The organism is Paracoccus aestuarii (genome assembly GCF_028553885.1).
GTDB lineage: Bacteria > Pseudomonadota > Alphaproteobacteria > Rhodobacterales > Rhodobacteraceae > Paracoccus > Paracoccus aestuarii.
The window spans coordinates 2,058,493-2,169,043 of the sequence record NZ_CP067169.1 but is presented as its reverse complement, the minus strand read 5'-3'; the positions used below and the strand labels follow the sequence as shown (position 1 = coordinate 2,169,043).

General features: G+C 68.0%; 104 protein-coding genes, 4 tRNA genes, 1 other RNA gene and 9 pseudogenes (2 of these 118 running past the window's edge). 74 read left to right on the top strand and 44 right to left on the bottom strand.

Features of this window, described 5'->3' with window-relative positions; genetic code table 11:
* From JHW48_RS11040 to mdh, 5 genes are all read right to left on the bottom strand, one after another.
* Positions 1-2,048 carry the 5' portion of a 2-oxoglutarate dehydrogenase E1 component gene (locus JHW48_RS11040; RefSeq protein ID WP_119885541.1) on the bottom strand. Its footprint begins 919 nt before the window's first position, so the window shows 2,048 of its 2,967 coding nt (coding positions 1-2,048); its start codon is at positions 2,046-2,048; its stop codon lies off the left edge, out of view.
* 36 nt (positions 2,049-2,084) lie between these two features.
* Positions 2,085-2,360: a hypothetical protein gene (locus JHW48_RS11035; protein ID WP_147388065.1), complete on the bottom strand. Its 276-nt coding sequence runs from the start codon at positions 2,358-2,360 to the stop codon at positions 2,085-2,087.
* A gap of 173 nt (positions 2,361-2,533) precedes the next feature.
* On the bottom strand, positions 2,534-3,418 hold the full coding sequence (gene sucD / locus JHW48_RS11030; RefSeq protein WP_119885543.1) for a succinate--CoA ligase subunit alpha: 885 nt from the start codon (positions 3,416-3,418) through the stop codon (positions 2,534-2,536).
* Positions 3,419-3,496: 78 nt separating this feature from the next.
* Positions 3,497-4,690, bottom strand: coding sequence for an ADP-forming succinate--CoA ligase subunit beta (gene sucC / locus JHW48_RS11025; protein WP_119885544.1), 1,194 nt, complete (start codon positions 4,688-4,690; stop codon positions 3,497-3,499).
* A 284-nt stretch (positions 4,691-4,974) separates the two neighbouring features.
* On the bottom strand, positions 4,975-5,937 hold the full coding sequence (gene mdh / locus JHW48_RS11020; RefSeq protein WP_119885545.1) for a malate dehydrogenase: 963 nt from the start codon (positions 5,935-5,937) through the stop codon (positions 4,975-4,977).
* 128 nt (positions 5,938-6,065) lie between these two features.
* Between mdh and JHW48_RS11015 the strand changes: the two genes are divergently transcribed.
* The 13 genes from JHW48_RS11015 (at position 6,066) to JHW48_RS10955 (ending at position 15,801) form a co-directional block, all read left to right on the top strand.
* Complete coding sequence (locus tag JHW48_RS11015; protein WP_240637766.1) at positions 6,066-6,845, top strand: sulfite exporter TauE/SafE family protein; 780 nt, start codon at positions 6,066-6,068, stop codon at positions 6,843-6,845.
* Between the two features lie 82 nt (positions 6,846-6,927).
* On the top strand, positions 6,928-7,770 hold the full coding sequence (locus JHW48_RS11010; protein WP_119885546.1) for an HpcH/HpaI aldolase/citrate lyase family protein: 843 nt from the start codon (positions 6,928-6,930) through the stop codon (positions 7,768-7,770).
* A gap of 43 nt (positions 7,771-7,813) precedes the next feature.
* Entirely contained in the window at positions 7,814-8,371 is a 558-nt protein-coding gene (locus JHW48_RS11005; protein ID WP_119885547.1) for an NnrU family protein, read from the top strand.
* On the top strand, positions 8,371-8,577 hold the full coding sequence (locus JHW48_RS11000) for a DUF1737 domain-containing protein (protein ID WP_119885548.1): 207 nt from the start codon (positions 8,371-8,373) through the stop codon (positions 8,575-8,577). The genes JHW48_RS11005 and JHW48_RS11000 overlap by 1 nt, the downstream gene beginning before the upstream one ends.
* A complete protein-coding gene (locus tag JHW48_RS10995) occupies positions 8,574-9,608 on the top strand; it encodes a MaoC family dehydratase (protein ID WP_119885549.1) in 1,035 nt (344 codons plus the stop codon). Before JHW48_RS11000 ends, JHW48_RS10995 begins: the two co-directional genes overlap by 4 nt.
* Before the next feature lie 240 nt (positions 9,609-9,848).
* Positions 9,849-10,241 (top strand): succinate dehydrogenase, cytochrome b556 subunit, encoded by a 393-nt coding sequence (gene sdhC / locus JHW48_RS10990; protein ID WP_119885550.1) that lies wholly within the window; start codon positions 9,849-9,851, stop codon positions 10,239-10,241.
* A 7-nt stretch (positions 10,242-10,248) separates the two neighbouring features.
* Positions 10,249-10,638, top strand: coding sequence for a succinate dehydrogenase, hydrophobic membrane anchor protein (locus JHW48_RS10985; RefSeq protein WP_119885551.1), 390 nt, complete (start codon positions 10,249-10,251; stop codon positions 10,636-10,638).
* A gap of 7 nt (positions 10,639-10,645) precedes the next feature.
* Positions 10,646-12,448, top strand: coding sequence for a succinate dehydrogenase flavoprotein subunit (gene sdhA / locus JHW48_RS10980; RefSeq protein ID WP_119885552.1), 1,803 nt, complete (start codon positions 10,646-10,648; stop codon positions 12,446-12,448).
* Complete coding sequence (locus JHW48_RS10975) at positions 12,448-12,819, top strand: hypothetical protein (protein ID WP_119885553.1); 372 nt, start codon at positions 12,448-12,450, stop codon at positions 12,817-12,819. Before sdhA ends, JHW48_RS10975 begins: the two co-directional genes overlap by 1 nt.
* A 4-nt stretch (positions 12,820-12,823) precedes the next feature.
* Positions 12,824-13,144, top strand: coding sequence for a hypothetical protein (locus JHW48_RS10970; protein WP_240637768.1), 321 nt, complete (start codon positions 12,824-12,826; stop codon positions 13,142-13,144).
* Positions 13,141-13,965, top strand: coding sequence for a hypothetical protein (locus JHW48_RS10965; protein WP_119885554.1), 825 nt, complete (start codon positions 13,141-13,143; stop codon positions 13,963-13,965). Before JHW48_RS10970 ends, JHW48_RS10965 begins: the two co-directional genes overlap by 4 nt.
* A 12-nt stretch (positions 13,966-13,977) precedes the next feature.
* The gene (locus JHW48_RS10960; protein ID WP_119885555.1) at positions 13,978-14,757 is read left to right on the top strand and encodes a succinate dehydrogenase iron-sulfur subunit; all 780 of its coding nucleotides are present in this window, start codon (positions 13,978-13,980) and stop codon (positions 14,755-14,757) included.
* Between the two features lie 60 nt (positions 14,758-14,817).
* Positions 14,818-15,801, top strand: a complete 984-nt coding sequence (locus tag JHW48_RS10955; RefSeq protein ID WP_119885556.1) for a D-2-hydroxyacid dehydrogenase family protein — start codon at positions 14,818-14,820, stop codon at positions 15,799-15,801.
* On the opposite strand, the gene JHW48_RS10950 is transcribed toward JHW48_RS10955, so the two are convergent.
* Complete coding sequence (locus JHW48_RS10950) at positions 15,785-16,888, bottom strand: Bug family tripartite tricarboxylate transporter substrate binding protein (RefSeq protein WP_119885557.1); 1,104 nt, start codon at positions 16,886-16,888, stop codon at positions 15,785-15,787. The genes JHW48_RS10955 and JHW48_RS10950 overlap by 17 nt on opposite strands.
* Before the next feature lie 113 nt (positions 16,889-17,001).
* Between JHW48_RS10950 and JHW48_RS10945 the strand changes: the two genes are divergently transcribed.
* From JHW48_RS10945 to JHW48_RS10925, 5 genes are all read left to right on the top strand, one after another.
* Positions 17,002-17,673: a response regulator transcription factor gene (locus JHW48_RS10945; RefSeq protein WP_119885558.1), complete on the top strand. Its 672-nt coding sequence runs from the start codon at positions 17,002-17,004 to the stop codon at positions 17,671-17,673.
* On the top strand, positions 17,670-19,088 hold the full coding sequence (locus tag JHW48_RS10940) for a sensor histidine kinase (protein ID WP_119885559.1): 1,419 nt from the start codon (positions 17,670-17,672) through the stop codon (positions 19,086-19,088). Before JHW48_RS10945 ends, JHW48_RS10940 begins: the two co-directional genes overlap by 4 nt.
* 99 nt (positions 19,089-19,187) lie before the next feature.
* Positions 19,188-20,288 (top strand): Bug family tripartite tricarboxylate transporter substrate binding protein, encoded by a 1,101-nt coding sequence (locus JHW48_RS10935; protein WP_119885560.1) that lies wholly within the window; start codon positions 19,188-19,190, stop codon positions 20,286-20,288.
* A gap of 198 nt (positions 20,289-20,486) precedes the next feature.
* Positions 20,487-22,487, top strand: a complete 2,001-nt coding sequence (locus JHW48_RS10930; RefSeq protein WP_119885561.1) for a tripartite tricarboxylate transporter permease — start codon at positions 20,487-20,489, stop codon at positions 22,485-22,487.
* 60 nt (positions 22,488-22,547) lie between these two features.
* Entirely contained in the window at positions 22,548-23,642 is a 1,095-nt protein-coding gene (locus JHW48_RS10925; protein ID WP_119885562.1) for a 4-oxalomesaconate tautomerase, read from the top strand.
* A 66-nt stretch (positions 23,643-23,708) separates the two neighbouring features.
* On the opposite strand, the gene tcuB is transcribed toward JHW48_RS10925, so the two are convergent.
* Genes tcuB through JHW48_RS10910 form a run of 3 tightly spaced genes read right to left on the bottom strand, consistent with a single transcriptional unit; the run spans position 23,709 to position 26,834 of the window.
* Positions 23,709-24,797, bottom strand: coding sequence for a tricarballylate utilization 4Fe-4S protein TcuB (gene tcuB, locus JHW48_RS10920; protein WP_119885563.1), 1,089 nt, complete (start codon positions 24,795-24,797; stop codon positions 23,709-23,711).
* The gene (gene tcuA, locus JHW48_RS10915; RefSeq protein ID WP_119885564.1) at positions 24,787-26,172 is read right to left on the bottom strand and encodes an FAD-dependent tricarballylate dehydrogenase TcuA; all 1,386 of its coding nucleotides are present in this window, start codon (positions 26,170-26,172) and stop codon (positions 24,787-24,789) included. The genes tcuB and tcuA overlap by 11 nt, the downstream gene beginning before the upstream one ends.
* A complete protein-coding gene (locus tag JHW48_RS10910; protein WP_119885565.1) occupies positions 26,169-26,834 on the bottom strand; it encodes a GntR family transcriptional regulator in 666 nt (221 codons plus the stop codon). Before JHW48_RS10910 ends, tcuA begins: the two co-directional genes overlap by 4 nt.
* 72 nt (positions 26,835-26,906) lie before the next feature.
* Here JHW48_RS10910 and JHW48_RS10905 point away from each other — a divergent pair, with 72 nt between their 5' ends.
* From JHW48_RS10905 to phnE (JHW48_RS10880), 6 genes are all read left to right on the top strand, one after another.
* A complete protein-coding gene (locus tag JHW48_RS10905; protein WP_119885566.1) occupies positions 26,907-27,983 on the top strand; it encodes an AbrB family transcriptional regulator in 1,077 nt (358 codons plus the stop codon).
* The gene (locus tag JHW48_RS10900; RefSeq protein ID WP_119885567.1) at positions 27,980-29,044 is read left to right on the top strand and encodes an isocitrate/isopropylmalate dehydrogenase family protein; all 1,065 of its coding nucleotides are present in this window, start codon (positions 27,980-27,982) and stop codon (positions 29,042-29,044) included. The genes JHW48_RS10905 and JHW48_RS10900 overlap by 4 nt, the downstream gene beginning before the upstream one ends.
* Before the next feature lie 116 nt (positions 29,045-29,160).
* Complete coding sequence (gene phnD, locus JHW48_RS10895; protein ID WP_119885568.1) at positions 29,161-30,105, top strand: phosphate/phosphite/phosphonate ABC transporter substrate-binding protein; 945 nt, start codon at positions 29,161-29,163, stop codon at positions 30,103-30,105.
* Between the two features lie 69 nt (positions 30,106-30,174).
* Positions 30,175-31,002, top strand: a complete 828-nt coding sequence (gene phnC / locus JHW48_RS10890) for a phosphonate ABC transporter ATP-binding protein (protein ID WP_119885569.1) — start codon at positions 30,175-30,177, stop codon at positions 31,000-31,002.
* Positions 31,002-31,799, top strand: coding sequence for a phosphonate ABC transporter, permease protein PhnE (phnE, locus tag JHW48_RS10885; RefSeq protein WP_119885570.1), 798 nt, complete (start codon positions 31,002-31,004; stop codon positions 31,797-31,799). The genes phnC and phnE (JHW48_RS10885) overlap by 1 nt, the downstream gene beginning before the upstream one ends.
* Positions 31,796-32,596: a phosphonate ABC transporter, permease protein PhnE gene (phnE, locus tag JHW48_RS10880; RefSeq protein ID WP_119885571.1), complete on the top strand. Its 801-nt coding sequence runs from the start codon at positions 31,796-31,798 to the stop codon at positions 32,594-32,596. Before phnE (JHW48_RS10885) ends, phnE (JHW48_RS10880) begins: the two co-directional genes overlap by 4 nt.
* 15 nt (positions 32,597-32,611) lie before the next feature.
* On the opposite strand, the gene JHW48_RS10875 is transcribed toward phnE (JHW48_RS10880), so the two are convergent.
* The 3 genes and pseudogenes from JHW48_RS10875 to JHW48_RS10865 form a co-directional block, all read right to left on the bottom strand.
* Positions 32,612-34,081 carry a carboxypeptidase M32 gene (locus tag JHW48_RS10875; RefSeq protein ID WP_119885572.1) on the bottom strand — a complete coding sequence of 490 codons (1,470 nt, stop codon included), beginning with the start codon at positions 34,079-34,081 and terminating at the stop codon, positions 32,612-32,614.
* Complete coding sequence (gene ctaA, locus JHW48_RS10870) at positions 34,078-35,223, bottom strand: heme A synthase (RefSeq protein WP_119885573.1); 1,146 nt, start codon at positions 35,221-35,223, stop codon at positions 34,078-34,080. The genes JHW48_RS10875 and ctaA overlap by 4 nt, the downstream gene beginning before the upstream one ends.
* Before the next feature lie 37 nt (positions 35,224-35,260).
* Positions 35,261-35,981: pseudogene (locus tag JHW48_RS10865) on the bottom strand (RNA methyltransferase).
* A 73-nt stretch (positions 35,982-36,054) separates the two neighbouring features.
* Here JHW48_RS10865 and JHW48_RS10860 point away from each other — a divergent pair.
* The gene (locus JHW48_RS10860) at positions 36,055-36,657 is read left to right on the top strand and encodes a thiamine phosphate synthase (protein WP_119887342.1); all 603 of its coding nucleotides are present in this window, start codon (positions 36,055-36,057) and stop codon (positions 36,655-36,657) included.
* Here JHW48_RS10860 and purN read toward each other — a convergent pair.
* Both purN and purM read right to left on the bottom strand, forming a co-directional pair.
* Positions 36,654-37,241: a phosphoribosylglycinamide formyltransferase gene (gene purN, locus JHW48_RS10855; RefSeq protein ID WP_119887343.1), complete on the bottom strand. Its 588-nt coding sequence runs from the start codon at positions 37,239-37,241 to the stop codon at positions 36,654-36,656. The genes JHW48_RS10860 and purN overlap by 4 nt on opposite strands.
* Positions 37,238-38,278 carry a phosphoribosylformylglycinamidine cyclo-ligase gene (gene purM / locus JHW48_RS10850; protein WP_119887344.1) on the bottom strand — a complete coding sequence of 347 codons (1,041 nt, stop codon included), beginning with the start codon at positions 38,276-38,278 and terminating at the stop codon, positions 37,238-37,240. The genes purN and purM overlap by 4 nt, the downstream gene beginning before the upstream one ends.
* A gap of 106 nt (positions 38,279-38,384) precedes the next feature.
* Here purM and JHW48_RS10845 point away from each other — a divergent pair.
* Positions 38,385-38,461 (top strand) — tRNA-Ile (locus JHW48_RS10845).
* Here the strand turns inward: JHW48_RS10845 and JHW48_RS10840 are convergent.
* Positions 38,418-39,365, bottom strand: coding sequence for a LysR family transcriptional regulator (locus JHW48_RS10840; protein ID WP_119887351.1), 948 nt, complete (start codon positions 39,363-39,365; stop codon positions 38,418-38,420). The genes JHW48_RS10845 and JHW48_RS10840 overlap by 44 nt on opposite strands.
* A gap of 104 nt (positions 39,366-39,469) precedes the next feature.
* On the opposite strand from JHW48_RS10840, the gene xdhA reads away from it, so the two are divergent.
* Genes xdhA through guaD form a run of 4 tightly spaced genes read left to right on the top strand, consistent with a single transcriptional unit; the run spans position 39,470 to position 45,266 of the window.
* Complete coding sequence (gene xdhA / locus JHW48_RS10835; protein ID WP_119887345.1) at positions 39,470-40,918, top strand: xanthine dehydrogenase small subunit; 1,449 nt, start codon at positions 39,470-39,472, stop codon at positions 40,916-40,918.
* 3 nt (positions 40,919-40,921) lie between these two features.
* Positions 40,922-43,231 (top strand): xanthine dehydrogenase molybdopterin binding subunit, encoded by a 2,310-nt coding sequence (gene xdhB, locus JHW48_RS10830; protein ID WP_119887346.1) that lies wholly within the window; start codon positions 40,922-40,924, stop codon positions 43,229-43,231.
* Positions 43,228-43,959, top strand: a complete 732-nt coding sequence (gene xdhC / locus JHW48_RS10825; protein WP_119887347.1) for a xanthine dehydrogenase accessory protein XdhC — start codon at positions 43,228-43,230, stop codon at positions 43,957-43,959. Before xdhB ends, xdhC begins: the two co-directional genes overlap by 4 nt.
* On the top strand, positions 43,947-45,266 hold the full coding sequence (gene guaD / locus JHW48_RS10820) for a guanine deaminase (protein WP_119887348.1): 1,320 nt from the start codon (positions 43,947-43,949) through the stop codon (positions 45,264-45,266). The genes xdhC and guaD overlap by 13 nt, the downstream gene beginning before the upstream one ends.
* On the opposite strand, the gene JHW48_RS10815 is transcribed toward guaD, so the two are convergent.
* A complete protein-coding gene (locus JHW48_RS10815) occupies positions 45,223-46,326 on the bottom strand; it encodes a zinc-binding dehydrogenase (RefSeq protein WP_119887349.1) in 1,104 nt (367 codons plus the stop codon). The two genes, guaD and JHW48_RS10815, sit on opposite strands and share 44 nt — an antisense overlap.
* A 133-nt stretch (positions 46,327-46,459) precedes the next feature.
* Between JHW48_RS10815 and trpB the strand changes: the two genes are divergently transcribed.
* Entirely contained in the window at positions 46,460-47,686 is a 1,227-nt protein-coding gene (gene trpB / locus JHW48_RS10810; RefSeq protein ID WP_272835597.1) for a tryptophan synthase subunit beta, read from the top strand.
* A 15-nt stretch (positions 47,687-47,701) separates the two neighbouring features.
* Here the strand turns inward: trpB and JHW48_RS10805 are convergent, their stop codons facing one another.
* The 4 genes and pseudogenes from JHW48_RS10805 to pth form a co-directional block, all read right to left on the bottom strand.
* Entirely contained in the window at positions 47,702-48,310 is a 609-nt protein-coding gene (locus tag JHW48_RS10805) for a DUF4893 domain-containing protein (protein ID WP_119887913.1), read from the bottom strand.
* Positions 48,294-48,662, bottom strand: a complete 369-nt coding sequence (locus tag JHW48_RS10800) for a DUF2237 family protein (RefSeq protein ID WP_119887912.1) — start codon at positions 48,660-48,662, stop codon at positions 48,294-48,296. Before JHW48_RS10800 ends, JHW48_RS10805 begins: the two co-directional genes overlap by 17 nt.
* Positions 48,602-49,720: pseudogene (locus tag JHW48_RS10795) on the bottom strand (DUF2332 domain-containing protein). Before JHW48_RS10795 ends, JHW48_RS10800 begins: the two are co-directional and overlap by 61 nt.
* A pseudogene (gene pth, locus JHW48_RS10790) lies at positions 49,717-50,420 on the bottom strand (aminoacyl-tRNA hydrolase). Before pth ends, JHW48_RS10795 begins: the two co-directional pseudogenes overlap by 4 nt.
* A gap of 154 nt (positions 50,421-50,574) precedes the next feature.
* Here pth and JHW48_RS10785 point away from each other — a divergent pair.
* From JHW48_RS10785 to JHW48_RS10765, 5 genes are all read left to right on the top strand, one after another.
* On the top strand, positions 50,575-51,207 hold the full coding sequence (locus JHW48_RS10785; RefSeq protein ID WP_119887001.1) for an ATP-dependent Clp protease proteolytic subunit: 633 nt from the start codon (positions 50,575-50,577) through the stop codon (positions 51,205-51,207).
* A gap of 158 nt (positions 51,208-51,365) precedes the next feature.
* Positions 51,366-52,628 carry an ATP-dependent Clp protease ATP-binding subunit ClpX gene (clpX, locus tag JHW48_RS10780; RefSeq protein ID WP_119887002.1) on the top strand — a complete coding sequence of 421 codons (1,263 nt, stop codon included), beginning with the start codon at positions 51,366-51,368 and terminating at the stop codon, positions 52,626-52,628.
* A gap of 79 nt (positions 52,629-52,707) precedes the next feature.
* Complete coding sequence (locus JHW48_RS10775) at positions 52,708-53,082, top strand: NADH:ubiquinone oxidoreductase subunit NDUFA12 (protein WP_119887013.1); 375 nt, start codon at positions 52,708-52,710, stop codon at positions 53,080-53,082.
* Between the two features lie 4 nt (positions 53,083-53,086).
* Positions 53,087-53,446, top strand: coding sequence for a DUF2155 domain-containing protein (locus JHW48_RS10770; protein WP_119887003.1), 360 nt, complete (start codon positions 53,087-53,089; stop codon positions 53,444-53,446).
* Between the two features lie 148 nt (positions 53,447-53,594).
* Complete coding sequence (locus JHW48_RS10765; protein WP_119887004.1) at positions 53,595-55,028, top strand: mannose-1-phosphate guanylyltransferase/mannose-6-phosphate isomerase; 1,434 nt, start codon at positions 53,595-53,597, stop codon at positions 55,026-55,028.
* Here JHW48_RS10765 and JHW48_RS10760 read toward each other — a convergent pair.
* Positions 55,025-55,777 (bottom strand): DsbA family protein, encoded by a 753-nt coding sequence (locus tag JHW48_RS10760; RefSeq protein WP_119887005.1) that lies wholly within the window; start codon positions 55,775-55,777, stop codon positions 55,025-55,027. The two genes, JHW48_RS10765 and JHW48_RS10760, sit on opposite strands and share 4 nt — an antisense overlap.
* A gap of 147 nt (positions 55,778-55,924) precedes the next feature.
* On the opposite strand from JHW48_RS10760, the gene JHW48_RS10755 reads away from it, so the two are divergent.
* The 3 genes from JHW48_RS10755 to JHW48_RS10745 all read left to right on the top strand — a co-directional run bounded on the left by JHW48_RS10755 (position 55,925) and on the right by JHW48_RS10745 (position 60,898).
* Positions 55,925-57,058: a pyridoxal phosphate-dependent aminotransferase gene (locus tag JHW48_RS10755; protein ID WP_119887006.1), complete on the top strand. Its 1,134-nt coding sequence runs from the start codon at positions 55,925-55,927 to the stop codon at positions 57,056-57,058.
* Positions 57,055-58,275, top strand: coding sequence for an N-acetylmuramoyl-L-alanine amidase (locus JHW48_RS10750; RefSeq protein ID WP_119887007.1), 1,221 nt, complete (start codon positions 57,055-57,057; stop codon positions 58,273-58,275). Before JHW48_RS10755 ends, JHW48_RS10750 begins: the two co-directional genes overlap by 4 nt.
* Before the next feature lie 70 nt (positions 58,276-58,345).
* Positions 58,346-60,898, top strand: coding sequence for a penicillin-binding protein 1A (locus JHW48_RS10745; RefSeq protein ID WP_119887008.1), 2,553 nt, complete (start codon positions 58,346-58,348; stop codon positions 60,896-60,898).
* On the opposite strand, the gene JHW48_RS10740 is transcribed toward JHW48_RS10745, so the two are convergent.
* Positions 60,892-61,362 carry an MgtC/SapB family protein gene (locus JHW48_RS10740; protein ID WP_205961952.1) on the bottom strand — a complete coding sequence of 157 codons (471 nt, stop codon included), beginning with the start codon at positions 61,360-61,362 and terminating at the stop codon, positions 60,892-60,894. The genes JHW48_RS10745 and JHW48_RS10740 overlap by 7 nt on opposite strands.
* 150 nt (positions 61,363-61,512) lie before the next feature.
* Here JHW48_RS10740 and prfB point away from each other — a divergent pair, with 150 nt between their 5' ends.
* Positions 61,513-62,640 carry a peptide chain release factor 2 gene (gene prfB, locus JHW48_RS10735; RefSeq protein ID WP_119887009.1) on the top strand — a complete coding sequence of 376 codons (1,128 nt, stop codon included), beginning with the start codon at positions 61,513-61,515 and terminating at the stop codon, positions 62,638-62,640.
* 9 nt (positions 62,641-62,649) lie between these two features.
* On the opposite strand, the gene JHW48_RS10730 is transcribed toward prfB, so the two are convergent.
* Positions 62,650-63,660, bottom strand: coding sequence for an endonuclease/exonuclease/phosphatase family protein (locus tag JHW48_RS10730; RefSeq protein WP_119887010.1), 1,011 nt, complete (start codon positions 63,658-63,660; stop codon positions 62,650-62,652).
* 143 nt (positions 63,661-63,803) lie between these two features.
* Here JHW48_RS10730 and JHW48_RS10725 point away from each other — a divergent pair, with 143 nt between their 5' ends.
* Positions 63,804-64,877, top strand: coding sequence for a patatin-like phospholipase family protein (locus JHW48_RS10725; protein ID WP_119887011.1), 1,074 nt, complete (start codon positions 63,804-63,806; stop codon positions 64,875-64,877).
* Here JHW48_RS10725 and JHW48_RS10720 read toward each other — a convergent pair.
* Genes JHW48_RS10720 through JHW48_RS10710 form a run of 3 tightly spaced genes read right to left on the bottom strand, consistent with a single transcriptional unit; the run spans position 64,874 to position 67,012 of the window.
* A complete protein-coding gene (locus tag JHW48_RS10720) occupies positions 64,874-65,809 on the bottom strand; it encodes a pseudouridine-5'-phosphate glycosidase (protein WP_119887012.1) in 936 nt (311 codons plus the stop codon). The genes JHW48_RS10725 and JHW48_RS10720 overlap by 4 nt on opposite strands.
* Positions 65,806-66,684: a PfkB family carbohydrate kinase gene (locus JHW48_RS10715; RefSeq protein WP_272835596.1), complete on the bottom strand. Its 879-nt coding sequence runs from the start codon at positions 66,682-66,684 to the stop codon at positions 65,806-65,808. Before JHW48_RS10715 ends, JHW48_RS10720 begins: the two co-directional genes overlap by 4 nt.
* Positions 66,668-67,012, bottom strand: a complete 345-nt coding sequence (locus JHW48_RS10710; protein ID WP_119886803.1) for an ArsR/SmtB family transcription factor — start codon at positions 67,010-67,012, stop codon at positions 66,668-66,670. Before JHW48_RS10710 ends, JHW48_RS10715 begins: the two co-directional genes overlap by 17 nt.
* Before the next feature lie 198 nt (positions 67,013-67,210).
* On the opposite strand from JHW48_RS10710, the gene JHW48_RS10705 reads away from it, so the two are divergent.
* The 5 genes from JHW48_RS10705 to JHW48_RS10685 all read left to right on the top strand — a co-directional run bounded on the left by JHW48_RS10705 (position 67,211) and on the right by JHW48_RS10685 (position 69,906).
* A complete protein-coding gene (locus JHW48_RS10705; RefSeq protein WP_119886802.1) occupies positions 67,211-67,558 on the top strand; it encodes an AtpZ/AtpI family protein in 348 nt (115 codons plus the stop codon).
* A 2-nt stretch (positions 67,559-67,560) separates the two neighbouring features.
* Complete coding sequence (locus JHW48_RS10700) at positions 67,561-68,310, top strand: F0F1 ATP synthase subunit A (RefSeq protein ID WP_240637891.1); 750 nt, start codon at positions 67,561-67,563, stop codon at positions 68,308-68,310.
* Positions 68,311-68,389: 79 nt separating this feature from the next.
* The gene (locus tag JHW48_RS10695; RefSeq protein WP_090743205.1) at positions 68,390-68,626 is read left to right on the top strand and encodes a F0F1 ATP synthase subunit C; all 237 of its coding nucleotides are present in this window, start codon (positions 68,390-68,392) and stop codon (positions 68,624-68,626) included.
* 75 nt (positions 68,627-68,701) lie between these two features.
* Positions 68,702-69,340 (top strand): F0F1 ATP synthase subunit B', encoded by a 639-nt coding sequence (locus JHW48_RS10690; RefSeq protein ID WP_119886801.1) that lies wholly within the window; start codon positions 68,702-68,704, stop codon positions 69,338-69,340.
* On the top strand, positions 69,337-69,906 hold the full coding sequence (locus JHW48_RS10685; protein ID WP_119886800.1) for a F0F1 ATP synthase subunit B: 570 nt from the start codon (positions 69,337-69,339) through the stop codon (positions 69,904-69,906). Before JHW48_RS10690 ends, JHW48_RS10685 begins: the two co-directional genes overlap by 4 nt.
* 79 nt (positions 69,907-69,985) lie before the next feature.
* On the opposite strand, the gene JHW48_RS10680 is transcribed toward JHW48_RS10685, so the two are convergent.
* Together JHW48_RS10680 and JHW48_RS10675 are read right to left on the bottom strand one after the other, a co-directional pair.
* A complete protein-coding gene (locus JHW48_RS10680) occupies positions 69,986-70,768 on the bottom strand; it encodes a FadR/GntR family transcriptional regulator (protein ID WP_119886799.1) in 783 nt (260 codons plus the stop codon).
* 110 nt (positions 70,769-70,878) lie between these two features.
* A complete protein-coding gene (locus JHW48_RS10675) occupies positions 70,879-71,532 on the bottom strand; it encodes a YiaD family glycine zipper/OmpA-like lipoprotein (RefSeq protein ID WP_119886798.1) in 654 nt (217 codons plus the stop codon).
* A 244-nt stretch (positions 71,533-71,776) separates the two neighbouring features.
* On the opposite strand from JHW48_RS10675, the gene nth reads away from it, so the two are divergent.
* The 5 genes from nth to JHW48_RS10650 all read left to right on the top strand — a co-directional run bounded on the left by nth (position 71,777) and on the right by JHW48_RS10650 (position 76,521).
* Positions 71,777-72,439, top strand: coding sequence for an endonuclease III (gene nth, locus JHW48_RS10670; RefSeq protein WP_119886797.1), 663 nt, complete (start codon positions 71,777-71,779; stop codon positions 72,437-72,439).
* Complete coding sequence (locus JHW48_RS10665) at positions 72,436-73,452, top strand: adenosine kinase (protein WP_119886796.1); 1,017 nt, start codon at positions 72,436-72,438, stop codon at positions 73,450-73,452. Before nth ends, JHW48_RS10665 begins: the two co-directional genes overlap by 4 nt.
* A 90-nt stretch (positions 73,453-73,542) precedes the next feature.
* On the top strand, positions 73,543-74,805 hold the full coding sequence (gene fabF / locus JHW48_RS10660; RefSeq protein WP_119886795.1) for a beta-ketoacyl-ACP synthase II: 1,263 nt from the start codon (positions 73,543-73,545) through the stop codon (positions 74,803-74,805).
* Positions 74,805-75,986 carry an endolytic transglycosylase MltG gene (gene mltG, locus JHW48_RS10655; RefSeq protein WP_205961938.1) on the top strand — a complete coding sequence of 394 codons (1,182 nt, stop codon included), beginning with the start codon at positions 74,805-74,807 and terminating at the stop codon, positions 75,984-75,986. Before fabF ends, mltG begins: the two co-directional genes overlap by 1 nt.
* An 88-nt stretch (positions 75,987-76,074) precedes the next feature.
* Positions 76,075-76,521 (top strand): hypothetical protein, encoded by a 447-nt coding sequence (locus tag JHW48_RS10650; protein WP_119886793.1) that lies wholly within the window; start codon positions 76,075-76,077, stop codon positions 76,519-76,521.
* Here JHW48_RS10650 and rnpB read toward each other — a convergent pair.
* From rnpB to gatC, 5 genes are all read right to left on the bottom strand, one after another.
* An RNA gene (rnpB, locus tag JHW48_RS10645) (RNase P RNA component class A) lies at positions 76,521-76,895 on the bottom strand. The genes JHW48_RS10650 and rnpB overlap by 1 nt on opposite strands.
* Positions 76,896-76,928: 33 nt before the next feature.
* The gene (locus tag JHW48_RS10640) at positions 76,929-77,609 is read right to left on the bottom strand and encodes an N-acetylmuramoyl-L-alanine amidase (protein ID WP_119886792.1); all 681 of its coding nucleotides are present in this window, start codon (positions 77,607-77,609) and stop codon (positions 76,929-76,931) included.
* Positions 77,610-77,614: 5 nt separating this feature from the next.
* Entirely contained in the window at positions 77,615-77,875 is a 261-nt protein-coding gene (locus JHW48_RS10635; RefSeq protein ID WP_119886791.1) for a hypothetical protein, read from the bottom strand.
* 29 nt (positions 77,876-77,904) lie between these two features.
* Positions 77,905-79,389, bottom strand: a complete 1,485-nt coding sequence (gene gatA / locus JHW48_RS10630) for an Asp-tRNA(Asn)/Glu-tRNA(Gln) amidotransferase subunit GatA (protein ID WP_119886790.1) — start codon at positions 79,387-79,389, stop codon at positions 77,905-77,907.
* On the bottom strand, positions 79,386-79,673 hold the full coding sequence (gatC, locus tag JHW48_RS10625) for an Asp-tRNA(Asn)/Glu-tRNA(Gln) amidotransferase subunit GatC (RefSeq protein ID WP_119886789.1): 288 nt from the start codon (positions 79,671-79,673) through the stop codon (positions 79,386-79,388). The genes gatA and gatC overlap by 4 nt, the downstream gene beginning before the upstream one ends.
* A 76-nt stretch (positions 79,674-79,749) precedes the next feature.
* On the opposite strand from gatC, the gene JHW48_RS10620 reads away from it, so the two are divergent.
* The 4 genes and pseudogenes from JHW48_RS10620 to JHW48_RS18690 form a co-directional block, all read left to right on the top strand.
* Positions 79,750-80,679, top strand: coding sequence for an AEC family transporter (locus JHW48_RS10620; protein WP_170152317.1), 930 nt, complete (start codon positions 79,750-79,752; stop codon positions 80,677-80,679).
* 112 nt (positions 80,680-80,791) lie between these two features.
* Positions 80,792-80,866: transfer RNA gene (locus JHW48_RS10615), tRNA-Glu, on the top strand.
* 386 nt (positions 80,867-81,252) lie between these two features.
* Positions 81,253-81,597: pseudogene (locus JHW48_RS10610) on the top strand (transposase); the annotation flags it as partial.
* 261 nt (positions 81,598-81,858) lie between these two features.
* Positions 81,859-82,137: pseudogene (locus JHW48_RS18690) on the top strand (hypothetical protein); the annotation flags it as partial.
* Positions 82,138-82,173: 36 nt separating this feature from the next.
* Here JHW48_RS18690 and JHW48_RS10605 read toward each other — a convergent pair.
* Positions 82,174-82,882 (bottom strand): annotated as a pseudogene (locus tag JHW48_RS10605) (IS3 family transposase); the annotation flags it as partial.
* Positions 82,883-83,059: a hypothetical protein gene (locus JHW48_RS18685; protein ID WP_419182424.1), complete on the bottom strand. Its 177-nt coding sequence runs from the start codon at positions 83,057-83,059 to the stop codon at positions 82,883-82,885. It lies immediately after the preceding pseudogene.
* 194 nt (positions 83,060-83,253) lie between these two features.
* Here JHW48_RS18685 and JHW48_RS10600 point away from each other — a divergent pair.
* Positions 83,254-84,096, top strand: a pseudogene (locus JHW48_RS10600) (IS5 family transposase).
* A 158-nt stretch (positions 84,097-84,254) separates the two neighbouring features.
* On the opposite strand, the gene JHW48_RS10595 reads toward JHW48_RS10600, so the two are convergent.
* A tRNA-Leu gene (locus tag JHW48_RS10595) sits at positions 84,255-84,338 on the bottom strand.
* A 107-nt stretch (positions 84,339-84,445) separates the two neighbouring features.
* Here JHW48_RS10595 and JHW48_RS10590 point away from each other — a divergent pair.
* The 5 genes and pseudogenes from JHW48_RS10590 to JHW48_RS10570 all read left to right on the top strand — a co-directional run bounded on the left by JHW48_RS10590 (position 84,446) and on the right by JHW48_RS10570 (position 87,468).
* Positions 84,446-85,405, top strand: a complete 960-nt coding sequence (locus JHW48_RS10590) for an IS481 family transposase (RefSeq protein WP_272835848.1) — start codon at positions 84,446-84,448, stop codon at positions 85,403-85,405.
* 105 nt (positions 85,406-85,510) lie between these two features.
* Positions 85,511-85,600: transfer RNA gene (locus JHW48_RS10585), tRNA-Ser, on the top strand.
* Positions 85,601-85,680: 80 nt separating this feature from the next.
* Positions 85,681-86,001: a hypothetical protein gene (locus JHW48_RS10580; RefSeq protein WP_147388147.1), complete on the top strand. Its 321-nt coding sequence runs from the start codon at positions 85,681-85,683 to the stop codon at positions 85,999-86,001.
* A pseudogene (locus JHW48_RS10575) lies at positions 85,986-86,812 on the top strand (IS3 family transposase); the annotation flags it as partial. The gene JHW48_RS10580 and the pseudogene JHW48_RS10575, both read left to right, overlap by 16 nt.
* Before the next feature lie 257 nt (positions 86,813-87,069).
* Entirely contained in the window at positions 87,070-87,468 is a 399-nt protein-coding gene (locus JHW48_RS10570) for a hypothetical protein (RefSeq protein WP_240637959.1), read from the top strand.
* Positions 87,469-87,473: 5 nt separating this feature from the next.
* Here JHW48_RS10570 and JHW48_RS10565 read toward each other — a convergent pair whose 3' ends face one another.
* A complete protein-coding gene (locus tag JHW48_RS10565) occupies positions 87,474-88,325 on the bottom strand; it encodes a prephenate dehydratase (RefSeq protein WP_119887588.1) in 852 nt (283 codons plus the stop codon).
* Positions 88,326-88,460: 135 nt separating this feature from the next.
* On the opposite strand from JHW48_RS10565, the gene JHW48_RS10560 reads away from it, so the two are divergent.
* The 11 genes and pseudogenes from JHW48_RS10560 to JHW48_RS10510 all read left to right on the top strand — a co-directional run bounded on the left by JHW48_RS10560 (position 88,461) and on the right by JHW48_RS10510 (position 101,260).
* Complete coding sequence (locus JHW48_RS10560) at positions 88,461-88,982, top strand: c-type cytochrome (RefSeq protein WP_336390885.1); 522 nt, start codon at positions 88,461-88,463, stop codon at positions 88,980-88,982.
* A gap of 156 nt (positions 88,983-89,138) precedes the next feature.
* Positions 89,139-90,992 carry an extracellular solute-binding protein gene (locus tag JHW48_RS10555; RefSeq protein WP_119887590.1) on the top strand — a complete coding sequence of 618 codons (1,854 nt, stop codon included), beginning with the start codon at positions 89,139-89,141 and terminating at the stop codon, positions 90,990-90,992.
* Between the two features lie 95 nt (positions 90,993-91,087).
* Positions 91,088-92,164 carry a microcin C ABC transporter permease YejB gene (locus tag JHW48_RS10550; protein WP_119887591.1) on the top strand — a complete coding sequence of 359 codons (1,077 nt, stop codon included), beginning with the start codon at positions 91,088-91,090 and terminating at the stop codon, positions 92,162-92,164.
* Positions 92,164-93,267, top strand: a complete 1,104-nt coding sequence (locus JHW48_RS10545; protein WP_119887592.1) for an ABC transporter permease — start codon at positions 92,164-92,166, stop codon at positions 93,265-93,267. The genes JHW48_RS10550 and JHW48_RS10545 overlap by 1 nt, the downstream gene beginning before the upstream one ends.
* A gap of 65 nt (positions 93,268-93,332) precedes the next feature.
* Positions 93,333-94,968: pseudogene (locus JHW48_RS10540) on the top strand (ABC transporter ATP-binding protein).
* Positions 94,965-96,188 (top strand): glycosyltransferase, encoded by a 1,224-nt coding sequence (locus JHW48_RS10535; protein WP_119887298.1) that lies wholly within the window; start codon positions 94,965-94,967, stop codon positions 96,186-96,188. Before JHW48_RS10540 ends, JHW48_RS10535 begins: the two are co-directional and overlap by 4 nt.
* A gap of 31 nt (positions 96,189-96,219) precedes the next feature.
* Positions 96,220-97,629, top strand: coding sequence for a cysteine--tRNA ligase (cysS, locus tag JHW48_RS10530; protein WP_119887297.1), 1,410 nt, complete (start codon positions 96,220-96,222; stop codon positions 97,627-97,629).
* Entirely contained in the window at positions 97,626-98,396 is a 771-nt protein-coding gene (locus tag JHW48_RS10525) for a squalene/phytoene synthase family protein (RefSeq protein ID WP_119887296.1), read from the top strand. The genes cysS and JHW48_RS10525 overlap by 4 nt, the downstream gene beginning before the upstream one ends.
* An 88-nt stretch (positions 98,397-98,484) precedes the next feature.
* Complete coding sequence (locus JHW48_RS10520; RefSeq protein WP_119887300.1) at positions 98,485-99,357, top strand: ABC transporter permease; 873 nt, start codon at positions 98,485-98,487, stop codon at positions 99,355-99,357.
* On the top strand, positions 99,354-100,166 hold the full coding sequence (locus JHW48_RS10515; RefSeq protein ID WP_119887295.1) for an ABC transporter permease: 813 nt from the start codon (positions 99,354-99,356) through the stop codon (positions 100,164-100,166). Before JHW48_RS10520 ends, JHW48_RS10515 begins: the two co-directional genes overlap by 4 nt.
* Before the next feature lie 11 nt (positions 100,167-100,177).
* Complete coding sequence (locus JHW48_RS10510) at positions 100,178-101,260, top strand: ABC transporter ATP-binding protein (protein WP_119887299.1); 1,083 nt, start codon at positions 100,178-100,180, stop codon at positions 101,258-101,260.
* Here the strand turns inward: JHW48_RS10510 and JHW48_RS10505 are convergent.
* The 5 genes from JHW48_RS10505 to JHW48_RS10485 form a co-directional block, all read right to left on the bottom strand.
* The gene (locus tag JHW48_RS10505; protein ID WP_419182383.1) at positions 101,257-102,588 is read right to left on the bottom strand and encodes a cytochrome P450; all 1,332 of its coding nucleotides are present in this window, start codon (positions 102,586-102,588) and stop codon (positions 101,257-101,259) included. The genes JHW48_RS10510 and JHW48_RS10505 overlap by 4 nt on opposite strands.
* On the bottom strand, positions 102,585-103,754 hold the full coding sequence (locus JHW48_RS10500; protein WP_119887293.1) for an alpha/beta hydrolase family protein: 1,170 nt from the start codon (positions 103,752-103,754) through the stop codon (positions 102,585-102,587). Before JHW48_RS10500 ends, JHW48_RS10505 begins: the two co-directional genes overlap by 4 nt.
* 63 nt (positions 103,755-103,817) lie before the next feature.
* On the bottom strand, positions 103,818-104,501 hold the full coding sequence (locus JHW48_RS10495) for a M48 family metallopeptidase (RefSeq protein ID WP_119887292.1): 684 nt from the start codon (positions 104,499-104,501) through the stop codon (positions 103,818-103,820).
* 54 nt (positions 104,502-104,555) lie between these two features.
* Positions 104,556-105,737, bottom strand: a complete 1,182-nt coding sequence (locus JHW48_RS10490) for a vWA domain-containing protein (RefSeq protein ID WP_119887291.1) — start codon at positions 105,735-105,737, stop codon at positions 104,556-104,558.
* Positions 105,737-105,901, bottom strand: a complete 165-nt coding sequence (locus JHW48_RS10485) for a hypothetical protein (RefSeq protein ID WP_170152341.1) — start codon at positions 105,899-105,901, stop codon at positions 105,737-105,739. Before JHW48_RS10485 ends, JHW48_RS10490 begins: the two co-directional genes overlap by 1 nt.
* A gap of 117 nt (positions 105,902-106,018) precedes the next feature.
* Between JHW48_RS10485 and JHW48_RS10480 the strand changes: the two genes are divergently transcribed.
* Positions 106,019-107,632, top strand: coding sequence for a GMC family oxidoreductase (locus tag JHW48_RS10480; protein ID WP_272835595.1), 1,614 nt, complete (start codon positions 106,019-106,021; stop codon positions 107,630-107,632).
* On the opposite strand, the gene JHW48_RS10475 is transcribed toward JHW48_RS10480, so the two are convergent.
* Both JHW48_RS10475 and JHW48_RS10470 read right to left on the bottom strand, forming a co-directional pair.
* Entirely contained in the window at positions 107,629-108,933 is a 1,305-nt protein-coding gene (locus tag JHW48_RS10475) for a GH1 family beta-glucosidase (RefSeq protein ID WP_119885402.1), read from the bottom strand. The genes JHW48_RS10480 and JHW48_RS10475 overlap by 4 nt on opposite strands.
* 59 nt (positions 108,934-108,992) lie before the next feature.
* Complete coding sequence (locus JHW48_RS10470; RefSeq protein ID WP_119885403.1) at positions 108,993-110,201, bottom strand: GTP-binding protein; 1,209 nt, start codon at positions 110,199-110,201, stop codon at positions 108,993-108,995.
* A gap of 98 nt (positions 110,202-110,299) precedes the next feature.
* On the opposite strand from JHW48_RS10470, the gene JHW48_RS10465 reads away from it, so the two are divergent.
* Positions 110,300-110,551, top strand: partial view of an ABC-F family ATP-binding cassette domain-containing protein gene (locus tag JHW48_RS10465; RefSeq protein WP_119885404.1) — the beginning only. 1,602 nt of this gene lie beyond the right edge of the window; only the first 252 of its 1,854 coding nucleotides appear in the window; it begins with the start codon at positions 110,300-110,302; its stop codon lies beyond the right edge, outside the window.

Genomic DNA, 110,551 nt, shown 5'->3' with positions numbered 1-110,551 from the left:
GGGTAATAGCGGTCCTCGGACTTCTGGTCGATGAAGGCCGAATGGCGCTGGCTGAAGGTGCCGCGGGTGCTGTCCTGGCCCGACAGGCGGACGCCATGACCCTCGGTCAGCAGCGATCCGAAGGCCAGCGCCTCGGCGGTGGCCCAGTCAAAGCCCTTGCCGGTCTCGAACATCTGCTTCTTCGCCTCGACCAGACGGCCGACGGTCTTGTGCAGGCTCAGATCCTCGGGGACGGTGGTCAGGGCGCGGCCGACCTGGGTCATCACCTCGGGGGCGATGCCGGTCTCGCCGGCGATGTAGTCGGTGCCCTCGCGGTCCAGGCCCGACCACTTGCCGTCCAGCCAGTCGGCCTTGTTCGGCTTGTAGTTCTTGCCGATCTCGAATTCCTCGGCCAGATGGGCCTGGAAGGCGGATTTCATGTCCTCGATCTCGCCCTCGGGGATCAGCCCGTCGGCGACCAGACGTTCGGTGTACAGCTGCAGCGTGGTCTTCTGCGCCTTGATCTTGGTGTACATGGCCGGGTTCGTGAACATCGGCTCGTCGCCTTCGTTGTGACCGAAGCGGCGATAGCAGATGATGTCCAGAACCACGTCCTTCTTGAACTTCTGCCGGAACTCGATGGCCACGCGGGCGGCATGGACGACCGCCTCCGGGTCATCGCCGTTCACGTGGAAGATCGGCGCCTCGACCATCAGCGCGATATCGGTGGGATAGGGCGAGGTGCGGCTGAAATGCGGGGCGGTGGTGAAGCCGATCTGGTTGTTCACCACGATATGGATGCAGCCGCCGGTGCGGTGCCCGCGGATGCCCGACAGCTGCAAGCATTCGGCCACGACGCCCTGACCCGCGAAGGCCGCGTCGCCATGCAGCAGGATCGGCAGGACCGAGGTCCGGTCGGTCAGATCGCCCAGCTGGTCGCCCTTGGCGCGGGCCTTGCCCAGCACGACCGGGTTCACGGCCTCCAGGTGGCTGGGATTGGCGGTCAGCGACAGGTGGACGCTGTTGCCGTCGAACTCGCGGTCGGCGCTGGCGCCGAGGTGGTATTTCACGTCGCCCGACCCGTCCACATCCTCGGGCTTGAAGCTGCCGCCCTGGAATTCGTGGAAGATCGCGCGATAGGGTTTCGACAACACATTGGCCAGGACCGACAGGCGGCCGCGGTGGGGCATGCCGAACACGATCTCCTTGACGCCCAGGGCGCCGCCGCGCTTGATGATCTGCTCCATCGCGGGGATCAGCGCCTCGCCGCCATCCAGACCGAAGCGCTTGGTCCCCATGTATTTCACATGCAGGAACTTCTCGAAGCCCTCGGCCTCGACCAGCTTGTTCAGGATGGCGCGGCGGCCTTCGCGGGTGAAGGCGATCTCCTTGCCGTAACCCTCGATCCGCTCCTTCAGCCAGGCGGCTTCCTCGGGGTTCGAGATGTGCATGTATTGCAGCGCGAAGGTGCCACAATAGGTGCGGGTCATCAGATCGGTGATCTGGCGGATCGAGGCGACCTCGAGGCCCAGCACGTTGTCAATGAAGATCGGGCGGTCCAGATCGCCGGGGCCGAAGCCGTAGGTGGCCGGGTTCAGCTCGCCGTGGTCAGGGAATTCGCGCAGGCCCAGGGGGTCCAGGTTCGCATGCAGATGGCCGCGGATGCGGAAGGCGCGGATCAACATCAGCGCGCGGATGCTGTCCAGCACCGCCTGGCGCATCTGGTCGGTGGTCAGGCTGACACCCTTCTCCTCGGCCTTGGCGGCGATCTTCTTCATCGCGGCGCCGGCATCGGCCTTGGTGGCCTGGGGCCATTCGCCGGTCAGGGCGGCGGTCATCTCGTCGCCGGGGACGGGGGGCCAGTCGGCGCGCGCCCAGCTGGCGCCCTCGGCCTCGCGCACGGCATCGGCGCCGTCATCGCCCAGACCCTGGAAGAACTCGGCCCAGGCCTGGTCGACCGCGGCCGGGTCCTTGGCCCACTGGCCATAGAGCTGTTCGACATAGGCCGCGTTATGGCCCTGCAGGAACGAGGAATCGTGGAAATCGGAATTCTTTGGCTGGTCGGTCATGGCTGGTCCCCGTTCAGGGCAAAGGAAGGGTTTGGGTCAGGCGCAGTAGATGTCGAAGATGCGGGCGCCGGGATCGGCGATGGGGTCGGTGCGGGGCTGCTGTTCAATCCGCAGCGGGGCGCGCCGTTCCAGACCGCAGAGCGCGACGGCCGCGCGGCTTTCGGCATTGGGCGGCGCGGCCGAGGGTTGATAGATCACCCGCCAGCCGAAATCCCGGCGGGCGACGGTGCGCACCGATGCCGCGGGCAGGCCGCTGGCCTGGTGCAGGTCGGTGCGGGCGGGGATGCCGCCGGGCAGGATGTCGGTCGTCATCCTGTCCCCGCAGGCGGACAGCGCCAGGATCGCCGCCAGAGCCAGGGGCGCGGAACGGCCCCTGCTTGGTGCTGGCTGGGGCTGTTCGGCCCGCGATCCGTTCACTGTTCGATCCTCCCTGGCACCTGCTGCCGCCCCCTCTACATAGGCACGGGCGGCAGCGGGTCAAATCATCAACCCTTGATCGCCTTCAGAACGGCCTCGCCCAGGCCGGCGGGGCTGTCGGCGACGATGATGCCGGCCTTCTTCATGGCCTCGATCTTGGATTCCGCATCGCCCTTGCCGCCCGACACGATCGCGCCGGCATGGCCCATGCGGCGGCCCGGAGGGGCGGTGCGGCCCGCGATGAAGCCCGCGGTGGGCTTCCACTTGCCCTTGCGCTTCTGCTCGGCCAAGAATTCCGCGGCTTCCTCCTCGGCGCTGCCGCCGATCTCGCCGATCATGATGATGGACTCGGTCTCGGGGTCGTCCAGGAACATCTGCAGCACGTCGATATGCTCCATCCCCTTGATCGGGTCGCCGCCGATGCCGACCGCCGAGGACTGGCCGAGGCCCACATCCGAGGTCTGCTTGACCGCCTCATAGGTCAGCGTCCCCGAGCGCGACACGACGCCCACGCTGCCGCGACGGAAGATGCTGCCCGGCATGATGCCGATCTTGCATTCGTCAGGCGTCATGATGCCCGGGCAGTTCGGCCCGATCAGGCGCGACTTGCTGTTAGCCAGCGCGCGCTTGACGCGCATCATGTCGAGGACCGGGATGCCTTCGGTGATGCAGACGATCAGCGGCACTTGGGCGTCGATGGCCTCGAGGATCGAATCCGCCGCGAAGGGGGGCGGGACATAGATCGCGCTGGCATTTGCGCCGGTCTTGGCCACGGCCTCGTGGACCGAGTTGAAGACCGGCAGGCCCAGATGCTCGGACCCGCCCTTGCCGGGGGTCACGCCGCCGACCATCTGCGTGCCATAGGCGATCGCCTGCTCGGTGTGGAAGGTGCCCTGGGATCCGGTGATCCCTTGGCAGATGACTTTGGTATTCTTGTCAACGAGAACGGCCATCATGGCCTCCTTGCGTAAGCGACGCCCATGCGCCGCGATGTTCCAGAGGAGGGCGCGCCCATCGCGCGCCCGGATGGATCAGCCCTTGACCGCCTTGACGATCTTCTGCGCGCCGTCCTTGAGGTCATCGGCGGCGATGACGTTCAGGCCGGAATTGGCGATGATCTCCTTGCCCAGCTCGACATTCGTGCCTTCCAGACGCACGACCAGCGGGACCTGCAGGCCGACCTCCTTCACGGCGGCGATGATGCCCTCCGCGATGATGTCGCAGCGCATGATGCCACCGAAGATGTTGACCAGAATGCCTTTGACGTTCGGGTCCGAGGTGATGATCTTGAACGCCTCGGTGACCTTTTCGGTCGTGGCGCCGCCGCCGACATCCAGGAAGTTCGCCGGCTCGGCGCCGAACAGCTTGATGATGTCCATGGTCGCCATGGCCAGACCCGCGCCGTTCACCATGCAGCCGATCTCGCCATCCAGCGCGATATAGTTCAGGTCGAACTTCGAGGCGGCCAACTCCTTGCTGTCCTCCTCGGTCTCGTCGCGCAGCGCCATGATGTCGGGCTGACGATAGAGGGCGTTGTTGTCGAAGCCCATCTTGGCGTCCAGGCACTTGATCTGGCCTTCGGGCGTGACGATCAGCGGGTTGATCTCCAGCATCTCCATGTCCTTCTCGATGAACATGCGATACAGGTTCTTGACCAGGGCCACGCATTGCTTGACCTGCGCGCCTTCGAGGCCCAGGGCAAAGGCCACGCGGCGGCCGTGGAAATCCGACAGGCCCGAAGCCGGATCGACGCTGAAGCTGACGATCTTCTCGGGCGTGTGCTCGGCCACCTCCTCGATGTCCATGCCGCCCTCGGTCGAGGCGACGAAGCTGACGCGCGAGGTCTGGCGATCCACCAGCAGCGCCAGATACAGCTCGCGCGCGATGTCGCTGCCGTCTTCGATATAGATGCGGTTGACCTGCTTGCCGGCGGGGCCGGTCTGATGCGTGACCAGCGTGCGGCCCAGCATCTGGCGGGTCAGCTCCTCGGCCTCTTCGACCGACTTGGCCAGGCGGACGCCGCCTTTTTCACCGGCTTCGGCTTCCTTGAAGCTGCCCTTGCCGCGGCCGCCCGCATGGATCTGGGCCTTCACGACCCAGAGCGGGCCGTCCATCTCGCCTGCGGCGGTTTTCGCCTCGTCGGCCTTCATCACGATGCGGCCGTCGCTGACGGGCGCGCCGTATTGACGCAGCAGCGCCTTGGCCTGGTATTCGTGGATGTTCATCTCGACCCCCTCGTTCGGTTCGACAGATTTGCGGCCTTGTGCCATGTCGTGACGGTCCGATGAAACGAATTCCCCGTAAAATGCCCAAAACCGGCGGGAAGTCGCTGAATGTGATCACGCCCGGAATTGCTGTGATCACAAAGCGCCCGGCCGATAGCGCAAGCAGGTCGATTCGACGCGGGCACAGGGGGGCAAAGGGCGCAAATCGCCGCGGGGGGCGGATGCAAACGGCGCGCCCGGATGGTCCGGGCGCGCCGCATGTCAGGATATCGGTTCCGGGCGGATCAGGCCAGCGAGGGGTCGATGCCCTTGCAGGCCTCGACCAGGCCCTTCACGGCCTCGACGGACTTGTCCATCATCGCCTGCTCGTCGCGGTCCAGCTTGATGTCGATGACCTTTTCCACGCCGCCGGCGCCGATCACGGTGGGCACGCCCACATACATGCCCTTCAGGCCATAGGCGCCGTCCACATGCGCCGCGCAGGGCAGGACGCGCTTCTGGTCCTTCAGATAGGCCTCGGCCATCTCGATGGCGCTGGTCGCGGGGGCGTAGAAGGCGCTGCCGGTCTTCAGCAGGCCCACGATCTCGGCGCCGCCGTCGCGGGTGCGCTGCACGATGGCGTCCAGCTTCTCCTGCGTGGTCCAGCCCATCTTGACCAGGTCGGGCAGCGGGATGCCCGCGACCGTCGAATAGCGGGTCAGCGGCACCATCGTGTCGCCATGCCCGCCCAGAACGAAGGCGGTCACGTCCTTCATCGACACGTCGAATTCCAGCGACAGGAAATGACGGAATCGGGCCGAATCCAGCACGCCCGCCATGCCGCAGACCTTGTTATGGGGCAGGCCGCTGAATTCGCGCAGCGCCCAGACCATCGCGTCCAGCGGGTTGGTGATGCAGATGACGAAGGCGTCGGGGGCATGCTGGGCGATGCCCTCGCCCACGGCCTTCATGACCTTCAGGTTGATGCCCAGCAGGTCGTCACGGCTCATGCCCGGCTTGCGCGGCACGCCCGCGGTGACGATGCAGACATCGGCGCCCGCGATGTCGGCATAGTCGTTCGTGCCCTTCATCCGCGCGTCGAACCCTTCGGACGGGCCGGATTCGGCGATGTCCAGCGCCTTCCCTTGGGGCGTCCCCTCCGAGATGTCGAACAGGACGACGTCGCCCAGTTCCTTCATCGCGGCCAGGTGGGCCAGCGTTCCGCCGATCTGCCCCGCACCGATCAGTGCGATTTTGGGTCGGGCCATGGAGTACCTCCGAATGCATGGTGGAATGTTGCGGCAGGGGTAAGGGGTCGCGAAAGGAATCGCAAGCGCCGCCTGCCGCGCCGCGGCGCTGTTGGCGCTGACACTTGCCAAGCCGGTCGCGGCGGGACATGGATTGCACGTCGTGCAAGGGGGTGGGGATGCTGGAACTGACGGTCGCGGGCTGGGTGCTGGCGGTGCTGGCGGCGATGGCGGTGGGGCTGTCCAAGGGCGGGCTGGCGATGGTCGGCATCATCAGCGTGCCGCTGATGTCGCTGGTCATGTCGCCGGTCCAGGCGGCGGGGCTGCTGCTGCCGATCTATGTGGTATCGGACATGGGCGGGCTGCTGGCCTTTCGCCGCAACCTGGACCGCCGGGTGCTGATGCTGGCCCTGCCGGGGGCCATGCTGGGGATCGGCGTGGGCTGGGTCACGGCGCATGTGGTCCCGGTGCGCGGCGTGACGCTGATCGTGGGGCTGATCGGGCTGGGATTCGCGCTGAACGCGCTGATCCGCCCGGCGCTGGACGGGGCGCCGCGTCGGGCGCGGGGCAGGGTGGCGACGGTCTGGGGCGGTCTTGCGGGCTATACCAGCTTCGTCAGCCATTCCGGCGCGCCGCTGTGGCAGGTCTATGCCCAGCCCCTGCGCCTGTCGCCGCTGGTCTATGCGGGGACGACGACCTGGTTCTTCGCCATCGGCAACATCGTCAAGCTGCTGCCCTATGCCGCGCTCGGCCAGCTGTCGGCGGCGAACCTGCGGACGGCGGCGGTGCTGATGCCGGTCTCGCTGATCTCGGTCTGGGCGGGGCTGCGGCTGGTGCGGATCATCCCGCCGCTGGTCTTCTATCGGCTGATCACCTGGGGCCTGCTGGCCGTGTCGCTGCGGCTGATCTGGCAGGGGGTCATGGGCTGATCGCCGCGCTGCGGCATTTTGCGCTTGCCATTTCTGGCGCCACGCGCCACCAATGCGCAACATTGTTGCCCGGAGGTTTTCCATGACCCGCCCGTTCCGTTCGGTCCTCTACATGCCCGCCGCCAATCCGCGCGCGATGGACAAGGCCCGCGGCCTGCCCGCCGATGCGATCATCTTCGATCTGGAGGATGCGGTCGCCCCCGATGCCAAGGCCCAGGCCCGCACCGCCCTGGCCGAGGCGCTGGCGCAGGATTACGGCCCCCGCACCCGGATCGTGCGAATCAACGCGCTGTCCACGGAATGGGGGGCCGACGACCTGCGCGCCTGCGCCGATCTGCCGATGGATGCGGTGCTGGTGCCCAAGGTGGACGGCCCCGCCGATCTGGACCGCGTGGCCGAGGCGCTGCCCGGCATCCCGCTCTGGGCGATGATGGAGACGCCGCTGGCCATGCTGAACGCCGCCGCCATCGCCGCCCATCCCCGGCTGGAGGGGATGGTCATGGGCACGAACGACCTGGCCAAGGAGCTGGGCTGCCGCTTCCGCGCCGACCGCCTGCCGATGATGACCGGGCTGGGCCTGTGCCTGCTGGCCGCCAAGGCGCATGGCCGGGTGATCCTGGACGGGGTCTTCAACGCCTTCAGGGACGATGACGGGCTGCGCGCCGAATGCGAACAGGGCCGCGACATGGGCTTTGACGGCAAGACCCTGATCCACCCTTTGCAGCTGGAGGTCACGAACGCGGTCTTCGCCCCCTCTGAGGCCGAGATCGACCTGGCCCGCCGCCAGATCGAGGCCTTCCGCGAGGCACAGGACCAAGGCAGGGGCGTGGCGGTCCTCGACGGCCGGATCGTCGAGAATCTGCATGTCGACACCGCGCGCAAGCTGCTGGACCGGGCGCAGGCGATTGCGGAACTGGCGCAATAGGGGCAGTCTTGCCGCGAACTCCGTCCAGCAATAGGAAAGCCAGATGCTGATCCTGATCCTTGGCGTGGCCCTGTGGTGGGCCGCGCATCTCTTCAAGCGCATGGCGCCCGCGAACCGCGCCGCGATGGGCGACGACCGGGCCAAGGGCATGGTCACGGGCCTTCTGGTCCTGTCGATCATCCTGATGGTCATCGGCTATCGCGGGGCGAGCGGCGCGTTCTTCTGGGGACCGCATCCGGCGCTGGTGGGCATCAACAACCTGCTGGTGCTGATCGCGGTCTATCTGTTCGCGGCCAGCGGGATGAAGACGCGGGTGACCGCCCATACCCGCCACCCGATGCTGTGGGGCTTCGCGCTCTGGGCCTTTGCGCATCTGCTGGTCAATGGCGACGTGCCCTCCTTCGTGCTGTTCGGCGGCCTGCTGGCCTGGGCCCTGGTCGAGATGGTGGTGATCAACCGCGCGTCGCCCTGGCGCCGCCCGACCGGCCCCTTTCCCGCCCGCAAGGAGGCGATGGCCGTGGCCGGCGCCGTCATCGTGACCTTGGTCATCGGCGTAATCCATGGTTGGATCGGTCCCTGGCCCTTCGGCGGGGGGGCGTGATGGGCCTGATCTATCGCTGCATCACCGAGGATGACACCAGCCGCTTCTGCCACCGCGTCAGCGAGGCGCTGTCGAACGGCTGGTCGCTGCATGGCAACCCGGCCATGGCCCATGACCCGGCCACGGGCGTCATGCGCATGGCCCAGGCCGTGACCAAGCACATCCCCGACGACTATCACCCTGACATGAAACTGGGGCAGCAATGACCAAGACCAATCCGGGCCGCTTCTTCGAGGATTACGCCATCGGCCAGACCATCCGCCACGCCGTGCCCCGCACCGTGGCCGAGGGGGAACGCGCGCTCTATCACGCGCTCTATCCGGCGCGGCACGCGATCTATTCCTCGGATGAATTCGCGATCGCCTGCGGGCTGGACGGCAGCCCGATGGACGACCTGCTGGGCTTTCACACGGTCTTCGGCAAGACGGTGCCGGATGTCAGCCTGAACGCGGTGGCCAATCTGGGCTATGCGCAGGGGCGCTGGCTGCTGCCGGTCTGGCCGGGCGACACGCTGCGCGCGGAAAGCCGGGTGATCGGGCTGCGCCAGAATTCGAACGGCCAGTCGGGCGTGGTCTGGGTGCGCACGCGGGGCCTGAACCAGGTGGGCGACGTGGTGCTGGATTATGTGCGATGGGTGATGGTGCGCAAGCGCGACGCCGCATCCCCCGCGCCCGAGCCCGTGGTCCCCGACCTGCCCGCGGTGGTGGATCCCGCCGACCTGGTGGTTCCGGAGGGCCTGAACTTCACCGGCTACGATTTTGATCTGGCTGGGGAAACCCATCGTTGGGGCGATTACGCGGTGGGCGAGGTCATCGACCATGTCGATGCCGTCACCATCGAGGAGGCCGAGCACATGCTGGCCACCCGCCTGTGGCAGAACACCGCCAAGGTGCATTTCGACGCCACCCACCGCCGCGACGGGCGGCGGCTGATCTATGGCGGCCATGTCATCAGCATGGCCCGCGCGCTGTCCTTCAACGGGCTGGCCAATGCCCAGATGATCGTGGCGCTGAACGCGGGCGCGCATGCCAATCCCTGCTTTGCGGGCGATACGGTCCGCGCCTGGTCCGAGGTGCTGGACAAGGCCCCCACGGACGCCCCCGGCATCGGCGCGATCCGCCTGCGCCTGGTCGCGACCAAGGGCTGTGGCCCCGCCGCGGGGCTGCGCGATTCCGACGGCCGCTATCTGCCCGAAATCCTGCTGGACCTGGACTATTGGGCGCTGATGCCGCTGTGACCGGCGGCGCATGGGCGCTTGTCCTGCGCTAACGGCGCGGGGCTTGTGATCACAGCCGCCGTGACTGTGATCACAAAGCGCGTTTTCCGCGTCATTTGCGCGCGCGGGGTGGCATCTGCGGATGACAGATGGCATTTGTAACGCCAGACACGGCACCAATCGCCAGCCCGCGCGGGCCAGCCCATGCCTTTCGGGACCCTCGCGCCGGGACATGCTGAACCGACACAAGGAGGGCCGCCAATGGCCGATGTGAACCGGGGTAACCGGCCGCTTTCCCCCCATCTTCAGGTCTATCGCCTGCCCATGCCGGCGATCACCTCGATCCTGACGCGCATCACGGGCCACGCGATGGCCGCGGGCCTGATGCTGCTGGTCTGGTGGCTGGTCGCCGCCGTCACCAGCCCGGGCGCCTTCGCGACTGCCGATTGGGTCATGCGGTCCTGGCTGGGTTTCCTGATCATGACGGCCTCGACCTGGGCGCTGTGGTTCCACGCGCTGTCGGGCGTGCGGCACCTGTTCTATGACAACGGCATGGGGCTCGAGATCGAGGACGCCAAGCGCGCCTCCTGGGGCATCGTCATCGGTTCGGTCGCGCTGACCGTGCTGAGCCTGATCATCTTCTTCATCGGCTGAGGGCATCATGCGTTACATCACCCCCCGCAAGGCCGCGCAGGGGCTGGGCTCGGCCCGGTCCGGCACCCAGCATCACTGGAACATCACGCTGAGCAGCTATGCGCTGATCGTGCTGACGCCGCTGTTCCTGATCGCCGTGGGCGGCGCGATCGGCCTGCCCCAGGACCAGGTCGTCGCGCATTTCGGACGGCCCTTCCCGGGCATCATCACCGCGCTGTTCATCATCGTGGGCATGCTGCATTTCATCAAGGGATCCCAAGGCGGCGCGATCGCGGATTACCTGCACGGCACCGCCCAGCAGCTGACGATGGTCGCGGTCGCGATCTTTGGCTGGGGCGTGATCGCCGCCGCCGTCTTTGCGCTGGCCAAGATGGCCTTCACCCTTCCTGCGATCTGAGGACGACATGGCCGCATACGATACCCAAATTCATGACTATGACGTGGTCGTCGTCGGAGCGGGTGGCGCGGGTCTGCGCGCGACGCTCGGCATGGCCGAACAGGGGCTGCGCACCGCCTGCGTGACCAAGGTCTTTCCGACCCGCAGCCACACCGTCGCCGCCCAGGGCGGCATCGCCGCGTCCCTGTCCAACATGGGCCCCGACAGCTGGCAGTGGCACATGTACGACACCGTCAAGGGCTCGGACTGGCTGGGCGACACCGACGCCATGGAATACCTGGCGCGCGAGGCCCCCAAGGCCGTCTATGAGCTGGAGCATTACGGCGTTCCTTTCAGCCGCACCGAGGATGGCCGCATCTATCAGCGCCCCTTCGGCGGCCACACCACCGAATATGGCGAAGGCCCCCCGGTGCAGCGCACCTGCGCCGCGGCCGACCGCACCGGCCACGCGATCCTGCACACGCTCTACGGTCAGTCGCTCAAGAACAACGCGGAATTCTTCATCGAATATTTCGCGCTTGACCTGATCATCACCGATGGCCGCTGCACCGGCGTCGTCTGCTGGAAGCTGGACGACGGCACGATGCATGTCTTCAACGCCAAGATGGTGGTGCTGGCGACGGGCGGTTACGGCCGCGCCTATTTCAGCGCGACCAGCGCCCATACCTGCACCGGCGACGGCGGCGGGATGGTCGCCCGCGCGGGCCTGCCCCTGCAGGACATGGAATTCGTCCAGTTCCACCCGACCGGCATCTATGGCTCGGGCTGCCTGATCACCGAAGGGGCGCGGGGCGAGGGCGGTTATCTGACCAACTCCGAGGGCGAGCGGTTCATGGAGCGCTATGCGCCCACCTACAAGGACCTGGCCAGCCGCGATGTGGTCAGCCGCTGCATGACGCTGGAGATCCGCGAGGGTCGCGGCGTCGGCGGCGAAAAGGACCACATCTTCCTCAACCTGATGCACCTGCCGCCCGAGACGCTGCATGAGCGTCTGCCGGGCATCAGCGAATCCGCCAAGATCTTCGCCGGCGTCGACGTGACCCGCGCGCCGATCCCGGTCATCCCGACCGTGCATTACAACATGGGTGGCATCCCCACGAACTATTGGGGCGAAGTGCTTGCGCCGACGCCGGAAAATCCCGACGCGGTCTTCCCCGGCCTGATGGCCGTGGGCGAGGCGGGCTGCGCATCCGTGCATGGCGCGAACCGTTTGGGCTCGAACAGCCTGATCGACCTTGTGGTCTTTGGCCGCGCCGCCGCGATCCGGGCGGGCGAGGTCGTGGACCGCGACGGCGCCGTGCCCTCGACCAACAAGGCCGAGGTGGACCGCGCGCTGGACCGCTTCGACGGGCTGCGCCATGCGAACGGCACCACCGGCACGGCCGAGCTGCGCAACGAGATGCAGCGCACCATGCAGGCGGATGCCGCGGTCTTCCGCACCGACAAGACCCTGGCCGAGGGCATGGGCAAGATGGAGGCCATCGCGGGCAAGCTCGATGACCTGAAAGTGACGGATCGTGGTTTGATCTGGAACACGGACTTCATGGAAACGTTGGAGCTGACGAACCTGATGCCCAACGCCCTGACCACCATCGTGGCGGCCGAAGCGCGCAAGGAAAGCCGCGGCGCGCATGCGCACGAGGACTACCCTGAGCGGGATGACGCCAACTGGCGCAAGCATTCGCTTGCCTGGGTCGACGGCAACACGGTTAAACTGGCCTACCGCCCCGTCCACCTGGAGCCTTTGACCAAGGCCGAGGAAGGCGGGATCGACCTGCAGAAGATCGCTCCTAAGAAAAGGGTTTATTGATGCGCTTCAACCTCATCGCCGCCTTCGGCCTGTCCGCTGTCACCTTGGCTGGCTGCGTGGCGCCCGTTCCCGTCGCGGCGCCCGCCGTGCCCTCGGCCCCCGCCACCGCGGCGCCCGCGCCGACCGTTCTGGACGCCGCCTCGCGCCAGATCGCGCGCAACACCGTCAACACCGAGATGCAGCGCCGCCTGCCGGGCGTGAACGTGTCACCCTATACCGATTGCGTGGTCAACAACGCCACCACGGCCGAGCTGATCGACATCGCCCAGGCCTCGCGCGCGGGCATCGCGGGTTCGGCCGACAGCGTGGCGGCCATCGTCTCGCGCCCCGCGACGACGCAGTGCATCGCCGCGGCGGCGCGCACGGCCTGATCCGGTGGGCGCGTGGACATATCGCCTGTGCCTGCTGCCGCTGATGGCGGTGGCGGCCTGCGGCCCGGTCACGGTCGACCAGGCCGAGCGGTCCTGTCTGCGCGACGCCGAACTGGCCGAACGCCCGCGCGGCAGCGCGGCGGTCGGCATCGGCACCGGCTCCGGGGGGACGCGCAGCTATGGCGCGATCAGCCTGGAGATGAGCGGCGCCTTCATCCGCGGGCGCGATCCCGCGGATGTCTTCGATCAATGCGTCCAGCGCCGGTCCGGCCAGATGCCCACCCGGCCGCTGTCGCAACAACCCGGCTGGCGGAGCGTCCGATGACCCGCCCGCTGATCCTGCATGCGGGGGTCCAGAAGACCGGCACGACCTCGCTGCAACGTTTTCTGCGCCTGTCCGCGCCCGCGCTGGCCGACCGGCTGGTGATCCGCACTCCGGAGGAGGGCACGCCCATGCGCCCCCTGGGCCGCGCGGCCATCGCCTGCAGTCTGGATGACGGCCCCGATGCGCGCCGCCGCCTGGCCGATGCGTTTTCCGATGTGCTGGACAGGCTGCCCCCCGGGCCGCAGCCGGTGATCATCAGCCATGAGAACCTGGCCGGTGCCATGCCCGGCAATGGCGGCGAGACGCGGCTGTTCCCTGCGCTGCCCGGGCTGATGACCCAGCTGTTCCCCTTGGCCGAGGCGCGGGGCTTTGCGCCGCATCTGGCGATCTATACCCGGCGCATGGCCGACTGGCTGCCCTCGGTCTGGGCGCAGGCGGTGCGGACCGACGGTTATGCCCATGACCTGAGCCATTTCCGCGACCAGACCGCTGATCTGCCCGGTTGGGGCTACCTGATCCGGCGCCTGCAGGGCGCGCTTGGCGCCGATCGCGTGACCCGCCTGCGCCTGTCCGGCGAGACCGATCCCGACCGCCCCGGCCTGCAGCTGCTGGCCCTTGCGGGGCTGGATCCCGCGCGCGCCGCATCCCTGCCGCCGCTGGAGGGTCGCGCGATGGAGCGGCTGAACGCCGGCTCGACCGAATTCCTGCGGCGCCTGAACGCTCTGGCGCTCAACCCCCATGCGCGTGACAAGGTGGCCGGTCTGGTCGCCCGGTCGCAATCCCTGTTCGCGGCCCAAGCGCCGTCCGAAGGCACTCTCTGAAAGGAGCATCCCATGGTCCAGTTTACCCTGCCCAAGAACAGCCAGATCCGGGTCGGCAAGACCTGGCCCAAGCCCGAGGGCGCGACCAATGTCAAGAAATTCAAGATCTATCGCTGGAACCCCGAGGATGGGGAAAACCCGCGGCTGGACACCTATTTCGTCGACCTGGACAAATGCGGCCCGATGGTCCTGGACGCGCTGATCAAGATCAAGTCCGACATCGACCCGACCCTGTCCTTCCGCCGGTCCTGCCGCGAGGGGATCTGCGGGTCCTGTGCCATGGTCATCGACGGCGGCAACCGCCTGGCCTGCATCTTTGGCATCGACGAGGTGAAGGGCGACGTGGCCATCTATCCGCTGCCGCATATGCCGGTGGTCAAGGACCTGGTGCCGGACCTGACGCATTTCTACGCGCAGCACGCCTCGGTGAACCCCTATCTGCAGACCAAGTCGCCCACGCCCGGCAAGGAATGGAAGCAGTCGATCGAGGACCGCAAGAAGCTGGACGGTCTTTATGAATGCATCCTCTGCGCCTCCTGTTCGACGGCCTGCCCGTCCTATTGGTGGAACGGCGACCGCTATCTGGGGCCGGCCGCCTTGCTGCATGCCTATCGCTGGATCATCGACAGCCGCGACGAGGCCACGGGCGAGCGGCTGGACGAGCTGGAGGATCCCTTCAAGCTCTATCGCTGCCACACGATCATGAACTGCACCAATACCTGCCCCAAGGGTCTGAACCCCGCCAAGGCGATCGCCTCGATCAAGCATATGATGGTCGAACGCGCCGTCTGACGACCGGGCCGGGCAGGGGGGCGACCCCCGCCCGGCCTCTTTCCTGCCGGGGGGTGGATCATGCGCATCGCGGTCCTGGACGATTACGCCGATGCGGCCCGGCGGCTGGCCGACTGGCCGGCGGATTGCACCGTCACCGTCTTTCACGACACGCTGTCCGACCCCGAGGCGCTGATCCGGCGGCTGCGGCCCTTCGACATCATTTGCGTGATGCGCGAACGCACGCCGCTGACGGGCGACATCATCCGGGCGCTGCCCGATCTGCGGCTGATCGTGACCACGGGGGCGCGGAACCTCTCGATCGACGTGGCGGCGGCCGAGGCGCGGGGCATTCCCGTCTGCGGCACGGAATCGCGCGGATCGGTGACGGCGGAATTCGTGATGACCGCGATCCTGGCCCTGTCGCGCCGCATCCTGCCCGAGGCGAATGCCGCAGCCGCCGGTCATTGGCAGCAGGGGCTGGGCCGCGACCTGTCGGGCCTGACCTTGGGCATCGCCGGCTATGGCCGGATCGGGCGGCGGCTGGCGGATCTGGCTCGCCCCTTCGGGATGGAGATTCTGGCCTGGTCCCGCAGCCTGACCGCCGATCGCGCCGCTGCCGAGGGCCTGCGCCACGCCGCCACGCTGGACGAGGTGATGGCGGGGGCGGATGTGCTGTCGGTGAACCTGGTCCTGTCGGATCAGACGCGCGGGTTGATCGGGGCGCGGGAACTGGCGCTGATGCGGCCCGATGCGCTGATCGTGAATGCCGCGCGCGGCCCCATCGTCCAGACCGCCCCGCTGCTGGAGGCGCTGCATGCGCGCAGGCTGGGCGGTGCGGCGCTGGACGTGCATGACATCGAGCCGCTGCCTGCGGGCGCGCCGGTCCTGGACCCCGCGCTGATCGCGGATGGGCGGCTGCTGGTGACGCCGCATCTGGGCTATGTCAGCGAACAGACCTTCCGCCTGTTCTACCGCCAGACGGTCGAGGCGATCGAGGCCTGGCGCGCGGGCCGCCCGATCCGGGTGATCGCGGTGGGGCGGCAGGCTACTCCGTCAACCTGACCGAATATTCGCTGGCCAGCAGGTCCAGCACGAAGGCCCGCGTCCCGGGGTCGATGCGGATGACGCTGCGGGCCAAGGCCTCGGCCTCCTCGCCCACCAGCGTCTGATAGGCGCCCAGCACCTCGGGCGCGCGGTCCAGATATTCGGGATCGGTGCGGGCGGCGCGGATCGCCTCCAGCCAGGTGTCGCGGATGGGCGCGGGCGTATCGCCGAGCAGGACCAGCATCTTCTGCGCCGCGAACCCCGCCGAGGCGAAGACGCGATAGGCGTCGTATTCCGGCCCGGATGGCGGGTGGCCGTGGCGGAATTCGTAGAGCTCCTCCAGCGTCGGCAGGTCGGGGAAGGTCGGGTCGCGCCGGACCTGTCCCTGGGCATCGACCACGCCCCAGGTCATCAGCGGCACGGCCTCGCCCGCCGCGACCATGGGGGCCACGTTGCGCAGATAGGCCGAGGTCGTCTGATAGTCGATGTTCACCTCGCGGTGGCGCATCGCCTCCAGCCCGTCGCCGCGGCCGGTATAGCCGAAGACGTAATGCGCGTCGAAGCCCAGCAGGCGGAAGGCCAGCATCGGCACCAGGTCCAGCGAGGTGATCCCCTGGCTGGCAAAGACCAGCCGCTGGTCCTGCAGCCGGTCGATGTCGCGCCACGAGGACAGGCCCAGCTCGTCCGAGACATAGACCACCCCGCCGGTGGGCGAGGCCATCAGCACCGTCCAATCCGCGAAATCGTAGCGGACCCGGAAATCGCCCAGCAGCCAAGCGAACAGCGATGATCCCGACGTGCCCAGCAGCGTCGTCCCGTCCGGCGCGGCCTGGGTCGCGAAGGCGTTCGATCCGCGCGTGCCGCCGCCGCCGGGTTCGTTCTGGACGGTGATGGGTGGCTGGCCGGGCAGGTGGCGCGACAGGATCGGGGCGTGGAACCGCGCCCAGACATCGGACCCGCCGCCCTCGGAAAACGGGATGACCATGCGCAGCGGGCCGGACGGAAAGTCCTGCGCCCCCAGATCCTGCGCTCCTGCCGGCAGCGCGGCGATGACCAGCGACAGGACCGCCCCGACGATGCGCCGGGCGGGCGATGGGTCTTGCATGAATGCCTCCCTCGACGGGCGGATGCGCGCCGCCTTCCCCTTGTGATCCTTTCTAAAGGCTGTATCTTCGCCGATCCAGCCCCTATCCCGGAATTCCTCATCCCAGGCCCGTCATGCGGATCGTGCTGATCGAAGACAACCAGATGCTGGCCCGCGCGGTCGAGCAGGCCCTGCGCCAGGAGGGTCATTCCGTCGATTGGCTGGCCGACGGCCAGGACGGGATCGAGTTCCTGACCCGCGATGGGGCGGATCTGGCCATCGTCGACATGAACCTGCCGCGGCTGGCCGGGCTGGACGTGATCCGCCGCCTGATCGCGATGGGGTCCGACATCCCGGTCCTGGTCCTGACCGCCCGCGACGGGCTGGAGGACCGGGTGGCGGGCCTGGACGCGGGCGCCGACGACTATATGACCAAGCCCTTCGAGATGGCGGAACTCTGTGCGCGGGTGCGCGCCTTGGGCCGGCGCCGCGGCAAGCGCGGCCAGATGGTCGAGACGGTGGGCCGGCTGTCCTTCGACCGCGCGGGCCGCCGCCTGTCCGGCCCCGGCGGCGTGATCGAGCTGTCGCGCCGCGAGCTGGCCCTGTGGGAGGCGCTTTTCGACAATGCCGAACGGGTGGTCGACAAATCCGCGCTCTGCGACAGCATCTATGGCACCGGCGCGGATGTGGACGTGAACGCGGTCGAGCTGCTGGTCTCGCGGCTGCGGCGCAAGATCGAGGGGGCCGCGGTCCAGATCCGCGCGATCCGGGGCCTGGGCTACATCCTGCAGCAGGACGGCGGATGAGCGCCCCGGACGGCCGCGCGGTCAGCCTGCGCACGCGGCTCTTCGTGCTGATCGTGGTGCCGCAGCTGGTGCTGGCGGTGCTGGCCAGCGTGGTGCTGCACTGGATGGCGCGGGACATGTCGCGCAACCTCTATGACGACACGCTGAAGGTCGTGGCCCATGCCGTCGCGCGCGAGGTCATGGTGACCAAGGGCGATCTGATCGCGGAATCGCTGCTGACCTCGCTGGAGGGGGCGATCGGCGATCCGCTGTTCTATCAGGTCCATGCCGCGGGGGGGCGGTTCGTGGTCGGGCGCACCGACGCCCCGCCCATGCCCGCCGGTCTGGAATATCCGGAGGCGGTGCCGGTCTTCTACAGCGCGACCTTCAACGGCCAGCCGGTCCGGGCGGTGGTGCTGCGCGAATATATCGTGGACCCGGATCTGGACGGCTGGACCACGGTGCGCGTCTGGCAGACCGTCAGCCGGCGCGAGGCGCTGACCCTGCAGATGCTGGGCCAGGCGGCGGCGGTCCTGTCGCTGATGGTCGCGCTGAGCGCGGCGCTGGTCTGGTTCGGGATCAATCGCGGCCTGTCGCCCCTGACCGATCTGCGCGACGCGGTGGCGCTGCGCAACTCGCGCGAGCTGCGCCCGATCCGCCGCCCCGTCCCGCGCGAGGTCGTGCCGCTGGTGGCCACGATCAACGGGCTGTTCCAGCGCCTGTCGGACGAGCTGGACCGCAGGCGGGCCTTCATCTCGAACGCGGCGCATCAGCTGCGCAACCCGGTCGCGGCGATCCAGGCCCAGGCCGATTCGGCGCTGAACGCCCATGCGCCCCAGGACCGCCAGCAGCGCCTGACCGACCTGCAGGAACTGGCCCGCCGCCTGTCGCGCCTGACCCAGCAGCTGCTGCGGCTGGACGCGGCCAGCGACGGGCCGGGCGATGCGCGGGCCGGGCAGGGCGTGGTGGACCTGTCCCATCTGGTGGCCGATGTCGCGCGCCGCCACGTCCCCGCCGCCCTGCGCCGCGACCTGGAGCTGTCGCTGGAGGGCGCGGACGCCCCCCTGCCGGTCCGCGCCAATCCCGTCCTGCTGGAGGAGGCCGTCGACAACCTGATCGACAATGCCCTGAAATACGGCACCCCCGAGGGCAGCGCCCTGCGGCTGGAGCTGGGCCGCGACGGGGGCATGGCCACGCTGCGGGTCCGCGACCAAGGCTGCGGCATCCCCCCCGACCTGCATCAGGCGGTGTTCGACCGGTTCTTCCGCATCAGCACCGCCGATGACGGCGGGTCCGGTCTGGGCCTGCCCATCGTGCGCACCATCGCGCGCCGAGCGGGCGGGGATGCGCGGGTCGAGCCCTCGGATCGCGGCTGCGTCATCCTTCTGACCCTGCCATTGGCAGAGGCTGGCGCGGAAACGGGCAGAAAAAACTGACCCCGCCGGTTTCTGACAGTCTTCTGACAGGTTCATATGCGAAGACTGCCCCGTTCGCCCGGTGCCACCGCGTGCCGGACCAATGGGAGGAATAAAAACATGCAAGCAATCACCCGGCGTCTGAAGGGCGCCGTCGCCGCCGCCTTGACCGCAGCCAGCCTGACCGTGGCGGCCCCCGCCGCCGCGCAGGACGTGGATTTCGCGGGCCGCACGATCGAATGGTGGATCCCCTTCTCGGAAGGCGGCGGGTCCGATGTCTGGGCGCGGTTCTTCGCCCCCTATCTGGCCAAGCACCTGCCGGGCAATCCCAACGTGATCATCCGCAACGTCCCCGGCGGCGGCTCGATCACCGGGACCAACGAATTCGCCGCCCGCGCGCGCCCCAACGGGCTGCAACTGCTGGGCACCTCCGGTTCGACCCAGTTCCCGTTCCTCTTGGGCGACACGCGCGTGCGCTATGACTATGCCGATTTCGAGCCGGTGCTGGTCTCTCCCACGGGCGGCGTGGTCTACATCCCCGCCAGCATGGGCATCGCCGATGCGTCCGAATTGGGCCAGCTGGACGGGCAGGAGCTGGTCTATGCCAGCCAGGGCGCGACCTCGCTGGACCTGGTGCCGATGCTGGCCTTCGAGGTGATGGGCCTGAACGTGCGCCACGTCTTCGGCATGACCGGGCGCGGCGACGGCCGCCTGGCCTTCGAACGCGGCGAGGCGACGATCGACTATCAGACCTCCTCGGCCTATCTGACCAACGTCGTGCCGCTGGTCGAGGCGGGGACCGCGGTGCCGCTGTTCTCCTATGGCGTCCTGGATGCCGAGGGCAACGTCCAGCGCGACCCCTCCTTCCCCGAGATCCCGCATTTCATCGAAGCCTATGAGATGATGCATGGCGAGGCGCCCTCGGGCGTGGCCTTCGACGCCTACATGGCCTTCTTCAGCTCGGGCTTTGCCGCGCAAAAGCCCGCGATGCTGCCGAACGGCACGCCCGAGAACATCGTCCAGGCCTATCGCGACGCCTTCACCGCGGCCGTGGCCGATCCCGACCTGATCGCCGCATCGGGCGAGGTTCTGGGCGAATACGACCAGGCCGTGGGCGACGAGGTCGTGCGGCTCTACGAGGTCGCGACCACGATCGACCCCGAGGCCCGCGAATGGGTCCGCACCTATCTGAGCGAGAACCACAGCGTCATGCTGGACTGATCCGGCCCTGACCCGGCCGCGCCGCCCCGATGGGGTGGCGCGGCCCCATGCCCGCCGCCGCGCCGCGACCTGCCGTCCCGCGCCGATGGGCCCGTCCCGCAATTCCCAGGGTGATCGCCCCCGGCGGCATGCCGCTGCCTGTCGACATGCGTGCCGCAAGGCGCCGTCACCCCCAGCAGAAGGTTCAAGGGTCCCCCGATGGTCACTGAAGCCATTCTCTCCGCGCTCGGCACCGTGCTGACGTTCCAACATATCCAATACCTGATGATCGGCGTCGTGGTCGGCCTGGTCGTCGGCGTCCTGCCGGGCCTGGGCGGGATCGTCGGCATGTCGCTGCTTCTGCCCTTCGTCTACGGGATGGAGCCGACGCTGGCCCTGGCCATGCTGATCGGCATCCTGCCGGTCCTGTCCACATCCGACACCTTCGCCTCGATCCTGATGGGGATCCCGGGCTCCTCGGCGTCGCAGGCGACGATCCTGGACGGGTTCCCGCTGGCCAAGAAGGGCCAGGCGGCGCGGGCGCTCAGCGCGGCGTTTTCGGCGTCCTTCATCGGGGGCCTTTTCGGCGCGCTGGTCCTGACAGTCAGCGTGCTGGTCGCGCGGCCGCTGATCCTGTCCTTCGGCGCGGCCGAGCTGTTCATGCTGACCATGTTCGGCCTGTCCATGGTGGGCGTGCTGTCGGGCAGCAGCCTGGCCAAGGGGGTCGCGGCCTGCGCCGCGGGCCTCGCGCTCGGGGCGGTGGGCGCCGCGCCCGCCACCGGCGAATACCGGATGGAATTCGGCACGCTCTACCTGATGAACGGCCTGCCGCTGGTCATCGTGGGCCTGGCGCTGTTCGCCGTGCCCGAGATCGGCGACCTGCTGCGCCGCAACAGCTCCATCGCGGAAAAGGGCAGCGCACTCGGCGCCGGCTGGAAGCAGGGGCTGAAGGATACCTGGCTCTACAAATGGATGTCGCTGCGCCTGGCGGGGATCGGCGCGATCCTGGGGATGATCCCGGGCCTCGGCGGATCGGTCGTGGACTGGATCGCCTATGGCCATGTCGTGCAGACCTCGCGCGACAAGAGCCAGTTCGGCAAGGGCGACATCCGCGGCGTGATCGCGGTGGAATCGACCACCGCATCCAAGGATGGCGGCGGGCTGGTGCCGACGCTGCTGTTCGGGATCCCCGGTTCGGGGGCCATGGCGATCTTTCTGGCGGGCATGGTGCTGATCGGCCTGCAGCCGGGGCCGTCCATGGTCAGCACGAACCTGGACGTGACCTATACGATCGTCTGGTCGCTGGCGATCGCCAACGTGCTGGGCACCGCGCTTTGCATCCTGCTGGCGCCGGGCATCGCCAAGATCACCATCGTGCGCTATCCGCTGGTCGCGCCCTTCATGATCCTGGTCATCACCTTCGCGGCCTTCCAGCCGAACCGGTCGCTCTATGACCTGGTGGCGTTGGTGGTGCTGGGCATCGTGGGGATCCTGCTACGCCGCTTCGGCTGGCCGCGCCCGGCCTTCCTGATCGGCTTCGTGCTGGCCACGCAGTCCGAGCGTTACCTCTACCAGGCGCTGCAATTCTCGGGCTGGAGCTTCTTTCAGCGGCCCATCGTCCTGGTCATCGGCGCGATCATCGTGCTGTCGGTCGGGCTGAGCATGTATTCGCAGCGCAAATCCGGCACCAAGATCGAGGTCGAGGGCAAATCCGCCGCCACCCTGACCCAGCCCATGTGGCCGCAGATCGCCTTCACCCTGGCGATGATGGGGTTGTTCGTCTTCACCTTCTTCGAGACGGTGAACCTGTCCCAGCTGGGCCGCATCTTCCCGGTCAGCGTGGCGCTGGTGGGTCTGGGCGCGGGGCTGATGGTGCTGTGGCCCCAGATCCGCGGCAACCGCGCCAGCGGGGCGGTCTTCGACAGCGAATCCAAGGAGGTCGCGGAACAGCTGGGCACGCTGACGCCGCTGAAATATATCGGCTGGCTGGTGGGCTTCGTGGCCACCATCGCGCTGGTCGGCTATTTCCTGGCGGTGGTGACCTTCTTCCTGGTCTTCCTGCGCACGGTCGCCAAGGCGGGCTGGGTGCAGACGCTGATCCTGACGGCGATGGGGGCGGGGCTCTTGCTGGTGATGACATCGGCGCTGAACCTGATCCTGCCCGAGGGGCTGTTGCAGGACATGTTCTATGACAGCCTGCCCTGGCCCCTGGTGTCCTGACGAACCCCTGGCCCGCACCGCAAGGCGCGGGCCATCTTCCTTGACGAACGGAGAAACGACATGGCCAGACAACATGGCATCCCGGTCATCATCATGCGCGGCGGCACCTCGAAGGGGCCGTATTTCCGCACCGACGACCTGCCCGCCGACGAGGCCGCGCGCGACCGCGTCCTGCTGGCCGCGATGGGATCGCCCGATGCGCGCCAGATCGACGGGATCGGGGGGGCGGACACGCTGACCTCCAAGGTGGCGATGGTGCGGCCCTCGGCGCGGGACGGGGTGGATGTGGATTACCTCTTCGCCCAGGTCTCGGTGACCGAGGCGGTGGTGGACACCTCGCCCTCCTGCGGGAACATCCTGTCGGGGGTGGGGCCCTTTGCCATCGAACGCGGCATGGTCCCCGTGACCGGCGAGGAAACCCGCGTGGTGATCTTCAACGAAAACACCGCCAGCCGGATCGAGGCGGTGGTCCGGACCGATGGCCAAGGCGTCGATTACGACGGCGATCAGGCCATCGCGGGCGTGCCGGGAACGGCGGCGGCGGTGCGGCTGAACTTCATGGACATCGTGGGGTCCAAGACCTCGGGGCTGCTGCCCTCGGGGCAAGTGCAGGAGGATATCGACGGCGTCCCCGTGACGCTGATCGATGTGGCCGTGCCGATGATGATCCTGCGCGCCGCCGATATGGGCAAGACCGGCCACGAGACCCCGGCCGAGCTGGATGCCGATCGCGACTTCTTCGCCCGGCTGGAGGCGATGCGGCAGGAGGCCGGGCGCCGCATGGGCCTGGGCGACGTGACCGGCAAGGTCATCCCCAAGGTCGCCATCCTGGCCCCCGCCCGGGGCGAGGGCCATATCGCCGCGCGCTATTTCGTGCCGCAGAAGACCCATGCCGCCTTCGCGGTGACCGGCGCGCTGTGCGTGGCGACGGTCGCGGTGCTGGAGGGGTCGGTATCCGACGGCATCGCCCGGCGCCCTGACGGCGAGGATCGCGAGATCCTGATCGAACATCCGAGCGGGCTGATCGACGTGGCGCTGCGGACGACGGGGCAGGGCGCGGATCTGCAGGTGGTCAGCGCGGGCGCGATCCGCACCGCGCGCAAGCTGGTCACGGGCGAGGTCTTCGTGCCCGCCGCAGCCCTGACCGGCGCCTGACCGGCGCCTGACCGGCCCAAGGGCAAGAACAGGCCCACGGCAGCGATGCCGGGGGCCTGTCGCGTCTCAGCGGGCGGTGTCCTGCTTTCCGGCCTCGGCCAGCAGGGCGGTGAAGCGGAAGAAGCCGTGGATCATCTTGGAAAACGGCATCAGCAGGAACAGCGTCATCACCGTGGCCAGATGCACCGCCAGCAGCGGCCCGACCGCCCCCGTCCCGGTCGCCAGCCACAGCGCCAGCCCGGTGGCCGCCACCGCGCCCAGAAGCAGGATGAAGGCCATCTCGCCCCCCCAGACCCGGCGCGCGCCGAGGTCCGGGTCCGCGCGCAGCTTCAGCGCGATCAGGCCCGCGGCGCCCGCGACCATCGCGATGCCGCCCGGCACGCCGAACAGCTTGGGCGGCGCCCAGATCGGATAGGGCGCGTGCCAGCCAAAGACGTAATGCAGGATCGTCCCCGATGAGGTCGCCGCGAAACAGGCCAGGAACCCCCACATCATCAGCTGATGCGCGATGCGGCGCTTCTGGCTGAAGCGGTCGCCATCCTCGAAATTGCAGCCGTCGCCATGCCCGCCGTTCAGGTTCCGCATCCGCCCGGCCATGTCGCCCGCCTTCAGCAGATGGCGCAGGCGGATGCGGCCGCCGCCGACCTCGCGCCAGTAATCGCGCAGCGACAGGCCGATCAGCGCCAGCGGCGCGACGAAGGCGGGAATGAAGATCGCGATCATCAGGTTATGGGCCATATAGGCATAGAAGCCCTCGCCCCCCGGGGGGCGGGCGGCGGCGATCAGCGCGAAGAACAGCGTCAGCGCGACGACCAGCAGCCCCGCCATGGCGACGCCGCGTTCATGGAACATCCGCGCCAGGGCCTGCGGTCGGGCCAGCCGTTCCCAGCTGTCCTGGCGCACCTCGGCCAGGACGGCGGGGATGTTCAGCGCGAATTCATGCGGCGGCGTGTATTGGCAGGCGTAGTGACAGCCGCGGCAGTTGTGGCACAGGTTCGCCAGATGCGTCAGGTCGCCATCCGCGAAGGCCTTGTTGCGGGTCATGGCGGGAAAGACCGAACAGAACCCCTCGCAGTAACGGCAGGCATTGCAGATCTCGATCTGGCGGCGGGCATCCTCGGTGGCGGTCAGGGGGGGTGCGAGGTCAAGCGACATGGGCGGCGGCCTCCTTGCCGGCGATGCGTCCGAAGACGGTTCCGATGGTCATTCCGAAGCCCGCCAGATAGCCCTGGCCCAGGATCGAGCCTGCCATGATCTCTCCGGCGGCCCAGAGATTGGTGATGGGTCCTTCGGGGGAATGGACCTGGGCGCGGTCCGACACCTTCAGCCCCAGATAGGTGAAGGTCACGCCGGGCCGCAGCTGGTAGCCATAGAAGGGCGGGGTGTCCAAGGGACGCGCCCAGTTGGTCTTGGGCGTCTGCAACCCTTCGGTGGCCAGCCCGTCCAGCTCGGTCGGGTGGAAGGTGCCGGGGCGGCAGGCGGCGTTGAACTGCGCGACCGTCGCCTTGACCGCGGCAGGATCCAGGCCCAGCTTGGACGCCAGTTCCGGGATCGTGTCCGCCACGATGGGCGGAAAGACCGAGGGCATGAACAGGTCGATCGACTTGGCGTCGATCAGCGCATAGCCGACCTGATCGGGCTGGGCCGCGACCAGGCGGCCCCAGATCGCATAGCGCTTGGGCCAGGTATCCTCGCCCTCGTCATAGAAGCGCTGGCCGTCGCGGTTCACGACGACCGAAAAGGGCACGCAGTCCAGCCGCGTCACGATCCCGCCGTCATATTGCGGCGCGCGCCCGTCGATGGCCACAGCATGGCACTGGGTCGGATCGCCCACGCTGTCGGCGCCCTGATCCAGCATGTCCTTCAGCACCACGCCGCGATTATAGGGTGTGCCGCGGATCAGGAAGTTCCGCGCCGAGGGTCCCCAGGCCCGCGCCAGCCAGTCCAGATCCGCCTGAAACCCGCCCGAGGCCAGCACGAAGGCGCGCGCATTGATCGTCTGCGCGGGGGCGCCGGCGATCTCGACCTCCAGATGGGTGATCCGCTGGCCCTCGCGATGGACATGGCGGACCTGGGCCTCGTAGCGGATGTCGATGCCCAGATCGGTCGCGGTGTTGTAATAGGCGTTCACCAGCGCCTTGCCGCCGCCCAGAAAGAAGGCGTTGGTGCGCGACAGCGACAGCGTCCCCGACAGCGAGGGCTGAAAGCGCACCCCATGCGCCTGCATCCAGGGCAGGCATTCCTCGGATGTGCGGATCGCCAGACGGGCCAGATGCTCGTCCGTCTTGCCCTTGGTGACCAGCATCAGGTCGTGGAGATATTCCTCCTCCTCGTAGCTGCCGGTCAGGGGGAACATCGGCCCGCGATGCATGCAGCGGAAATTGCGCGTATGGCGCGAATTGCCGCCGCGATAGGGTTCGGGCGCGCCCTCCAGGATGATGACGCGGGCACCGGCCTCGGCTGCGGTGATGGCGGCGCAGAGCGCGGCATTGCCGCCCCCCACCACCGCGATGTCATAGGTCTCGGTCATTCGTCCTCCAAGGGGATCTCGCGCCCGCGCATGCCGCGGACGCGGGCGTTCAGGGCGGCCTCGACATGGGCGCGCATCGCGGCCTCGGCCCGGTCGCCGTCATGGGCGGCGATGGCCTCGATCACGGCGCGATGCTCGATGGCGGCCGATTCGTGGCGTTCGGTCTCGGACAGGGTGGTGGGGCCCAGGATCAGCAGGGTCTTCTGCAGCGCGCTCATGGTCTTGACCAGAAAGCGGTTGCGGGCGGCGTCCAGCAGGGTGCGGTGGAACTGGCGGTTCAGCTCCTGCGCGGCGGCGCCGGGGGTGGCGCCGGCCAAGGCGTCGTTGATCTCGGTCAGCTCGTTCAGCTCGACGCGCTGCGCCATGCGGGCGGCCAGCCGCGCGGCCGTGCCCTCCAAGACCAGCCGCATCTCGTAGAGCTCCAGCACCTCGGCATAGTCCAGCCTGCGGATCGTCGCGCCTTGGCGGGCCTGATGGGTCACCAGCCCGTCAGCCTCCAGCTGGCGGATCGCCTCGCGGATGGGCGTGCGCGAGATGCCGAAGCGTTCGGCCAGCTCGGTCTCGCGCAGGCGGGCGCCGGGGATCAGATGGCCCGCCCGGATCTCGGCCAGCAGGCGGCGATAGGCGGACTGTCCCTGCGGCGTGTCGGAATCTTCGGTCATGGGCCCTCGCTTGCCTCTTGCATCCGGGTGCATACAGTTGGATACAGGATGCGTCAACACGGGAAGACCACGATGCGCCACGCCCTTCTGCCCCGGATCGGAACCGTCCTGCTGGCCTTGGCCGGGGCGGGGGTCTTTCACGCGATGGGCCTGCCGCTGCCGTTTTTGTTCGGGCCGATGGCCTTTTGCCTGGTCGCGGCGCTGATGGGGGCGCGGCTGCGCGGGCTGGGCCAGATCTCGGTCGGCGCGCGCACGATCCTGGGGGTGGCGGTGGGCGCCTCGATCACCCCCGCCGTGGTCGGCCAGATCCCCCAGATGGCGATGAGCGTCGCCTTGGTCCCCCTCTATGTCCTGATCATCGGGCTGGTCGGGGTGCCGTTCTTTCGCAGGCTCGGCTTCGATCCGGCGACGTCCTATTACGCCGCGATGCCGGGGGGGTTGCAGGACATGGTCGTCTTCGGGCAGGAGGCGGGGGCCGATGTCCGCGCCCTGTCGCTGATCCATGTCACGCGGGTCGCGGTGCTGGTGACGCTGGCGCCGATGATCCTGGTCTGGCTCTATGACGCGCCCCTGTCGGGGTCGATGGGCGCGCCCCTGTCCAGCATCGGATGGGACCAGCTGGCCTGGATGGTCGCCGCCGCGCTTGTCGGCTGGAAGGGGGGCGAGGCGGTGGGCCTTTTCGGCGCCTCGATCCTGGGGCCGATGATCACCACCGGCGCGCTGTCCCTGGCGGGCATCATCACGCAGCGCCCCCCGGCCGAGGCGATCATGCTGGCCCAGCTGTTCATCGGCATCGGCATCGGCGTCCATTACGTCGGCGTCACCCTGCGCGAGCTGCGCGTCTTCGTGCTGTCGGGCCTGGCCTTCGTGCTGATCCTGGCGGTGCTGGCGGCGGCCTTCACCGAATTCGTGGTGCTGACCGGCCTTGCCCGCCCGCTGGAGGGGTTTCTGGCCTTCGCCCCGGGCGGCCAAGCCGAGCTGACCGTTATGGCCATCGTCGTTGGCGCCGATCTGGGCTTCGTCGTGCTGCATCACCTGACGCGGATCGTCGTCGTCATCACCGGCGCGCCCATTGTCGCCCGATTCATGGGGGTCAAGCCGCCCCCGAAACCGGGCCGCCGCGCCCGCAGCCCCAGGAACCGCCCATGACCGACCCGATCCACCTGCTGATCCTCGACGGCGACGGCATCAGCCCCGAGATCACCCGCGCCACGACCCGCGTCCTGCAGGCGCTGGACCTGCCCCTGCGGCTGGAGGAGGCCCAGGTCGGCCTGCGCCCGCTGGCCGCCGCGGGCACGACCTTTCCCGACGGGCTGCTGGACCGGGCGCGGGCGGCGGATGGGGTGATCCTGGGGCCGGTCTCGCACAATGACTATCCGCCAGCGGATCGGGGCGGGATCAACCCGTCCGGCCATCTGCGCAAGCATCTGGACCTGTTCGCAAATATCCGGCCCGCGAAATCGCATCCGGATTTCCCGGCCCGCTGCGGCGTGCCCGTCGATCTGGTCATCGTGCGCGAGAATACCGAAGGCTTCTATGCCGACCGCACCATGGTCGCGGGCACCGGGGAATTCATGCCGACCGAGGATGTCGCCATCGCCATGCGCAAGGTCACCCGCCAAGGGTCGATGCGCATCGCCGAGGCCGGGTTCCGCATCGCCCGCCAGCGCGGCGGCCGCCTGACCGTCGTGCACAAGGCCAATGTGCTGCGCATCACCGACGGGCTGTTCCTGTCCTGCACGCGCGAGGTCGCCCGCGCCTTTCCCGATGTCGCGGTCGAGGAGGTCCTGGTCGACGCGATGGCCGCGCTGCTGGTCCGCGACGCGTCGGCCTTCGACACGATCGTGACGACGAACATGTTCGGCGACATCCTGTCGGATCAGGCGACCGAGATCGCGGGCAGCATCGGCCTGGCCGCGTCGCTGAATGCGGGGACGGATCACGCAATGGCGCAGGCCCAGCACGGATCGGCCCCCTCGATCGCGGGGCGGGACCGGGCGAACCCGGCATCGCTGGTGGGATCGGCGGCCATGCTGCTGCGCTGGCTGGGCGAGCGGCGCGGCGATCCCGCCCTGACCGCCGCCGCCGACAGGACCGAGGCCGCGCTGGCCCGCGTCATCGCCGTTCCCGAATGGCGCACGGGCGACATGGGCGGCCCGTTGGGCACACGCGCCTTCGCCGACCGGCTGGTGGCGGCGCTGGCCGGGTGACCGGGGCGGGGCGGGTTGTCGCAGGGGGCGCAACGTCCCCGAACTGACATCCGACCGTCACCCCGCTGTCATCCGGGCAGGCTAGGCGGGCCTCGACTTCACGGAAGGGACCCGTCATGAAACATCTGTTGATCACCGCCGCCTTCACCTTTGCCGGCACCGCAGCCTTCGCCGATTTCCAGCTGGACGCGCCTTATACCGACGATGACGGCGACATGGTGGCCGACATCCCCACCGATCCGGCCCAGCTGGTCGATCCCGCCCAGCTGATCTTTGCCTATACCCCGGTCGAGGATCCCGCCGTCTATGCCGAGGCCTGGTCGGACTTCCTCGCCCATATGGAAGAGGTCACCGGCAAGCCCGTCCAGTTCTTCCCCGTCCAGTCGAACGCCGCCCAGATCGAGGCGATGCGCGCCGGCCGCCTGCATGTCGCGGGCTTCAACACCGGCTCGAACCCGCTGGCCATTGCCTGCGCGGGCTTTCGCCCCTTCGCGATGATGGCCGCCGATGACGGCAGCTTCGGCTATGAGATGGAGTTCATCACGCATCCCGAAAGCGGCATCGCATCGGTCGAGGATATCCGCGGCAAGACCATGGCCTTCACCTCGGAAACCTCGAATTCCGGCTTCAAGGCGCCCTCGGCCCTGCTGGCCGCCGAATACGACATGGAAGCGGGCACCGACTTCACCCCCGCCTTTTCGGGCGCGCATGACAATTCGATCCTGGGCGTCGCCAACCGCGACTATGACGCCGCCGCCATCGCCAATTCGGTGCTGACGCGGATGGTGGACCGGGGCGTGGTGTCGATGGATCAGATCACCTCGATCTACAAATCCGAGACCTTCCCGACGACCGGCTACGGCACGGCCCATAACCTGACCCCCGAACTGCAGGAGGCGATCCGCGACGCCTTCTTCAGCTTTGACTGGGAGGGCACCTCGCTGGCGGAGGAGTTCAGCAAATCGGGCGAATCGCAGTTCATCCCGATCACCTTTGCTGAGCATTGGTCGGTCGTGCGCGACATCGATGCGGCGATGGGCGTCAGCTACGACTGCAACTGATCCGCGACCGGCCTTCGGGCGACGGGCGGGGGATGACCCCGCCCGAACTCATTTGCGAAAGGGGTGGCGATGCTGAGCATCCGGAACCTGACCAAGACCTACAAAACCGGCGACAAGGCTCTGTCGGATGTGTCCTTCGACCTGCCCAAGGGGCAGGTGGTCGGGCTGATCGGACCGTCGGGCGCGGGGAAATCGACGCTGATCCGCTGCCTGAACCGGCTGGTCGAGCCGACATCGGGCCGGGTCATGCTGAACGACATGGACGTGACGGGCCTCAATGCGCGCGACCTGCGTCGGGCGCGGCGGCGCATCGGGATGATCTTTCAGGAATACGCCCTGGTCGAACGCCTGACAGTGATGGAGAACGTGCTGTCGGGGCGCTTGGGCTATGTGCCCTTTTGGCGGTCCTTCACGCGGCGCTTTCCGGGCGCGGACATCCAGCGCGCCTATCGCCTGCTGGACCGGGTGGGCCTGTCGGCGCATGTGGACAAGCGCGCCGATGCGCTCTCGGGCGGCCAGCGCCAGCGGGTCGGCATCGCCCGCGCGCTGGAGCAGGAGCCGGAGCTTTTGCTGATCGACGAGCCGACGGCCAGCCTGGACCCGCGCACCAGCCGCCAGATCATGCGCCTGATCACCGAGATCTGCCGCGAGGACGCCCTGCCCGCGATCATCAACATCCATGACGTGCTGCTGGCCCGGCAATTCGCCGACCGGATCATCGGGCTTCAGGCCGGGCGCGTGGTCTTTGACGGCCCGCCATCCCAGCTGACCGACGACGTGCTGACCCGCATCTACGGCGCCGAGGACTGGGCCGCGATGCAGAAATGCGCAGCCGACGATGCCGAGGACGAGGCGCAGGCCCGCGCCGATGCCGACCGCCTGCTGGAGGCGCTGTGATGGCGCATCCCACGACCTGGTCCCGCCCGCCACAGATGATCCGGTCGCGCCCGTGGCGCATCATCTTGGCTGTGGGCGCGATCCTCTATCTGATCCTGGCCATCGGCAGCGTCGACGTGAACTGGGCCCGCATGGCCGAGGGGTGGGAGCGCGGCGCGCGTTTCGTCGGCGGCTTTCTGCAGCCCGATTTCACCACCCGCTGGCGCGACATCTCGACCGGGCTGGTCGAGAGCCTGACGATGACGCTGACCTCGACCGTGGTGGGGGTGCTGATCTCGATCCCCGTCGGGCTGGGGGCGGCGCGCAACCTGGCGCCGCGTTGGGTCTATGCGGTCTGTCGCAGCATCATCGCCGCCAGCCGGGCCCTGCAGGAGATCATCGTGGCGATCTTCTTCGTCGCCCTCTTCGGCTTCGGGGCGTTTGCAGGGTTCCTGACGCTGACCTTCGCCACCATCGGGTTCATCGCCAAGCTGCTGGCCGAGGATATCGAGGATATGGACGAGGCCCAGGCCGAGGCCGTGCGTGCCACCGGCGCCAGCTGGTGGCAGGTGGTGAACTATGCCGTTCAGCCGCAGGTGATGCCGCGCCTGCTGGGCCTCAGCCTCTATCGGCTGGACATCAATTTCCGGGAATCGGCGGTGATCGGGATCGTGGGCGCGGGCGGCATCGGCGGCACGCTGAACACGGCGCTGAACCGCTATGAGTATAACAGCGCGGGGGCGATCCTGCTGATCATCATCGTGATCGTGATGATCGCGGAATATGCCTCGGGCCATCTGCGGAGGATGCTGAAATGACCCATGCGGAAACCTGGCGTCACCGCACGCCGCGCGGGCAATTGGCGCTCTGGGCCGGGTGGCTGGGGCTGGTCGCGCTCTTCGTCTGGTGCTGGAACCTGATGACGAAACGCACGATGTGGGTCTTCGTCTATGACGCGCCCAATGCCGCCGCCGATCTGATCGGCCGCGCCCTGCCGCCGCGCTGGTCCTATCTGGAGCGTCTGTGGCAGCCGTTGATCGACACGATCAACATCGCGACCTTGGGCACGCTCCTGGGCATCGTGCTGGCCGTGCCGCTGGCATTCCTGGCGGCGTCGAACACCACGCCCTCGCGGATGATCGCCCGGCCGGTGGCGCTGTTCCTGATCGTGGCGTCGCGCTCGATCAACTCGCTGATCTGGGCGCTGCTGCTGGTGTCGATCCTGGGGCCGGGGCTCTTGGCGGGGATCCTGGCCATCGCGTTCCGCTCGATCGGTTTCATCGGTAAGCTGCTCTACGAGGCGATCGAGGAGACGGACGTCACCCAGATCGAGGCCGTCACCGCCACCGGCGCCAGCCGCCTGCAGGTGCTGAATTACGGGATCGTGCCGCAGGTGCTGCCGACCTTCTACGGCATCTCGGTCTTTCGGTGGGACATCAACATCCGCGAAAGCGCGATCCTGGGGCTGGTCGGCGCGGGCGGGATCGGATCGCAGCTGCAAGCCAGCCTGAACGTGCTGGCCTGGCCGCAGGTGACGCTGATCATCCTGGTGATCCTGGGCACCGTGGTCGTGTCGGAATGGGTGTCTGCCCGGGTGCGCCATGCCATCATCTGACATGGCCCCGCGGCGTCACAGCCCGTAGATGCCGCGGAACTTGGTCTCCAGATAGTCCAGCAGCGGCTCCGGGCTGATCGGGCCGCCCGAGGCGGTCTCGATCAGCTCGGTCGGGGGCATCAGCCCGCCATGGCGCTGCAGGTTCTCGCGCAGCCATTCCGTGCCGGGGGTCGCATCGCCGCGCGCCAGCGCCGTGTCCAGATCCGGCACCGCCGCCCGCAGCGCGCCGTCCAGACAGCCCGCATAGACATTGCCCAAGGCATAGGTCAGGAAATAGCCGAACAGCCCCACCGACCAATGCACATCCTGCAGCAGCCCATTGGCCGGGCGGTCCACCGCCACGCCGAAATCCTTGAGGAAGCGGGCGTTCCAGGCCCCGACTAGGTCCTCGGTATCCAGCCGGCCCGAGATCAGGTCGCGTTCCAGATCGAAGCGCAGCATGACATGCAGATTGTACTGGACCTCGTCGGATTCGGTGCGGATAAAGCCCGGCGTCACGCGGTTCACGGTGGCGTAGAAGGCATCGGGATCGGCGATGTTCAGCCCGTCGAAGGCCTCGGACATGCGTTCGAACAGCCAGCCGGTGAAGGCGCGGCCCCGGCCCATCTGGTTCTCGTAGATGCGGCTCTGGCTTTCATGGACGCCCATCGACACGCCGCGGCCCAGAGGGGTGAAGGCGTAATCGGGGTCGATGCCCAGCTCATAGCTGGAATGGCCGACCTCGTGGATCGTGGAATAGAGGCAGTTGAACGGATCGGTCTCCACCACACGCGTGGTGATGCGGCTGTCCTGCCAGCGCCCGGAGCTGAAGGGATGCACGGCCAGGTCGATCCGCCCCCGCGACCAGTCATAGCCGAAGGCGGTGGCGCAGGCGCGGGCCAGACGCAGCTGGGTCTCCTGCGGGAAATGGCCGGTCAAGGCCTGCGGCTGGTCCGCGCCCAGCACGTCGTCGCGCAGCGCGACCAGGCGCGGGCGCATCGCGTCAAACAGCGACGCCAGACGCGCGCCGGTCATGCCGGGCTCGTAATCCTCCAAGAGCGCGTCATAGAGGTCGCCGCCATCGGCCAGGCAGGCGGCCTCCTCGCGCTTCAGCATCAGGACCTGGTCCAGGGTCGGCAGGAAATCCTCGGGCGCGTCCTTGGCGCGGGCCTCGGCCCAGATGCCTTGGGCCAGCGAGGTCAGCCGCGCCAGTTCGGAGGCCAGACGCGCGGGGATGCGGCTGGTGCGGGCGTAATCGCGCGCGATCAGGGCCACGGCGCGGATGTCGGCGGGGGTCTGCGGCTCGGCGCGGTCCAGCCATTCGCCGATGCGCGGATCGGTGCGACGCTCGTGCAGGACCTCCTCCATGGCGCCCATCTCCTCGGCGCGCTGGTCGGTGGCGCCGCGGGGCATCACCGTCTCCTGGTCCCAGCCAAGGCGCTCGGCTATCGAGGACAGGGCTTCGGTCTGGCGCTGGAAGGCCAGCAGGTCGGTCAGGGCGGTCATCGGCTCGCTCCTCGGATCGAGGTTTCAATGGGATAGCGGGCGTAGTGCCGCGCCCGCAGGATCATCGCGAACAGCACCACCGCGCCGAACTGATGCGCCAGCGCCAGATGCAGCGGCGAGGCATGGATGACGTTCAGGATGCCCAGCCCGATCTGCGCGGCCATGGCGACGATCATCACGCCGAAGGCGCCGCGCGTCACCGGATGGGGCGAGCGGCGCGCCCGCAGCCACACGACCACCGCAAAGATCGCCAGCAGATAGCCGGTCATGCGGTGGATGCACTGAACCAGCGCCGGGTTCTCGAAAAAGTTGCGCCAGCCCAGGGTGCCGTCCCAGATGGCGGCGGGAATCCATTCCCCGCCCATGGTGGGCCAGCCGGTATAGGTGCGGCCCGCATCGATCCCCGCGACCAGCGCGCCCAGCAGGATCTGCACGAAGGTCAGGTGCATCAACCCGGTGGACATGCGGAACAGCTTGGCCTCGCCCGCGCGGCGGGACCGCATCAGCTCGGCCTCGGATCGCGAAAGCTGCAGGACATACCAGGTGATCAGGCCCAGGATCAGGAAGGCGATGCCCAGATGCGTGGCCAGGCGATAGGAGGCGACGCGCAGCATCCCCTCGTTCAGGCCGGAGCTGACCATCCACCAGCCGATCGCGCCCTGCAGCCCGCCAAGCGCGCCCAGGCCCAAGAGGCGCGGCGTCCAGCCCGCGGGGATGCGCGAGGTGGCCCAGAAGAAGACGAAGCCCAGGGCCCAGACCAGCCCCACGACGCGGCCCAGCAGGCGATGCCCCCATTCCCACCAATAGATGAACTGGAATTCCGACAGCGACATGCCGCGGTTCAGCTCCTGATACTGGGGGATCTGGCGGTAGAGGTCGAATTCCCGGTCCCAATCGGCGGCGTTCATGGGCGGGATGGCCCCGGTCACGGGCCGCCATTCGGTGATGGACAGGCCCGACCCGGTCAGGCGCGTGGCGCCCCCCACGACGATCATCGCCAGGACCAGCAGGAACAGCACCGCCAGCCAGGCCCGGATCGCACGGCGCGCGCCGCGGGGGCGGGCGTCGATCATGCCGGTGGTCTGGACGGGACGGGCTGCGGTCGGGTCCGAGACTTCCTGGAAAACAGGGCGCTTGGCCATCGCGGGGCTCCTTTTTCGGGCGGAGGTTAGGGGGCGCCTAGCGGCGGGTCAACTGCCGCAGGACGCCGTGCAGGATGCGGACATCGCCCTTGGTCAAGGCCAGCCGCGCCCACATGTTGCGCATGTTCAGCCGCATCGATGCGGCCTTGGTTTCGGGAAAGAAGAACCCCGCCTGCGACAGCTGGTCGTCGTAATGATCGCCCAAGCGCTCGATCTCGGTGCGGTCGGCGGGGGTCTCGGCCTCGGACCGGCGGGCCAGGGGGCGGGTTCGGGGGCAGGATCTCGCGCCCGTATTCATAGCCCATCAGCAGCACGGCCTGGGCCAGGTTCAGGGACGGGAAATCGGGGTTCACCGGCACCGTCACGATGGCGTTGGCCCGCGCGATGTCGTCATTCTCCAGCCCCGTGCGTTCGGGACCGAAGATGATCGCCGAGCGCCCCTCATGCGCGCGGGCCTGGGCCATGGCGGTGGCGGGGGTGAAGACGGGCTTGGTCAGCTCGCGCCCCCGCGCGGTGGTGGCATAGGCATAGTCGATCCCCTCCATCGCGGCGGCCAGCGTTGGGTAGACCCGCGCGGCGTCCAGCACGCGGCCCGCGGCGCCCGATGCCATGGCGACGGCCTTGGGGTTCGGCCAGCCGTCGCGCGGTTCGACCAGCCGCATCTCGGTCAGGCCGAAATTCAGCATGGCGCGCGCGGCGGCACCGATGTTCTCGCCCATCTGCGGGCGCACGAGGATGATGACGGGCTGGCGTTCGATCTGCATGGGGGCGATCTAGTCCGTCTGGCGGCGGCGGGCAAGCTGCGCTATCTGCGACAGAAAGGAGACCGCCATGACCGACGCCCCGCAACTCTATCTGATGACCCCCGCCGGCGCCCAGGCCTCGGTGCTGGGGCCGATCCTGACCGAGGTGATGGACCGCTTTCCCACCGCCTGCCTGCGCATCCGCGGCGGCGCCGAGGAGGACGAGCTGGGCCGCCTGGCGGACCTCGCGCGCGAGATCGCCCATGCCCGCGACGTGGCCGTGGTCATCGACGACCATGTCAAGCTGGCCCTGCGCCATGGCTTGGACGGGGTGCATCTGACCGACGGGGCCAAGGCCGTGCGTTTCGCCCGCAAGGAATTGGGCGATGATGCGATCGTCGGCGCCTTCTGCGGCGGGTCGCGCCACGAGGGGATGAACGCGGCCGAGGCGGGGGCGGATTACGTGTCCTTCGGCCCGGCGGGCGACAGCGCGCTTTATCGCAACGAGCCGGCCGAGCTGGAGCTGTTCCAGTGGTGGTCCGAGATGATCGAGGTGCCCGTCGTCGCCGAAGGCGCGCTGACGCGCGAGCTGATCAACCAGCTGTCGCCCGTGTCGGACTTCATCGCCATCGGCGCCGAGATCTGGACCCAGGACGACCCGCAAGCGGCGCTGGCGCAGCTCTGGGGCTAGAGGATCACGGGTGTCCGGTCGCCCGCGGCGAAGCGCCGCAGGACCGCCGGATAGAGCCGGTGTTCCTGCACCAGCACCCGCGCGGCCAGGCTGGCGGCATCGTCGCCCGGCAGGACCGGCACCCGCGCCTGGCCCAGGGCGGGCCCTGCATCCAGCTCCGGTGTGACCAGGTGGACCGTGCATCCCGCCTGAGCGTCACCCGCCGCGATGGCCCGGGCATGGGTGTCCAGTCCTGGGTATTTGGGCAAAAGAGAAGGGTGGATGTTGAGCATCCGCCCGGCGAAGCGCTGGACGAAATCCGGCGTCAGGATCCGCATGAAACCCGCGAGGCAGATGATGTCGGGGCGCGCCGCCAGCAGCGGTTCCAACAGCGCGGCCTCGAACCCCGCGCGGTCACGCGGAAAGGCGCGGTGATCGACGGCGGCGATGGGTACGCCCAGATCGGCGGCGCGGGCCAGCCCGCCCGCCTGCGGGTCGTTCGAGGCCACCAGCACGGGACGGGCGGGGTGATCGCCGGTCATGTCCTCGACGAGGCGGATCATGTTCGACCCCCCGCCCGAGATCAGGATGGCGACGCGTTTCACGCAAGCGCGCCGGAATAGCGGATGCCCGCACCCGGGGTCACGGTGCCGAGGCGGTGGACCGTCTCGCCCATCTCGTCCAGCAGCGCGGCCAGCGCCTCGGCCCGGTCGGGGGCGACGACCAGGATCATGCCGATGCCGCTGTTGAAGGTCTTGAGCATCTCGGGCTGGTCGATCCCGCCAGCCTGGGCCAGCCAGGCGAAGACCGGGGGCAGCGACCAGGCGGCCAGGTCGATATCGGCGCCCAGATCCTTGGGCAGGACGCGGGGCAGGTTCTCGGTCAGCCCGCCGCCGGTGATATGGGCCAGCGCACGCACGCCGCCCGAACGGATCGCCGCCAGCGCGGGCTTGACGTAGAGGCGCGTCGGCGTCAGCAGCGCCTCGCCCAGGGTCGCATCGGCAAAGGGGGCTGCGTCGGACCAGGCCAGGCCCGCGCGCTCGGCGACCTTACGGACCAGCGAATAGCCGTTGGAATGCACCCCATCGGAGGCCAGGCCCAGCAGCACGTCGCCCTGCGCCACGCCCGAGGGCAGAGAGGCGCCGCGGTTCATCGCGCCCACAGCGAAGCCCGCCAGGTCGAAATCGCCGTCGTGATACATGCCCGGCATCTCGGCCGTCTCGCCGCCGATCAGGGCGCAGCCGGCGGCCTTGCAGCCGCGGGCAATGCCCTCGACCACGCGGGCGCCCTCGTCGACGGACAGCTTGCCGGTCGCGAAATAGTCCAGGAAGAACAAAGGCTCGGCCCCTTGGCAGACCAGGTCATTCACGCACATGGCGACCAGGTCCTGGCCCAGCCCGTCCAGATGGCCCGTGTCGATGCCGATGCGCAGCTTGGTGCCCACGCCGTCGGTGGCCGCGACCAGGATCGGGTCGTCATAGCCCGCGGCCTTCAGATCGAACAGCGCGCCGAAGCCGCCGAGCGCATCCATGACGCCGGGCCGCTGCGTGGCGGCGGCGGCCGGCTTGATGCGTTCGACCAGCGCGTTTCCGGCGTCGATATCGACGCCCGCATCGCGATAGCTGATCCCGTTCTGTGTCATGGCGGCCCCCGGCTGATGTCGGCCCCCCGATAGCCGAAGCCCGCCCTCGGGGCAACGCCCAAGCTTGACCTGACCGCGCCCGCGCATTACCCAGACCCTGCTGCGGGGGCCTGTAGCTCAATTGGTCAGAGCAGGGCGCTCATAACGCCTTGGTTGCGGGTTCAAGTCCTGCCGGGCCTACCACTGCAGCTTCGCCGAAATGCGGGCGCAGCTCGCGCGCGGCGAATTCGGCGAACATGCGCACCTTGGGGTCCTGCAGCCGTCGATGCGGCGTCAGGCAGCCGAATTGGGCGGGCAGGGGGCGGTGGTCGGGCATGACCTCGACCAGGTCGCCGCGCGCCAGATCCGCCGCGACCTCGTAGAGCGGCCGGTTCGCGATGCCATGCCCGGCCAAGGCCCAATCGCGCAGCACATCGCCGTCATCCGTGTCGAACCGCCCCGCCACGGTCAGCTTTCGCGGCCCGTCCGGGGTCTGCAGCACCCAGAAATATTCGGGGGATCGCGGATAGCGCAGCAGCAGGCAGTTGTGATCCGCCAGATCGTCCGGCACGGCGGGCATCCCCGCCCGCGCCAGATAGGCGGGCGCCGCGACCAGCAGGCGCGGGCAATCCGCGATCTTGCGCCATTTCAGGGCCGAATCCGCGGGCTCGCCCAGAAAGAAGGCCAGGTCGATCGCATCCTCGACGATGTTGACGTTGCGGTCCGACAGGCGCAGGCGGATCTCGACCCCCGGATTGTCGGCGCAGAAGCCCGGGATCAGCGGCGCGATCAGCCGCCGCCCCAGACCCAGGGGCGCGGTCAGCCGGATCACCCCCTGGGGCTTGCCCGAAAAGCTGCTGACCAGCGCCTCGGCCTCGTCCAGGGTCTCGATGACGCGGCGGGCATGGTCATAGAAGGCGCGCCCGATCTCGGTTGGGGTCAGCTTGCGGGTGGTGCGGTTCAGCAGCCGCAGCCCGAAGCGATTTTCAAGATCCTTGATGCGGTTCGAGGCAACTGCCGGGGAAAGCCGCAGATCCCTGCCTCCGGCGGTGATCGAGCCCAGTTCGACGACACGCACGAAGACCCGCAGGCTTTCCAGATACGACATGAGATGGCCCGCTTTCAACGTTTCGTGTAAAGTCTTCTATGCCACGGACGATTTCCTGACCGCAAGTTCGGGCCTAGCATCGGCGCCATGCAAGGAAAGCCATCATGACCCAGCTGCAGTTTCTGCTGAACGACACCCCTGTGACCCTGACCGAGGTGGGGGCATCGGATACGCTGCTGGACCATCTGCGCCTGACGCGGCGCATGACCGGCACCAAGGAGGGCTGCGCCGAGGGCGATTGCGGCGCCTGCACCGTGCTGGCGGGCCGCCTGACGGGGGATGGCCTGGTCTATGAGCCGATCAACGCCTGCATCCGGCTGATGGCGTCCTGTCACGCGACCCATATCGTCACGATCGAGCATCTGCGCGGCCCGGATGGCGGGCTGCACCCGATCCAGGCTGCGATGGTCGATCACCATGGCAGCCAATGCGGCTTCTGCACGCCGGGCATCGTCATGGCGCTCTACGGTCTGTGGATGACCGATCCGGGTGCGGACGAGGCCGCGATCAAGACCGCGCTGCAGGGCAATATCTGCCGCTGCACCGGCTATGCGCCGATCATCCGCGCGGCCCAGGCCGCGGGCGCGGCGGGCGGTCAGGCGCAGGACGCGCTGGCCCGCGAACGCGCGGCGGTGGCCGAACGGCTGGCCGCGATGCGGGGCGGGCGGATCACCGTCGCGCGCGGGGCGGACCGGGCGCTGATCCCGGCGGATACGGACGACCTGGCCGCCGCCCTGATCGACGAGCCGCAGGCCACGCTGGTCGCGGGGGCCACCGATGTGGGCCTGTGGGTCACGAAGTTCATGCGCGACATCAGCCCCGCCATCTTCATCGGCCATCTGATGAAGGAGATCTCGGTCGAGGGCGACGTGATCCGCCTCGGCGCGGGCGTCACCTATTCCGAGGCCGCGCCGGTGATCGCCCGCCACATCCCGCAAGCGGCGGAATACTGGCAGCGCATCGGCGGCTGGCAGGTCCGGAACGCGGGCACCATCGGCGCCAACATCGCCAACGGATCGCCCATCGGAGACACGCCGCCCCTGCTGATCGCGCTGGATGCGCGGATCGTGTTGCGCCGGGGCGCGGACCGCCGCGAGATGCCGCTGGAGGATTTCTTCATCGACTACGGCAAGCAGGACCGCCATCCCGGCGAATTCGTCGAGGAGATCGTCATCCCCATCCACCGCCAGGCGCGCATCGCCGCCTACAAGATCACCAAGCGCCGCGACAGCGACATCACGGCGGTGGCGGCGGGGATTCGTGTCGATGTGGCGGACGGCACCATCACCGCCGCCCGGCTGGCCTTCGGCGGTATGGCCGGCACGCCCAAACGCGCCCGCGCGGCCGAAGCGGCGCTGGAGGGCCAGCCATTTGCCGAGGCTGCTTTTGATGCTGCCGCCCGCGCCATCACGGGCGACTTTCAGCCGATGACCGACATGCGCGCCAGCGCCGAATACCGGGCCACGGTCGCGCGCAACCTGATCCGCCGCTTCTGGCTGGAGCAATCCGAACCCGGCCTGCCCGTGCGGCTGCGCCTGACCGAAGGAGTCTGAGCCATGAAGTACGACACCGCCCCCATCACCGGCCAGGCCCATCAGGACACCATCCATGACAGCGCCATCAAGCATGTCACGGGCCGCGCCGAATATACCGACGATCTGGTGGAGCCCACCGGCACGATCCACGCCTATCTGGGCCTCTCGACCTGCGCGCATGGGCGCATCACGGGGATGGATTTCACCGAGACGCTGGCCCAGCCCGGCGTGCTGGGCGTGCTGACCGCCGATGACCTGCCGGGCGTCAACGATGTCTCGCCCAACGGCAAGAACGACGATCCGATCTTTGCCGACGGCACGGTGCATTTCTGGGGCCAGCCGGTCTTTGCCGTGATCGCGGAAACACGCGACCAGGCCCGCCGCGCGGCGCATAAGGCGCGGATCGACTATGACGCGGCTCCCCATGCGCTGGACCCGATCGCGGCGCGCGACGCCGGGATGGGCTATGTGACCGACCCGCTGACGCTGAAGCGTGGCGATGCGGCGGCGGCCATGGCCGATGCGCCGCGCCGGATCGAGGGGCGTTTCGCCGTGGGTGGGCAGGACCACTTCTATCTGGAGGGGCAGATCGCCCTGGCCATTCCGGGCGAGGATGACGAGGTCGCGCTGCATGTCTCGACCCAGCACCCGTCCGAGGTGCAGCACATGGTCGCTCATGTTCTGGGCGTGCCCAGCAACGCGATCGTGGTCAACGTGCGCCGCATGGGCGGGGGGTTCGGCGGCAAGGAGACGCAGATGAACCTCTTTGCCTGCGTTGCCGCCGTGGCCGCGAAACGCTGGCACCGCGCGGTCAAGATCCGCCCCGACCGCGACGACGACATGACCGCCACCGGCAAGCGGCATGATTTCGTGATCGACTATGCGGTGGGCTTTGACGACGACGGCCGCATCCGGGCGGTGGAGGGCGACCTCTATGCCCGCTGCGGATTTTCCGCGGATCTGTCTGGGCCGGTGACGGACAGGGCGCTGTTTCATGCCGACAATGCCTATTTCTATCCCGATGTGCGGGTGTCGTCGCATCCGATGCGCACGAACACGGTCAGCAACACGGCATTCCGCGGCTTCGGCGGGCCGCAGGGCGCGATCATGGCCGAACGCATGGTCGAGGAGATCGGCTATGCCCTGGGCCTCGACCCGCTGGAGGTGCGCAAGCGCAACCTCTATCAGAACGGCCAGCTGACGCCCTATCACCAAGAGGTGCAGGACCAGATCCTGCCGCGCCTGATCGCGGAGCTGGAGGAGACCAGCGACTATCAGGCGCGCAGGCAGGCGGTGCTGGACTGGAACGCGCGCGGCGGCGTGATCCGCAAGGGCATCGCGTTGACGCCGGTGAAGTTCGGCATCAGCTTCACCGCGACTTGGTTCAACCAGGCGGGGGCGCTGATCCATATCTATTCCGACGGCTCGATCCACCTGAACCATGGCGGGACCGAGATGGGGCAGGGCCTGAACACCAAGGTCGCCCAGGTCGTGGCCGAGGCATTCCAATGCGACATTAGCCGCATCAAGATCACGAAAACCACGACCGAGAAGGTGCCGAACACCTCGGCCACGGCGGCCTCCTCGGGGACCGACCTGAACGGCATGGCGGCGCTGGACGCGGCCAACCAGATCAAGGCGCGTCTGACGGCCTTCGTCGCCGAGAACTGGAAGGTTGCCGAGGATCAGGTGGCGTTCGTGCCGGGCCATGTGCGGGCGGGCGACCAGATGATCGCCTTCAACCAAGTGATCCGCGCGGCCTATACGGCGCGCATCCAGCTGTCGGCGGCGGGTTTCTACAAGACGCCCAAGATCCATTGGGACCGCAGCACGGGGCAGGGGCGGCCCTTCTACTACTTCGCCTATGGCGCGGCGGTGTCCGAGGTGTCGGTGGACACGCTGACCGGCGAATATGTCATCGACCGCGCCGACATCCTGCATGACGTGGGCCGCAGCCTGAACCCCGCGCTGGACCGCGGCCAGGTCGAAGGGGCCTTCGTGCAGGGCGCGGGCTGGCTGACCACCGAGGAGCTGTGGTGGGACGACAAGGGCCGGCTGCGGACGCATGCGCCCTCGACCTACAAGGTGCCGCTGGCCTCCGACCGGCCGCGCGTCTTCAACGTGGCTCTGGCCGACTGGTCCGAGGCGACGGAACGCACGATCAAGCGCTCCAAGGCCGTGGGTGAGCCCCCCTTCGTCCTGGGCATCAGCGTGTTCGAGGCGATCAACATGGCCGTGGCCTCGGTCGCGGATTACCGCGAACCCGCGCGCCTGGACGCCCCCGCCACGCCCGAACGCGTGCTGATGGCGGTGGAGCGGCTGCGCGGATGATCCGCGTCCGGGTCATATCCGCGCGCGGATCGACCCCGCGCGAGGCGGGGGCCGAGATGATCGTGACGCCGGATGCGACGCAGGGCACGATCGGCGGCGGCCAGTTGGAATACATGGCCATCGACCGCGCCCGCCAGATGCTGGCGCGCGGCGAGGCCGAGGCGCGCATGGACATCCCCCTCGGCCCCGAGATCGGGCAATGCTGCGGCGGCCGCGTGGTCCTGTCCCTCGACCGCCAGGCTGCGACCCCGCAGGATCACCCCGATGTGCTGATCTTCGGCGCGGGCCATGTGGGGCGCGTGCTCTCGGCGCTTCTCCAGCACCTGCCGGTCAACGCCCTGCTGATCGACAGCCGCGCCGAGGAGCTGGCCCGCGCCAGCGGCCCCACGCTGCTGACGCCCTTGCCCGAGGCGCAGATCCGCGCCGCCCGCCCCGGCACGGCCGTCATCATCCTGACCCATGACCACGCGCTGGACTTTCTGCTGGCCGCCGAGGCGCTGGTCCGCCCCGACCTCGCCTATATCGGCATGATCGGCAGCGCCACGAAGCGCGCGCAATTCACCCGCTTTGCCCGCGACCGCGGCCTCGACCCGGCGCCCCTGACCTGTCCCATCGGCGCCGGCCTCTCGCGCGACAAGCGCCCCGAGATCATCGCCACCTTCACCGCCGCCGAACTGATGGCGCGCCTCACCGCTTCTTCGTTGAAAAAATACCCATGCGACAGCTGATCCGGGGCCGAGTCCTCGATTTCCACGCCGATCCCCGCGACAGCGAGGACAACCACCGCTTCTGGGAAGACGGGGCGATCCTGATCGAGGATGGCCGCATCCTGGCCGTGGGCGATCATGCCGATCTGGCCCGCGAGGGCCTGGCGGAGATCGACCACCGCCCGCATCTGATCCTGCCGGGCTTCATCGACCCGCATATCCATTTCCCGCAACTGCAGGTCATAGCCAGCTGGGGCGCCCAGCTTCTGGACTGGCTGAACACCTATACCTTCCCGGCCGAGGCGCAATTTGCCGATCCCGATCATGCCGCGCGCATGGCGGGGCTGTTCCTGGACCAGCTGACAGCCCATGGCACGACGACGGCGGTGGCCTTCTGCTCCAGCCACAAGGCCAGCGCCGAGGCGCTCTTCACCGCCGCCCATGCGCGCGACATGGCGATGGTCGCGGGCAAGGTGATGATGGACCGCAACGCGATTCCCGCGGTCCATGACACGCCGCAATCCTCCTATGACGATAGCGCGGCGCTGATCGCGGCCTGGCATAGCAAGGGGCGCCAGCGCTACGCGATCACCCCGCGTTTCGCGATCACCTCCAGCCCCGAGCAGATGGAGATGGCGGGGGCGCTCATCCGCGAAAACCCCGGCCTGCACCTGCAGACGCACCTGTCCGAGAACCGGGACGAGATCGACTTCACCCTCAGCCTCTATCCCGAGGCGCGGGATTATCTGGACATCTACGACCGCTACGGCCTGTTGGGTCCGCGCACACTGCTGGGCCATTCCATCCATCTGGAGACGCGCGAGATCGACCGCATCGCCGAGACCGACAGCCGCCCGGTCTTCTGCCCGACCTCGAACCTGTTTCTGGGGTCGGGGCTGTTCGACGCCGAGGGGCTGCGCGGGCGCGGCATCACCAGCGGCATCGCCACCGATGTGGGCGGCGGCACCAGCTGGTCCATGCTGACCACCCTGGCCGAGGGCTACAAGATCCTGCAGCTGCAGGGCCAGAAGATGCATCCGCTGACAGCCTTCCACTGGGCCACGCGCGGCAATGCCCTGACCTTGGGGCTGGAGGCCGAGATCGGCACCCTGGCCCCCGGCAGCGCCGCCGATCTGGTGGTGCTGGATCCCCGCGCCACCCCCGCCATGGCCCTGCGGGCCGAACGGGCGGAAACCCTGGCCGAAGAGCTGTTCATCCTGCAGATCATGGGCGACGACCGTGCCGTCACCCAGACCTATGTCGCCGGTCGGCCCTGCAAACAGCTCAGGGCGTCAGCAGGTATTTCGCCCCCGTCGCCTTTGCGTTGAAGGCGCGCGCCGTATCCGGGTCCAGCGCGTCCTGCAGGGTGATGCGGGCGGTGAAGTGGCTGGCAAAGGTGGTCGTCATCTCGTCCGCCACCCGCTGGCGCATGCGGGCGCGCACCTCGGGGTCCAGCTTCTGCAGCGCGTTGAACAGCAGCCAGCCGCCGATGTTCCAGGCGAATCCGAAGCCCCGGCGCAGCACCGTCGGCGACAGGTCCAGCGCGCCATAGATATAGGCCTGCTTCAGCACCTGCGAGCCGTAGCGGTCATAACCGTCCATGTTCTTCTGGGCGACCGCCTCCATCGCGTTCAGGATGGTGCTGGTCATCTCGCCCCCGCCGATCGCGTCGAAGGAGATGGTGGCCCCCGTCTCCTCGATCGCGCGGGTCAGATCCTCGCGAAAGCTGTCTTGGCTGCTGTCCACCACATGGGTCGCGCCCAAATCGCGCAGCATCGCCGCCTGTTCGGGCTTGCGCACGATGTTGACGAGGCCGATCCCGTCGGCCTTGCAGATCCTGACCAGCATCTGGCCCAGGTTCGACGCGGCGGGGGCGTGGACGATGGCCTTGTGCCCCTCGGCCCGCATCGTCTCGACAAAGCCGAGCGCGGTCAGCGGGTTGACATAGAGCGCCGCGCCCTCCTCGGCGCTGGCGCCATCGGGCAAAGGCAGCACGTCGCGCGCCGCGATCAGGCGGTGGGTGGCGAACATCGCGCCGCCCAGCATGGCCACGCGGCGGCCGATCATGTCCTGCCGGTCGGGACCGGCGGCGATCACGGTGCCCGCGCCCTCGTTCCCGATGGGCAGCGGCTGGTCGATGCGGGCGCGCATCGCGCCCATGGCGCGGTCGGGGATGCGGGCCGTCAGCGCCTCGCCGTCGCGGGCCAAGCTGTCCATGTCGGCGGGGCCGAACATCAGGCCCAGATCGGACGGGTTGATCGGCGCCGCCTCGATGCGGACCAGCAGCTCGCCCTCGCCCGGCTGCTTCAGGGGCACCCGGTCCAGGGTCAGGCGCAGCATGCCCTCGCCGGTGATCGTCGTTCTCAGTTCCAGTCCGTGGTCGTCCATGTCGCTCTCCGTTCGGTGGCGCTATGCTGGCGTAACGTCGCAGGGGGGGCAAGCGATGAACCGAACGGGCTTCACCCTGCGCGCCAAGGGGGATAGAACGGCCCCTGACCTTCCAATCCAAAGGCGCGTGACCATGGCCGACGACCTGCTGAACAGCTTTACGACCGGACCCGACGAACAGGGCCGCTTCGGCATCTATGGCGGCCGCTTCGTGTCCGAGACGCTGATGCCGCTGATCCTGGACCTGGAGGCCGAATACGAACGCGCCAAGACCGACGAGGCCTTCTGGGCCGAGATGGACGACCTGTGGACCCATTACGTGGGCCGTCCCAGCCCGCTCTATCTGGCGGAACGGCTGACCCGGCATCTGGGCGGGGCCAAGGTCTATATGAAGCGCGACGAGCTGAACCATACCGGCGCGCACAAGATCAACAACGTGCTGGGCCAGATCCTGCTGGCGATCCGCATGGGCAAGACCCGCATCATCGCGGAAACCGGCGCGGGCCAGCACGGGGTGGCCACCGCCACCGTCTGCGCGCGGTTCGGGCTGAAATGCGTGGTCTATATGGGCGCCCATGATGTCGAACGCCAGGCGCCCAACGTGTTCCGCATGCGCCTGCTGGGGGCCGAGGTCTTGCCCGTCACCAGCGGTCGCGGCACGCTGAAGGATGCGATGAACGACGCGCTGCGCGATTGGGTGACCAATGTGCGCGACACCTTCTACTGCATCGGCACGGTGGCGGGGCCGCATCCCTATCCGGCGATGGTGCGCGATTTCCAGTCGATCATCGGCAAGGAGGTCCGCGAACAGATCATGCCGCGCGAGGGGCGCCTGCCCGACACGATCGTGGCCGCGATCGGCGGCGGGTCGAACGCGATGGGGCTGTTCTATCCCTTCCTCGACGACAAGGAGGTCCGCATCATCGGCGTCGAGGCCGGTGGCAAGGGCGTGAATGACGAGATGCAGCACTGCGCCAGCCTGTCGGGCGGGCGGGCGGGCGTGCTGCATGGCAACCGCACCTATCTGCTCCAGGACGATGACGGCCAGATCCTGGAGGGGCATTCGATCAGCGCGGGCCTTGATTATCCGGGCATCGGGCCGGAACATGCCTGGCTGAAGGATATGGGCCGGGCCGAATATGTCAGCATCACCGATGCCGAGGCGCTGGAGGCGTTCCAGCTGTGCTGCGCGACCGAAGGCATCATCCCCGCGCTGGAGCCCAGCCACGCCCTGGCCCATGTGATGAAGATCGCCCCCGACCTGCCCGCAGACCACATCATCGTGATGAACATGTGCGGTCGCGGCGACAAGGACATCTTCACCGTGGCCAAGCATCTGGGCCACGACATCCGCACCTGACCCTGGGGGCCGCGCTCAGCGGCCCAGCAGGACGATGTTCAGGTCCGATTCCAGGTGCGGCAGGGGCAGGATGATGCGGGCGGCGCCGCCATCCACGACCTCGACCCGGCCCACCTCGGGCATGAATTGCGGGGTGGCCGTGGGATCGATCTCGGGCGGCAGATCGGCATAGTCGGGCGGCGTCTCGCCCGCCACGAAGGCCGTGCCCAGATAGGTCATCTGGCCGTCCACCAGCCCGATCCGGCCCAGCATCCGCTGCGATCCGGTCAGCTTCTCGAACGCGCCATCCGCGCCAATCCGGCAGCGGAAGGGCTGATAGGCGACCAAGGGCAGGCCGCCGCCCAGCTTCAGCACACGGCAGGACCAGTCGCCCGCCAGCAGGGGCGTGGCCTCGGCCGGGGGCAGGGCTGCGCCCGCAAGGCCCGCGACCATCACCGCCACGTCGCCGCCATCGCCTTGAGCCAGCGCGCCGGTCAGCGCGCGGCCCGCGGTCTCGTCGTAACGCTCCATCCGCGCGCGGTCGTCGGGGCGGATCCGGTCGGACAGGTCCGCGGGATCCGACAGCGCGGGCAGGGGGGCCAGCAGCGCGGCCAGCAGGGCGATGGTCTCAGTCTTGGGTCGCATGACGGCGCAGCAGCTCCAGCGGGATCAGGTCGAGGGCGCGGCGATGGGTGGATTCCAGCACCACGCGGGGGGCGGCATATTCCTGCGCCGCCTGCAGGAAGCGGCTGGCGCAGAGACACCAGCGGTCCCCCGCCTTCAGCCCCGGAAAGCCCCATTCGGGGCGCGGCGTGGTCAGGTCGTTGCCCAGATAGCGCGACATGGCCAGGAATTCGTCGGTCAGCACGACGCAGACCGTGTGGCTGCCCCGATCCTCGGGGCCGGTATCGCAGCATCCGTTGCGAAAGAACCCCGTCACGGGGCTGGTCGAACAGGGCTGCAAGCTGCCGCCCAGGACATTGATCGAAGGCTCCATCGGCACCCTTTCCTTGTTGCGGCAGGTTGGGACGCGGCGGGCGGCATGGGAAGGCCCCCCGGGGCGCGCGGCTGCGGCGACCAGTCGATCCAGCGCCCGTGGAAATCGGCCCGCCCCAGGTCCCAGTCCCGCCGCGCCCCGTCCCAGAGCGTCAGGGTCAGCCCCGCCCCGTCACCGCCATCGGCCTCCATCGCCAGATGGGCCAAGGGCGCGTCCGGCCCGGCCGCCGCCCCCGCCCGCAGCAGGCTGTCGCTGCAGGCCGCGCGCGCCTCGGGCGGGAAATACTGGGCGGCGACGGTATGGAAGACCACGGTCAGCCGGCCCGGGACCGGGTCGCGCAGCTGTGCCGCCAGCCAGGCTGCCGCATCGCCCTGATCGACGGGGGCGGGATGATCCGCGGCGATGGCCAGCGCGGCGCGCAGCCGCGCCAGGCGGGCGGGCTGGTCCGCCCAGCAATAGGCCTGCAGGCGCCGCGCATCGCGCCGCGGGTCAAGGGGCGTCAGGTCCACGCCCCGCCGGTCCGCCACCTTCGGCTCGCCCTCAGGGATCGCGCCGCGGATCTGCGGCTCCAGCATTCCGCCCAGGTCGTATCAGTCGAAATTCAGGTTCAGCCCCGCCGAGGCGCCCGGCTCGCGCAGGCGCAGGGGCAGGGGGCAAAGCGTCGCCAGAAACCGCGCGGCCAGGATCAGGGGCGCGGATCGGGCGACCTCGTTGGTCTGGGGCGGGCGGTCCAGCCAGTCGAGGATCGTGGCGGCATGCCGGTCCAGCGCGCGGGCCAGCCCCGCCACCGGCAGGTCGCGGTCGGCATAGGCGCGCGCCAGTTCGCCATCCTCGCCCGCCAGCACGATCCCGTGCAGCGCCCCGCAGAGCCGCAGCGGCACCGAGGCCCCCGCCGATGACGGATCGCCCGGCCAATCCGCGACGCGGTCGCGCAGGGCCGCGGGCGCCCGGGCCAAGGCTGCGGGCAGATCGCGGCAGAGGGCCGCGGTGAAGGGCGACCCCAAGGCCAGGCAGGACCGCGCCTGGCCGGCAAAGGCCCGGGCGACGGCGGCCCTCACCGGAACCGGTCCGACAGGGCGCGCAGCCGGTCGGCCAGGGATGTCGGTGCCTCGGGTCTCGGCGGTTCGGACGGGGCTTTGGGCGGGGCGGGTTTCGCGGGCTTTTCGGGGGTGCGCTGCCGCTGTTGCGGGCGGGGGCGGTGCGGTTCGCGACCGCGTTCTGGAACCGCCCGCCATCGCCCCCGGCCAGCGCCTCGGCCCCGTCCGAGATGCCGCGCAGCAGGTCTTCCAGCCAGTCCTGATCGGCCTTGGCGAAATCCGACAGGACCCAGGGGGCGACCTTGTCCTTGTGGCCGGGATGGCCGATCCCGATGCGCACGCGAGCGTAATCCGCGCCGATATGCTGGTGCATCGAGCGCAGCCCGTTATGGCCCGCATGCCCGCCGCCCTGCTTGACGCGGCACTTGCCCGGCGCCAGGTCCAGTTCGTCATGCAGCACGATGATATCGGCCGGGCTCAGCTTCAGATAGCGCATCGCCTCGCCCACCGCCTGGCCCGACAGGTTCATGAAGGTCTGCGGCTTCAGCAGGGTCGCGCGCACATCGCCAAGGCGGCCCTCGGCCACCAGCCCCTGAAACCGCGCGCGCCAAGGCGAAAACCCGTGATCGGCGGCGATCTGGTCCAGCGCCATGAAGCCAATATTGTGACGATTTGCCGCATATTTCGCACCGGGATTGCCCAGACCCACGATCAGTTTCACGGCTGCCTCCTGCCCGCTCGGCCGAGCGATTTGCGATCCATCCCTTGCGGCTGTCCTTGCCCGTTACTAAGACTCTGTCAACCTATCGCGGCTAAGACAGGGATCAAGACCCGGACGAATCGCGGGGACAGGGACAGACAGGCAAGGACAGAAGATGAGCGATCCGGCAGAATTCTACATGAATACCCTGGTTCCCATGGTGGTCGAACAGACCTCGCGCGGGGAACGGGCCTATGACATCTTTTCGCGGCTGCTGAAGGAACGGATCATCTTCGTCTCGGGGCCGGTGCATGACGGCATGTCCACCCTGATCTGCGCGCAGCTGCTGTTCCTGGAGGCCGAGAACCCCACCAAGGACATCAGCATGTATATCAACAGCCCCGGCGGTGTTGTGACCTCGGGCCTGTCGATCTATGACACGATGCAGTACATCAAGCCGCGCGTCTCGACGCTGGTCGTAGGGCAGGCGGCCTCGATGGGGTCGCTGCTGCTGGCGGCGGGCGAAAAGGGCCTTCGCTATTCGCTGCCCAACAGCCGGGTGATGGTGCACCAGCCCTCGGGCGGGTTCCAGGGCCAGGCGACCGACATCCTGATCCACGCGCGCGAGACCGAGAAGCTGAAGCGCCGCCTGAACGAGATCTACGTCACCCATACCGGCCAGACGCTGGAGGAGGTCGAGGAGGCGCTGGAACGCGACCGCTTCATGTCCCCGGAGGAGGCGAAGGACTGGGGTCTGATCGACGAGGTCCTGTCGCCCCGCGGCAAGGCCGAGCCCGAGAAGAAATAGGCGGCTTGGGGATTGTGACGGGGCGGGCTGCCCCGTAACATGACAGGAATGCCCGCGGCATGACGGCCGCCGCGGGAAACCGAAGTTGCGGCGCGCGGGTCCCGGACCCCCGCCGCCCGTTCCGCAGGGTCGCGGGGCGGAGATGAAGGAAATGGACGATGGCGAACCAGTCCGGCGACAGCAAGAACACGCTCTATTGCAGCTTCTGCGGCAAGAGCCAGCACGAGGTCCGCAAGCTGATTGCGGGACCCACCGTGTTCATCTGCGATGAATGCGTCGAACTGTGCATGGACATCATCCGCGAGGAGACCAAGACCAGCGGCCTGAAATCCGGCGACGGCGTGCCCACCCCGCGCGAGATCTGCGGCGTGCTGGACGATTACGTGATCGGTCAGGAACATGCCAAGCGGGTCCTGTCGGTCGCGGTGCACAACCACTACAAGCGCCTGAACCACGGGTCCAAGACCGATATCGAGTTGGCGAAGTCCAACATCCTGCTGATCGGCCCGACCGGCTGCGGCAAGACGCTGCTGGCCCAGACCCTGGCCCGCATCCTGGACGTGCCCTTCACCATGGCGGACGCGACCACGCTGACCGAGGCGGGCTATGTGGGCGAGGATGTCGAGAATATCATTCTCAAGCTGCTGCAGGCCAGCGAATACAACGTCGAACGCGCGCAGCGTGGCATCGTCTATATCGACGAGGTCGACAAGATTACGCGCAAGTCCGACAACCCCTCGATCACCCGCGACGTGTCGGGCGAGGGCGTGCAGCAGGCCCTGCTGAAGATCATGGAGGGCACCGTCGCCTCGGTCCCGCCGCAGGGCGGTCGCAAGCATCCGCAACAGGAATTCCTGCAGGTCGACACGACGAACATCCTGTTCATCTGCGGCGGCGCCTTCGCGGGACTGGACCGGATCATCTCGCAGCGCAACAAGGGCACGGCGATGGGCTTCGGTGCCTCGGTCAAGGAGAACACCGATCAGGGCGTGGGCGAGCTGTTCAAGCAGCTGGAGCCCGAGGATCTGCTGAAATTCGGCCTGATTCCGGAATTCGTCGGCCGTCTGCCGGTGATCGCCACGCTGACCGACTTGGACGAGGAAGCGCTGATCATCATCCTGACCAAGCCGAAGAACGCGCTGGTCAAGCAGTATCAGCGCCTGTTCGACCTGGAGGGGGTGCAGCTGACCTTCACCGACGACGCCCTGACCGCCATCGCCAAACGCGCCATCAAGCGCAAGACCGGCGCCCGCGGGCTGCGCTCGATCATGGAGGAGATCCTGCTGGATACCATGTTCGAGCTGCCCGGCATGGACAGTGTCGAGGAGGTCGTGGTCAACGAGGATGCGGTGGAAAGCAGCCAGGCCAAGCCCCTGCTGATCCACGTGGATTCCAAGAAGGAAAGCGCCTCGGCCGGGTGACGGTCCTCGCGCGCGAGGCTGGACCTCGCGCGCGATCTGGGGCATATCGCTGACACTCTGACCCTGTGGGATGCCCTCGATGTCGTTTCTGCTGCGCTTTCTGACCTGGTGGAACAGCCAGACCCTCAACACCCAGTTCTGGACCTGGCGCCACGGCGTCAAGGTGGGCGAGGACGAGCAGGGCAACCTGTTCTACCAGTCCGAAGACGCCAAGCGCCGGTGGGTCATCTACAAGGGTGAATCCGAGGCCAGCCTGATCAGCCCGGAATGGCATGGCTGGCTGCACCACACTTGGAAGGAGGCGCCGACCGAGCAGCCCCTGCCGCGCAAGGTCTGGGAACAGCCGCACCGTCCGAACATGACCGGCACGCCCGAGGCCTATCTGCCTGCGGGCTCGCTCTATCGCGCCAAGCCGGTCGAGCGTCGCGATTATGACGCCTGGCGCCCCGAATAGGACGATGTCCCGACTGCGATCGGCGTTGGCGGTCCTGCTGCTGATGGCCGGGCCGGCCGCGGCGCAGGACACGCTGCGCGCCTCGGCGGCGATGCTGCGGGGCCTGGACAAGGTCTCGGGGCGGATCACGGATCTGCCCATCCAGGTCGGCTCGGCGGTGCGCTACGGGCGGCTGGACATCCGGCTTGGGGAATGCCGCTATCCCGCGGGCGATCCCAGCTCGGACGCCTTCGCCCAGCTGACCATCACCGATCTGCGCCAGAACGTCACCGCCTTCAGCGGCTGGATGATCGCCAGCTCGCCCGCGCTCTCGGCGCTGGACGATGCGCGCTATGATGTCTGGGTGATGTCCTGCACGCCGTGAGGAACCGCTGGCGAAAGACAAATTTTCTTGCTGGTTCTTATGGAAATTTTTACGGCGACCGGCTAGCCGTCTGTGATTAACGGTTGACCACGGTGCATGGTCCGCAGTGACGGACTCAAAAGGGCATGTTCGGTCCAGGGGGTATGGGATGACGACGATCACACCGGTTCTGATGGCAGGCGGTTCGGGGACGCGGCTCTGGCCCGTCTCGCGCAAGAGCTTTCCCAAGCAGTTCGCGGCCTTGGTGGGGGACGAGACGCTGTTCCAAGCTTCGGCCAGGCGGCTGTCGGGTGAGGGCTTCGCCGATCCGGTGGTGATGACCAATTCCGATTTCCGCTTCATCGTCGCCGAGCAGCTGGAGCAGGCGGGGATCCAGGCCGGCCGCATCGTCATCGAGCCTGCCGGCCGCAACACCGCCCCCGCCATCCTGGCCGCCGCGCTGATGGTGGCCGAGACCGACGCACAGGGAATGGTCCTGGTTGCGCCGTCCGATCACGTGATCCCCGATGCCGCGGCCTTTGCCGCCGCCGTGGCCGAGGGGACGGGCCCCGCCGCAGAGGGGCGCATCGTGACCTTCGGCATCACCCCGGACCGCCCCGAGACGGGCTATGGCTATCTGGAGCTGGCGGGGGCGGGCGCGGGCCCGCAGCCCTTGGCCCGGTTCGTCGAGAAACCCGATGCCGATCGCGCCGCCCGGATGCTGGAGGCGGGGAATTTCCTGTGGAATGCGGGGATCTTCCTGTTCCGCGCGGATGTGATGATTCAGGCCTTCCGCGATCATGCGCCGCACTACCTGGACCCGGTGCAGGCCTCGCTGTCCGGGGCGCAGACCGACCTGGGCTTTCTGCGGCTGGCCAAGCAGCCTTGGCTGGAGGTCGAGGATCAGTCCATCGACTATGCCGTGATGGAAAAGGCCGACAACCTGACCGTGGTGCGCTTTTCGGGGCGCTGGTCCGATCTGGGCGGGTGGGACGCGGTCTGGCGCGAGGCGTTGGACCGGACGCCTTCGGCCGAGGGGGTGGTCTGCGACGACAATTCCACCGCGATCGACTGTCACGACGTGCTGCTGCGGTCGGACAGCGACGATCTGAAGGTGGTGGGGATCGGGCTGCGCGACGTGATGGTGGTGGCGACCTCGGATGCGGTCCTGGTCGCCGATCGCGGCCGCGCGCAGGAGGTCCGTAAGGCCGTCACCGCGCTGAAGCAGACCCGCGCCAAGCAGGCGGAATCCTTTCCGCGCGACCACCGCCCTTGGGGCTGGTTCGAGACCCTGGCCCTGGCCGACCGCTTCCAGGTCAAGCGCATCGTCGTCAAGCCCGGCGCCGCCCTGTCGCTGCAAAGCCATGTGCACCGGTCCGAACATTGGATCGTCGTCTCGGGCACGGCCCGGGTGACGGTGGACGATTCGGTGACCTTGGTGACCGAGAACCAGTCGATCTATGTCCCGCTCGGCGCCGTGCACCGGATGGAAAATCCGGGCAAGGTGCCGATGGTGCTGATCGAGGTCCAGACCGGCAGCTATCTGGGCGAGGATGACATCATCCGCTACGAGGATGTCTATTCCCGCAGCTCGGCCGATTAACCGGCCTCGCGGATCTGGGCGATGGTCGCGGCCACGCCCGCCCGCGGCACGCCGCGCAGCATCTGGTCGCCGATGACGAAGGTGGGGGTTCCCTGGATCGCCATCGCCTCGGCCAGCTGGCGGTTGCTGCGCAGGACATCGGTCACGGATTCGCTGGTCATCCGGGCAATGATCGGCGCGGGGTCCAGGTCGATGCCGCGGGCCAGCTCCTCCAGCGCGGGGATGGTTGCGGGGCCGCGCAGCGCCATCAGCGCGTCATGGGCGCGCTGATAGGCCTCGTCGCCCGCCTCCTGCAGGACGGCGACGGCGAAGCGGCCCGACATCTCGCTGTCCTGGCCAAGGATCGGAAGTTCCTTCAGGATCAGGCGGATATTGCCGTCTTCCTCGACGGCGTCGAAGACCTCAGGCGCGAATTGCCGGCAGACGCCGCAGCGATAGTCGATGAATTCCACCATGGTCAGGTCGCCATCGGGATTGCCGCCGACCCAGGAATGGCCGTCATCGAACAGCGCCTCGCGATGGGCCTGGACCAAGGCCAGGTCGTTCTGGACCCCGGCCTCGGCCTGGCGGGCCTCCAGCACGGTGATGGATTCGACCAGCACCTCGGGGTTCTCCATCAGATAGTCGCGCACGGCCTGGCCGAAGGCGGCGCGTTCCTCGTCGCTCATCGCGCCGATGTCGAAGGATCGCGCGGGCAGGGCGGGCAGCAGCAGGGCACCCAAGGCGGCGGCGGTCAGCAGGCGAGTCATGGCATCATTCCCCAAGCGTTTGACCCGCAGGGTGGACCCGCGCGCGGGCGGGCGCAACCACAACCCTGCGTGACGGGGCCCGCTAAAGAACTGGCCCGCGGCGGGCGGGCGCGCTATCACCCTTGGAAAAACGACGAGGCGAGAGCGATGCGAACTTCCCTGCGCGGACAGGTGGACCCGTTCATCGTGATGGACGTGATGCAGGCGGCCGCCCGGGCCGAGGCCCAAGGGCGCCACATCATCCACATGGAGGTCGGCCAGCCCGGCACCCCCGCCCCCCAAGGCGCGCGCGACGCGCTGGCGCGGGCGCTGGAACAGCCTTTGGGCTATACGGTCGCGCTTGGCCTGCCGGCGCTGCGGCAGGGGATCGCGGATCTCTATCACCGCTGGTACGGGGTCGATCTGGACCCGGCGCGGGTGGTAGTGACGCCGGGCAGCAGCGGGGCCTTCATCCTGGCCTTTTCCGCGCTCTTCGATGCGGGGGACCGGGTGGCGATGGGCGATCCCGGCTATCCCAGCTATCGCCAGATCCTGCGGGCCATGTCGCTGACCCCGGTGGGCATCCCGACGCGGGCCGAGGATCGCTATCAGCCGCGTCCCACCGATCTGCCCGATGCCCAGGGGCTGATCCTGGCCTCGCCCGGCAATCCTTCGGGGACTGTGCTTTCCCTGGCCGAGCTGCGCGCGCTGATGGATGCGGCCGCCGCGCGGGGCATGACCGTCATCTCGGACGAGATCTATCACGGCCTGTCCTATGGCGCGCGCTGCCATTCCGCGCTGGAAGTGGGCGACGAGGTGATCGTCATCAACTCCTTCAGCAAGTATTTCTCGATGACCGGATGGCGGGTCGGCTGGATGGTCGTGCCCGACCCCATGATCCGCACGGTCGAGCGTCTGGCCCAGAACCTGTTCATCTGCCCGCCCCATGCCAGCCAGGTGGCGGCGCTGGCGGCCTTGGACTGCGTCGAGGAAGCCGAGGCAAACCTACGTGTCTATTCGGAAAACCGCCGCCTGATGCTGGAGGGTCTGCCCCGCGCGGGTTTTGACCGCATCGCCCCGCCCGAGGGGGCCTTCTATGTCTATGCCGATGTCGCCCATCTGACGGACGATTCCCGCGCCTTCGCCGCCGAGATCCTGGAGAAGGCCGGTGTCGCCGTCACGCCGGGTCTGGATTTCGACGCGGCGCGCGGGGGGCGGACGCTGCGCTTTTCCTATGCGCGCGCGACCGAGGACATCGCCGAAGGGCTGCGCCGCCTGACGGATTTCATGGCGGCGCGATGAGGGCAGGCGCAATCTGGGCCTTGGTGCTGACGCTGCTGCTGGCCTGGCCTGCGGCGGCCCAGCCCGCACGGCTGGCCTTGGGCGGGTCGGCCCTGACCGAGGCGCCGCAGGGCTGGTGGCACCGGCTGTTCGACCCGGTGCCGCTGCGGCTGGACATGGCGCTGGACCGCCCGGTCCAGTGGCGCGCCTTTCTGGTGGGCGATCCGGCGCGGCTGGTCATCGACCTGAAGGGGGTGGACCTGTCGGGCCAGGACCCGGCCCGGCTGTTCGGCGCCGATCTGGCCCCCGCGATCCGGTGGGGCAGCTTCCGCGAGGGCTGGGCCCGCGTCGTGGTCGAGCTGCCGGGGCCGTTCCGCCTGCACCAAGCCGGGATGCGCACCGACGGCCCCGAGACGCGGCTGCAGGCGCTGCTGGTCCCGGTCGCGCCCGATGATTTCGCGCCCCGCCCCTCGGCCGCGGCGGCGCTGCGCAACCTGCCGGACCCGGCCGATGTGCCGCCCCCGCCGCCCCGCGCCGATGGCATGGTCATCACGCTGGATCCCGGCCATGGCGGCTTCGACCCCGGCGCCCAGGCTGATGGCGAGACCGAGGCCGCGCTGGTCCTGACCTTCGCGCTGGAACTGCGCCGCGCGCTGGAGGCCCGCGGCGTCACCGTCGCCATGACCCGCGACGAGGATGTCTATGTCCGGCTGGAGGACCGCATGACCGCCGCGCGGCAGGCGGGGGCGCATCTGCTGCTGTCGCTGCATGCCGATGCGCTGCCGCAGGGGCAGGCGGCGGGGGCCACGGTCTATGTCTGGAACAGCGGGGCGAATGCGCGCGCCTCGGCCCAGCTGGCGCTGCGCCATCCGCGCGACGACCTGCTGGGCGGGCTGGATCTGCGCGGCCAGGACGACGCGCTGGCGCTGACCCTGATGGATTTCGCCCGCACCGACACCCAGCCCCGGTCCGAGGCCTTCGCGCGGCTGCTGACCTCGCGCATGGCGCTGCGGGGCATCGGGCTGCATGGCCGTCCGGTGCAGGGGGCGGCGTTCTCGGTGCTGAAATCGCCCGACATCCCCTCGGTCCTGCTGGAGCTGGGCTTCATCTCGGACCGCACGGATCTGGCCAACCTGACCGATCCCGCATGGCGCGCCGGCATGGTCGAGGCGGTGGCCGAGGCCGTCACCGGATGGTGGCGCGACGAGGGCGCGCGGGCCACGCTTTTGCGGCGCTGACACCGCATGTTGTTTTGACCGGGACCGGCCGCGCGTCTATAGACGGGCGAAAGCGGAAAGGCCCCTCGACGTGCTGCGACCCATCCTGTCCTTCTTCGGTGCGATCTTTTCCTGGGTGGTCACCGCCCTGGTCTTTGCCGCGCTGACCGTGGGCGGGGTCTTCTGGATCTATTCGCGCGACCTGCCCAGCCACGAGACGCTGGCCCAGTACGCGCCCAAGACCATCAGCCGCATCTATTCCGCCGAGGGCCAGCTGATCGACGAATTCGCCGAGGAGCGCCGCATCTTCGTGCCCATCGACGAGGTGCCGGACCTGGTCAAGCAGGCCTTCATCAGCGCCGAGGACAAGAACTTCTACAGCCATCCCGGCTATGACCTGCGCGGGATCGGATCGGCGGCCTATCAGGCGCTGGCCTCGCGCGGGGCCAGCGTGCGCGGCGCATCCACCATCACCCAGCAGGTGATGAAGAACTTCCTGCTGTCCAGCGACCGCAGCGTGGAACGCAAGGTCAAGGAGCTGATCCTGGCCGCCCGGCTGGAACGGACCCTGACCAAGGACCAGATCCTGGAGCTGTACCTGAACGAGATCTTCCTGGGCCAGAACAGCTTTGGCGTGGTGGCCGCGGCCCAGACCTATTTCAACAAGTCGCTGTCGGAACTGGCCCCGCACGAGGCCGCGATGCTGGCCGCCATGCCGCAGGCGCCGGGCCGCTATCACCCCGTCCATGCCAAGGACCGCGTCACGGAACGGCGCAACTATGTCCTGCGCGAGATGTGGCAAAACGGCTTCATCGACCAAGCGAGCTACGAGGCCGAGGCCGCGCTGCCGCTGCGATCGGTGCAGAACGGCGATTTCCCGTCCTTTCGCCGGTCGCTGCCGCCGCGCGACTATTTCACCGACGAGATCCGCCGCCAGCTGAGCCGTGAATTCGGCCAGGAGGAATTCTTCGGCGGCGGGCTGACCATCCGCGCCACCGTCGATCCCGACCTGCAATCCCAGGCCGCCAGCGCATTGCAGCAGGCGCTGGAGGATTACGACCGCAATCGCGGCATCTGGCGCGGCACGGGCGAGGCGATCGACCCCGCCGCCCTGTCCGACGAGGCCGCCTGGCGCGGCGCGCTGTGGGATCTGCGCCTGCCGCGCGACATTCCCGGCTGGCGCCCCGCCGTGGTGCTGGAGGTCGGTCCCGCGGATGCCCGCATCGGCATCGAGGGCATCGAGGAGACCGCCCGCGGCCATTGGATCCCCGCCGCCGACGTGCAATGGGCCCGCCCCCTGGACCGCGAGACGGGCAGGCTGGGCGCGCGCGCCCAGGTCGCGGGCGATCTGGTCCGGCCGGGCGACGTGGTGCTGGTGCGCGCGATGACCCGGGACGGGGATGGCGGCTTCATCCGCTGGACCCTGCGCCAGGTGCCCGAGGTCCAGGGCGGCTTCATGGCAATGGACGTGAACACGGGCCGCGTGCTGGCGATGCAGGGGGGGTTCAGCTATGAAAGCAGCGTCTTCAACCGCGCCACGCAGGCGCAGCGCCAGCCGGGCTCCAGCTTCAAGCCCTTCGTCTATGCCGCGGCGCTGGACAACAACTACACCCCCGCGACCATCGTCGTGGACGAGCCGATCCGCATCAACACGCCCCAGGGACTGTGGGAGCCCAAGAACAGCTCGGGCCGCCATTACGGCCCGACGCCGCTCCGCACCGGGATCGAACAGTCGCGCAACCTGATGACCATCCGCATCGCCGACGATATCGGCATGGACCAGGTCGCCCGCTATGCCGAGAAGTTCGGCGTCTATGACCGGCTGTCGCCCTTTCTGGCCAATGCCTTGGGCGCGCAGGAGACGACGCTGTTCAAGATGGTCGCCGCCTATGCGATGTTCGCCAATGGCGGCGAGCGGGTGGAGCCCACGCTGGTCGACCGCGTCCAGGACCGGCGCGGGCGCACCGTCTATCGCCATGACCGGCGCGTCTGCCAGACCTGCGCGATGCAGGCCCTGCCCTCGGGCCAGGCGCCCGCCATCGACAACAACCGCGAACGGGTGATGGATGCGGTGACGGCCTATCAGCTGACCTCGATGCTGCAGGGCGCGGTCCAGCGCGGGTCGGGGTCCGGGGTGAACCTGCCCGTGCCCATCGCGGGCAAGACCGGCACCACGAACGACGCCAAGGACGTGTGGTTCATCGGCTATTCCAGCAATATCGTGGCGGGCTGCTATCTGGGTTTCGACCAGCCGCGATCCCTGGGCGAGCGGGCGTTTGGCGGGACGCTCTGCGTGCCGGTCTTCAACGCCTTCATGCGCGAGGCGGTCAAGGAATATGGCGGCACGGAATTCAAGGTCCCGCCGGGCGGCTTCTGGGTCAAGATCGACCGCCTGACCGGCCAGCGCCTGCCCGACAGCGCCAGCGGGCCGAACGTCATCTCGGAATATTTCCGCGAGGGGATGGACCCCGACTGGCTGGCCCCGGTCATCATCTCGGGCTTTGGCGAACAGGTGACGATCCTGCCATGGGAGGCGGGGGCGGGCAGCGGATCGGGCCGGGCGATCACCACCACCACGGGCGAAAGGCGGGTGATCCCGGCGCGTACGGATTTCGGGACGATGTCCTCGGGCGGGCTCTACTGACCGCGCGCGGTCAGGCGCGACAGCTCCAGCACCAGCAACCCGAACCCCGCCGCGATCGCGGCCAGCGTGCCGTTGCCCACCCCCGCCGCCAGCCCGATCGCGCCCGCCAGCCACATGGACGCGCCGGTGGTCAGACCCTTGACCGATCCGCGGCGCATGATGATCGACCCCGCCGCCAAAAAGGCCACGCCCGCCGTCACCGCCTCGATCAGGCGCAGCGGGTCGGTCTGGACCTCGGCCGAGGATGCGGCGCGCATATGGGTCAGCTCGGAGGCGATGACGGTGAAGAGGGCTGCGGCCATCGCGATCAGCATATGCGTGCGCAGCCCCGCCGCCCGGGACGAATGTTCGCGTTCCCACCCGATCGCCGCGCCCAGGATCAGCGCCAAGGCCAGCCGCGCCGATGCCGTCCCGAGCGACATGGATTCCAGCGGCATGAAGGTCTGTTCCAGGATCTCGGTCATGGGGGGGCAACGCGGGCCGGGGCCCGACGGTTCGGCTGCCCCCACAGGCGGGCCCCACAGGCGGGCCCCACAGGCGGGCCGCGCCCTTGCCCCGCGCGGTCCTTCGCTGTATCACCCCGGACCTGACGCCAAGCCGAAGGAAGCCTGCCCATGCGCGCCGAGACGCAGTCCACCATCGAGGCCATTCGCCGTTCGCTGACCCTGCTGGGCCAGCGCCTGGACTGGGAGACGGCGCCGCATCGCCTGGAAGAGATGAACGCCATGATCGAGGATGGCGACCTGTGGTCCGACCCCGCCCGCGCGCAGAAGCTGATGCGCGAGCGCCAGTCCCTGTCCGACGCGATCGACACCTATCGCCGGATCGAGGGCGACCTGACCGCCAATGCCGAGATGGTCGAGCTGGCCGAGGAGGAGGGCGACCCCGATCTGGTGGCCGAGGCCGAGGCGAACCTGAAGACCCTGGCCCAACTGGCCGCCCAGAAGGAGCTGGAGGCCCTGCTGAACGGCGAGGCCGACGGCAACGACACCTTCCTGGAGATCAACGCGGGCGCGGGCGGCACGGAAAGCTGCGATTGGGCGTCGATGCTGGCGCGCATGTATGTGCGTTGGGCGGAAAAGAAGGGCTACGAGGTCGAGCTGCTCTCCGAGACCGGCGGCGACGAGGCGGGCATCCGCAGCGCCGCCTACAAGGTGACGGGCCACAATGCCTATGGCTGGCTGAAATCGGAATCGGGCGTGCACCGGCTGGTCCGGATCAGCCCCTATGACAGCGCGGCGCGGCGGCACACGTCCTTCAGCTCGGTCTGGGTCTATCCGGTGGTGGACGAGAATATCGAGATCGACATCCCCGACCGCGACATCCGCATCGACACCTATCGCTCCTCGGGGGCGGGCGGCCAGCACGTCAACACGACCGATTCCGCCGTGCGCATCACCCACCTGCCCACGAACATCGTCGTGACCAGTTCGGAAAAATCCCAGCACCAGAACCGCGCCAATGCCATGGCCGCGCTGAAGGCGCGTCTCTATCAGATGGAGCTGGACAAGCGGAACGCCGAGATCAACGCCCAGCACGCCGCCAAGGGCGACGCGGGCTGGGGCAACCAGATCCGCAGCTATGTCCTGCACCCCTATCAGATGGTCAAGGACCTGCGCACCGGCGAGGAAACCAGCGACACCCAAGGTGTGCTGGACGGCGATCTGGACGCCTTCATGGCCGCGACCCTGGCGCTGGACGTTGCCGGCAAGTCGCGCGCCGAGGCCAATGCCGAGGACTGACCCGCCCGGTCAGGCCCCCAGCAGGTTCGCCTGCATGTCGAATTCCGCCAGCATCGGCGCGTGATCGGATTCGGGGTATTTGCGATCCGTCGCGAAGGCCACGCTTTCGTCATGCAGCATCTCGTTATGGATCTCAGCCTGGCGGAAGCAGGACATCATCCGGCGCGAGACCAGCATGTGATCCAAGAGGTTCGGCCGCCCGTGATGATAGAGCGTGAAGCGCAGGCTTTCGGCCACCGACAGGGCCACGGGATGCATGACGCGGTGGACCAAGGCGGCATTGCCCGTCTCCTCGACCCGGCCGCGGATGGCCATGACGGGGACCTCATGCGGCTCGGCGTTGAAATCGCCGCAGATCAGGATGTTCGGCTCCGGCTCGGCATCGAAGATCGCGTCGATGAACAGCCGCGTCTCCAGCGCGGCGCCGACGCGTTTCATGGATGACAGGAAATAGCCCTCGGCCCAGCCCGATACGGTGGCCCATTCGTGGTTGACCGGCCCCTGGCCCGGCACGGGCGAGGGGTGCTTGGACTTGAAATGCACGTTCAGCACATGCAGCGGCGCGTCATCCCCTCGCCGCAGCCGGACATAGAGCGCCGGGCGTTCCCATGACACCTCGACCAGCGGATCGGGCCGGTTCGAGGTGACCAGCGAATAGCGCGGCGGGTTGACCAGCGTGTTGCCGATGCTGCGCACCTCCTCGACGGCATAATCGGGATGGGCGGCGACGACCAGGTTGCGGAACCGCCACACGTCGCGGCCATTCGCCAGCCGGGTCGAGGACAGCGAATAGCCCTCGTAGCGCGTCCCGGCCAGCAGGTCGCGCAGGGCCAGCAGGTCGCGCGGCCCGCCGCCGGGCGGGGTCTGGCCGTGAACCTCCTGAAAGCAGATGATCCGCGCGCGCAGCCGTTCCAGCATGGGCCGCAGGATGCGGGCGCGGGTGGCGAAATCCGCGTCGGACGGGCGCGGCGGGACGGCGTTGTGATCCAGGTTCTCGATGTTGAAGGTGGCGATGCGCATGACGGCCTCCAGGGTGATGGCCGGGCCAGCCTAGCAGATCGCCGCCCGGCGGTCATGCTGCGGCGCAGCATCGCAGGCGGAACTTGCCATGCGCCCATGCGCTTCTATGATGCTGCAACTGCAAACAACCGGGGGTCTGGGCCATGGAAAGCAAGACGATCAATCTGGCGCTGCAGGGTGGCGGCGCGCATGGCGCCTTCACCTGGGGCGTCATCGACCGCCTGCTGGATGAGGAATGGCTGGAGATCGGCGGCATCAGCGGCACCTCGGCCGGGGCGCTGAACGGGGCCGCGCTGAAGGCCGGGCTGGCCTCGGCCAAGGGTCGCGCCGGTCGCGAGGCCGCGCGCGAGAACCTGCACGTGCTGTGGACCGAGGTCGGCGACATGAGCGACAACCGTCTGATCCGCTGGATGAATTCGCTGATGCCCATGGGCCGCGGCTTTCAGCGCCTGACCGAGATGTTTTCCCCCGCCGCCTGGCTGGACAACCTGACCCGGCTGGTCAGCCCCTATGATTACGGGCCGTTCTACACCAATCCCCTGGCCAATGTGCTGCGCGATCTGCCCTATCCCGAATTCGCCTGCGACCGGGGGCCGGAGCTGTTCGTGGCCGCCACCAATGTCCGGTCCGGCCAGATCCGCGTCTTCACCGGCGCCGAGGCGGATACGGATGCGGTCCTGGCCTCGGCCTGCCTGCCGACGCTGTTCCAGGCGATCGAGATCTTCGACCCGAAATCGGGCCGGATCGAGGCCTATTGGGATGGCGGCTATACGGGCAATCCGGCGCTTTATCCGCTCTATCCGGCGCGGTTCCCGCGCGACATCGTCATCGTCGCGCTGAACCCGCTGATCCGCGAGACACTGCCCCGCACCCCGGTCGAGATTTCCGACCGCGTGAACGAGGTCAGCTTCAACAGCAGCCTGATGTCGCAGCTGCGCGCGATCAACTTCGTCAAGCGTCTGTATCAGGAGGACCGGCTGAAGGACAGTTCGATGAAGAACGTCCTGATCCACATGATCATGGATGACGCGCTGATGAACGACCTGAACGCGCGGTCCAAGCTGATGCCCGGCGGGCACAAGCTGGCGCGCATGAAGGAGGCGGGCCGCGCCGCGGCCGACCAGTTCCTGGACGCGCATGCCGACAAGCTGAACCGCGAGGACAGCTTCGACATGACCGAGATGTTCAAGCGCAGCTTCACCCACGCCGACGGTTAGGCCGCCGCGATCGCCGTCGTCATCGCCGCCGCGATCCGGGCCGCCAGCCGCGCATTGTTCAGGACCAGCGCGATGTTGCTGTCCAGCGACCGGCCCTCGGTCAGCTCGAAGATGCGGCCCAGCAGGAAGGGCGTCACCGCCTTGGCGGCGATGCCTTGGGCCGCGGCCTCGGACAGGGCCTGTTCGATCACCGGCATGATCCGGTCCTGCGGGATCTCGGCATCCTCGGGGATGGGGTTGGCGACCAGCTGGCCGCCCTTGAGGCCCAAGGCTGCGCGCATGGCGGCGGCGGCGGCGATCTGGTCGGGGCTGTCCATGCGCAAGGGCGCCTTGATGCCCGAGGCGCGCGACCAGAAGGCCGGCAGCTCGTCCTGGCCATAAGCGATGACGGGCACGCCCAAGGTCTCCAGCACCTCCCAGGTCTTGGGCAGGTCCAGGATTGCCTTGGCGCCCGCCGCGACCACCGTCACCGGGGTCTGGGCCAGTTCCTGCAGGTCGGCCGAGATGTCGAAGCTGTCCTCGGCCCCGCGATGCACGCCGCCGATGCCGCCGGTGGCAAAGACGCGGATGCCCGCCAGATGGGCGCAGATCATCGTGGCCGCCACCGTGGTGGCCCCGGTGCGGCCGTTGGCGATGCAGACGGCCAGGTCGGCGCGGCTCAGCTTCATCGCCGCCGCGGGCGGGGTCTGGGCCAGGGCGCGCAGCGCCTCGGGCGTCAGGCCGATATGGATCCGGCCGCCCATGACGGCGATGGTCGCGGGGACGGCGCCGCCCTCGCGGATGGTGGCCTCGACCTTTTCGGCCATCTCCAGGTTCTGGGGCCAGGGCATGCCATGGGTGATGATGGTCGATTCCAGCGCCACGACCGGCAGACCGCGATCCAGCGCGTCGCGGACCTCGGGGGCGAAGGTGAGGGGGGCGGAGTGGGTCACGGGACGTCCTTTCCAGAGACATGCGCGGCCGAGGCCCGGACGGCCTGGCGCAGCGCCGCATCGCGCGGCATTTCCTTCAACTCGGCGGCCAGATGGGCGGCCAGGAAGCAGTCGCCCGCGCCGGTGACGCGGGCCACGGTGACGGCGGGGGGCTGATGGGTCAGGGTGGGCTGGCCCGCCATCGCCTCGGCGGCGGGGTGGGGGCCGTCGGTGACCAGCACACGGGCCGCGCCGCGCGCCACGACCGCCTCGGCGGCCTGGGCGGCATCGCTGCAGGCGCGCCCGGCCAGGATCTCGGCCTCCAGCCGGTTCAGGTAGAAGCAGCCGCGCCGCGCCGCGATCAGCGGCTCAAGGCGCTCGGCCTTGCCGGGGCTGGCGGGCACCACGCGCAGATCGGCGCGGGCCAGCCGCGCATCCCGCGCGATCGAGGCCAGCAGATCCTCGGTCAGGTTGCCGTCCAGCACGACCGGCCCGGACCATTCGGGCATCATGTCCAGGGGCGCCAGGATGGCCGCACCCGCCAGTTCCAGGCTCAGCGCGTCGGCGATGGCGGCGATCAGCCCCTCGCTGTCCTCGATGGCCATGTAGCAATCGGTCGGCAGGCCCGCATCGCGGCACAGCAGATCGGTGCGCACGCCGAAGCGATGCGCCTCGGCGATCAGCGCCTCGCCCTCGGCATCGCGGCCCACGGCCGACAGGACCGACGGGACCAGCCCCCACCGCGCCAGCGCCACGGCCACGTTCAGCGCCACGCCGCCCGGCAGGTGGCGGATGCGGCCCGGCACGTCGGCGCCCGGCGCCATGCGGCGCGGCGCGCGGCCGATCACGTCCCACAGCATGGCCCCGATGCACAGGATGTCAGGAGCTGGTGTCATCGTCGCCTCTCAGTTCGGTTTCCAGGAACCGTTCGAAATCGTCCAGGTCCACCGGGTCGAACTGCCCGAAGCCCTGCATCCAGATCGAGGCCGCGCGCATCCCGTCAGGGTCCAGCTTGCACCAGGTGATCCGGCCGCGCCGCTCTTGCCGGATCAGGCCGGCGGCTGCAAGCACCGCCAGATGCTTGGACACGGCCGCCAGGCTGATGGCGAAGGGCTGGGCCACGTCGCTGACGGCCATGTCGTCCTCCAGCAGCATGGACAGCACCCGCCTGCGCGTCTGGTCGGCCAGCGCCGCAAAGATCAGATCCAGCCGTTCGGGGGTCATTCTGGTCCTGTCCGCAGGGGTGTCGGTCAACCGGGCGGTTGAATGATGGCCCGCCCGGTCGGGGATTGCAAGACCGCGCCCCGCGGCGTCCGCGCAAAAATACCGCGCATGGTCAAAGGGTTGCACGATCCTCTCAGTTGCTTGACTTGGGGGGCGTCTGCCCCTAGACAGCGCCCAACGATGACGGGGGCAGACAGAATGGCCGACAGACCCCGGGGCGATGCGGACAGGGCGGCGGATGCCGACCGGCTGCGCGCGCTGGAGGAAAAGCTGGCCCGCCTGACCCCGAAACCCCAGGGCCCCGGCCCGATGGGCAAATACGAACAGGCGAACCTTGCCTGGCGGATGGTGATCGAGCTTGTGACCGGCCTGGGGCTGGGTTTCGCGGTCGGTTACGGTCTGGACTATCTGCTGGGTACGAACCCGCTGCTGATGGTCATCTTCTTATTCCTCGGCCTCGCGGCCGGCATCAAGTCGATGATGCGCACCGCGGCCGAGCTTGACAGGAAATCCGGCCCCGCGCCGGGCAGTGACGAGAGGGATTGATCGTGGCGACGGAAGCGACTGGCGGCGGCCTTGAATTCCATCCGATGGACCAGTTCGTGGTCCGGCCGCTGTTCGGTGACGGTGCCGTCAGCTGGTACACCCCCACGAACGTGACGCTGTGGCTGGCCCTGACGGCGCTGGCCGCGATCGCGCTGCTGGTGCTGGGCACCCGCGGCCGCGCCATCGTGCCGAACCGCGCCCAGTCCGTGGCCGAGATGGCCTATGGCCTGGTCCACAAGATGATCGAGGACATCGCCGGCAAGGACGGGCTGCGCTATTTCCCCTATGTGCTGACGCTGTTCATGTTCGTGGTCTTCGCGAACCTGCTGGGCCTGGTGCCGATGGCTTTCACCGTGACCTCGCATATCGCCGTGACCGGCGTGCTGGCGATGATGGTCTTTGTGGGCGTCACCGCGATCGGCTTCATCAAGAACGGCGCGCATTTCCTGGACCTGTTCTGGGTGCGCTCGGCGCCCCTGGCCGTGCGTCCGATCCTGGCCGTGATCGAGGTCATCAGCTACTTCGTGCGTCCGCTGTCGCTTTCCATTCGTCTGGCGGGCAACATGATCGCCGGCCACGCGGTCATCAAGGTTTTCGCAGGCTTCGCGGCCATCGCCGCCGTCGCCCCCGTCGCCATCGTCGCGGTCATCGGCATGTATGCCTTCGAGGTGCTGGTCGCCTTCGTGCAGGCCTATGTGTTCACCATCCTGACCTGCGTCTATCTCAAGGATGCGCTGCACCCGTCGCACTGACGGCTGCGGCCCCCGCGCGGCCCCCGATGGGGTCGCATCCACCAAGATCGCCAAACTACCAACCGCAAGGAGACTAATTATGACTGGTGATATCGCAGAACTGGGCCAGTACATCGGCGTCGGCCTGACCGCGTTCGGCATGGGCTTCGCAGCCCTGGGCGTGGGCAACGTCGCCGGCAACTTCCTGGCCGGCGCGCTGCGCAACCCCTCGGCCGCTGCCGGCCAGACCGCCACGCTGTTCATCGGCATGGCATTCGCCGAAGCTCTGGGGATCTTCTCGTTCCTCGTCGCGCTTCTGCTGATGTTCGCGGTCTGATCCACGGCCATCCTTGCGGCGGGGTGGGGGCCTGACCCCCACCCCATCGTGACTTTCAAGGCCATGGGGTAGGATATGTTCAGCCTGTTGCAAGAGGCCGCCACCACCGCGGTCGAACATTCTGAGGGCGCGATCGTCGTGGACGATGCCGCGACCCACGGCGCCGATGCCGCGACCACCTACGGGGTCGATGCAGCGGGCCATGCCGGAGAGGCTGCGGGTCTGCCGCAGCTGGATATCGCCACCTTCGGCAACCAGATCTTCTGGCTGGTCGTCACGCTGGTGGTGCTGTACCTGGTCCTGTCGCGCGTGGCCCTGCCGCGCATCGCGGCCGTTCTGTCGGACCGCCAGGGCGCCGTCACCGGCGATCTGATGGCCGCCGAGGAATTCAAGCTGAAGGCCCGCGAGGCCGAGGCTGCCTATGACAAGGCCCTGGCCGATGCCCGCGCCGAGGCGCAGTCCATCGTCGCCCGGAACCGCGCCGAGATCCAGGCGCAGCTGGACGAGGCCATCGCCAAGGCCGATGCCGAAATCGCCGCCCGCACTGCGGAATCCGAGATCCGCATCCGCGAGATCCGCGCCTCGGCCGATGCCAGCGCGCGCGAGGTCGCCCAGGACGTGACGGCCGAACTGGTCCGCAGCTTCGGCGGTCAAGCCGATGACGCGGCCATCCGGAACGCGCTGGACGGGCGCATGAAAGGGGTGATGCAATGAACCGCCTGATCGCCTCGGCCATGGGCCTGGCCCTGCTGGCCGGTCCCGCCGCAGCCGCCCCCGGGGATTACGGCTTCTTTTCGCTGCGCAACACCGACTTCATCGTGTTGCTGGCCTTTCTGGGCTTCATCGGCATCCTGGTCTATTACAAGGTGCCGGGCCTGATTGGCGGGCTGCTGGACAAGCGCGCCGAGGGCATCCGCAACGACCTGGACGAGGCCCGTCGCCTGCGCGAGGAAGCGCAGGAGATCTATGCCAGCTACGAGCGCCGCTCGCGCGAGGTCAAGACCCAGGCCGACCAGATCGTGGCCAATGCCAAGCGCGAGGCCGAGGCCCAGGCCGCCAAGGCCCGCGAGGATCTGTCCCGGTCGATCGACCGTCGCCTCCAGGCGGCCCAGGACCAGATCGCCAGCGCCGAGAACGACGCCGTGCGGGCCATCCGCAACAGCGCCGTCCAGGCCTCGATCGCCGCGGCCGCGGACATCCTGGCCCAGCAGGTCCGTGCGGGCGACCGCTCGGCCGGCATCGACGACGCCATCGAAGACGTGGCGCGTCGCCTGAACTGACAGTATCACGGACAGTGATCGCGACGGGCCCCCGATGCAGCCGCATCGGGGGCCCGTTCGCTATTCGGGGCAGCGTCGATCAAGGGCCGGGCCGGTTGCGCAGGCGCAGGGCGGCGACGGCGTCGTGATCGTCGGCGCGGCGCTGCGCGGACAGGGTGCGGGCGACCAGGTCCAGGTGATCCTCCAGCGCGGCGCGGGCGGCGGGGCCGTCGCGCGACTGCAGCGCGTCGTTGATGGCGATGTGCTGGTCCAGCAGGCGGTCGCGCAGCTCCGGCGCGGCAAAGATGCGGGGGCGGTTGAACAGCATCCCCTGGCGCAGCAGGTCCTGCATCGCGCGCATCATGTGCAGCGCGATCAGGTTGTGGCTGGCCTCGACGATGGCCATGTGGAAATCGGCGTCCAGCGCGGCCTCGGCCTGGGGGTCGGGGCTGGCATGGGCATGGCGCATCGCCTGGATGATGCGGTCCAGCACCTCCAGATTCGGGCGGCCCGCGGCGGTGGCCGCGCGTTCGGCGGCCAGCCCCTCCAGATCCTTGCGGAAGGCCAGATAATCGTCGGTCGCCTGCGGATGGCGCGCGATCAGCCGCACCAGCGCGGGCGAAAAGGCGCTACCCAGCACATCGGCGACAAAGACCCCCGATCCGGGCCGCGCCACCAACAGCCCGTCGGCCTGCATCGCGGCCAAGGCCTCGCGAAGGGACGGGCGGCTGACGGCCAGACGCTCGGCCAGGTCCCGTTCGCCGGGCAGCCTTTCGCCGGGGCGCAGCACGCCCTGCAGGATCAGCAGCTCGATCTGGGCCACGACCGCATCGGACAGCCGGGCGGCGTCGATGGGCTGGAAGGGATTGTCGGCGGGGGGCATGGTCGGGTCCGGTGTCGGGATGGGTCACCCCATCCTAGGCGCGCGGACTGGCAGGCGAAAGGCCCGGCGGGCGAAAGGGCCGGGCGTGATGGCCCGGCCCGATCAGGGGCTTACTGCGTGGGACGGATCAGGATCTCGACCCGGCGGTTCTGGGCGCGGCCGGCCTCGGTCGCGTTCGAGGCGACGGGCTGGTTGAAGCCGCGGCCGGTCGCGGCCAGGCGGTTCTGGGCGACGCCGGCGGCGGCCAGGATGCCCGCCACGGACTGGGCGCGGCGCTGCGACAGGTCCTGGTTCAGCGCGGCGCTGCCGGTGTTGTCGGTATGGCCGATCACCTCGACGCGGCTGTTGGGATACTGGTTCAGGTTGCGCGCGACGGCATAGAGATCGCTCTGGGCCGGGCCGGAGACGGCGGCCGATCCGGTCGCGAACAGGATGCCATCGGGCATGACCACCTGCAGATAGCTGCCATGGTTCACGATCTGGACATTGGGGTTGCTGATCGACTGCTGCAGAGCCTGGGCCTGGCGGTCCAGGATGTTGCCCGCGATGGCACCGGCCGCGGCACCCACCACGGCGCCGCGCGCCGCCGAGCGGCTGTCGCCGTCGCGTACGCCGCGGACCGCGGCGCCGACCGCGGCACCGGCCAGCGCGCCCTGAGCCGTGCGGCTCATGCCCGGATCGCCGGGATCGGTCATCGCCGGGGCGCAGGCGCCCAGCAGGGTCAGGCCGCAGACGGCCAGGATCGAGGTCTTGCGGAGGTTCATGATTGTCCCTTTCCGAGGTCGGGCGGGCGGATCTCCGCCGCGCCAATTCTGCCTGTGGCGTATCCGGGCGGCCCGCGGGCCGATTCCGGCGATGCGCCCTCAACGCGTGGCAAGCTGTCGCAGTTCCGCCCGGAAGGGAAGTCACTGTTTCGTGGAGGCCACTGGAAAGGCGTCACAAACCCGGCATGGCGGGCGGGCGCGACCTTGTCCTTGCATTGCCGGGCGCGCGGGGCGACAAGCGGGCATGGCCGCCCCGAGACGACTGCCCGCCGCATTGCCCTTTGCCGACCAGGTGGCGATCTTCGCCCGCCTCAGCGCGGCCAATCCCGCCCCCCAGACCGAGCTGGAATTCGTGAACCCCTTCACGCTGGTCGTGGCCGTCGCCCTGTCGGCGCAGGCCACCGATGTGGGGGTGAACAAGGCGACGCGGGGCCTCTTTGCCGCGGCATCGACGCCCGAGGCGATGCTGGCCTTGGGGCTGGAGGGGGTGACCGAGCATGTCCGCACCATCGGCCTCTATCGCCAGAAGGCGAAGAACGTGATCGCGCTGTCGCGCATCCTGGTCGAGGATTACGGCGGCCAGGTGCCCGACAGCCGCGCAGCCCTGATGTCGCTGCCCGGCGTGGGGCGCAAGACCGCGAATGTGGTCCTGTCCTGCGCCTTCGGCCATCCCGCACAGGCGGTGGACACGCATATCTTCCGCGTCGGCAACCGCACCCGCATCGCCCCCGGCCGCGACGTGGACGCGGTCGAGCGCGCCATCGAGGACCATGTTCCCGCCCGTTTCCAGGCCCATGCGCATCACTGGCTGATCCTGCATGGCCGCTACATCTGCCAGGCGCGGCGGCCGCGCTGCGCGATCTGCCCGATCCGCGACCTGTGCCCCTTCGAGGACAAGACAGAATGAACACCACGCCCTATGTGATCGGCATCGGCAATGCCGTGATGGACATCATCGCCCCCACCGAAGAGGCGCGCCTGGCCGATCTGTGCATCACCAAGGGCATCATGCAACTGGTGGAACGCGAACGGTCGGAATTCCTGATGGCCGCGCAGGCCGACGACCATTCCACGCGCCGCGACCAGGCGCGCATGGTCGCGGGCGGCAGCGTCGCCAACACCTTGGCCGGGATCGGCGGGCTGGGCCTGCGCACCGCCTTCATCGGGCTGGTCGCGGATGATGAGATCGGCCGGCTCTATGCCCGGCAGACCGAGGATGCGGGCACCCGCTTCGTCAACGCGCCGCGGGCGGGGGTGGACCTGCCCAGCTCGCGCACGATCATCTTCGTGACGCCCGATGGCGAGCGGTCGATGAACACCTATCTGGGCATCTCGGCCGAGCTGGGGCCGGATGACGTGGACCCGGCGGTCTTCGACGGCGCGGGCTGGCTGTTTCTCGAAGGCTATCTGTTCGACAAGGACAAGGGCAAGGCCGCGTTCCTGAAGGCCGCGGAATGCTGTCACGCGGCGGGCGGACAGGTGGGGATCGCGCTGTCGGACCCGTTCTGCGTGGACCGACACCGCGCCGATTTCCGCCAACTGGTCGCGGGGCCGATGGATTACGTGATCGGCAATGTTCATGAATGGCAGGCGCTCTATCAGGTGGAGGACCTGGAGGAGGCGCTGCGCCAGGCCGTGGCCGATTGCGGCACGGTGATCTGCACCCGGTCGGGCGATGATGCCATCCTGATCCGCCAGGGCGAGCGGGTCGAGGTTCCCGTCCGCCGCGTCGTGCCGGTCGATGCGACCGGGGCCGGGGATCAGTTCGCCGCCGGGCTGATCTATGGCCTGGCCTGCGGGCGGCCGCTGGACGTGGCGGGGCGCATGGGCTGCGTGGCCGCATCCGAGGTGATCGGCCATGTCGGCCCGCGCCCCGAGGCCGATATCCGCGCGCTCTTCGGGGCGGCGGGACTGCGCTGACGGCCGGGCCGGTCGCGATTTCGTGGCGTTGCGCGAGGCGGGGGCCGCGTGTATCAGGTCTGAAATCGCGAAATGCTGAAGGAATTGCCGATGCGCAGGGTTGTTGTCACGGGTCTTGGGATGGTCACGCCGCTGGCATCGGGTGTCGATGCCACCTGGGACCGGCTTCTGGCCGGCAAATCGGGCGCCGGTCCGATCACCCGTTTCGACGCATCCGACGTGGTGACGAAATACGCCTGCGAGATCCCCTTGGGCGATGGCAGCGACGGCACCTTCAACCCCGATGACTGGATGGAGCCGAAGGACCGCCGCAAGGTGGACGACTTCATCCTCTATGGCATCGCCGCCGCGCATCAGGCGGTCACCGATGCGGGCTGGATGCCCGAGGACGAGGAGAGCCGCCTGCGCACCGGCGTGATGATCGGGTCGGGGATCGGCGGGCTGTCATCCATCGCCGACACCGCCGTGCTGATCAAGGAACGGGGGCCGAAGCGCGTGTCGCCCTTCTTCATTCCCGGCGCGCTGATCAACCTGATCTCGGGTCAGGTCTCGATCCGTTACGGGTTCAAGGGGCCGAACCATGCGGTGGTGACCGCCTGTTCGACCGGGGCCCATGCCATCGGGGACGCCTCGCGGATGATCCGCTATGGCGATGCCGACGTGATGATCGCGGGCGGCGCGGAAAGCCCGATCAGCGAGATCGGCATCGCGGGCTTCAACGCCTGCAAGGCGCTGTCGACCAAGCGGGGCGACGATCCGCAATCGGCCAGCCGCCCCTATGACGCGGACCGGGACGGCTTCGTGATGGGCGAGGGCGCGGGCGTCGTCGTGCTGGAGGAATATGAACACGCCAAGGCCCGCGGCGCCAGGATCTATGCCGAGGTGCTGGGTTACGGCATGTCGGGCGACGCCTATCACATCACCGCGCCGTCGGAGGATGGCGATGGCGGATACCGCGCGATGGAGGCGGCGCTGCGCTCGGCGGGTCTGTCGCCGGACCGGATCGATTATATCAACGCGCATGGCACCAGCACCATGGCCGACACGATCGAGCTGGGCGCGGTCGAGCGCCTCATGGGCGATGCGGCATCGGGGGCGGTCATGTCGTCCACGAAATCCAGCATCGGTCACCTGCTGGGCGCGGCAGGGGCGGTCGAGGCGATCTTCTGCGTGCTGGCGATCCGCGACCAGATCTGCCCGCCGACAATCAACCTGGACAACCCCGCCGTGACGCCCAAGCTGGACCTGGCGGCCAATGCCGCGGTGCGCCGCAAGGTGGATATTGCGCTGTCCAACAGCTTTGGCTTTGGCGGGACCAATGCCAGTCTGGTGCTGGGACGGGTCGAGGGATGATCTGGCGCAACATCGCCTCGAACTTCCTGACGCTGGCGATCGTGCTGCTGATCGGGGCGGCGGCGGCGGTGGCTTGGGCCAAGCGGGAATTCACCGGGCCGGGCCCGAGCGCCATCGCCCAATGCGTCCAGATCGCGCCGGGGGCCAGCCTGAACGCGGTCAGCAACCAGCTGGCGGCGCAGGGGGTGATCTCGAACGCCTATATCTTCCGCGCGGGCGCGGATTACATGGACAAGGCGCGCGAGCTGAAATTCGGCAGCTTTCTGATGCCGCCCCATGCCAGCATGGAACAGATCGTCCAGACAGTGACGGCGGGCGGGCCTTCCACCTGCGGGACCGAGGTCGTCTATCGCGTCGGCGTGCGCGAGAACACCGTCCTTCTGCGCGACACCAACCCCGAGACCGGCGCCTTCGAGGAGATGGCCCGCTGGAACCCGGCCCAAGGGGACAGGCCCGAACCCATCGCCCAGGCCCAGGACCAGGCCGATGTGCGCCTGTCGCTGATCATGGCCGAGGGCGTCACCAGCTGGCAGGTGGTCGAGGCCCTGCGCGCCGCCGATTTCCTGACCGGCGAGGTGGCCGAGCTGCCCGCCGAGGGCAGCTTGGCCCCCGACACCTATCTGCTGAACAAGGGTGCCGACCGCAATGCGATCCTGGCGCAGATGGCCAGCCGCCAAGCGGCCATCCTGGCCGAGGAATGGGAGGCGCGCCCCTTCGGCATGCCCTATGAGACGCCGCAGGAGGCGCTGATCATGGCCTCGATCGTGGAAAAGGAGACCGGCCAGGCGGCCGAGCGTCCGCAGGTGGCCAGCGTCTTCGTGAACCGGCTGCGTCAGGGGATGCGGCTGCAGACCGACCCGACGGTGATCTATGGCGTGACGAACGGCCAGGGGATCCTGGACCGGGGCCTGCGGCGGTCGGAGCTGGACACGACCACGCCCTACAACACCTATCGCATCGACGGGCTGCCGCCGACGCCGATCGCCAATCCGGGCCGGGCCGCGATCCGCGCGGCGCTGAACCCGGACGAGACGGATTACCTCTATTTCGTGGCGGACGGGACGGGGGGGCATGCCTTCAGCCGGACCTTGGCCGAACACAATGCCGCCGTCGCCCGCTGGCGCCAGATCGAACGCGAGCGCGGCCTGCGCGGCGACAGCCCGGTCCAGACCGCCGATTGACGCGGCATGTTTGACAAACGGGGCCCCCGGACGCAGGCTTGCATCCGGGGGCCTTTCCCATGGCCCCGACCCACCCGGAGGAGCCGTGATGATACTGCCCGAGATGCTGAAGATGCTGACCAACAATGCCCGCCAGTTCCAGGAGCGGATGGCCGAATGGCAGGCCGCCATGGCCGAGGGCCAGGACAAGGCGATGGAGCAGGCCCGCCAGTGGCAGGCCCAGGCCATGCAGCAGCAGCAGGAGGTGAACGCCCGCCTGATGGACCAGATGGAGGGTGCAGGCGAAGCGATGCAGGCCCAGTGGCAGCAGATGCAGAAGGCCTGGGAGGACCAGTTCGCCACGATGCAAAAGCAGGGCGAGGAAATGCGCGCCAAGGCCCTGTCCGCGACTGGCGGCAAGGGCGGCAATGCCTTTGCCGATTGGGCCGAGACCTATGCCGCGCAGATGGTCGCCTTTACCCAGAAGATGCAGGGCGAGGCCGCCAATGCCATCGCCACCGCCACCGAGGCGCGGGCCAAGTCGCGAAAGTCGTGATGCGCGGAGGGCCTGTAAGCCGGATTTTGTCCACCGCTGACGCGGCTGGATGACCATTCCTCTGGTCCGGCCGTTACCGGCCGGATCTAGCTGCCTACCCGGATCTGCTGGGGCAAGGCGGCCCTGCGGGCGAACCCGCGCGCGATCCCTATTCGGCATTGCTCCTGGTGGGGCTTGCCATGCGGGCGCTGTTGCCAGCCCCCCGGTGGGCTCTTACCCCACCGTTTCACCCTTACCCATCCGGGGATGGGCGGTCTGTTCTCTGTGGCGCTTTCCCTGGGGTCGCCCCCGCCGGGCGTTACCCGGCACCATTGCCTCATGGAGTCCGGACTTTCCTCGACGGGTCGCCCCGCCGTGGTCATCCAGCCCTCCGCGCGTGGTCCGTATGCGTGTGCGGCGGCCGGGCGTCAAGAGGGGGCTCCGCCCCCGTCGCGCAGGCGCGACCCCCCCGGGGTATTTGCGCAACGAAGAAGCCGGGCGGCGGTGCGGCGGTCGGCATCCGTTTCGGGGCCGGTGGCCCAAGGGCGGTGGCGCAGCCGGAAGGCCTGCAGCCGCGCGGGGTCGTCGGGATAGCCGAGCGCGTCGAGGCTGGCGGGCAGGGGCGGTGCGGGGTCGGACGGGTCGGGTCGGGCGAAGAGCGCCAGGTCGTCGCGGGACAGGCCCTCCCAATCGAGGCGGGGGCCGGGGTCGATCTTGCGGCCCGGCGCCATGTCGGAATGGGCGATGACGTTGGTCGGGGGGATCGTCCAGCGGGTCATGATCGCCCGCAGCAGGCGGCGCAGGGCGGTCATCTGGGGGGCGGGGAAGGGGCGGTCGCCGGGATTGGCCAGCTCGATCCCGATCGAGCGGCTGTTGATGTCGTCATGCCCCTGCCAGCGGCCCGCGCCCGCATGCCAGGCGCGGCGGGTTTCGCAGACCAGCTGTTCGGTCGTGCCATCCTCGGCGATCAGCCAATGGGCGCTGACCTGGGCCGCGGGATCGCAGAGCCGCGCGCGGGCCGCGGCGGCGTCGCGCATCTGGGTGAAGTGCAGCACGACGAGCGACGGCGCATGGCCGCGCCGGTCGCCGTGATTGGGGCTGGGAAACACCGCCGTCAGGGCGCCGCGACGCGGACACCCATGGTCGCAGGGACCGGCACCGGATCCTGCCCCGCGATCCGCGCCGGGGTGGGCGCCAGGATCGGGCGCGCGATGGCGATGGTCGATGCCGGGCGTTCGCCCGAGATCAGCGCCGCCTCGCGCGCGGCCAGATACTGGCCGTAGCGGTCGTTGCCGAACTGATAGTTCGGGTTCCAGCCGCGATGTTCGCCGCAGCCCGCGACGGTCAGCGCCGCCAAGATCATCCAACCGCGCATCGCGCCTCCTGCATGCCGCTTGGGCAAGGTTACCACCAGCGTTCCGGCTTGGCCACAAATCCGGCGGCGGATTCCAGGACCTGGGCCTGGTTCATCAGATCGCCCTCCTCGAAGGGGCGGCCGATCATCTGCAGGCCGAGCGGCAGGCCCTGCGCATCGCGCCCCACCGGGACCGCGATGCCGGGCAGGCCCGCCAGGTTCAGCGTCACCGTGAAGACGTCGTTGAGATACATCTGGACCGGGTCGCCCTTGTCCACCGAGCCGAGCGCGAAGGCCGCCGAGGGCGTCGCCGGTGCCAGGATCGAATCGATGCCCGATGCGAAGGCCTGGTCGAAATCGCGCTTGATCAGCGCGCGGACCTTGCGGGCGCGGTTGTAATAGGCGTCGTAGAAGCCCGCCGACAGCACGTAGGTGCCGATCATGATGCGGCGCTGGACCTCGGGGCCGAAGCCCTCGGCGCGGGTCTTTTCATACATCTGGGTGATGCCGTCGCCCGCGCCCAGCTTGGCGCGGTGGCCGTAGCGGACGCCGTCATAGCGGGCCAGGTTCGACGACGCCTCGGCCGGGGCGATGACGTAATAGGCGGGCAGGGCGTATTTCGTGTGCGGCAGGCTGATATCCACGATCTCGGCGCCCGCGTCGCGCAGCATGTCCGCGCCTTGGCGCCAGAGGGCGTCGATGGCGTCCGGCATGCCGTCCACGCGGTATTCGCGCGGGATGCCGATGCGCTTGCCGCGGATGTCGCCGGTCAGGGCGGCCTCGAAATCCGGCACGGGCAGGTCGGCGCAGGTGCTGTCCATGGGATCGGCGGATGCCATCGCGCCCAGCATGATCGCCGCGTCGCGCACGGTGCGGGTCATCGGCCCCGCCTGATCCAGGCTGGAGGCATAGGCGATCACGCCCCACCGGCTGACCCGGCCATAGGTGGGCTTCAGCCCCACCGTGCCGGTGAAAGCCGCGGGCTGGCGGATGGATCCGCCCGTATCGGTGCCGGTCGCGCCCAGGCACAGATCGGCGGCCACGGCGGCGGCGGACCCGCCCGAGCTGCCGCCCGGGGTCAGGCGCGTGCCGTCGGGGCCGCGCCAGGGGTTCACGGCGGGGCCGTAGCAGCTCGATTCGTTGGTCGAGCCCATGGCGAATTCGTCCTGGTTCAGCTTGCCCAGCATCACCGCGCCCGCGTTCCACAGGTTCTGCGTCACGGTCGATTCGTATTCGGGGGTGAAGCCCTGCAGGATCCGGCTGCCGGCCTGGCTGGGCACGCCCCGCACGCAGAAGACGTCCTTGATGCCCACCGGGATGCCGGTCATGGGCGTGGCATCGCCCGCCTTGATGCGCGCGTCGGCTGCGCGGGCCATGTCGCGGGCCATGTCGGGCGTGCCGTGGACGAAGGCGTTCAGCGCGCCCGCGCCCTCGATCGCGGTCAGGCAGGCCTCGGTCAGGTCGACCGCGCTCAGATCGCCCCGGGCCAGCGCGTCGCGGGCATCGGCGATGGTCAGGCTGTTCGGGTTCGTCATTCCACCACCTTCGGCACGGCAAAGAAGCCCTCGCGCGCGTCGGGGGCGTTGGACAGGATGCGATCGGCCATGCCGCCCGTGGTCACCGCGTCCTCGCGCCGCTTCAGGCGCATGGGGGTGACGCCGGTCATGGGCTCGACGCCCTCGACATCGACCTCGGCCAGCTGTTCCATGAAATCCAGAATGCCGCTGAGTTCGCGGGCAAGGGCGGGCAGGGCGGCATCGTCGACCGCAATCCGCGCCAGATGGGCGACCTTGCGGGCCTGATCCTCGGTGATGGACATGGCATTTCCTTTCCTTGGCGGCGGGTCTACAACCCCTCGCGAAAGGCCGCAAGACGCCCGGTCCGAAGGTGCCCCCATGACCGCCGCCCTCTCTGTCATTCCCGTCATCGCGCTGGTGCTGCTGGGTCACCTGGCCCGCCGGGGCGGGGTGATTCCCGCCGCCAGCTGGCCGGGGATCGAACAGCTGGGATATCGCGTGCTGTTCCCCGCGATCCTGCTGACCTCGATCTACCGGTCCGAGCTGTCCTTGGGGCGGCTCGGGCCCTATCTGGCGGCGATGGCGCTGGCCTTCGCGGTGACCGGCGCGGTGGCGCTGATCTGGGCGCGGCGCCGCGGCCAGAGCGGGCCGCGCAGCAGCTCGCTGTTCCAGGGCGCGCTGCGGTTCAATTCGCTGCTGATCCTGGCGGTGGCGGCGCAGGCCTTCGGCGCACAGGGCCTCGGCGATCTGGCCGTGGCGCTGGCCTTCCTGATCCCGGCCTTCAACATCACGGCCATCGTGGCGCTGACCCTGCTGTCGGACGGGCCGCGCCCCACCGGCGCGGGCGCGCGCATCGGGGCCGAGATCGGGCGCAACCCGATGATCCTGTCCTGCCTTGCGGGCCTGGCGCTGAACCTGTCGGGGGTCGAGCTGGCCGCATGGGTCCTGTCGCCCTTGGACTGGCTGGGGCAGGGCGCGCTGGCGGTGGGCCTTCTGGCGGTCGGCGCGGGGATCGAGCCCGCGCGCCTGTGGCAGCGCGACCCGGCGCTGTGGCTGGGGGTCTGGCTGCGGCTGGCGCTGTGTCCGCTGGTGTTTCTGGGGGCGGCGCTGGCCTTGGGCCTGCCGGGCGCGCAGATCGCCACGGGCCTGCTGGCGACGGCGGCACCGGGCGCGCCGGTGGGCTATATCCTGGCGCGGCAGATGGGCGGAGACGCCGATTTCTACGCCGCGATCTTCACCTGGCAGACGGTCCTGGCGGCGCTGACCCTGCCCGCATGGCTGGTTTTCGCGGGCCTTTTCGGGGGCTGATCGGAGCAGCCGAATTTTTTGCGCCGGGTCGCATTTTTTGGGTTGCAGCCCCCGGCGGCTTTGCCTAAACACCCCTCACGCCGCCAGGGAAGACTGGCAGCGGACAGAAAGTGGCCCGTTCGTCTATCGGTTAGGACGTCAGGTTTTCAACCTGAAAAGAGGGGTTCGACTCCCCTACGGGCTGCCACTGCCTATTTAAACTATGGAATATTTCAGGCCTAATCAGGAAATTATATTAGTTTTTATGGCATTGCATTTTTCTGACCTCGTTCTTAACCTGCAGACGTCGAATATGGGCCGCCTTGGTGTAATTTCTAACCTCGTATAGCGATGAATGCCCGCCCTATGCCTTGATTGCATGAGACGTTCCGCAAGCGTTGGCGGTTTTGGTTAGTTGAGCTATTCGCAGGCCGTGTGGCGATCAGTCTTGGCTGGCAGCCGTTCGAATCGCATCAGCGATCAGACTGCACCGCCCCTTCACGCTGCAAAGGCTTACCCGCCATTGCTAGGCTCCAGGCCCATTGACTTTATGCCCTTTTGCATGATTCAGGCCACCGTTATGATACCTGATCGATGAGTATACTTTACTGGCTGAGCGACGCCCAGATGGCGCGTTTTCGCCCGTTCTTCCCCAAGAGCCATATCCGCCCGCTCGTCGATGATCTGCGCGTGCTGAGCGGCACAATCTTTATCAATCGCAACGGGTTGCGGTGGTGTGACGCGCTAAACGAATACGGCCGGGCCAAAACCCTCTACAACCGCTGGAAGCGCTGGAGCGATAAAGGGGTTTTTGCCCGGATCATGGTCGGCCTTGCCGCCGAGGGCGCCGAGCACAAGACGATCATGATCGACGCGACCTATCTCAAGGCACACCGCACGGTGTCGAACCTCAGGGTGAAAACGTACGGTCCGCCCCGTCTGCAAGTAACAATTTTTGATGACATGATCAGTCTGCACAAACGTATCTGGCATGTCGGCACAAAGACCGCCGCCAAGATGGAGATCCGCGCGTCACAATCCTCATAAAGGCGCTGGCCTCGGTGGGCCATTTTTCGCCGGAGGTTTTTGCAACGCCGATCAACTGTCAGGCCGTCTTCCTTTCACCACTCGCAGCGTGCTGCGCTTTTTGATCCCACGGTTTGATGGTGCGATCCTTTCGCGGGAATGGAAGGAAGCATTATGGGACGAGTTCGTCACGGGAGCGCCATGAGCCCGCACGCCGTCAGAGCTGCAATAATGAGGGCCGGCTCGCCATCGGTCCGAGGGCCTCGCCCGAATGATCGCAAGCTTCGCTCGCGACGCTGAGCCGGGAGCTCGGGATCAATCCCAAGACGGTTGCGAGGTGGCGCAAGCGCCAGACTGTTGAGGATCTTAAGACCGGGCCAAAAGGAACCGCGCTCGACGATCCTGACCAAGGCCGAGGAGGCGACCGTCGTCGCTTTTCGTCGACATACACTGGACCTGCACCGGCTCTGTTCCGGTCAGGCGCTCATGTTAAGCGGCCCTTTGTTCGAAGGCCACGGGTGATTTCCAGCCGAGGGCTGAGTGTTTCCGGCGCGGATTGTAGAAGCCGTTGATGTATTCGAAGAGGGCGATCTCGACCTCGCGACGGGTTTGCCAGTTGCGGCGCCAGACGAGTTCGGCCTTGAGCGACTTGAAGAAGCTCTCGACGGCAGAATTGTCATAGCAGTTGCCCTTCCCGCTCATCGACACCTTGAACCCGTGCTTGCGCAGCAGCTTCTGATAGTCGTGAGCGCAGTATTGCGACCCGCGATCCGTGTGATGAATGCAACCTGGTGGTGGCCTTCGGATCGCGATCGCCATGTTCAGGGCCCGCAAGGCCAGATCCTGCTTCATGCGGTTGCTGATGGCCCAGCCCACGACCCACCTTGAGAAGAGATCGATGATCACGGCCAGATAAACCCACCCCTCGCGCGTCCAGAGTCGCCATTGTTGCGCCATCGGTCCGAGCGACAATGGCGACGGTGATGTCACCAGCCCCCTTCTGGTTCGGCCCGCTCGCCGTGAAATCCTGCTGCAGGAGATTGGGCGCGATGTTGAAGGCGTGATCGCTGTCGGTGGTGCGCCTGAACTTTCGGCTGCGAATGACCTGGATGCCGTTCTAGCGCATCAGACGGCCCACACGGCGCTGGCCGACGCGGATGCCCAGCTCGTTCAGCTCCTCGGTCATCCGTGGTCGGCCCTAAACGTCGAAATCCTGCGCCAGCTCGATCATGGTCTTTTCCCCCTTGATCGCGGCTATAGCCACTTTCGCCTTGAATGCCGGGCGGTGGTTCCAGCGCGGTCGTCTTGTCATGGTCTTCTCCTCGCTTACAGCATCATGCTGCCCAATCGCCCGGAAATTGATCCACTGGATCAATTTCTGGCCCGGCTCATACGCGGAAAATCCACTTATCCCGGATGTTCAGATTTGCGTAGCCACCTCTCTGCACGATCAAGTACTCGACCTTTAAAGGCTTACAATGCAATGGTCACGCCCAGATTCGTGCCCAGGCCGCGTTGACGAAAGGGATTCACGGGGTGGGCTGATCGTAATTCAAGCTAGTATCTGCGATGAAGGCCAGCTTGGCACGAGACCTGATGTCGGATGAGGAATGGGCGTTTTACGAGTGCTTCATTCTGGCCGTGCGGCGCAAGCCCGCAAATCACCGCGTTGTTCTGGAGTGAGGCATGAGCCGCCACTGGTTCAAGGCCATGCCGAGCGCAGACCGGTTCTCCCTGGCGTGACTTCCCGTAAGAGTTCGTGAAGTGTTTCAGTGTCTACCGCCAGTTCCGGTGCTGGACCTTGGCGGGGTTGTGAGAGCAGATCCTCGACGCGCCGAACGAAAGTCGTATCTTGCCAGATGCGCTCCAGATGATCGACAGCACTGTGATCCGCCCCCTCGTCAGGTAGCGGGCGCCAAAGGGGGACACCAAGACAGGGTTCTGGCCGTTCGAGAACGTCCGGTGGGAAAACGATCCACTGGATCGTTTTCTGGACCACCTCCCATTTTCACGACCAAGGTCCACCTGCGCGTCAATGCTGCCGGGCTGCCAATGAGTTCGGACATCGCGCCGGGACAGACATCGGGCTACCTGGGCTTTGCTCTGGTCATGAACGACAACCTGCCGGAGCCTTGTATCCTGCTGGCCGATCGCAGCCATGACTTCGACAAGGTTCGCAAAGCCATGGAGGCGCGCAGCATCCTGCCGGTGGTCCCGATGTTCAAGTCTCGCAGGCTCCGTGTCGCTGCCGGTGGCAGGCTCTACCGGTTGCGGAACCTTGTCGAGCGGAGCTTGAACAAGCTCAACAACGTTCGCCGTGCCGCCACCCGCTACGACAAGACCGCCGAAAGCTCCCTTTGCTTCATCGATATCACATCGATCCGCCTCTGGCTCCGACATTTGTCAACATGACCTAGCAGGCGGACTTTATGGTAGCCTACTTTTTGCCGGACGGTTCAAGATCGCCGTGAGCCATGGTTTTCGTATACGCTCCTTGAATATGTTTTGCAAAATCTGAACATCCAATCCGCCATACGCGGGGTCCAGACGGCTAGGGCCAAGATCAAAATTGGTGCCCGTCGAGGGATTCGAACCCCCATACCATAGGCGCTTGGACCTAAACCAAGTGCGTCTACCAATTCCGCCAGACGGGCAAATTTTATGACACTAATAACATTATAATAGAAGTGCGTCAACCACCTAGGTGTTTGATCCCATGGTTTGATGGTGCAATCCTTTCGCAGGAATGGAAGGAAGCATTATGGGACAAGTTCGTCACGGGAGCGCCACGACCACGCACGCTGTCAGAGCTGCAATACAGCGATCGCAAGCTTCGCTCGCGCAGCTGAGCCGGGAGCTCGGCATCAACCCAAAGACTGTCGCGAAGTGGCGCAAGCGCGAGACAGTTGAGGACCGTAAGACTGGGCCGAAGGAGCCACGCTCCACGGTCTTGAGTGAGGCCGAGGAAGCAACAATCGTCGCGTTTCGGCGCCATACGCTGCTGCCGTTGGACGACTGCCTCTACGCTCTTCAGCCCTCTATCCCACATCTGACGCGCTCGGCGCTGCACCGATGCCTGCAGCGGAATGGCATTTCGCGACTGCCGGACGTGGGCGGGGACAAGCCCAAGCGTGCGAAGTTCAAGCGCTACCCGATAGGTTTCTTCCATATCGACATCGCCGAGGTGCAGACGGCCGAAGGCAAGCTCTTCCTCTTCGTAGCCATTGATCGCACCAGCAAATTTGCTGTCGTTCAATTGGCGGAAAAGGCCAACAGGAAAACCGCTTGGGAGTTCCTGGAGCACCTTCTGGACGTCGTGCCCTACCGCATCCACACGATCCTGACCGATAATGGCATCCAGTTCGCAGAGCAGCCTCGAAACCGTAACACTCCTTACTCTCGGCAAATGCGGTTCGACATGATTTGCGAGGCAAACGGGATCGAGCATCGGCTGACCAAGCCCAACCACCCGTGGACGAATGGCCAAGTCGAGCGGATGAACAGGACGATCAAGGACGCGACCGTCAAGCGCTACCACTACGACAGCCACAGCCAGCTGCGCACGCACCTCGCCGATTTCATCGCCGCCTACAATTTCGCACGCAGGCTCAAGACGCTGAGCGGTGTCACACCCTACGAATACATCTGCAAGGTCTGGACTTCAGAGCCAGACAGATTCATCGTCAATCCGATCCACCAGATGCCGGGACTGAACACCTAGCCGTGATGGGATAAGCAGCCGACGACTAGGCAGGGGCTCATTCTGTTGTCGGGCAGCCCGAAAACGGGGTTGCCGTTTAGAAAATTTCGCCATATGACCGTCCGCGGAGACGTGGCCGAGTGGTCGAAGGCACACCCCTGCTAAGGGTGCAGGCCCGAAAGGGTCTCGAGGGTTCGAATCCCTTCGTCTCCGCCACTTTTAAATAGGATTTCCTTTGGAAAGCAACTGATTGGTGACAGATGTAGCATCCACAAGGTGACACACATGGTGACACCGTGGTCTTACTGTTCGAATCAGGTGCTTTTCGCTTGTCTGCCAAGTACATCCAGAAGAAGGGCAGCGTCTGGTACTTCCGGCGTCCCGTCAGGATTGGCTGCGAGGGCCTGCATCGAGACACCACAGGCAAGCCTCAATCGATGCTGTTCTTTTCGCTCAAGACGGGTGATCAGCAAGAGGCTGCCAAGAGGGCGAATGACCATGCCAAGAGGCAGGATGCCCTATGGAACATTCATCTGAATGGGACGGCAGAGGCGGTTGATCCGAAGGCCGCGCTTGGGCGTCTAGAAGCCGCTGGGCTGGCCGGATGCGCGAACTAGTTCGCGGGATGTGCATCGATTGGGGCGCGTCGATACGCAGGGCTTGTGGGGCCCTGCGGTTTGACACCTCCACGTTCCACTACAAGTCCCGGCGCACGGACCAGGCAGCCGTCGAGAGACGGATCAGGGAGATCTGCGAAACGCGGGTGCGCTATGGATATCGGCGTGTCCACGTCTTGCTGCGACGGGAGAGCTGGCAGGTGAACATCAAGAATACTCGTAGAATTTACAATGAATTAGGTATGCAGCTCAGGAACAAGAACCCGAAACGGCGGGTGAAGGCCAAGCTGCGAGACGATCGCCAGGAGGCTGTCGCGCCGAATGATGTCTGGGCCATGGACTTTGTTCATGACCAATTGGCCTTGGGCAACAAGCTGCGGATCCTGACGATCGTCGACACGCATTCCCGTTTCTATCCAGCAGCTGACCCGCGCTTCACCTACCGCGGCGAGGATGTGGTCCGGACACTGGAACGGGTCTGTGCCCAAGTCGGCTATCCCAGGACAAGCCGGGTCGACAATGGCAGCGAGTTCATCTCGCGCGACCTCGACCTGTGGGCCTACGCCAACGATATCACCCTGGACTTCTCACGCCCTGGCAAGCCCACCGACAATGGCTTCATTGAGGCGTTCAACAGCAAACTCAGGTCTGAATGCCTGAACGCACACTGGTTCATGAGCCTTGCAGACGCGCAGGAAAAAGTGGAGACTGGCGTAGGCACTACAACGAGGACCGACCCCATAGCGCGATCGGATATAACGTCCCGATCGCCCTGCATTATCCCGGCGGCGCAGCCAGCCCGTCGCCATGACCAAGCCGGAAAACTCCAGCATCCGGCGATCCAAGGTTGGGGAGCAGCGCAGGCGGGCAGAGCACACTCGCCATGATCGAGGGACCAACGGGGGGCAGGTCAGGGCAGATCACTTTTAACTGGTAATTCTCATTCTGCTATCACAATCTTTGCCGGGTTAGCCTGTCTGGTACGCTTGCCTTAGTCAGTGAGACTTCTCTATGAATTTTTCGGCGGGTTATGACACTGAACTTCCTGCCGAGCGCCTGTTCGACACATTGACAGATTTCGACGCGCTGGAACGGATGCTGATCGGGCGCGGTGCGGTGGTCCAGCGGATCGACCCCTCGACCGAGCCGGGCACCGGCATGGGATGGAACATCGGCTTTGACTGGCGCGGCAAGGCCCGCAGGCTGCGGCTGGCAGTGACCCGCTTCGATCCCCCCGAACAGCTGAGCATGGCGGGACGGTCGGACGCGCTGGACCTGACGGTGACGGCCACGACCGTGGCGCTCAGCCGCGAACGCTCGCGCGTCATCTTCGAGACCGAGATCAAGCCCCGCAACGTGAAGGCCCGGCTGATGCTGCAGACGGCCAAGCTGGGCAAGGCCCAGATGGACCGCCGCTATCAGCGCCGGATCGAGGAATTCGTCCAGCACATGACCGCCCGGGCCTGACCCCCTCAGGCGCCCCTGCGCTGCGATTCGCGCAGCGGATCGGCGGGATACACCCCCAGGACGTCCAGGGTCGAGGTGAAATATCCCAGCTCGTCCAGCGCGCGGGCGACGTTGGCGTCATCCGGGTGGCCCTCGATATCGGCATAGAACTGGGTCGCGGTGAAGACCCCGTCCACCATGTAGCTTTCCAGCTTGGTCATGTTGACGCCGTTCGTGGCAAAGCCGCCCATCGCCTTGTAGAGCGCGGCGGGAATGTTGCGCACCCGGAAGACGAAGCTGGTCAGCATCCGGTCCGACCGGCGCGACATGTCCGCTTGGCGCGACATGATCAGAAAGCGCGTGGTGTTGTTCTGGCGGTCCTCGATCTGGTCGGCCAGACGGTCGAGGCCATAGATCTCGGCGGCCAGGGGCGCGGCCAGGGCCGCCAGCGACGGATTGCCGCGGGACGCGACCTCCTTGGCGGAACCGGCCGTGTCGGCGCCGGTCACGGCATGGATGTCGTGGCGGCGCAGAAAGCCGCGGCACTGGCCCAGCAGGACGGTATGGCTCATCGCCTCGCGCACCTGGTCCAGCGTGGTGCCCGGCACGGCCAGCAGGCTGATATGGACCCGCACGAAGGCCTCGTCGATGATCCGCAGGCCGGATTCGGGCAGCAGGTGATGGATGTCGGCCACCCGGCCATAGGTCGAATTCTCGACCGGCAGCATCGCCAGATCGGCCTCGCCCGCGCGGACAGCCTCGATCACGTCCTCGAAGGTGCGGCAGGGCAGGGCTTCCATGCCGGGGCGGGCGGCGCGGCAGGCCTCGTGGCTGTAGGCGCCCGGCTCGCCTTGGAAGGCGATGCGATTCGTGGTCATGGCGTGGCCCCCGGGTTTTCGGAAAATTGAAATTGCGGGGGTAACTATACCTTGATCCTCCAAAGCGAAAGCGGATAGATACCGCACGACTTGACGAGCTTACCAAGGCGGGGACCGCACGCGATGTTCAACACCATGACCCTGACCAAGGCAGCGGGCGCCTTCATCGGCGCGCTGCTGTTTCTGATGCTGGCCAATTGGGGTGCCAGCTCCCTTTACCATGTCGGCCCGGCCGGTCATGGCGGTCATGGCGAGGACGAGATCGCCCAGGCCTATACCATCCCGGTCCCCGAGACAGTCGATGCCGGCGCCGATGGCGAGGAGGAGACCGTCGATTTCGAGGCGCTGATGGCATCCGCCGATCTGGCCCAGGGCGAACGGGAATGGGCCAAGTGCCGGTCCTGCCACCAGCTGAACGGCAATGACGGCGTCGGCCCCCACCTGAACGGCGTCGTGGGCCGCGACAAGGCGTCGGTCGCCGGGTTCAACTATTCCTCGGCCGCGCTGGACATGCCGGGCGAATGGACACACGAGAACCTGTTCGACTTCATCGAGAACCCGCGCGGCTACATGCCCGGCACCTCGATGAGCTTTGCGGGCATCCGCGACAACCAGGCGCGCGCCAGCCTGATCGCCTTCCTGGAATCCAATCCCTGATCGCGACACCCGTCCGCCATAGCGGCAGGCATCCCGACCCCGGCCCCCAGGCCGGGGTTTTTTGCTGTCCTGCGGGGGGCTTGCTCACGAAATCGCGGCTTGATCGGGCAGGGGTCGCTGCCCTAGCCTTCGGTCCTGCCCCAAAGGAGGTGACCGATGCGCCCGACCGCCCTGCCTGCCCTGCTGATCGCCGCCCTGACCGCCGGTCCCGCGCTGGCCCAGGACGATCCGGTGACCGTCGCGCATGGCATATCGGTCTTTGACGAGCTGCGCCTGCCCGCCGATTTCACGCATCTGCCCTATGTGAATCCCGACGCGCCCAAGGGCGGCGAGATGTCCCAGGCCATCCCCAATTCGACCGGCTTCGACAATTACAACCCCTTCACCTTCCGGGGCCGGGCGGCGGCGCTGTCCTCGCTGCCGATGGAGACGATCCTGGAGGGGACCGCGGACGAGATGGGCGCCGCCTATTGCCTGCTCTGCGAGACGCTGGAATATCCCGAAAGTCGCGATTGGGTCATCTTCAACCTGCGCCCGGAGGCGCGGTTCAGCGACGGCACCCCCCTGACCGCCCATGACGTGATGTTCAGCTACGAGACGCTGCGCGACCAAGGCCTGTCCAGCTTTCGCATGGTGCTGGGCCAGCAGGTCACCGGGGCCGAGGTGCTGGGCGACCACCGCATCCGCTTCGATTTCGCCCCGGACATCCCGCGCCGCGAGGTGATCCAGCTGGCGGGCGGGCTGCCCGTCTTCAGCCGCGCCGATTTCGAGGCCAATGACCGCGACCTGGAACAGACCAGCCAGACGCCCTTCATCGGATCTGGGCCCTATGTCTTCGACCGGGCCGACACGAACCGCTTCGTGGCCTTTCGCCGCGATCCCGATTACTGGGGCGCCGATCTGCCGATCAACCGGGGGCGGCACAATTTCGACACGCTGCGCTATGAGTATTTCTCGGATTACGACGCCGCCTTCGAGGCGTTCAAGGCCGGGGTCTATCTGTTCCGGCGCGAGGTCAGCAGCCGGTCCTGGGCCACGGGCTATGATTTCCCCGCCATGACCGCGGGTCATGTCATCCAGGAGGCGCTGCCCGACGGGACCATCGCATCGGGCCAGACCTGGGTCTTCAACCTGCGCCGCCCGATCTGGCAGGACATCCGCCTGCGCGAGGCGATCGGGCTGATGTTCAACTTCGAATGGACGAACCAGACGCAGTTCTACGGCCTCTACAACCGGGTCGAGAGCTTCTGGGACAACAGCGACCTGAAGGCCGAAGGCCCGCCCCAAGGGGCCGAACTGGCGCTACTGGAGCCGGTGGCGGGCGATCTGCCCGAGGGCATCCTGACCGAAGCGGCCGTGACCGCGCCCGTGTCGGGCGAACGCCAGCTGGATCGCGGCAACCTGCGCCGCGCCGCCGCCCTGCTGGACGAGGCCGGCTGGACCACCGGCAGCGACGGCCAGCGCCGCAATGCGGCGGGCCAGGTCCTGCGGCTGGAGATCCTGAATGACAGCCAGACCTTCGACCGGGTCATCAACCCCTTCGTCGAGAACCTGCGCGCGCTCGGCATCGACGCGCGCAACCACCGTGTCGACAATGCCGAATACGAGAACCGCAGACGCAGCTTCGATTTCGACATGCTGGGCGCCCATCTGGGCCAGTCCGAGATCCCCGGCACCGGGCTGCAGCAGTATTTCGGATCGAACGCGGTCGATGACGTCTTCAACGTGATGGGCCTGGCCAATCCCGCCATCGACCGGCTGATCGGCCATGTGGCGGCGGCCACCACGCGCGACGACCTGCTGCCCGCCGTCCATGCGCTGGACCGGGCGCTGCGCAGCCTGCGCTTCTGGGTGCCGCAATGGTACAATGCCGATCACCTGGTGGCCTATTACGACCTCTATGGCCGGCCCGCGGAGCTGCCGCCCTATGCCTTGGGCGAGATGGATTTCTGGTGGTTCGATGCGGAACGCGCCGATGCCCTGCGCGCGGCGGGCGTCCTGCGGCGCTAAGGCCCGGCTTGATTTCCGCAACCGGAAGGCCCACAAGGCGGGCATAACCAGACGGCCCCGCAAAGGGGCGGAAGACCAGGGAAGGGCAGGGGCTGATGGGCGCCTATATTCTGCGGCGTTTGCTGCTGATCATCCCGACATTGTTCGGGATCATGCTGGTCAATTTCACGCTGACCCAATTCGTCCCCGGCGGGCCGATCGAACAGATCGCCGCCCAGATCCAGGGCGAGGGCGACGTGTTCCGCAATATCTCGGGCGGCGGGGCCGAGGCGGGCCAGTCCGCCCCCACCGGATACGAGGGCGCGCGCGGCCTGCCGCCGGAATTCATCGCCCAGCTGGAACGCGAATTCGGCTTTGACCGCCCCCCGGTCGAGCGGTTCTTCGTGATGCTGTGGAATTACCTGACCTTCGATTTCGGGACATCCTGGTTCCGCTCGATCAGCGTCGTGGACCTGGTGCTGGAAAAGATGCCCGTCTCGATCACGCTCGGGCTGTGGTCGACGGTGATCGCCTATATCATCTCGATCCCCCTGGGCATCCGCAAGGCGGTGCGGGACGGGTCGCGCTTCGACACCTGGACCTCGGGCGTGATCATCATGGCCTATGCGATCCCGGCCTTCCTGTTCGCGGTCATGCTGATGGTGCTGTTCGCGGGCGGCAGCTATTGGCAGATATTCCCCCTGCGCGGGCTGACCAGCGACAATTTCGCGGATCTGTCGCTGTGGGGCAAGATCAAGGACTATGCCTGGCACGCCACCCTGCCGGTGCTGGCCATGACGATCAGCAGCTTTGCGACCCTGACCCTGCTGACCAAGAACAGCTTTCTGGACGAGATCAACAAGCAATATGTCATCACCGCCCGTGCCAAGGGCCTGGCGGAACGGCGGGTGCTTTACGGCCATGTCTTCCGCAACGCCATGCTGATCGTGATCGCGGGCTTTCCGGCGATGTTCCTGGGCGTGTTCTTCGGCGCGTCCATCCTGATCGAGACGATCTTTTCGCTGGACGGGCTGGGGCGCCTTGGCTTCGAGGCGGCGGTCCAGCGTGACTATCCGGTGATCTTCGGCACGCTCTATGTTTTCGGGCTGCTCAGCCTGGTGGTGGGGATCCTGTCGGACCTGATGTATGTCTTCGTCGATCCGCGCATCGACTTCGAAAAGAGGGCGGGCTGATGGCCATGTCCGAGCTGAACCGCCGCCGCTGGCGCAATTTTCGCCGCAATGGCCGCGCCTTCTGGTCGCTGGTGATCTTTGCTGTCCTGTTCGTGACCGCGATGCTGGCCGAGATCGTGGCCAATGACAAACCCATCGTGGTGCGGTTTCAGGGCGATCTCTATTGGCCCGCCTACAACTTCTATCCGGAGACCGCCTTCGGCGGCGATTTCGGCACCGAGGCCGTCTATCGCGAGGCCGAGGTGCAATGCCTGATCGTCTCGGGCGGGCGCGAGGACTGCTGGGACGACCCCGAGGGCTTCATGGAGGATGTGCGCGCTGGTCTGACCGACGTGCCGCAGGCGGAGCAGGGCTGGATGATCTGGCCGCCGATCCCCTATCACTACCGCACGATCAACAATGTGGGCACCGCGCCCTCCGCGCCGGACGGCAATCATTTGCTGGGCACCGATGATACGGCGCGCGACGTGCTGGCGCGGGTGATCTATGGCTTCCGCACCTCGATCCTGTTCACGCTGATCGTGACGGTGATCGCATCGACCATCGGCATCGCGGCGGGCGCCATCCAAGGCTATTTCGGCGGGCGCACCGACCTGGTGTTCCAGCGGGTGCTGGAGATATGGGCCTCGACCCCCGGTCTCTACGTCATCATCATCCTGTTCGCGATCCTGGGGCGCAGCTTCTGGCTGCTGGTCTTCGTCACGATCCTGTTCGGCTGGCCCGCGCTGGTGGGCGTGGTCCGGGCAGAGTTCCTGCGGGCGCGCAATTTCGAATATGTCCGCGCCGCCCGTGCCTTGGGCGTCAGCGACCGCAAGATCATGTTCCGCCACATCCTGCCCAATGCGATGGTGGCCACGCTGACCATGCTGCCCTTCGTGGTCACCGGCACGATCAGCGGGCTGGCCGCGCTGGACTACCTGGGCTATGGCCTGCCCGCCGGATCGGCCTCGCTTGGGGAAATGGCGCTGCAGGCGAAACAGAACCTGCAGGCGCCGTGGCTGGCCTTCACCTCGTTCTTCACCTTCGCGATCATGCTGTCGCTTCTGGTGTTCATCTTCGAGGGCATCCGCGACGCCTTCGACCCGCGAAAGACCTTCCGATGAGCGATCTGCCCATCCGACCCGCCCCCGGCGCCCCCGCCGCCGTGGCCGAGGGCCATGGCGCGTCCATGCCCGGCGTCCCCGAGGCGCATCCCGTGCCGGCCGCCCCCTCGGATGCGATCCTGGCGGTGCAGGACCTGCGCATCGGGTTCCGGTCCGAGGGCCGCACCACCCCCGCCGTCAAGGGCGTCAGCTTTCACATCGCCAAGGGCGAGACCTTGGCCATCGTCGGCGAATCCGGGTCCGGCAAATCGGTCACGGCTCTCTCGACGGTCCAGCTGCTGGCCGGATCGGCCGTGGTCGAGGGTTCGGTCCGCTATGCGGGGCAGGAACTGGTCGGGGCGCCAGACAAGACTCTGCGCCAGATCCGCGGCAATGACATCAGCTTCATCTTTCAGGAGCCGATGACCTCGCTGAACCCGCTGCACACGCTGGAAAAGCAGCTGTCCGAAAGCCTGGTGCTGCATCAGGGCCTGTCGGGCGCCCCGGCACGGGCGCGCATCATCGAGCTGCTGACCCGCGTCGGCATCCGCGACCCCGAGACGCGGCTGGCCGACTACCCCCACCAGCTGTCGGGCGGCCAGCGCCAGCGGGTGATGATCGCCATGGCCCTGGCCAACGGGCCGGACCTGCTGATCGCGGATGAGCCCACCACCGCGCTGGACGTGACCATCCAGGCCCAGATCCTGGACCTGCTGGCGGAACTGAAGGCCGCCGAAGGTCTGTCCATGCTGTTCATCAGCCATGACCTGGGCATCGTGCGCCGCATCGCCGACCGGGTCTGCGTGATGAAGGACGGCGAGATCGTCGAACAGGGCCCGGTCGAGCGGATCTTCTCCGACCCCCGCCACCCCTATACCCGCAAGCTGCTGGGGGCCGAGCCGCAGGGCCAGGCCCGCCCCGTCTCCCCCCGACGCCCCGGTCCTGGTCGAGACGCGCGACCTGAAGGTCTGGTTTCCGATCAAGCGCGGGCTGCTGCGCCGCACGGTGGGTCACATCAAGGCCGTCGACGGCGCCACCCTGTCGCTGCGCGCGGGCGAGACCTTGGGCATCGTCGGCGAATCCGGCAGCGGCAAGACCACCCTGGCCTTGGGCATCATGCGCCTGATCGAAAGCCGCGGGCCGATCCTTTTCATGGGCCAGGACATCCAGGGCTGGGCGGGCGCGCGCCTGCGGCGCCTGCGCCGCGACATGCAGATCGTGTTCCAGGACCCCTATGGCAGCCTGTCGCCGCGCATGACCGTCGAACAGATCATCGCCGAGGGGCTGGGCGTGCATGGCGCGCCCAAGGGCCGCGACCCGCGCCGCATGGTGGCCGGGATCATGGCCGAGGTGGGCCTCGACCCCGCCGCCATGCACCGCTATCCGCATGAATTCAGCGGCGGCCAGCGCCAGCGCATCGCCATCGCCCGCGCGATGATCCTGCGCCCCAAGGTCGTCGTCCTAGACGAGCCGACCAGCGCGCTGGACATGACCGTCCAGGTCCAGATCGTCGATCTGCTGCGCGACCTGCAGGACCGCCACGGGCTGGCCTATCTGTTCATCAGCCACGATCTGCGCGTGGTGCGCGCCATGTCGCATCACATCATGGTCATGCGCGCGGGCGAGGTCGTGGAACAGGGCAGCGTGGCGCAGATCTTCGATGCGCCGCAACAGGACTACACGCGCGCCCTGCTGCGCGCCGCATTTCCGATACATGAATAAAGATCCTGTTCATCCACCAGAACTTTCCCGGCCAGTTCCCGCATCTGGCCCCCGCCCTGGCCGCCCGCGGCCATGAGGTGCTGGCGCTGACCGACGAGAAGAACCAGCGCGCCAGCCCGGTCCGCACGCTGCGCTACAAGGCGCCCGATCCGGTCAAGACCGACAGCCCCCTGGGTCGCAGCTATTCCGAACATGCCGAGCGGGGCCTGCTGGCCGCGCGGGGCGCGCGGGCGCTGCGCGACCGGCATGATTTCCACCCCGATGTCATCATCGGCCATCCGGGCTGGGGCGAGACGCTGTTCCTGCGCGAGATCTGGCCCAAGGCCCGCCTGCTGGTCTATGCCGAGCTGATGTACCGCACCCGCGGCCATGACGTGGGCTTCGACGCCGAGATCGCGCCCGACCGCGACGAGACGCGCATCATGACCGTCGCCCGGTCCGCGCATCTGATCCAGGCGCTGGTCCAGGCGGATGCGGCCATCGCGCCGACCCGCTATCAGGCCGACAGCTTTCCCCCCGGCCTGCGCGAGAAGATCACCGTCATCCATGACGGCATCGACACCGAGGCGGTCGCCCCCGATCCCGGGGCCGCGCTGACCCTGCCCGACGGGCGCGTGCTGCGGGCGGGGGATGAGGTCCTGTCCTTCGTCTCGCGCTCGCTGGAGCCCTATCGCGGCTTTCACGTCTTCATGCGCGCGCTGCCCGAGGTGCTGAAGGCGCGGCCCGGCGCGCAGGTCGTGATCGTGGGGGCCGAGGGCACCAGCTATGGCGCCAAGCCCCGCGACGCGGGCAGCTGGAAGGAAAAGATGCTGGCCGAGCTGGGCGGGCGCCTGGATCTGGGCCGGGTGCATTTCCTGGGGCGGCTGCCCTATGCGGATTACCTGTCGCTGATCCGGGTGGCGCGGGTGCATTGCTATCTGACCTATCTCTTCGTGCTGTCCTGGTCGCTGACCGAGGCGTTGTCGGCGGGGGCCTATGTGGTCGGGTCTGACACCGAGCCGGTGCGCGAGCTGATCACCGACGGCGTGAACGGGCGGCTGGTGCCGTTCTTCGACGTGGCGGCCCTGTCGGGGGCCTTGGTGCGGGGGCTGGCGGGCGATCCGCAGGCCGATGCCATCCGGGCCGCGGCGCGGGCCACCATCACCGCGGATTACGACCTGCGGCGCCATTCGCTGCCGCGCCAGATTGCCTGGGTGGAAAGCCTGGGCGCGATGCGCTAAGTCCGCAGCCACGCTGCAGAGGGGCCTTTCGATGACGCAGATCAGGCTGACCAATACCCGCACCCGGACCAAGGAGGTCCTGGTGCCGATCGACCCCGCGAACCTGCGGCTCTATCTCTGCGGTCCGACGGTCTATGACCGGGCGCATCTGGGCAATGCGCGGCCCGTGCTGGTCTTCGACCTGCTGGTGCGGCTGCTGCGGCATGTCTATGGCGAGGGCGCGGTCACCTATGTGCGCAATTTCACCGACGTGGACGACAAGATCAACGCCGAGGCGCAGCGCCGCCGCGAGGCCGGATCGCCCCTGTCGCTGGAGGCGCTGATCGCAGAGCGCACCGAGGAGACGATCGGCTGGTATCACGCCGACATGGACGCCCTGGGCGCGGCCCGCCCCGATCACGAGCCGCGCGCCACCGCCTATGTCGGGCAGATGGTCGCGATGACAGCCGACCTGATCGCCAAGGGCCACGCCTATGCGGCCGAGGGCCATGTGCTGTTCGACGTGCGGTCATTCCCCGATTACGGCAAGCTGTCGGGGCGGTCGGTCGATGACATGATCGCGGGCGCGCGGGTCGAGGTCGCACCCTTCAAGCGCGATCCCATGGATTTCGTGCTGTGGAAGCCGTCGAGCGATGACCTGCCGGGCTGGGACAGTCCCTGGGGCCGGGGGCGGCCGGGCTGGCATATCGAATGCTCGGCCATGTCGGCGGCGCTGCTGGGGCCGCATTTCGACATCCATGGCGGCGGGATGGACCTGCAGTTTCCCCATCACGAGAACGAGATCGCCCAGAGCTGCTGCGCCCATCCCGGCGCGGGCTTCGCCAATGTCTGGCTGCATAACGAGATGCTGCAGGTCGAGGGGCGCAAGATGTCCAAGTCCTTGGGCAATTTCTTCACCGTGCGCGACCTGCTGGACCGGGGCGTGCCGGGCGAGGTGATCCGCTTCGTGATGCTGTCGACGCATTACCGCAAGCCGATGGACTGGACCGAGGCCAAGGCGCACGATGCCGAAGCGGTGCTTCGGCGGTGGCACGGGATCGTCGCGGGCATCGAGCCCGCGCCGATCCCGGCGCCCGCCGTCATCGCCGCGCTGGCCGACGACCTCAACGCCGCGGGCGCGATCGCGGCGCTGCATGATCTGGCGGCCAAGGGGGATGGGGCGGGGCTGCTGGCCTCGGCCCGGATGCTGGGGCTGCTGCTGCCGGGGATGGGCGATTGGGCCCGCGCCGGGGACGGGGTCGCGGCGCGGATCGAGGCGCTGCTGGAGGCGCGGATGGCCGCGCGCAAGGCCCGCGACTTTGCCGCGGCGGATGCGATCCGCGACGGGTTCGCGGCGGCGGGGGTCGCGGTCAAGGACACGGCGCAGGGGGCCGAATGGTCGCTGTCCCCGGGATTTGATGCCGAGGCCTTGGCCCGCCTGGCCGAGGCGCATGGCGCATGACGCTGGAGGCCTGCACCGAGATGCTGCGCCAGCAGGACCCTGACCGCTTCGGGGCGGTCCTGGTCGCGCAGGCGCAGGACCGTGCGGCGCTGGTCACGCTCTATGCGCTGAACCTGGAGATCGCGCGGGCGCCCTTTCAGTCGGCCGAGCCGATGCTGGCCGAAATGCGCCTGCAATGGTGGATCGACCGGCTGGAGGAGATGGGCTGCGGCACCGCGCCGCCGCTGCATGACGTGCTGACGCCGCTCTGGGATGCCTGGGGGGCCGAGGCGGGGGCGCTGGTGCCCTTGGCCGAGGCGCGGCGGCGCGATTGCGAGCGCGTGCCCTTTGACGGGCCCGCCGCGGTGATCGACTATGTCGACGCGACGGCGGGGGTGCTGGTCTGGGCGGCGGCGCGGCGCTGCGGCGCGACCGAGGGGCTGCGCGAGATCGTCGCCCGCCAGGCGCGCGGCATCGGGCTGGCCGCCTGGCTGCGCGCGCTGCCGCAATTGCAGGCATTGGGGCTGGGTCTGCATCCCGCCCGCCCCGAGGATGCCCGGACCCTGGCCGCCGAGGCGCGCGAGGGTCTGCGGCTGGCGGCACGTCTGCATCGCAAGGTGCCGCGGCGCATGGCCGCCGCCCTGCATCCCGGCCCCCGCGTGCCCCGCCTGCTGTCCGAGATCATGGCAGGCCGCCTCGACCCCTTCGAGGAGGTGCCCGCGATCACCCCCTTTCAGCGGCGCGCATCGCTGGCGCGGCTGGCCCTGACCGGGCGTTGGTGGCGCTGAGGCGCAGAAAACCCTTTTCCTTGCCTGACAGCTATGGAAGGAATTGCCCAAAGGCCCGCAGATGGCCGCCCGCAACGAGGGGATGGGGATGGCGAAGCCCGCACTGGACAGAGAGGCCCGCGCGGGCCTGTCGCTGATCGCGCCGCCCTTCCTCTATGCGCTGGTGATCCTGGCGCTGCCCTTGCTGACCATCCTGGCCTACAGCTTCCTGACCGACGGCTATCTGGAGATCATCCGCGAATTCACGCTGGAGAACTATGCGTTTGTCGCCACCGACCCGGTGGTGCGCACGGTCATGATCCGGTCGCTGGTCGTGGCGGCCATCGTCACGGCGGCGACGGTGCTGACGGCCTTTCCGGTCGCCTATTACATCAGCTTCTATGTCCGGCCCGAACGCAAGGCGCTGTGGCTGTTCCTGATCACCATTCCCTTCTGGACCAGCTATCTGATCCGGGTGTTCCTGTGGAAGGTGATCCTGGGCTATAACGGGGTGGTCAACACATCGCTGACGGGCCTCGGGATCATCGACGAGCCGCTGACATTCATCCTCTACAACGTCAATTCCATCGTGATCACGCTGGCCCATGCCTATGCGCCCTTCGCGATCCTGCCGATCTTTGTCGCGCTGGAAAAGATCGACCGCTCCCTGCTGGAGGCCGGGCGGGATCTGGGCGAAAGCCGGCTGATGACCTTCTGGCGGGTGACGCTGCCCCTGGCCATGCCGGGCGTGGTCGCGGCGGTGCTGATCGTCTTCATCCCGACCATCGGCGACTATGTGACGCCCGAGGTGATCGGCGGCGGCCGCATCCCGATGATCGCCAACATGATCCAGGTCCAGATGCTGGCCTTGGACAACCGCCCCCTGGGATCGGCGCTGGCGGTCACGACCATGGCCATCGTCGCGGTGATCAGCCTGGTCTTCCTGTTCCTGAACCGACGTTTCCTGAGGGTGCGGCAATGAACAGCCAAGGCCGGGGCCTGCAGGCCTATGCGATCTTCTATCTGCTGTTTCTCTATGCGCCGATCGTGCTGCTGCCGATCTTCGCCTTCAATTCCGGCACGATCATCGCCTTTCCGCTGCAGGGCTTCACGACCGACTGGTTCTCGCAGATGTGGGGCAACGCGACGCTGCGCCGCGCGCTGACCAATTCGCTGACCATCGCGGTGTCGTCCTCGATCCTGGCGACCTGCCTGGGGATCTTTGCCGCCCGCGCCTCGACCCGGTTCGGATTTCCGGGCAAGGGGGGGATGATGGGCTTCATCATGCTGCCCATGGTCCTGCCCGAGATCATCGTGGCCATGTCGCTCTTGGTGGTGCTGCTGGGGGCGGGGGTGCAGCTGTCGCTGCTGACCGTCATCGCGGGGCATACGCTGATCTGCATGCCCTATGCGATCGCGGTGCTGACGACCGCCTTCTCCAGCCTGGACCGCAGCCTGGAGGAGGCCGCCTATGACCTGGGCGAGACGAAATGGGGTGCCTTTCGCCTGGTCACGCTGCCCTTGGTCCTGCCGGGCATCATCAGCGCGCTGCTGATCAGCTTCACCATCAGCCTGGACGAATTCATCATCGCCTTCTTCCTGGCCGGGAACGAGCCGACGCTGCCCACCTATATCTTCAGCCAGCTGCGCTTTCCGCGCGCCATCCCGGTCATCATGGCCTTGGGGACGGTGCTGGTGATCCTGTCGATCGCGCTTCTGGCGCTTGGCGAATATTTCCGCCGCCGGGGCAATGCCCGCATCGGCGGCAAGCCCACCGGAGGGTTGCTGTGACCGACAAACCGATGATCCAGTGCGAAGGCGTGCACAAGCATTACGGCGATTACCACGCGCTGCGCGGCATCGACCTGACCATCCGTGCGGGCGAGTTCTTTTCCCTGCTGGGCCCGTCGGGCTGCGGCAAGACCACGCTTCTGCGCACCATCGCGGGCTTCGAGGATATCAGCGAGGGCGCGATCCTGATCGGCGGCAAGCGCATGGAGGAGGTGCCCGCGAACAAGCGGCCCACCAACATGGTCTTCCAGTCCTATGCGATCTTTCCGCATCTGACGGTTGCCGAAAACGTGGCCTTCGGGCTGCGCCGCGACCCGCGCTCCAAGGCCGAAAAGGCCGCCGCGGTCGAGGAGGCGCTGGCGATGGTCGGGCTCAAGGGATACGGTGCCCGGTCGGCCCATGCCCTGTCGGGCGGCCAGCGGCAGCGTGTGGCGCTGGCCCGCGCGCTGATCCTGAAGCCCAAGGTGCTGCTGCTGGACGAGCCCCTGTCGGCGCTGGACCGCAAGATGCGCGAGCAGATGCAGGTCGAGCTGATCAAGCTGCAGCGCCAGGTGGGCATCACCTTCGTTCTGGTCACCCATGACCAGGAGGAGGCCTTGGTCATGTCCGACCGCATCGCCGTCATGTTCGAGGGCCAGATCGCCCAGCTGGACGGCCCCGAGGCGCTCTATGCCCGGCCCGCCACGCGGCGGGTCGCGGATTTCATCGGGGTGATGAACTTTCTGCCCGCGCGGGTCCTGTCGGATATCGGCGGCACCGTCACGGTCGAGGTCGCGGGCCTGGGCCAGGTCGAGCTGCCCCCGTCCCAGATCAGCCGCGCCGATCCCGATGACACGGGCGAGATGATCGGCTTTCGCCCCGAGACCATGACCCTGATGGCCCCCGGCGCGCCGCTGAGCCAGGCGCGCGAGACCCAGGCCGTCATCGACGAGGTCGTCTATTACGGCGACATGACCTATTACGACCTGCGGCTGGACGGGGTGGACCGGCCGGTGCGCATCTCGATGCGCAACGTCTTCGGCCGCGACGTGCAGGAGGTCGGGACCCGCACCCGTCTGGCCTGGTCGCCCGGATCGCTGGTCCTGTTCCGCTAGCGCGGGGTCAGGGTCAGCCGGATCCCGTCGCGCGCCCGGATGGTCAGCCGCGCCACCGGCATGGGGCGGTCGGCCGTCACCTCCATCCGCCAGCGCCCGGTGATCGCGGCCAGCATCACCACGCCTTCGACCATGGCCAGCCCCGCGCCCGGACAGGCGCGTGGCCCCGCCGAAAAGGGCAGATAGGCGCGCCGCGCGCTGGCCTTGCCGGCCTCGGTCTGCCAGCGGCCCGGATCGAAGACGTCGGGCCGGTCCCAGAGCCGCCGATGCCGGTGCAGATGCCATGGCGACACGGTCAGCTGCGCCCCGCGCGGCACGTCGCGGTCGCGGAACCGTTCCGGCCCCGCGGCCTCGCGCGCGAACATCGCCACCGCCGGATAGAGGCGCAGCGCCTCGCGAAAGACCGCGCGCGTGGCGGTCATCCCCGACAGGCAGGCGAAATCGGGGGTCAGGCCCACGGATTCCTCGGCCACGCGGTCCTGCCATTCGGGGTGATCGGCCAGAAGCCACAGCGCCCAGGCCAGGACCGATGCGCTGGTCTCGTGCCCAGCCAGGAACAGGACGGCCACCTGGTCCACCATCTCGGCCGGGGTGAAGCAGCGGCCCGTCACCGGGTCGGGGGTGGTCATGATCTTGGTGGCCAGGTCCTGCGGCGCGCGGCCAGCGGCGATCTGGGCGCGCCGATCCTCGACCAGCGCGGCGATCAGGCCGCGGATGCGCGCCGCCGTGGTCCGGGTGCGGCGCGAATGGGGCCGGGGCAGCCAGCGCGGCCACGGCAGCACCGCGGCCAGGTTGACCAAGGGCTGGGCCTCCTGATGCTGGCGGAAGGCGGCGAAGACCTCGGCCGCGATGCCCTGATCCACGGGGATCGAGAAGAGGCTGCGAAAGATCACATCCGCCGCCGCATGGGCGGCATGGGGTTCGACATCGACCGGGCCGGGGGCCAGCCGCCCGGCGGCGGCCTCGGCGGCCTGCAGGATCGCCGGATAGGAATGGCGCAGCCGCCCGCCTTCGAAGGCCGGGTCGATGATGCGCCGCTGGCGGGCCCAATCCTCGCCCTCCGAGATGAAGACACCGTTGCCCAGCAGCGGCGCCAGCCCCTCGCGCATCCGCGCGGATTTCGGAAAATCTTGGGGCCGTTCCTGAAGAATGACCCGCAACAGATTGGGATCGTTGCAGAAAAAGCTGTGGATCAGGGGCGATTTGAATTCCGCCATCCAAGCATCATAGAGACGCTCGGTCAGGGCCGAGAGCAGGTCGCGCCGAAAGCCGCGCATCAGCGACCGGACGGTGCCGCGCCCTTGGGCGCCTTGGGGGCGGGGGGTCACCGGGCGCCCGCGGGGGTGGTGATGCGGCCCGGCGAAGGGCGCCTGCCCGCGAACCGGTCGGCCAGCGTCCGAGGCCCGGCGGTGATCGCGAAATAGTCGTAATCCCCCGGCCGGTCGAAGGCGCAAAGGTATTGGAAATGCAGCCGGAACCAGCGGTTCTTCAGCGCCGCCTGCCGTTCCGGCGACAGGGTCTGCGTATAGGCGGCCGAGATCACCAGCGGCCAGCGCTGATCCGTCCCACCCGCCCCGCTGACCGCGACCGGATCGCAGAGCGCGAAGCAGCAGGCATCCCCCGGCGCGGTCAGGTCCAGCCAGAACAGATCGGCCCGCCCCAGAAAGGCCAGATCATCGCGCAGCCGCCCGGCATCCGGCAGGAAGGACGCCATCGGCACCACATGGCCCAAGGTCAGCAGCGACAGCCGCGGATCGGCCCCGCCCGCGCGCAGGTGATCGGCCAGCAGCGACACCGCCAGATAGGCGCCCGAGGAATGGCCGACGACCAGGACCTCGTCCGGGTCTTCCTCCAGGATCGCCTGCAGGCGGGCGCGGAAGGCGGTCAGGCGATCCTCCAGCGCGGGGGGATAGGCGCCGCGATGCTGCGCGGTGAAGGCGTAATCATGCATCAGGTAATAGGCGAAGAGCCGCCCGTCCAGCCGCCGCCCCAGGACCAGCACCCCCCAGATGACCGCCAGCGCCACGGGCAGGCCCAGCCAGCCGCCGCCCAAACCCGCGACAGCCCATGCCGCCAGCGCCCCCGCCAGCAGCGCCAGCGCCAGCTGCGCCAGCAGCACCGCGATGGGATAAAGCGCCGCGATCACCGGTCCGCGCCGCAGGCGCATCAGCCGCGCCAGCGTGCCCGTCGCGATATAGGTCCAGGCGGTGCGGACCAGCTGGCCGAAGGTGCCGATGATGCCCTGCCGCATCGAGGCCTGCACGATGTCGGACCACAGCGCGACCTCGATCACGCTGCGGGTGTCCTGCCCCTCGACGAGGCCATGCACGGCCCAGGCAAAGCCCTGCGCCTCGGCCTTGGTGATGCGCAGGCGGTGGCCCGAGATGCGGGCCTGATCGGCGGCCTCGCGGCGATAGAGCTCGCGATAGCGGCGCGGCGGGATCGGGTCGAAGCCCGGCAGATAGAGGACGTGGCGGCGGAATGGAGGGTTCATGGGGGCCCTTGGCTGTCCGCCGCCAGAATAGGCGGAAATCCCGCCCGGGCAAGGGCTTGCCGGTCAGCCGCGCCAGCGCAGCTCGTGCGATTCGATGGCGGCGATGCGCTTTTCGGTCGGCGGGTGCGACAGGAACCAGGCGGGCGCCCCCGCGCCCATCCGCCCCGACAGGGCGTCCAGCTTGCGAAACAGTGATTTCTGCGGCTCGGTGCCCAGGCCCGCCTTGATCATCAGCGCGGTGGCGAAACGGTCGGCCTCGAATTCGTCCTGGCGCGAGAGGCGGGCGGCGACGGCGGTGGCGATGGCATTGGCGATCAGCGCGCCGAAACCGGGGATGAAGCGCGACAGCACCCCGGCCAGCGCCATGCGGATCGCGTTCTGGCCCGCGAAATCGACCATGCGCCGGCGCGAATGGCCCAATGACACATGGCCCAGCTCATGCGCGATGACGCTGGCCAGCTCCTCAGGGGTGACCTCGCAGGCATCCAGCTTGCGGATAAAGCCGCGGGTCAGGAAGATCCGCCCGTCGGGGGCGGCCAGGCCGTTGATCGGCTCGACCTCATAGATATGGGCCTTGATCGGGGGCAGGTCCATCGCGCGGCCCAACCGCTCCAGCATCGGGGTCAGGCGGGGGTGGCGCAGGGGGGTGGATTTCTCGTTCAGCTCCTGCTTGAGGCGCCATGCGGAGAAAAACCACATCGCGGCAAGATAGAGGCCCAACAGGATCAGCGGCAGGAACTTGGTCATGGCCCCAATATGGGCCCCGCGCCCCGTCCGTGCCAGAGCCAGTTTGCCGCGCCGTCAGCCCAGGGTCCGCATGGCGCGGGTCAGCCCGTCCAAGGTCAGGGGCATCATCCGGTCCGGAAAGATCTGCCGCACCATGCCGATGGATTGGGTGTATCCCCAATGCGCCTCGGGGACGGGGTTCAGCCAAACATGATCGGGCCAGGTCTCGGCCAGGCGGGTCAGCCAGACGCGGCCCGCCTCCTCGTTCCAATGTTCGTTCGCCCCGCCCGGCACCGCGATTTCATAGGGCGACATCGAGGCGTCGCCCACCACAATGCATTTATAGTCGCGGCCATAGCGGCGCAGCACGTCCCAGGTCGGGGTCTGTTCCGTCCAGCGGCGGCGGTTGTCGGTCCACAGGCCTTCGTAGAGGCAGTTGTGGAAATAGAAATGCTGCATGTGCTTGAATTCGGCGCGCGCTGCGCTGAACAGCTCGTCCACGACGCGGATATGGTCGTCCATACTGCCGCCCACATCCAGAAACAGCAGGACCTTGACCGCGTTGCGCCGTTCCGGCCGGGTCTGCACGTCGATATAGCCGTGATCGGCGGTCGCGCGGATCGTGCCGGGCAGGTCCAGCTCGTCCGCCGCGCCGTGGCGGGCCCATTGGCGCAGGCGTTTCAGCGCGACCTTGATGTTGCGGGTGCCCAGTTCCGCGCGGTCGTCGAAATCGCGGAACTCGCGCCTGTCCCAGACCTTGACGGCGCGGCGGTGGCGGCTGGCGTCCTGGCCGATCCGCACGCCCTCGGGGTTGTAGCCATAGGCGCCGAAGGGCGAGGTGCCCGCGGTGCCGATCCATTTGTTGCCGCCCTGATGGCGGCCCTGCTGTTCGGCCAGCCGCTGGCGCAGACGTTCCATCAGCGCCTCGAAGCTGCCCGTGCCTTGGACCCGGGCCTTGTCCTCGTCGCTGAGAATGCGCTCGGCCAGCTTTTCCAGCCAGTCGCGGGGCAGGGTGCGTTCGTTGATCAAGGCCTCCAGCGGGATCCGGTCGACCCCGGCGAAGGTCTCCGCGAAGGCGCGGTCGAAGCGGTCGATATGGCGTTCGTCCTTGACCAGGATCAGCCGCGCCAGGGCGTGGAATCCCTCGACCGTCAGCCCGTCCAGGCCGCGTCCCATCCCCTCCATCAGGTCCAGCCATTCGCGCAGGGATACCGGAACCCCGTGCCTGCGCAGGCTGTCCAGGAAGGGCAGGAACATCACGCCATCCGATGCACGAAGATGGTGGCGAAGACCCCGATCATCGCGAAGCCCAGGGCGAAGGCCACCGCATATTGCACCCGGTCGGCCCGATTGCCGCCCAGCTTGGCGGCGCGGCGCCAGCCCAGGGCGGCTCCGATGATGATGGCGGCGATGACGATCATGGGTGTCTCCGTTAGGGGCGGGTTCCGGCATAGCCTCTGCGGCCGTCACCCGCAACCGCGACGGCTTGTCCCTGTCCCGCCATGCCCCTAGCGTGATGGTCGGAGCCGGGGGGGATCATGCAGGATTTCGGGGATTACGACTACATCATCGTGGGGGCGGGGTCGGGGGGCTGCGTTCTGGCCAACCGGCTGTCGGCGGACCCGCGCAACCGGGTGCTGCTGCTGGAGGCGGGGGGCCATGACAACCGGTTCTGGGTGCATGTGCCGGTGGGATACCTTTATGCGATGGGCAATCCGGATCTGGACTGGTGCTATCGCACCGAACCCGAACCGGGGCTGAACGGGCGGCGGCTGAACTATCCGCGCGGGCGGGTGCTGGGCGGGTGTTCGTCGATCAACGGGATGATCTACATGCGCGGTCAGGCGGGCGATTACGACCGCTGGCGGCAGATGGGCAATCCCGGCTGGTCCTGGTCCGACGTGCTGCCGCATTTCCGCGCCACCGAACGGCATTACGAGCCCGCCTGCGACATCCACGGCGATCAGGGCGAGCTGCGGGTGGAACAGCAGCGGCTGCGCTGGCCGATCCTGGACGCCGTGGCCGAGGCCGCGCAGGAGCTGGGCCTACCCGCCAACCCGGATTTCAACCGCGGCGACAATGAGGGCGTGGGCTATTTCCCCGTCACGCAGCGCAAGGGCATCCGCTGGAATGCGAGGAAGGCCTTCCTGAACCCCGCGAAAGGCCGCCCCAACCTGCGGATCGAGACCGATGCCCAGGTCCTGCGCCTGGAGATGGAGGGCCGCCGCGTCACCGGCGTCCTGTTCGAGCAGCACGGCATCCGCCGCCGCGCCCGCGCGCGGGGCGAGGTGATCCTGGCCGCCGGTGCGATCAACTCCCCCGCGCTTCTGGAGCTGTCGGGCATCGGTCAGCCCGAGCGTCTGGCGGCCTTGGGCATCGCCCCCGCCCATGCCCTGGCCGGCGTGGGCGAGAACCTGCAGGACCATCTGCAGCTGCGCACCGTGTTCCGCATCACGGGGGCGCGGACGCTGAACGACCGTGCGCGCAGCCTGTGGGGCAAGGCCGGGATCGCGCTGGAATATGCGCTGCGCCGGACGGGGCCCATGGCGATGGCGCCCAGCCAGCTGGGGATCTTCGCGAAATCCTCCGACGCCTTCGAGACGGCGAATATAGAATATCACGTCCAGCCCCTCTCCCTGGGCGCGTTCGGCGACCCGCTGGACGATTTCTCGGGGCTGACGGTCTCGGTCTGCAACCTGCGGCCGGAAAGCGTGGGCTCGGTGCATATCACCGCGCCCGATCCGCGCGCGGCCCCCGCCATCGCGCCGCGATACCTGACGACCGAGGGCGACCGGCAGGTGGCCATCGACAGCCTGCGCCATGCGCGCCGCCTGATGGCGACCGCCCGCATGGCCGCATTCGCCCCCGAGGAGCACAAGCCCGGCGCGCATCTGCAGAGCGATGCCGATCTGGCGCGGGCGGCGGGCGATGTGGGCACGACGATCTTTCACCCGGTGGGCACCACGCGGATGGGCGCGGACCCGATGGCCGTGGTCGATGCGCGGCTGCGGGTGCATGGGCTGTCCGGGCTGCGGATCGCGGATGCGGGGGTCATGCCCGCCATCGTGTCGGGCAACACCCATGCCCCGGTCACCATGATCGGCCACAAGGCCGCCGCGATGATCCTGGAGGATGCCCGCGCCCCCGCCTAGCTCAGCATCGCGCGAAAGGCGTGCCAGCTGGCCTTGGGCGTGCGGGTCATCGTGTCGTAATCCACATGGACCAGCCCGAAGCGCGGCCCGTATCCCCAGCCCCATTCGTAATTGTCCAGAAGCGACCAGTAGAAGAAGCCCCGCACATCGACCCCCTGGTCGATCGCGGCCGTGGTCGCGCGCAGGTGGTCGGCGATGAACTGCACCCGGCGGGCATCGTCGGTGATGTCCGCGCCTGCCTCCAGCGCCATGCCGTTTTCGGTCACATACAGGGGCAGGTCGCCGGTATGGTCGCGCTTCAGCCGGGTCAGGAACTCGGTCAGGCCCTCGGGGCGGATCTCCCAATCCATCTGCGTCTTGGGCAAGGGGCCGGGGGCTTCGCTGGCGCTCGGCCAAAGGCCGTCACTGCCGGTATAAAGACGCCGCGTATAGTAGTTCACCCCCAGCCAGTCCAGGGGCTGCGCGATCAGCGCCATGTCCTCCTGCCAGCCGTCGGGCAGGTGCGGGCCGATGCCCTCCAGCGCGGCATCGGGATAGCCCTGGCCCATCAGCGCGCGGATGAACCACTGGTTGTAGATCGCGTCCTGGGTCGCGGCCGCGCGGGCGGCCTCGGGGGTGTCATCGGCGGGGTGGCTGGTCTCGAAGTTCAGCACGATGCCGAGGTTCGTCGCGCCATCCGCCCGCAACGCCTGCATCGCGGTGCCATGGGCCAGCAGGACATGGTGCATGGCGCGGCTGGCGGCGCGGATGTCACGCAGGCCGGGGGCGTGGGCCCCGATGAAATGCGACAGCCAGGCGATGCACCAAGGCTCGTTCAGGCTTGCGGCCGAGGCCAGGCGATCGCCGATGCGGGCGTTGACCGCCAGGCACAGATCCGCAAAGCGCTGCGCCACGTCGCGGTTCTGCCAGCCACCCTGCGCCGACAGCGCGGCGGGCAGGTCCCAGTGGTGATAGGTCAGAAAGGGCTGCAGGCCGCGTTCCAGCATCCCGTCCACCAGCCTGTCGTAGAAATCCAGCCCTTCGGGGTTCACGGTCACCCCATCCGGCATCACCCGCGCCCAGGAGGTCGAGAAGCGATAGGCCCCGAAGCCCGCATCCCGCACCAGGTCCAGGTCCTGCGGCCAGCGCGTCAGGTGATCGCAGGCGCGGCTGCTGTCGCTGTCATCCATGATGTTGCCCGGGGTCGCGGCGAACGTGTCCCAATGGGACAGGCCCGCCCCCGCCGTGCCCTCGATCTGATAGGCCGATGTGGCGGCGCCGAAGGTGAAGCCGGGCGGGAAATCCGAACGCGGGGGCAGCATGGCAAGTCCTTTTTCCGTTTGCGCCACCATGACAGGCCCGCCCCCGCGCGCAAGGGGGGTCAGGCGGCCTCGGCGCGGCTCCAGCGGGGGAAGGGGTCGGGCAGGCGCTGCCAGCCTGCGGGGTCGGCGCCGTGCTCCTCGCCCAGCAGGCAGGCGTCCAGGCGGGCGCGGATGCGGTCCTCGTCCATGCCGGTGCCGATGAAGACCAGCTCCTGCCGGCGGTCGCCGAAGGGCTCGGCCCAATGCGCGTCCAGATAGGCGCGCCCCTCGGGATGGGTGGGCCAGCGGTCGCGCGGCACGGATGCCCACCACTGCCCCAAGGGCCGGACCGAGGACAAAGCGCCCGCCAGCGAGAACTCGGCCACCCAATCGGGGCGCGTGGCGATCCAGAAATGGCCCTTGGCGCGGATGACGCCGGGCAGGGGGGCGTTCAGGACCTCGTGGATCTTGCGCGGCTCGAAGGGCAGGCGGGCGCGATAGACGAAGCTGGTGACGCCGTATTCCTCGGTCTCGGGGGTGTGGTCGGCGAAACCGTAGAGCTCGCGCGCCCACATCGGATGCTGATGGGCGCGGTCGAAATCGAACAGCCTGGTATCCAGGATGTCGCGCGGCGCCACGCGGCCGTGATCGGTGCGGATGATGCGGGCATCGGCGTTCAGCGCGCGGATGATCTTTTGCGCGGCATCGACGCGGTCGGGGCCGGCATCGGTGCATTTGTTCAGCACGACGACATCCGCGAATTCGATCTGGTCGGTCAGCAGGTCCACCAGCGTGCGGTTGTCGGCATCGCCCATCACCTCGCCCCGGTCGGCCAGGAAATCATGGCTGGAATAATCGCCCAGCAGGTTCACCGCATCCACGACCGTCACCATCGTGTCCAGCCGTGCCACATCGGACAGGCTGACCCCGGCTTCGTCGGTGAATTCGAAGGTCGTGGCGACGGGCAGCGGCTCGCTGATGCCGGTCGATTCGATCAGCAGATAGTCGAAGCGCCCCGCCTCGGCCAGCTTGCGGACCTCGGCCAGCAGGTCCTCGCGCAGCGTGCAGCAGATGCAGCCGTTCGACATCTCGACCAGGGTCTCGTCGGTGCGCGACATGCCGCCCTCGGCCCGGACCAGGTCGGCGTCGATGTTCACCTCGGACATGTCGTTGACGATGACGGCGACGCGCAACCCCTCGCGGTTGTTCAGCACCGTGTTCAGCAGCGTCGTCTTGCCCGCGCCCAGAAAGCCGGAGAGCACGGTGACGGGAAGGCGGGGATCGGTCATGGAAAGCTCCTTGCGATGGCGGGTGTATGTAACAGTATAACATAACTGCACGCAACCACCCATTGACGCCCCGCCGCCGATGGGCCATGCCGCGCCCCATGCTGCGCATCGATGACATCAGTTACTCCATCCAGGGCCGCCCCTTGTTCGCAGGGGCCAGCGCCTCTATCCCCGAAGGCCACAAGGTGGGTCTGGTCGGTCCCAACGGGGCGGGCAAGACGACGCTGTTCCGGCTGATCAAGGGGGAATCCCAGCTGGACGGGGGCTCGATCAGCCTGCCGTCGCGCGCCCGCATCGGCGGCGTCGCGCAGGAATCCGCGGCGACTGATCGTTCGGTCCTGGACACGGTG

What these genes read in the sequence shown, in the direction of transcription:
- gatC (WP_119886789.1), bottom strand. Translation starts at nt 79,673, where the DNA reads ATGTCCATCACCGAGGATCAGGCCCGCAAGGTCGCCCATCTGGCGCGG.
- phnE (WP_119885571.1), top strand. Translation starts at nt 31,796, where the DNA reads ATGACCCATGCGGAAACCTGGCGTCACCGCACGCCGCGCGGGCAATTG.
- JHW48_RS10470 (WP_119885403.1), bottom strand. Translation starts at nt 110,201, where the DNA reads ATGACCGATCCCCGCCTTCCCGTCACCGTGCTCTCCGGCTTTCTGGGC.
- trpB (WP_272835597.1), top strand. Translation starts at nt 46,460, where the DNA reads ATGGCCGACGACCTGCTGAACAGCTTTACGACCGGACCCGACGAACAG.
- JHW48_RS10550 (WP_119887591.1), top strand. Translation starts at nt 91,088, where the DNA reads ATGGGCGCCTATATTCTGCGGCGTTTGCTGCTGATCATCCCGACATTG.
- JHW48_RS11000 (WP_119885548.1), top strand. Translation starts at nt 8,371, where the DNA reads ATGGGCCTGATCTATCGCTGCATCACCGAGGATGACACCAGCCGCTTC.
- JHW48_RS10675 (WP_119886798.1), bottom strand. Translation starts at nt 71,532, where the DNA reads ATGAACCTCCGCAAGACCTCGATCCTGGCCGTCTGCGGCCTGACCCTG.
- JHW48_RS10490 (WP_119887291.1), bottom strand. Translation starts at nt 105,737, where the DNA reads ATGTTCCTGCCCTTCCTGGACAGCCTGCGCAGGCACGGGGTTCCGGTA.
- JHW48_RS10950 (WP_119885557.1), bottom strand. Translation starts at nt 16,888, where the DNA reads ATGCAAGACCCATCGCCCGCCCGGCGCATCGTCGGGGCGGTCCTGTCG.
- JHW48_RS10975 (WP_119885553.1), top strand. Translation starts at nt 12,448, where the DNA reads ATGCGCTTCAACCTCATCGCCGCCTTCGGCCTGTCCGCTGTCACCTTG.
- JHW48_RS10590 (WP_272835848.1), top strand. Translation starts at nt 84,446, where the DNA reads ATGGGACAAGTTCGTCACGGGAGCGCCACGACCACGCACGCTGTCAGA.
- JHW48_RS10740 (WP_205961952.1), bottom strand. Translation starts at nt 61,362, where the DNA reads ATGACCGAGATCCTGGAACAGACCTTCATGCCGCTGGAATCCATGTCG.
- sdhC (WP_119885550.1), top strand. Translation starts at nt 9,849, where the DNA reads ATGGCCGATGTGAACCGGGGTAACCGGCCGCTTTCCCCCCATCTTCAG.
- tcuA (WP_119885564.1), bottom strand. Translation starts at nt 26,172, where the DNA reads ATGACCGAGACCTATGACATCGCGGTGGTGGGGGGCGGCAATGCCGCG.
- guaD (WP_119887348.1), top strand. Translation starts at nt 43,947, where the DNA reads ATGCGACAGCTGATCCGGGGCCGAGTCCTCGATTTCCACGCCGATCCC.
- JHW48_RS10905 (WP_119885566.1), top strand. Translation starts at nt 26,907, where the DNA reads ATGCGCCACGCCCTTCTGCCCCGGATCGGAACCGTCCTGCTGGCCTTG.
- JHW48_RS10485 (WP_170152341.1), bottom strand. Translation starts at nt 105,901, where the DNA reads ATGATCGTCATCGCCGCCATCATCATCGGAGCCGCCCTGGGCTGGCGC.
- JHW48_RS10875 (WP_119885572.1), bottom strand. Translation starts at nt 34,081, where the DNA reads ATGACCGCCCTGACCGACCTGCTGGCCTTCCAGCGCCAGACCGAAGCC.
- JHW48_RS10935 (WP_119885560.1), top strand. Translation starts at nt 19,188, where the DNA reads ATGCAAGCAATCACCCGGCGTCTGAAGGGCGCCGTCGCCGCCGCCTTG.
- JHW48_RS10900 (WP_119885567.1), top strand. Translation starts at nt 27,980, where the DNA reads ATGACCGACCCGATCCACCTGCTGATCCTCGACGGCGACGGCATCAGC.
- JHW48_RS11010 (WP_119885546.1), top strand. Translation starts at nt 6,928, where the DNA reads ATGACCCGCCCGTTCCGTTCGGTCCTCTACATGCCCGCCGCCAATCCG.
- JHW48_RS10985 (WP_119885551.1), top strand. Translation starts at nt 10,249, where the DNA reads ATGCGTTACATCACCCCCCGCAAGGCCGCGCAGGGGCTGGGCTCGGCC.
- xdhB (WP_119887346.1), top strand. Translation starts at nt 40,922, where the DNA reads ATGAAGTACGACACCGCCCCCATCACCGGCCAGGCCCATCAGGACACC.
- JHW48_RS10715 (WP_272835596.1), bottom strand. Translation starts at nt 66,684, where the DNA reads ATGACACCAGCTCCTGACATCCTGTGCATCGGGGCCATGCTGTGGGAC.
- mdh (WP_119885545.1), bottom strand. Translation starts at nt 5,937, where the DNA reads ATGGCCCGACCCAAAATCGCACTGATCGGTGCGGGGCAGATCGGCGGA.
- phnD (WP_119885568.1), top strand. Translation starts at nt 29,161, where the DNA reads ATGAAACATCTGTTGATCACCGCCGCCTTCACCTTTGCCGGCACCGCA.
- sdhA (WP_119885552.1), top strand. Translation starts at nt 10,646, where the DNA reads ATGGCCGCATACGATACCCAAATTCATGACTATGACGTGGTCGTCGTC.
- JHW48_RS10995 (WP_119885549.1), top strand. Translation starts at nt 8,574, where the DNA reads ATGACCAAGACCAATCCGGGCCGCTTCTTCGAGGATTACGCCATCGGC.
- phnC (WP_119885569.1), top strand. Translation starts at nt 30,175, where the DNA reads ATGCTGAGCATCCGGAACCTGACCAAGACCTACAAAACCGGCGACAAG.
- JHW48_RS10520 (WP_119887300.1), top strand. Translation starts at nt 98,485, where the DNA reads ATGGCGAAGCCCGCACTGGACAGAGAGGCCCGCGCGGGCCTGTCGCTG.
- JHW48_RS10815 (WP_119887349.1), bottom strand. Translation starts at nt 46,326, where the DNA reads ATGGACGACCACGGACTGGAACTGAGAACGACGATCACCGGCGAGGGC.
- JHW48_RS10635 (WP_119886791.1), bottom strand. Translation starts at nt 77,875, where the DNA reads ATGCGCGGTTGGATGATCTTGGCGGCGCTGACCGTCGCGGGCTGCGGC.
- JHW48_RS10620 (WP_170152317.1), top strand. Translation starts at nt 79,750, where the DNA reads ATGACCGCCGCCCTCTCTGTCATTCCCGTCATCGCGCTGGTGCTGCTG.
- JHW48_RS10785 (WP_119887001.1), top strand. Translation starts at nt 50,575, where the DNA reads ATGAGCGATCCGGCAGAATTCTACATGAATACCCTGGTTCCCATGGTG.
- fabF (WP_119886795.1), top strand. Translation starts at nt 73,543, where the DNA reads ATGCGCAGGGTTGTTGTCACGGGTCTTGGGATGGTCACGCCGCTGGCA.
- JHW48_RS10800 (WP_119887912.1), bottom strand. Translation starts at nt 48,662, where the DNA reads ATGGAGCCTTCGATCAATGTCCTGGGCGGCAGCTTGCAGCCCTGTTCG.
- JHW48_RS10690 (WP_119886801.1), top strand. Translation starts at nt 68,702, where the DNA reads ATGTTCAGCCTGTTGCAAGAGGCCGCCACCACCGCGGTCGAACATTCT.
- prfB (WP_119887009.1), top strand. Translation starts at nt 61,513, where the DNA reads ATGCGCGCCGAGACGCAGTCCACCATCGAGGCCATTCGCCGTTCGCTG.
- JHW48_RS10770 (WP_119887003.1), top strand. Translation starts at nt 53,087, where the DNA reads ATGTCCCGACTGCGATCGGCGTTGGCGGTCCTGCTGCTGATGGCCGGG.
- purM (WP_119887344.1), bottom strand. Translation starts at nt 38,278, where the DNA reads ATGACACAGAACGGGATCAGCTATCGCGATGCGGGCGTCGATATCGAC.
- JHW48_RS10725 (WP_119887011.1), top strand. Translation starts at nt 63,804, where the DNA reads ATGGAAAGCAAGACGATCAATCTGGCGCTGCAGGGTGGCGGCGCGCAT.
- sucC (WP_119885544.1), bottom strand. Translation starts at nt 4,690, where the DNA reads ATGAACATCCACGAATACCAGGCCAAGGCGCTGCTGCGTCAATACGGC.
- JHW48_RS10965 (WP_119885554.1), top strand. Translation starts at nt 13,141, where the DNA reads ATGACCCGCCCGCTGATCCTGCATGCGGGGGTCCAGAAGACCGGCACG.
- JHW48_RS10940 (WP_119885559.1), top strand. Translation starts at nt 17,670, where the DNA reads ATGAGCGCCCCGGACGGCCGCGCGGTCAGCCTGCGCACGCGGCTCTTC.
- JHW48_RS10710 (WP_119886803.1), bottom strand. Translation starts at nt 67,012, where the DNA reads ATGACCCCCGAACGGCTGGATCTGATCTTTGCGGCGCTGGCCGACCAG.
- tcuB (WP_119885563.1), bottom strand. Translation starts at nt 24,797, where the DNA reads ATGTCGCTTGACCTCGCACCCCCCCTGACCGCCACCGAGGATGCCCGC.
- JHW48_RS10860 (WP_119887342.1), top strand. Translation starts at nt 36,055, where the DNA reads ATGACCGACGCCCCGCAACTCTATCTGATGACCCCCGCCGGCGCCCAG.
- ctaA (WP_119885573.1), bottom strand. Translation starts at nt 35,223, where the DNA reads ATGGCCAAGCGCCCTGTTTTCCAGGAAGTCTCGGACCCGACCGCAGCC.
- JHW48_RS10765 (WP_119887004.1), top strand. Translation starts at nt 53,595, where the DNA reads ATGACGACGATCACACCGGTTCTGATGGCAGGCGGTTCGGGGACGCGG.
- JHW48_RS10755 (WP_119887006.1), top strand. Translation starts at nt 55,925, where the DNA reads ATGCGAACTTCCCTGCGCGGACAGGTGGACCCGTTCATCGTGATGGAC.
- JHW48_RS10495 (WP_119887292.1), bottom strand. Translation starts at nt 104,501, where the DNA reads ATGACCAAGTTCCTGCCGCTGATCCTGTTGGGCCTCTATCTTGCCGCG.
- JHW48_RS11005 (WP_119885547.1), top strand. Translation starts at nt 7,814, where the DNA reads ATGCTGATCCTGATCCTTGGCGTGGCCCTGTGGTGGGCCGCGCATCTC.
- JHW48_RS10840 (WP_119887351.1), bottom strand. Translation starts at nt 39,365, where the DNA reads ATGTCGTATCTGGAAAGCCTGCGGGTCTTCGTGCGTGTCGTCGAACTG.
- JHW48_RS11015 (WP_240637766.1), top strand. Translation starts at nt 6,066, where the DNA reads ATGGATTGCACGTCGTGCAAGGGGGTGGGGATGCTGGAACTGACGGTC.
- JHW48_RS10760 (WP_119887005.1), bottom strand. Translation starts at nt 55,777, where the DNA reads ATGACTCGCCTGCTGACCGCCGCCGCCTTGGGTGCCCTGCTGCTGCCC.
- JHW48_RS10515 (WP_119887295.1), top strand. Translation starts at nt 99,354, where the DNA reads ATGAACAGCCAAGGCCGGGGCCTGCAGGCCTATGCGATCTTCTATCTG.
- JHW48_RS10910 (WP_119885565.1), bottom strand. Translation starts at nt 26,834, where the DNA reads ATGACCGAAGATTCCGACACGCCGCAGGGACAGTCCGCCTATCGCCGC.
- JHW48_RS10750 (WP_119887007.1), top strand. Translation starts at nt 57,055, where the DNA reads ATGAGGGCAGGCGCAATCTGGGCCTTGGTGCTGACGCTGCTGCTGGCC.
- sucD (WP_119885543.1), bottom strand. Translation starts at nt 3,418, where the DNA reads ATGGCCGTTCTCGTTGACAAGAATACCAAAGTCATCTGCCAAGGGATC.
- JHW48_RS10680 (WP_119886799.1), bottom strand. Translation starts at nt 70,768, where the DNA reads ATGCCCCCCGCCGACAATCCCTTCCAGCCCATCGACGCCGCCCGGCTG.
- JHW48_RS10705 (WP_119886802.1), top strand. Translation starts at nt 67,211, where the DNA reads ATGGCCGACAGACCCCGGGGCGATGCGGACAGGGCGGCGGATGCCGAC.
- JHW48_RS10665 (WP_119886796.1), top strand. Translation starts at nt 72,436, where the DNA reads ATGAACACCACGCCCTATGTGATCGGCATCGGCAATGCCGTGATGGAC.
- JHW48_RS10695 (WP_090743205.1), top strand. Translation starts at nt 68,390, where the DNA reads ATGACTGGTGATATCGCAGAACTGGGCCAGTACATCGGCGTCGGCCTG.
- JHW48_RS10930 (WP_119885561.1), top strand. Translation starts at nt 20,487, where the DNA reads ATGGTCACTGAAGCCATTCTCTCCGCGCTCGGCACCGTGCTGACGTTC.
- JHW48_RS10955 (WP_119885556.1), top strand. Translation starts at nt 14,818, where the DNA reads ATGCGCATCGCGGTCCTGGACGATTACGCCGATGCGGCCCGGCGGCTG.
- JHW48_RS10475 (WP_119885402.1), bottom strand. Translation starts at nt 108,933, where the DNA reads ATGCTGCCCCCGCGTTCGGATTTCCCGCCCGGCTTCACCTTCGGCGCC.
- JHW48_RS10510 (WP_119887299.1), top strand. Translation starts at nt 100,178, where the DNA reads ATGATCCAGTGCGAAGGCGTGCACAAGCATTACGGCGATTACCACGCG.
- JHW48_RS10480 (WP_272835595.1), top strand. Translation starts at nt 106,019, where the DNA reads ATGCAGGATTTCGGGGATTACGACTACATCATCGTGGGGGCGGGGTCG.
- xdhC (WP_119887347.1), top strand. Translation starts at nt 43,228, where the DNA reads ATGATCCGCGTCCGGGTCATATCCGCGCGCGGATCGACCCCGCGCGAG.
- JHW48_RS10685 (WP_119886800.1), top strand. Translation starts at nt 69,337, where the DNA reads ATGAACCGCCTGATCGCCTCGGCCATGGGCCTGGCCCTGCTGGCCGGT.
- JHW48_RS10960 (WP_119885555.1), top strand. Translation starts at nt 13,978, where the DNA reads ATGGTCCAGTTTACCCTGCCCAAGAACAGCCAGATCCGGGTCGGCAAG.
- JHW48_RS10730 (WP_119887010.1), bottom strand. Translation starts at nt 63,660, where the DNA reads ATGCGCATCGCCACCTTCAACATCGAGAACCTGGATCACAACGCCGTC.
- xdhA (WP_119887345.1), top strand. Translation starts at nt 39,470, where the DNA reads ATGACCCAGCTGCAGTTTCTGCTGAACGACACCCCTGTGACCCTGACC.
- gatA (WP_119886790.1), bottom strand. Translation starts at nt 79,389, where the DNA reads ATGACGAACCCGAACAGCCTGACCATCGCCGATGCCCGCGACGCGCTG.
- JHW48_RS10560 (WP_336390885.1), top strand. Translation starts at nt 88,461, where the DNA reads ATGACCCTGACCAAGGCAGCGGGCGCCTTCATCGGCGCGCTGCTGTTT.
- JHW48_RS10775 (WP_119887013.1), top strand. Translation starts at nt 52,708, where the DNA reads ATGTCGTTTCTGCTGCGCTTTCTGACCTGGTGGAACAGCCAGACCCTC.
- clpX (WP_119887002.1), top strand. Translation starts at nt 51,366, where the DNA reads ATGGCGAACCAGTCCGGCGACAGCAAGAACACGCTCTATTGCAGCTTC.
- JHW48_RS10650 (WP_119886793.1), top strand. Translation starts at nt 76,075, where the DNA reads ATGATACTGCCCGAGATGCTGAAGATGCTGACCAACAATGCCCGCCAG.
- JHW48_RS10525 (WP_119887296.1), top strand. Translation starts at nt 97,626, where the DNA reads ATGACGCTGGAGGCCTGCACCGAGATGCTGCGCCAGCAGGACCCTGAC.
- JHW48_RS10565 (WP_119887588.1), bottom strand. Translation starts at nt 88,325, where the DNA reads ATGACCACGAATCGCATCGCCTTCCAAGGCGAGCCGGGCGCCTACAGC.
- nth (WP_119886797.1), top strand. Translation starts at nt 71,777, where the DNA reads ATGGCCGCCCCGAGACGACTGCCCGCCGCATTGCCCTTTGCCGACCAG.
- cysS (WP_119887297.1), top strand. Translation starts at nt 96,220, where the DNA reads ATGACGCAGATCAGGCTGACCAATACCCGCACCCGGACCAAGGAGGTC.
- phnE (WP_119885570.1), top strand. Translation starts at nt 31,002, where the DNA reads ATGGCGCATCCCACGACCTGGTCCCGCCCGCCACAGATGATCCGGTCG.
- JHW48_RS10545 (WP_119887592.1), top strand. Translation starts at nt 92,164, where the DNA reads ATGGCCATGTCCGAGCTGAACCGCCGCCGCTGGCGCAATTTTCGCCGC.
- JHW48_RS10555 (WP_119887590.1), top strand. Translation starts at nt 89,139, where the DNA reads ATGCGCCCGACCGCCCTGCCTGCCCTGCTGATCGCCGCCCTGACCGCC.
- JHW48_RS11035 (WP_147388065.1), bottom strand. Translation starts at nt 2,360, where the DNA reads ATGACGACCGACATCCTGCCCGGCGGCATCCCCGCCCGCACCGACCTG.
- JHW48_RS10945 (WP_119885558.1), top strand. Translation starts at nt 17,002, where the DNA reads ATGCGGATCGTGCTGATCGAAGACAACCAGATGCTGGCCCGCGCGGTC.
- JHW48_RS10500 (WP_119887293.1), bottom strand. Translation starts at nt 103,754, where the DNA reads ATGAACCCTCCATTCCGCCGCCACGTCCTCTATCTGCCGGGCTTCGAC.
- JHW48_RS10805 (WP_119887913.1), bottom strand. Translation starts at nt 48,310, where the DNA reads ATGCGACCCAAGACTGAGACCATCGCCCTGCTGGCCGCGCTGCTGGCC.
- JHW48_RS10925 (WP_119885562.1), top strand. Translation starts at nt 22,548, where the DNA reads ATGGCCAGACAACATGGCATCCCGGTCATCATCATGCGCGGCGGCACC.